Below are 91687 nucleotides of genomic sequence, written 5' to 3' on the forward strand. Positions count from 1 at the left end.
TCCCGAAACCGTCACCGAAGCGCCGTTCACCCAGCCCGTGCGCCGGCTGGATGAGGTGAAGGCCGCGAAGGAGTTGGATTTGGTTTGGAGTGAGTGATGGTGGGGTTTTGGCGTTAGTTAGTAATTACTAATTAAAAGGGCCAATCTGACGGCCGTTTATGTGGTTGCACGACAAGCGAATACAGATGTTGACTTGTGATGCCCGTCACGTTTTTACTTTGTGGGGGGTTAGAACGACTACCTAAGCGAGACGGTCCTCCCATGATAGGCAGCGTACTTGGTTATTCGGCAAAGGCACACGCAGTCCAGTACCTGTAAATTTTTTTTGGATGGTTCGTGCGATGGCAGAGAAGAAATTTCTCAACAGAGATTACCTTAGGAAATGGCTAATCTCTACATCTGCCATTGTACTTACATCAGTGTCTTTTTTGAGTGATGTACAAGATTTGGAATTTCAATTCACCAGTCCGAAGGCATTAGTCGCTGTAATGGAAGGAGCCCCTTCCTATTTTCCCGATGGGGAGTATCTCATCACGTATTCCAATAGATCGGGCCTCGACACTGATGATATTGACTATTCGAAAATGGCAATGGTCGTATCCTTTGAGGCAAAGTTGGCAAGGCAAGATACTTTGATTGGTGGCCTAAGGCCATTGCTTGAGTGTCTAGGAGACTATAAATATTGCTGCACCATAGATCGTACCGATACAGCTTGCATAACCGCAGGTATCTGGGTGGTTGAGCCGAACAACTTTGCTGAACTTGAAAAATTGAAGAGAATTTTAAAAGAATACTCGGTGCTTTATGCTTTTAATGATGGCTCTGGTTTTGTCACGCTCAACAATGCCCGAATGGGTAATGGTGTACGCAAGTTAGTAAAAAGTTAACAAGCAAAGGCAGCATATGTGTTCGCGACGCTGCTTTGGGCGTTAGGTATTCCTCGTATCGGAAGGGCGTGAGCTCACCAAGAGGCATCATGGAAAGCGATGAAGATATTGTAGAACATCAAGGGGCACGCAGTCTTACATACATGCCTTGGTATGAGCATGTGAAGGAGTTCCTATTATCTCAGTGCAAGTCGATATCGATTTATTGGGTGGGCTTGTTTGGTGCTTTTTGGGGCCTTGTCGAGGCGGCTAGCTTTTTTTTATCCGAATTCGATCTGAGCAATATATATATCTTATCGATAGGCTTAGGTATTGGCTTTGCCGGCGCGCTGTTTCGCTGCCTGCATCTTTACCGGAGCACAGTGCCTGCAGGTTTGGCGCTGGAGTCGGACAAGGTCCATAAAATAGCTTTTTCAAAAAAACATTACTGGGAATATACGCTAGCCTTAGAGCTAGTAAAGTCTAGGATTCAGAGAATCGATGGCAATTTAAAAGATGTGATTTGCGATAGAGTGCATATTAATATTACAAAGACCATGGACGTCCGGCAATATATTGACTGGCTTGAAACTAGACCTGAAAACCTTCGTCGAATCGTCGCTGTCGCAAAACAACTTCTTATTTTTGACCTTGTGGAGGCGATGCACGCCGACGAATCAAACGAGGTTGACTACCATAATTTGGTTCGGGTCGTGGACCTTATTGGGGATATTTACAAAAGTGCATACGATTTCGAAGTAGAAGGTCGTGAAATAAAAATACCGGAGGGGTTCGAAGTCGTGCACGAAATACAGGCTGGCTGGGTATCTGTTGTTCGCGATGGATTCCATCAGATGCTAGATATTTTGGGATCCGTTGCAAATAGACAAAAAGGTGATTTTTCTCCTATAGACAAAACTATCGTCTTTGAGGAACTGCCACGCGTTGATGAATTTGGTGATGAGCTTGAGAGAATTGGGCGCGTTATGCGGCTCAACGGTGAGTGATAAGGATGCTTTGACGGACCTATTAATTTAAATGCGTCGCGCTCGCGCCTGTAGCGCTTGCGTTATGGCATTAAATTATCTAGTAAATAGAGTTAATAGTATGAACTTAAGAAGGCAGGCCTTTCTGAGAGATATTGGTAAAGAGTTGGTTGAAGAAAATGTTGCCATCTTTGCGGGGGCTGGATTATCCGTTGGCGCGGGATTTGTTGATTGGAAAGAGCTGCTTAGACCAATAGCGGACGAGCTTGGTCTAGACATCGAGCGCGAAAGCGATCTGGTCTCGCTGGCTCAGTATCATTGTAATGATAATGCGAATAATCGTAGTCAGCTAAACCAGAGATTGATCGAGGAGTTCTCCAGGTTAGCAGTAGAAACTGAAAATCATAAGATTCTAAGCAGACTTCCAATAAGAACATTTTGGACGACGAACTATGACAAGGTTATTGAGAATTCTATCGAGTTGGCCGGGAAGGTAGTAGACGTTAAATATACTAAGGAGCATCTTTCAACCACAAAGCCGAAGCGGAATGCGGTTGTTTATAAGATGCACGGAGATGTTGATCATCCAAACCAGGCAGTTCTGACTAAAGATGACTACGAAAAATACCATGTAAAAATGGATCAGTACCTCTCAAATTTGAAGGGGGATTTGATATCCAAGACGTTTATTTTTATCGGTTTTAGTTTCAGTGATCCAAATTTGGACTACATCCTTAGCCGCGTGCGCGTCGCATATGATGGATATCAGAGAAGGCATTATTGCTTTCTAAGGTCAGTGAAGAAGTTAGACGATGAAAATGACGCTGACTTTGAATATAGAGAAAGGAAGCAGCAGCTTTTTTTAAAAGACCTAGAAAGATTTAACATAAAGCCAATTCTCGTCGACGAATATGGAGAAATAACCGAGCTTTTGTCGTTGCTTGAAAGGCAGTACAGGTCGGGCACGGCATTTGTCTCTGGTGCTGCTCATACCTATGGACCTTGGCAAGAGAGTGTTGCTTTAAGTTTTGTCCACAAAATGAGTTATAAACTTTCAGAAAAGGGAATAAAAGTAGTATCTGGCTTTGGGTTGGGCATAGGAAGTTCTGTTATCTCCGGTGTGTTAGAGCAATTTTATATGACCTCAAGGGGCGCTGTCGAAGAACGACTTATTCTACGCCCCTTCCCTCAGAGCAACGAGGGAGAGGTCCCTCTTCCACAGCTGTGGAGAAAGTATAGAGAAGACATGATTGCCCATGCTGGCATAGCTATATTTCTATTTGGCAACAAATTTTCTGAAGGGAAGGTGATCTTATCTAACGGTATGCGTGAGGAGGTGGAGATAGCGAGGTCTCAAGGCATACTTATCATACCGGTCGGCGTGACTGGTTATATTGCTGAAGAAATATGGAACGAGGAGATTAAAAAAATTAGGCAATCTGAAGTGTATAGTAAGGAGTTCAAGGATTTGTTTTCGAAGTTAGGTGATAAACACCTGCCCCCTGATGAGCTGCTGAATGTTATTACTGACATTTGCGAGAATTTTAAAAAAGGATAAGTTATGGCAAGGCACGCGTTTTTTAGTTTTAGGTACAAGAATGATAATTGGAGGGCGGCTAACGTTAGAGGTAGTTGGCTAACAAAAGACCGGGAGGCCTCCGGGTTCTTTGACTCGGCGAAATGGGAAGAAGTAAAGAGAAAAAAAGATGCAGACATTGAGGCATGGATTGACGGACAGTTAAAAGGTACGTCGGTAACCGTTGTCCTTATTGGGTCGGATACAGCAGGGAAGAAATGGATCAACTACGAGATTGAAGCGAGCCATAAAAAAGGCAATGGAATGCTGGGAATTTACATACATAAAAAGAAGGATAATAAAGGTAACACTAGCGTTAAAGGGAAAAATCCATTTGATAACTTTACTTTTAAAAAAGGAGACAGGGTCATTAATTACCCTGTATATGATTGGGTGGGTGATGATGGCTATAATAATATGGGAAAGTGGATTGAGGATGCAGCAAAAGCAGCGGGGAAATAGCCCGTAATCTAATAACTACAGATCGTAGCTTTCCCGACTTGGGCGACGAATGGTGGCGGTTCTTGCTTCCTCTTCCGGTAGGTGAAAGAAGCCCCAGTTGGTCGCTGGGGCTTGGCTCTCACTAAATGCCATCCCGAACAATCGAAAGTCGACCATCTTCAACGGATACCGACACAGGCGTATCGATGTTGAACCCGGCCTGCTCCAGCCAGGTACCTTTGAGAAGAAGAAATGGAATGATGCGGTTGCCGCTGTAAGGCTCGCTTTTCAGCGTGTAGTCCCAGTGACCTTTGCGGACTTTCAGCTTGCGCTGTTTCATGATGTTGCTCCTTGTGCTTATTTCGAATTAAAAGCAATGGTGGTCAGGAGGTTCGAAACAGCCACAAGAACTGCTCTGGGTATTTCCCGAAGGTGTTGTATTCCCCAGACCTCCCGACCCTTACAGGCCGGTTTTCAGGCACAAAAATATTGCGGTTGGTTCGGGTTGCGGTGAGGCCCGCTTGTGGGAGTTTCGACGCTCCTAAAAGAAAGTGTACCCCTATTTTATTTACTGTCAATGCGTCCAGTGCACAGGTGCCGATCCCTTACTCAGCAACGGTTAGTGTTCGCCGTTGTGTCGGTGCTGATAGGACTTTATACGGTCGTCACCATAGGGCCATTCGCTCCGAATGGTTTGCTTCAGGTTAAGTCCTAAAGATCTGTCCCTTTTTGTGTTTTAGCGACAAAGCGCTAAATCCGTTGACACGTGATCTGCATCACGTTTTAAATCATATATTCAGTGCGTGGATCTAGATGCGTATTTCCACTTAGATTTCTGAGATTAGAGCGCGGTGGAGGATCAGATGGCGGAGACACATCAAATTCGGTGTATAAACAAGACTAATCGTCAAAGTGCACATGAGCGTATCAGCCACGTGGGCGGTTTGAATGGTGATGGTACTCGCTGGAAGCTCACGCTCGATCAGGCCATAGAAGGTATCGAGTCAGGAAAATGGAAGTTCTACGTGGAAGTAGGAGGCCGCCGTGTGTGGGTGATAGTTGCAACAAGTGCCAGCGGGAGAAAGTACCTGAAGACGGAAAACGATGGCGAGCAGCCGAATAACCTCCTCAGTCTCCCTGAGTGTCCTTGAATCCGAAGATGCTAAAGATGGACAGGGGGAATCGCCGAAGTCGACCTCGGTGGCGGTAGTTGCGAGAAGCTCTACAGATCCCGTTAAGTGGTGCGCTAAACGATAGGGGAATAAGGTGAGTGGAATTAGTATTTGGCAAATTATAATAATATTTCTTATGTTTTCTATCGTGATCCTGCCCTGTGTCATGGCTTTGTTTTCAAAGAAAATACACGGGGGTAAGAAGTTTGCGTGGTTTTTGCTTTCGTTCATGCTTAGCTGGGTAGGATATTCCATATTCTATCTTACGGTTGTTCGTCCCGCCCAAAAGCAAACCTTTGTTCCAATGCAAGATAATCCAGGAAGACAGCATCCGTATTGAGATTCGCGTGCTTGCAACGCTATATATGGTTGTGATATCGGTCAAGCATGAAAATTTATCATTAGACGTAGGGCTAAAATTTAATCACTCTATCTTCGCCTTGGCCTTCTGAAATGACTTTATTTTCGTTGGCCTATTGTCGGCCGTGGAATAAGGGAATCTATGGAACTTGTCAGGATATACATGGAGATGCTTGGGAATCCTAAGGTTCCTGGCAATCGAGTGATAAGGAAGACAATGTTTATAACGGCTTCTGAAGCCGTGCTATTGCTTTTATATCGCCATTTTCATGTTGGCGTACAATTTAATGAATATTTTTTCGTCACGATTCTTCTGGGGTTGTTGTTGCTTTTTGCGCAGGGTGTCATTGGAAGTGTTCTAAATGCTGCCTTGTATGACTATGTTTTGCAGGTTTCTCAACGCTTAAAAAATCCAGATCAAGCTTCGAGTTTATTGGCGGAGTGGGCGTTTGCCTGTGTAGTTCCCCTAGTGATTCTTGCGTTATCATTTTTGGAATAGATTTGTTTCTGTGAAAATGGGCAGTACTTTGAGAAAAGTAGGGTGCCCCTACACATCTGATGCCGTCGGCAATTTTGGTAAGCTGAAGAATGGCTTACACAGATCGCTTCCTCCACCAAACCATCACCCCCGTCACACTCAACACGATCACCGCCATCCCCAACACCGTCGCAACCACCCGATAACCCACCCCACCTACCGCCGCAATATGCAGGCTGGTCAGCCAGGTCGTCACCGTATTCCCCGCCGCTTCCCCGGTGGGCAGGTAGTGGCCCAGCAGCGCCCCGTCCGTGGCGTCCACGTACACCCAGGTCTCCCCGAACCGTTCGTTTACGTCGCTGCTGGTGCGCGCCATCAGTTTGAGGGCGTTCTTGTGCGGGTTGTAGGCGAAGCGTTCCAGGGCGTGGATGGTGAGGTCGCGGTCTTGGGCCAGGGCTTCCAGGTGTTGGCGGGCGGCGTGGTAGCCGGGTTCCCAGCCGATGGGCGGTTGTGGGCTGGGGTTGGCCCGGGTGGGCACGGTGTCGAGCGGGTTTTCCTGGAAGCTGAGGAACAGGCCGGTGGTGGGGCGGTAGATCGGGTCGTAGAGGGTGAGGGCGACGCCGCTCCAGGCGAAGACGAGCAGCAGGGCCCAGGGCCAGAGACCGCCGGCGCGGTGCAGGTCGAAGGTGCGTTTGTGGCCGCCGGCGCGCCAGCGGATTTGCCAGGCTTTGGCCCAGCGTGTCCAGAAGCGGCGGGGGCGGTGCCGGGCGTCGCGGCGGCGCGGTGGGGGGAAGGTGAGCCAGGCGCCGACGAAGCAGTCCAGGGTCCAGAGCAGGGCGATGAGGCCGAAGATCCAGGTGCCGAGGGTGCCCAGGGCCAGGGAGTGGTGCAGGCGGTAGACGAAGGGCATCAGGTTGGCGAGGCCCTGGCTGAGGTCGCCCCACAGGCGGCCGCCGAGGATCTGGCCGGTGTAGGGGTTCACGAAGACTTCGTCGATGGGTAGCGCGGCCGCGTCCGGTTTGGCGCTGAGGAAGAAGCGCACCGGGCTGTGGGCGTCCGGGGGCGCGAGCATCATCCAGTGGACGTTGGCGTCCGGGTAGGCGGCGTCGACCTGGTCGCGCAGGGCGAAGGGCGAGAGCGGTTCGCTGTGCGCCGCCGGGGGCTCGACTTGGAGCCACTGCGGGTTGATCAGGGCGTCGAGCTCGTAATACCACACCAGCAGCGCGCCGGTCAGGCCGGCGATGATTAGGAAGCCTGCCATCACCAGCCCGACGTAGCGGTGCAGGACGACGAACCGCTGGCGCACTGTCATTGCAGCCGGCCCATCAGAACAGGTACTTCACGCGCGCCAGGTAGGTGCGGCCTTCTTCGCGGATCACGCCGTCGAACGAGCCGGGGGAGAAGATCTCTTCGTCGGTGACGTTGTTGAGCAGCAGGTCCAGTTGCAGGGCGTCGGTGACGGCGTAGTAGGCGCCCAGGTCCACGCGGGTGTAGGCGGGCAGGGTGACGCTGTTGTCCGCGTTGGCGGGGCGTTCGTCCACGTAGGCGACGGTGCCGCCCAGGCTCAGGCCGGTGACGGCGTTGAGGTAGTAGCGGCTTTGCAGGGCGGCGGTGTGCAGGGGCACGTTGACGAAGCGGTTGCCTTCCAGGGTTTGGTCGTCGGTGCGCAGCACTTCGGTGTCGGTGTAGCCGTAGCCGGCGCTCAGGTAGAGATTGCTGGTGGCGTAGCCGTCCACGGTGAGCTCGGCGCCCTGGGAGCGGGCGCGGCCCTGGGCCACTTCGAAGCCGGCGTTGAGCGGGTCGCTGATGGCCATGTTGTCTTTGTCGATGATGAAGCCGGCGGCGTTGATGTTGAGGCGGCCGGCGGTGACGCGCACGCCCGCTTCGTATTGCACGCTTTCTTCCGCGTCCAGGGGTTGGCGGCCGGAGGTGGTGCCTTGCTGGGGCACGAAGGCTTCGTTGCGGCTGGTGTAGAGCGAGGTGCTGTCGGTGAGGTCGTAGACCAGGCCGAGCTGGGTGGTCCAGGCGGTTTCACCGAGTTCGGCGCGGGTGACGGCGTTGTTGTTCATGAAGTCGGTGGTTTTCTGGGATTGTTCCGCGTCGGTGTAGCGCAGGCCGGCGAGCAGGGTCCATTTGTCGGCGAAGGAGACGCGGTCCTGGACGAAGCCGGCGAGGATGCGGTCGGTCTGGGTGAAGCCGCGGTCGCGGGCTTTGGTGCTCAGGTCCATGGGGCCGTAAACCGGGTTGTACAGGTCGATGGGGTCGACCAGGTAGATTTGAGTGGGGCGGGAGCTGTCGGATTCCCGGTAGTTCACGCCGGCGATAAATCGATGGGTCATGCCGGCCAGGGTGGCTTCGCCGCTCAGGTCGAGGATCACTTCGTGGTCGGTTTGGCGGGCGTCGTCGCTGGCGAAGATGATGCGGTTGAGGGTGCGGAAGTCCGCGCCCAGGCCGAACGGGGCGTATTCCTGAAAGTTCTGGTCGTTGCGGGTGTAGGCGTAGCTCAGGCGGGCGTCGATGGTGTCGGTGATGGCCTGAACGAGGCGGGTGTTCAGGTAAAGGGAATCCCGCTCGGTGGTGGCGTCTTTCCAGGCCACGTTGAAGTCGTCGCTGTAGTCGCCGTTGGGGTTGGGCTCGATGGCGCCTTCCGCCGGGGCGCCGCCGGGCAGGGCGGTCCATTCGTTGGCGGAGTAGCTGCCTTCCACGGTGAGGTTGGTGGTGTCGGTGAGGTCCACGGTGACGTTGGGCGCCACGAACAGGCGCTCGTAGCCCCAGTAGTCCATGGAGGCGTTGCTGTCCTGGTGGGCCAGGTTGAGGCGTGCGCGCACCCGGTCGTTGAGCGGGCCGGTGACGTCCAGGGTGGTGCGGTGGTGATCGTAGCTGCCGTATTCGGCGCCCACTTCCGCTTGGTAGTAATCCAGTGGTTGCTTGGTGACCACGTTGATGGTGCCGCCCGGCTCCATCTGGCCGTACAGCACCGAGGCCGGGCCCTTGAGGATTTCCAGGCGCTCCACGTTGGCGAGATCCGTGGGGTGGTCGGTTTGCCGGAAGCCCAGGCCGTTGACGGATTCCTCCGCGTTGAAGCCGCGGATCAGGAAGTCGCCGGCGAACATGTCGCGGCCGGAGCCCGAGCGGTTGGCGCTGGGGGTGAGGCGCACCACGTCGCCGACGGTGTTGGCCTGGGCCAGCTCGAAGTTTTCCCGGTTGTAGACGCTCACGCTTTGCGGGATGGCTTCGATGGTGTCGTTCTTCTGGCGGCCGTAGACTGAGACGGCTTCCAGGGTGTTGCCTTCGTCCGGCGCCGCTTCCAGCCGATAGCCGCTGTCCACCCGCACGGCGGTGACGCCGCTGCCGGCGAGCAGCGCGCGCAGCGCCTGCTCCGGGGTGTAGTCGCCGCGCAGCGCCGGCGCCTGCTTGCCAGCGAGCAGCGAGGCGTCGCCGCCGATGGCCAGCCCGGTCCGCCGGGCCAGGTCGATCACCGCCTGGTCCAGCGGCTGGGCGGGCAGGTTGATCGTTTGCGGTTCCTGGGGTTGGGCCTGGGCGGGTTGGATGAGCAATAACGGGGTCAGCAAGCCGAGCAGCAAAAGCGCCTTGGGCGCGGTGGTTCCGGTGTTCATTTCTTTTGAGCGAATCATGGGGGCTCCAGCGTAAATTCGCGGTGTCTTTACCTATGAAGACAAAGCAGCGGAGCTAATCGGGCAGTGGTTGGGGAAATTTTCTTGTTCATGGCCCTTTCGGCTTGTCTATGCCTCTCGCGGCGAAAGCCTCGCCGTACCGTTCTGGAGGGCCTTCCCCCTTGTTGTGTCGCCGAGGCGCGGGAAATTGATAGGGTCAGTTGGCCAGGGACGGCCAACTGAGGCGGCGGACGACAGGGCGAAGCCGGATCAAGCGAAGCATGCTTCGCCCGGCGTAGCGCCCCGAGCATGCAGGCTCGGGGCCGGGGCCCCAGGCTCGTCTCGTCGCCGACCCGGCCATCAATTTCCCGCGACTCGGGTACCCGAAGGGCGACACAACGGGGTGTCCTTCTTTGTCTACTTTCTTGGACAAGCAAGAAAGTAGAACGCCCAGCAGGGCGTCAGCGGCGGTGGGACGGACCCGGTTCCAGCCAGATTCCCTCTAGTCCGCGATGAACCGATTTTTTATCGCGGTCGAACGGTCACGTACCAGGGCGTGAGGTAACGCACCTCCAGGTTGAGGGTATCGGCGAGCAGGGCGAGGGCGGCGTCGCTGTTGTCGGCGGGGAGCACGCCGGTAAATCGGCGCGGGCTGTTGGCGAGGGCGTCGTCCAGGGTCAGCAGGCCGGGGCGGTGGCGGGCCAGGCGTTCGACCACTTCCGTGAGGGGCGTGTTGCTGAAGGCCAGGCGGCCGTCGGCCCAGTCCGGGCGTTGGCGCGGGGTAGCGTCGCGGGCGAGGACGCCGTCGCGATTGAGGTCCGCCTGTTGGCCGGCGGTGAGTGCCAGGCCGTCGCCGCCGTCGCGGGGCGTGACCGCCACCTTGGATTCCTGCACCGCCACCCGGGTGAAGCCGTGTTCCAGGCGCACGCTGTATCGGGTGCCCAGGGCGGTGGCGGTGAGGTCGCGGGTGACGACCTGGAAGGGCCGGTCCGGGGCCTTGGCGACGGTGGCCAGCAGTTCGCCGCGCACCAGCTCCACGGTGCGGGTGGTGTTGCTGTAGTCAAGATCGATGGCGCTGCCGCTGTTGAGCACCACCTGGCTGCCGTCGGGCAGGGTCAGGGTGCGGATCTCCCCGGCGGTGGTGCGGTAGTCGGCGGTCCAGTAGATCCAGGGCAATTGCGCGCCGGCCAGCACCAGCAGCAACACGGCGCCCAGGCCGGTGAGCTGCCGGCGCCGTTGGCGGCGCCGCTTCACGGTGGGTTCGGTGGCCTGCCACATACGCCGGATCTGCTCGAGCACCTGGCGGCGGCGCGGGTCCTTGGCTTGCCAGGTGTCGCACTCCGCTTGCAGGTGGGGGCGCTCGTCGGCGCCGGCGGTCTGCAGGGCGACCACCCATTCGGCGGCCTGCTGGCGGATGCGGTTCAGCTCAGACACGGCGTGTCCGCCAGGCTGTCGTAGAGGCGCGCGTGGCAGTGGGCGAACGCCTTGGCCAGGTACTGTTTGACGCTGCTTTCGGAGACCGACAGCCGGCGCGCGATCTGCTGATACGTCAGGCCCTCAAAGCGCGCCATCAAGAAGGCGCGGCGCGGTTTCTCGGGCAGCTCGTCCACCAGCAGCTTGAGCACCGTCACCAGCAGGTTGTGGGCGGCGGCGATCTCCGCCGGGCCGCGATCGTCGCGGGTCTCCACCAGGATCGCCACCTGGCGCAGGGCTTCCTCTTCCACCTGCCGGCGGTGGTGGCGATTGATCATCAGCCGGCTGGCGATGACCATCAGATAGGCGCGCGGATCGCGCAGCGCGTCCAGTGACTGCTCGCCCAGAATCAGCCGCAGAAAGGTGTCCTGGCTCAGGTCCGCCGCGTCCTGCGGGCAGCGCAGCCGCCCGTGCAGCCAGTGCGTCAGCCAGCCGTGGTGCGCCGCATACAGCTCGCCCAGTTCCCGTTGGGAACCGGGCAGCAGGGGCTGGCTGTCGGTGGCGGCGCCGGACATAGCGATCAGGTTCGCATTTATAGTTGAGAGTGATTATCAATTAAAGGATGAGAGGGCGCAACTCGTGCTGCTCAACGTTCCCGAAAAATGAGTAGGACGGGACGGACCTGCTCAAAATCGCCCTTTTTTGAGCAGGTCGTCCCGCTGCCGCAGTGTGCTAAGCTTGGAAAGTATCTGCCCAGTCGGAGGGAAATACTGTGGAGATTCAATCGCTTACGGTCTCGGAACGAATCCTTCTCGCCGAAGCCCTGTGGGACAGCATCGTCGCGGAGCAGGCGGACATTGCGCTGACCGACGCGCAGAAAGAAGAGCTGGATCGGCGCTTGGCGGCGTTCGAGATAGACCAGGACGAGGGTTCGTCGTGGTCCAGCGTTAAGGCGCGAATACTGTCCAGGAAATGATGTACTCGCTGACGCTGCGGAAGGAAGCCGAGTCGGATATCGGTGAACAGTTCGACTTTTACGAAGAGAAAAGAGACGGCCTGGGCCACGATTTTCTTCTATGTGTCGAAGAGGCGCTGGATAAGCTGCAAAGAAATCCGCTTCTCTATCGCCAGATTCACAAGGATTTACGGCGGATTCCAATCCATCGCTTCCCGCACCGTATACTCTATTTGGTGAACGGGAATCGTGTAATTATTACGGCGGTATTCCATGCCAGAAAAGACCCTGCCTCTTGGACGGAGCGCGCCTAATAAAAAGGCTGAACCCGTGCAGGAGGAGCTGCAATTCGTGAAGGCGGTGGCCCGAGGACTGATGGACGTCCGCGAGGGCGATGCTGTCTCCGTGGAGGAAGCGCTAAACACCCTTTTGTCTCGTGCGCCCCTTGGCTACGACAAGAATTAGCCCGCTCTTTGGGCTTCGTCCGGGGCCGCAGTAAAGCCTTTTGGTGCGAGTCTGTTCAATAAAAAGAACAAGGAAAAATAAGTGTGAGAAAAAAGGGGACCCTGACCAAGTGGAATGATGATCGGGGCTTCGGCTTTATTACGCCCTCGGGCGGCGAAGAGCCGGTGTTCGTGCATATTTCCGCGTTTGCCCGGGGGCAGGAGCGGCCGGTGCTGAATCGTTCCCTGACCTATCGGTTGGTTCGGGATGAAAAGCAGCGGCCCCGCGCGGCGGACGTGCGTTTCATGGTCAGCCGCCGGCGGCCGGCGCGTGGAAAAAGCCGTGGGCTGATACCGGCCGCTCTGGTGATTGCCGCCTTCTTCGGTGGGCTGGCGGCGTTGGTGCCGCCGCCGGACTGGCAGCGCCTCGTCGGCTTCTATGCGCTGGCCAGTGTGGTGGCGTTTCTGTTTTACGGTCTGGACAAGCGGGCGGCGACGCGCGGTGGCTGGCGCACCTCGGAGGCGCGGCTGCATTTATTCGAGCTGTTGGGCGGCTGGCCGGGGGCCTTGCTGGCGCAGCGGGTGTTCCGGCATAAAACCCGGAAGGTGGAGTTTCAGATGGTGTTCTATATGGCTGTGATCGCCAATGTCGCGGCTTTGGGTTGGTTGTTGTACGCGGATGCCGGCGCAACGTTGCGCGCCACCCTGGGCGTTAGCCGGGTCGGTGGTGCCTGGTGACGGCGATTGCCTGTCGGTGTGCCGATCAGGAACGGGAGGGGCGATGAAGATCTTTGGCGATACACAGTCCGGCAACTGCTACAAGGTAAAGCTGCTCTGCTCACTGTTGGGTATTTCCCATCAATGGGTGCCGGTGGATATTCTCGCCGGCAAGACCGCCACCGCTCAGTTTTTATCGAAGAATCCCACCGGCAAGATTCCGTTGCTGGAACTGGATGATGGCCGCTGTCTTTCCGAGTCCAACGCGATTCTGAATTTCCTGGCGGCCGATAGTGATTTGTTACCCCGCGATCCTTTCGAGCTGGCCAAGGTGCAGCAGTGGCAGTTCTTCGAGCAGTATAGCCATGAGCCCTACATTGCGGTGGCGAGGTTTATCGCACTGTACCTCGGGTTGCCCGAAGAGCGCCGGGCCGAGTATGAGTCCAGGCAGGCGGGTGGCCATAAGGCGCTGGCGGTGATGGAGTATCAACTGGAAGAGTCGCCTTACCTGGCGGGAGGCAAGCTCACTACGGCGGACATCAGCTTGTACGGGTACACCCACGTCGCCGATCAGGGCGGGTTTGATCTGAGCCGTTATCCGGCCATTGAAGCCTGGCTGGGTCGTGTTGCCGGTGCGCCGGGTTACATTGGTATGAACGAGTAGCCTTCAATTCTGCTTTACGGTTCAGCGCGTACCCCCTCGTTATCATGTCGAGGCCGGGCGGAGCCTGAATAAACGGCGCTTTATCAGCGAGCCGATCGGCGGCTCTCGTCCACATCATCCTTAAGCCAGGCCTTGATCAGGGACTGATAAGGCCCATCCCGCTTGTTGGCCTCGATTTTGATGCGATCCAGCAGCGCTTCGGGCAAACGGAGTGAAATCGGCTTCGGTTTGACCATGCTTGGCATCCTCCAACAGCAGAAGCATTCAATCCCGTTATCGTCGTGTACCAGGGTTCCAAAGAATTTTTCCGGCCGCAGAGAGCTGCTTTTGGAGATTCAGGCGGTTACAGTCTCTGAACGAACCTTGCCGCTGAATCAACCGGCCCGCCAGGAGAGACACGCGCATGAAGCAGACGGGGTACGGGAAAATCGGGTTGCCGAAAATGCTGGGTCTCGTCTTTGTCTTTTTGTGGTTTTTTATTGGCGGTATCGCGCATTTCGCCTTTACCGATCTGGAAATGAAGATCGTTCCGCCTTGGCTGCCGGAACCTCGATGGCTGGTTCTTATCAGTGGCGCCTTTGAATGGCTCGGCGCCATCGGGCTGCTGTTCGCGCGCACTCGGAGAGCGGCGGGCTGGGGGCTTATTCTTTTGACTGTGGCGGTGACGCCGGCAAACGTTTATATGTGGCAGCACGCCAGCCAGTTCCCTGAGATTCCCTATTGGGCGCTTACTGCTCGCCTGCCGTTTCAGTTGGTGTTGATCGCGGTTATCTGGTGGTCAACGAAAGCGCCGGAGCGGCGCTTCACGGTTTGCTCGTGACCCTCAGTGCGCGGACGCGGTGGGCTGCACGATCATTTCATCCACGTTGACGTCATCCGGCTGCGCTATCGCATAGGCAATGGCGTTGGCGATGGCGTCCGGTTTCAGTGCCACCTTGCGGAAGTCTTCCAGCCATTCCTTGGTGGCGGCGTCGGTGGTGGTGCGCGCCAGCTCGCTTTCCACCACGCCGGGGGAAACGGTGGTGACCCTCACCTTCTTGGTCTCCATGCGCAGGCCGTCGGCGATGGCGCGCACGGCGAACTTGGTGCCGCAGTAAACGGCGGCGGTGGGGAAGACGTTGTGCGCGGCAATGGAGGCGGTGTTGATGATGTGCCCGCCGCGCTCTTCCATGGCGGTGAGCACCGCTTCGATGCCGTTCAGCACGCCTTTGATGTTCACGTCGATCATGCGATCCCATTCGTCCGCTTTCAGGGCGGACATGGGGGCCAGCGGCATCAGGCCGGCGTTGTTGACCAGCACGTCAATGGCGCCGAATTCCCGGGTGGCGTCGGCGACCACCTGCTTGAAGTTGTCCCGGGAGGTGACGTCCAGAGCGTAGGCTTTGGCGGTGCCGCCGTTTTGCTTGATTCTCTGTGCCAGGGTTTCCAGGCGGTCGGTGCGCCGGGCGCCGAGCAGCACCGTGTGGCCGGCCTGGGCCAACACTCGGGCGGTGGCTTCGCCGATGCCGCTGCTGGCACCGGTGATCAGAATAACTTTTGCTTTTTGCTGTGACATGACAAAGCTCCTTTAAGGATCAGCTTGAAGCGGTGGTCGGCAGGTGCCGCGTGTTCGATGCTTGTTATGCTAGCCGGGGGTGGCATGATCGCCGATACACGAAAGTAGGGTATGATTGCCCGATTCTCTGAGTGAGGCGAACGGTCAGGCAATGAATGAGGCACTGAGAAAGAAGCTGGTGGGATTGATCGAGAGTGTCGCCGTTGAGGAGGGCTTCAATGGCACGCCGATCCCCAATGTGTCCTGCTATAAAATTTCGCAACCCCATACCCGGTTGCCGGCGGTTTACGAGCCCTGCCTGTGCGTGATTGTGCAGGGCCGCAAGGATGTGATGCTCGGCAAGGAACTTCTTTCTTACGGGGAGCTGGAGTTTCTGGTCGCCTCAGTGCATTTGCCGGTTCTAGGCACCGTGGTCGAGGCGTCGCCGGCGCGCCCTTATTTCGTTATCCAGATGACGGTCGATGCCAGGCAGATCTCTGACTTGTTGTTACGGATGCCGTTGGAGGTCGCGCCCAAAAAGGCATCGGACAATGGGCTGTTCATTGGCCGGGTGGACCGGCGCATGGGCGGCAGCCTGCTTCGTCTGCTCACACTGATCGACATCCGCGAGGATATCCCGGCGTTGGCCGAGGCACTGGTTCGCGAGATGCACTATCGCCTGCTGCGCAGTGACCACGGCGAGTGGATCGCGCAGATTGCATTAAAGGGAACGCCCACGCAGCGTGTTTCCGTCGCCATCGAGAAGCTGCGCCGGGACTACCGTGAAGCGATCACGGTGGACGAGTTGGCGGGCCTGGCCGGCATGAGCGTTTCGACGTTTCATGCGCACTTCAAGGCGGTCACCAACATGAGCCCGCTGCAATTCCAGAAGTCGATCCGGCTGGTGGAGGCGCGGGCGTTGATGGTCACCCGCAAGCTGGATGCCGCCAGCACGGCCTACCAGGTCGGCTATGAAAGCCCCTCCCAGTTCAGCCGCGAGTACGCGCGCATGTTCGGCAACCCGCCGGTGCGGGACATCGCCAGCATCAGGCCTTGAGCCATTCCTGAATCGGGGCCGCGTGATCGGCGGTTTCTGATAAGGTACGGCCAACGTGCGGCCCACCAGCATGGAGGAAGGGTATGGATAAGGATCTGTTGGATAAACTGGATAAGCGCTATCGCCACCTGGAGGCGGGTGAACGCTACCGCGTGGCGAGGCCGTTTCTGGATTACGACGGCTGCCATTACCCGGCTGGCGACGTGGTTGAGTTCATCGGCGCCAGCTTCCTGCCCTATGACGACGGCCTGTCATTGTTCGTCATCTATCGTGGGCGTGAGGAACAAATCCGGCTTCAATTGCGACCGGAAGAGCAGCAGGACATGGTCGAGGGTTTGCAGTGCTATCTGGTGCGGGAGGGCGCGCGCGGGCAGTAGGCCGGGCCCTGCCCAATGCCCCCCTGGGCTACTCCGCTTTGCTCAGGGTGGCCTCTTTATGCGCCGCGATGTGATCGGTCTTGTCACTCTTGATCTCGTATTGCGGCTCGTCTTTCGATGCGCGGCGGGTGTGGCCTTTGTAGTCGAAGTCCTGGGTGTGCACTTTAATGATCTTGCCGCTGACCTGGCCCGCTTCGGAATTCCAGGTAACGTGGTCTCCGACCGTGAACTTGTGGTTCATGGCGTTTGCTCCTTGAATCACCGCGCCTGCCCGGTTGGCGTCACTCGCCAGATGGTGTTCGACAGATCGTCGGCGATGATCAGCGCGCCTTCCGGGTCCACGGTGACACCCACCGGGCGGCCGCGGGCCTTGCCGTCGTCGTTCAGGAAGCCACTGGCGAAATCCACCGGGTCGCCGGCGGGCTGGCCGTTCTGGAAGGGTACGAACACCACCTTGAAGCCGACCGGGTCGCTGCGGTTCCAACTGCCGTGCTGGCCGACAAAGGCGCCCTCGGTGAACGGATCGCCCATCTCCGGATTGGAGAAGTCCACGCCCAGGGCCGCCACGTGGGAGCCCAGCGCGTAGTCTGGTTTGATGGCGCTCTCGACTTTTTCCGGCTTTGGCGGCTTCACGCGGGTGTCCACGTTCTGGCCCCAATAGCTGTAGGGCCAGCCGTAGAAGGCGCCCTCGCGCACCGAGGTCAGGTAGTCGGGCACCAGGTTGGGGCCGATTTCGTCCCGTTCGTTGGCCACCGCCCAAAGCTGGCCGGTGTCCGGCTGAATGGCGAGGGCGGTGGGGTTGCGCAGACCGGTGGCGAAGGGCTGGTGCAGGCCGGTTTCCGCTTCGATCCGCCAGACCATGGCACGGTCTTCTTCCACCTCCATGCCTCGTTCAGCGATGTTGCTGTTGGAGCCGATGCCCACGTACAGGAAGCGCCCGTCCGGGCCGGCGGTCATTGCCTTGGTCCAGTGGTGGTTGATCACCGCTGGCAGGTCGGTGACCTTTTCCGGCGGGCCGCTGGCCCGGGTCTGGCCATTTTCGTAGTCGAAGCGTACCAGGGCGCCCTGATTGGCCACGTACAGCGTGTCGTCGATCAGGGCCAGCCCATAGGGCGCGTCCAGGTTCTCGGCGAACACACCCTGCTGTTCGTAGCGGCCGTCGCCATCGGCGTCGCGCAACAAGGTGAGCCGGTTGCCGCCTTTCACGGCGCTTTTGCCCTGTTTCTTGATCAGGCCGGCGATGAAATCCTTGGGACGCAGGGTCGGCGCGTGGCCGCCGGACCCTTCCGCCACCAGAATGTCGCCGTTGGGCAGCACCAGGGTCTGGCGGGGGATTTTGAGGTCGGTGGCGATGGCCTGGATCTGATAGCCGTCCGGCACGGTGGGCGTTTCGTTGCCCCATTCCGCCGGTTTGGAAATGTTCATGTTGGGCAACAGACCGCGCCGTGGTTCCGGCAGCGAGGGGTTGGCGCCGTGTTGTGAAGCCGGCTCAACGGAATCGGTTTCGCCACCGCAGGCGGACAGGGCAAACAGCAGCGGCAGTGACAGCAGGGGGATGACGTAGCGCATGTTATTTCACTCCTGCACGCAGACCTGAGTAGCCGATCCAGCTCGCCACCAGGGCCAGCACCGTCACCACCACCGACAACCACAACCCGGCCGGCATGGCCGCCCAGGCGTCCTTGGCGTGCACCAGCGCATTGATAAAGCCGAGCACCCACATCACCAGCAGCACGACGAAATACACCGCGTGCCGGGCGGTACGGGCGGGGCCGCTGATGATCCATTCGACCAGCGCCCACAGCAGCGCGAAGCCGCCCACCAGCAGGGCGCCGGCGATCAGCCAGGAGGCAAAGTTGGTCCACTGCACCTGATAGCTGGAGGAATAAGCCAGATCGCTAAGCAGAGCGCCCAGAAACAGGGGCAGCGGGAAGGTCAGTAGAAGGGCGTGTAGTGGATGGAGGGGACGCGAATGATCCATGTCGTAGGCTTCGGCCATGGCGCTTCTCTCGTTTGCCGGGGCTGGTATCTTCAGGGTCCCGATGTTTGTGGAGTTCGAACCGGCTGCGAAGCTGCCAGAACGACGCTCGAACGCGCCGCCGACTGATCGGTTTCGGCCGCGCATTGATGTTGAGATAAATCATTGCTACCCCTCTTACACAGATAACGCAATGTGCAACTTTAGAAATAGGCGCACGGGCTCGACACGACAGCGGGGTCGCTGATCAGTATCTGTGATGGCCGTCGGCGCAGGATGGCCGCGGGTAAAAGCAGCCTGCAAGAAAAGCAGGCAGTGGCTCATAGGCAGCATCCGCATGCAAAGGCACGTTCCGGTTCTTTGCCCACTTTTACATGCTTTCACATCCTCGCTGCTTGTGCCGATACCTGGTCGTCCATATTCAAGGATGACCGTGGCCAACAAGGAGTAGCCCGATGCCTTATGAAAAGCGTGCCGAATTGCCGGACAGCGTCCGTAATGTGCTACCCAAGGGTGCACAGGACATTTACAAGGAAGCGTTTAACAGCGCCTGGGATGAATACGACGACAAGGAGGACCGGCGTGACAACGCGACGCGGGAAGAGACCGCCCACAAGGTGGCCTGGTCGGCGGTAAAGTCGAAATACAGTAAAGGCGACGACGACCACTGGCACCCCAAAAAGGACTGACACTTAATCTGTTTGCAGCATCCGCGGCAGGGCCGCTATCTGGCGGAGCTGCGCGTTTGTTCCAAATGATCGGTGATACCGCGATGGGTGTCGGGCGCCCGGCCCTCCTCCGCCGGGTAGACACCATTGGGCCATGCGAGACACCGGCGAGACGCCGGCGCTCCAAATCGGGATAATGCCGCCCATTGAAGGCCATGACGCGCCCCACACTCCAATCGCGGTAGTCTCCTAATGCAGATCAACGTCAATTTCCTCGATAACCTTCGCCTCGAAGCCAGATTCGACGACTTCACCGTGGTCACCGACCAGCCGATTCGCTACAAGGGCGACGGCTCGGCGCCCAGCCCATTCGATTACTTCCTGGCGTCGTCGGCGCTGTGCGCGGCTTATTTCGTGCGCGTCTACTGCCTGGCGCGAGACATTCCCACCGACAACATCCGGCTGTCGCAGAACAACATCATCGACCCGGAGAACCGCTACAACCAGATCTTCAAGATTCAAGTCGAGCTGCCGGAGGGCATGTCCGATAAGGACCGCCAGGGCATCCTGCGTTCCATTGACCGCTGCACGGTGAAGAAGGTGGTGCAGACCGGGCCGGAGTTCCAGATCGAGACAGTGGAGAACCTGGATGAGGACGCCCAGGCGCTGCTGATGGCGGGCATCGAGGGCGAGGCGCGCACTTACATCGAGGGCAAGGACCGGGCCCTGGAAGAGACCATCGCCACCATGACCGGCATTCTCGCCGAGCTGGGCATGAAGATCGAGATCGCCTCCTGGCGCAATATCGTGCCGCACGTCTGGTCGCTGCACATTCGTGATGCCGCCTCGCCGATGTGCTTCACCAACGGCAAAGGCGCCACCAAGGAGAGCGCGCTGTGTTCCGCGTTGGGCGAGTTCATCGAGCGGCTGAGTTGTAACTTTTTCTACAATGATCAGTTTTTTGGCGAAGAGATCGCCAACAGCCCGTTCGTGCATTACCCCAATGAGCGCTGGTTCAAGCCGGGCGCCAACGATCAGTTGCCCGAGGGTATTCTGGATGATCACTGCCGGGCGATTTATAACCCGGAGGGCGAGCTGGGCGGCTCCAATCTGATCGACACCAACTCCGGCAACATGGAACGCGGCATCTGCGCGCTGCCGTTCGTGCGCCGCTCAGACGGCGAGACGGTGTGGTTCCCGTCCAATCTGATCGAGAACCTGTTTCTCAGTAACGGCATGAGCGCCGGCAACACTCTGCCGGAAGCGCAGGTGCAGTGTTTGTCCGAAATTTTCGAGCGGGCCGTTAAGAAACAGATCATCGAGGAAGAGCTGGCACTGCCGGATGTGCCGCCAGCGGTGCTGGCGAAGTACCCGAAACTGGTGGAAGGCGTCCAGGCGCTGGAGGCCCAGGGCTTCCCGGTGTTGGTCAAGGACGCCTCTTTGGGTGGGCAGTTTCCGGTGGCCTGCGTGGCGCTGATGAACCCGCGCACCGGCGGCGTGTTCGTGTCGTTCGGGGCGCACCCGAGCCTGGCGGTGGCACTGGAACGCAGCCTCACCGAGCTGCTGCAGGGCCGCAGTTTCGAGGGCCTTAACGATGTGCCGCCGCCCACGTTCAACAGCCTGGCGGTGACCGAACCCAATAACTTCGTGGAGCATTTCATCGACTCCACCGGCGTGGTGTCCTGGCGCTTCTTCAGCGACAAGGCCGACTACGATTTCCAGGAATGGGACTTTTCGGGCAGCTCTTCACAAAGTACGGACGAAGAAGCCGAGCGCCTGTTCGCCATCCTCGACGAGCTGGGCAAGGAGGTCTACATGGCCGTGCACGAGGACCTGGGCGCGCCGGTCTGCCGGATTCTGGTGCCGGGCTATTCCGAGGTCTACCCGGTGGACGACCTGGTGTGGGACAACACCAATAAGGCGTTGGACTACCGCGAGGACATTCTCACCCTGCATGCCCTGGACGACAGCGGCCTGGTCAATTTGCTCGAGCGTCTGGAAGACAGCCAGATCGACGATTACACCGATGTCATTACCCTGATTGGTATTGAGTTCGACGAAAATACCGTCTGGGGCCAGCTCACCGTGCTGGAGCTGAAACTGCTGATCAACCTGGCCCTGCGTCAACACGAGGAAGCGCTGGAGCGCGTGGAAGCCTTTCTGCAGTTCAACGACAACACGGTCGAGCGCAACCTGTTCTACCGCGCCGTCAGCGCGGTGCTGGAGATCACCCTGGACGACGAGCTGGAGCTGGACGACTATCGGGCCAATCTTGAACGCATGTATGGCGACGAGACCATGGTCGGGGTGATCGGTGCCGTTAATGGCGAGATGCGCTTTCCCGGCCTTACGCCCACCAATATGCAGCTCGATGGGCTGGACAAGCATCTGCGCCTGATCGAAAGCTATAAAAAGCTGCACGCTGCCCGGGCGGCAAAGGCGGGCGTGAGCCTTACGCCCTGAGTCGGGAGGTGGGAGCCTGTCACTCTGGAAGGTACGCGTATCGCGATGCCCGCCTTGAACAGTTCGCTATCCAGTGGTGCGAAGAAAATGGCGTCCAGGTGGTGACCGAACCCGACGACGAAGTTGAATAAGCCATGAACCAGTATGACGATTTTCACCTTTGGAAAACCGACCTGTTGGGAGCGTTGCTGCTGTACGGCGGCTTCGCGTGCGCCCTGGTACCGGCCTTTCTGGATCGTTCCTTTCCCTTGGGCATTGTGATCGGCGCGGTGCTGGTGGGCAGCTTCTTTCTGCGTAACGTAAAGGGCCATTTCGGCTTTTTCCAACTGCCCCGATACGCGGTGGTGATCAATTGCTATATCGGCGGGCTGTTGATCTCCGCGCTCTGGTACGGGCTCTCGCAAATGATGCTGAATTAACAGGCTGCCGGGCCCAGAGCCCGGGCATCACGGCACACCGGTTTTGCCAGTATCAGCGCTCGTAATCCGGTAACCAATGTCGCTGGCGCCGCGGGCCGCGATGGAGAGTCTCGCCGATGGCCTGGCCGATCTCCGCGCACACCGCGATACCCTGCACGAACGGGCGGTAGTGCATCAGAAACGGCAGCGCGGCGAGCGCGATGCGGTGCCCGCCGATTTGCGGCACCATCAGGGTGTAGTTATCGCCAACCGGCGGCAGCGCATCGCCGTGAGCCAGCAGTTGCTCGCGCAGACGTGGAAACGGCAGGTCGCCAAGGTCCAGGGCCTTCTGCCCCCGGGCATCAATGAACACCGGGAAATGATGGTCGCCGTTCACGGTGGTGATCACGGTGCCGTTGTCGCCGATGCGCATCCGGTAATCGGTGCCCATTTCCAGCACCTCGATGACGCCGGCGGCGCGTAGCGCCAGCAGCCGGCGGATCGATTCCGGCGGCACCGCCGCGTAGTTGTCCACGAACACCCGGCGCAGGCCGGCATCGAAACGTTCGCGGTCATTGCTGCTCAGATGTGGCGCGATGTCTTCCACGGCTTCGTGCAGACGCAACAAGGCGTAACGCCAGGGCACGGTGTGCTTGTTTCTTTTGTTGCGCTCCACTTCTTCCAGATTGCGGCGTGCCCAGCGAAATGGGTTGCGCTGGGCGCGGTTGGCGAAATAGGCGGCGGCGAAGGTGTCGGCGTTCAGTGTGGAGAGAGCGATGCTGTCGCTCCAGGCCGGGTCGGCGCGGCGGATCTCACGCCGTATCAGTTCGAACACCCGGTCCAGCAGGCCATGCGGGCCGGCGTCGATTTCCCGGCCGATGTTTTCCTGGGTGGCGATGTGCAAGGGCTGATGGGGAATCGGGCAATAGAAATCCGCTTCCGGCAATAACCCGGACCGTGACATCAGCGTGATGCACAAAGCCTCGCTGCCCGCTGCGCGCTGAAAACGCAGAGTATTGTGCGGATCGTCGGGTTGTTCATGGAAGCGCCCATGCTGCACGGCCACCGCCATGGCCGCGTCGATGCCGCTGAGCGAGGTGCCAAGCACGCCCACCGCGCCAGCGGGAATGGCGGCACCGATCAGGCCGCTCCAGGGGCTGGGGAAATACCCCGGCGTGTCGCGGGCCGGCGCAGGCCAGACGTGGCCGGTGGCGATCACCGCGCGGTCAAAGTCGCCGGGGTCGGTGTGACGGTCGGTCCAGATTTTCAGATCTTCCTGGCCCGCCGCCAGATCGGTGACGCGGCACCCTTCGAACACGGATACGCGGTGGCCCCGCTCTTTTGCCTTCGCCAGCAGGTCCAGAAACTGGTCGCGAAAATAATGCCCAAGCAGAATTCGTGGCAGAAACTGCCGCTCGTGCAAGCCTGCTTTATCCACCCCGTAGTCATTCAGAAAAGACGTTGTTCGCGCGCGCAGCCAATCCAGATAGGTGCGGGTTAGCGGGGGGATTTCGATACTGGCGATGTTGGCGAGCATGGCGCGGTGATTGGCGTGCCTGTCATACGGCATGCCGACGCCGGCCTGGTCGCCCTGCTCGTACAGGGTGATCGCCAGCGGCGCCCGACCATTGATCAGAGCGGCAAACGTGTAAAGGCCGGTAGGCCCGGTGCCAATAATGGCGATGCGCTGCATGGATATAATCTCAAGGCCGGACTTTGAGAATGCGTGACGCCGGGCTTTATTGTCCATTGGCGGAGTGCTGATTTTACCTTTTCCGCAAATAGAACAATCCTGGGTGCAAGTCCGGCGGTAACGCCGCCAATCATAAAAGCTATTGCTGCCTTTGGCAGGCTACATTGGCACCATGGGAAGCGATGAGACTAGATAGAGGGTATGGGTGGCCGATGCGGATCAGGCTGCGGAGAATTGCAGGTGTGTTTCCACAAGGAGAACAACGATGAGCGAGAGCAAATGCCCCTTTAATCACACCGCCGGCGGCGGCGTTACCAATAAGGATTGGTGGCCGAACCGCCTGCGCATTGAGCTTCTGCATCAACATGCGCCGGTTTCCAGCCCCATGGATAAGGATTTCGACTACGCCGAAGCCTTCAAGAGCCTGGATCTGGCGGCGTTGAAAAAAGATCTGGAAGCGCTGATGACCGATTCCCAGGACTGGTGGCCGGCGGATTTTGGTCATTACGGGCCGTTGTTCATCCGCATGGCCTGGCACAGCGCTGGCACCTATCGCTTGGGCGACGGCCGCGGCGGTGCTGGTGCCGGCACCCAGCGGTTCGCCCCCCTGAACAGCTGGCCGGACAACGTCAACCTGGATAAAGCCCGCCGGCTATTGTGGCCGATCAAGAAAAAGTACGGCAACAGGATTTCCTGGGCCGACCTGATCGTGCTCAGCGGCAACGTGGCCCTGGAATCCATGGGGTTCGAGACCTTTGGTTTTGCCGGCGGCCGCGAGGATCTGTACGAACCCGAGGAAGACGTCTACTGGGGCGCGGAGAGCGAATGGCTGGGCACCGGCAAGCGCTATTCCGGCGAACGGGACCTGGAAGATCCCCTCGGGGCCACCACCATGGGTCTGATCTATGTGAACCCGGAAGGCCCCGAGGGCGAGCCGGACCCATTGAAAGCGGCCCACGACATCCGCGAGACCTTCGCCCGCATGGCGATGAACGACGAAGAGACCGTGGCGCTGATCGCCGGCGGCCACACCTTTGGTAAAACCCACGGCGCCGGCGACCCGGAAAAAGTGGGGCCGGAGCCGGAAGCCGCGCCCATCGAAATGATGGGCCTGGGCTGGAAGAGCAGCCATGGCAGCGGCATGGGTGATGACACCATGGGCGGTGGGCCGGAAGTCACCTGGACCCAAAAACCGACCCAGTGGAGCCATTTGTTCTTCGAGAACCTGTTCGGCCACGAATGGGAGCTGGAGAAGAGCCCGGCGGGCGCTTACCAGTGGGTGGCCAAGGACGCCCAGGCTGACGTTCCCTACGCCCACGATCAGAGCAAGAAGCGCAAACCGACCATGCTCACCACTGATTTGTCGCTGCGCTTTGATCCGCAATACGAAAAGATTTCCCGCCGCTTCCACGAGAATCCGGACCAGTTCGCCGATGCCTTCGCGCGCGCCTGGTACAAGCTCACCCACCGTGACATGGGCCCGATTGAGCGTTACCTGGGCCCGGAAGTGCCCAGCGAGGAGCTGATCTGGCAAGACCCGGTGCCCGGCGTGGATCACCCCCTGGTGGACGACCAGGACATCGACCGCCTCAAGGGCGAAATTCTGCAATCCGGTTTGTCGATCGCGCAACTGGTGAAGGCCGCCTGGGCCTCCGCCTCCAGTTATCGCGGCTCCGACATGCGCGGCGGCGCCAACGGCGCCCGCGTGCGCTTGGCGCCGCAGAAGGATTGGGCGGTCAATGATCCGCAAAATCTGGATAAGGTGCTGCGGACCCTGGAAGGCATCCAGCAGCGGTTTAACCAGTCCGCCGCTGGCGGCAAGAAGGTGTCGCTGGCGGATCTGATCGTGCTGGCCGGCTGCGCGGGCGTGGAAAAAGCGGCGGCCAACGGCGGCCATAAGGTGACGGTGCCGTTCCGCCCGGGGCGCACCGACGCGTCGTTGGAGCAGACCGATGTGGATTCATTCCGCTATCTGGAACCGTTCGTGGACGCGGTGCGCAATTACCGCAAGGGCAAAACCGCGGTGGGCGCGGAACACCTGATGATCGACCGCGCCCAGTTGCTCACGCTGACCGCCCCGGAACTGGCCGTGCTGGTGGGGGGCATGCGCACCCTGAACGCCAACCACGATGGTTCCGCGCACGGGGTGTTCACCGACCGCCCGGAGGCGCTCAGCAACGATTTCTTCAAGACCGTGGTGGACATGAGCATCGCCTGGGCGCCGCAATCCCAGGACGATGATTTTCTGTTCGAGGGGCGCGACCGCTCCAGCGGTGAGCTGAAGTGGACCGCCACCCGCCTGGATCTGGTGTTCGGCGCCAATTCCCTGCTGCGCGCCCTGGCCGAGGTGTACGGCGCCGATGAAGCGGAACAGAAGTTCGTCAATGACTTCGTCGCCGCTTGGGACAAGGTGATGAACCTGGGGCGGTTCGACCTGAAGTAATCGGTTCTTTTAACGGCCAAAAAAGAGCGCGGCTTCGGCCGCGCTTTTTTTAATCTTGGCTAAGCGCCTCCGCCATCAGAGCGACCATGGATGGCTTGAGCTCTCCCGGAAGGCACCGCCCTTACCTGCGTCACATGGGGCGGCCCGGTCACGCGCCAGAAACAGCTTCCCGTTAGTCTTTGATGAGGCGTAATTCCAGAGAGTACCTCTTTTCAGGCTCTTGATATAGTGTCGTCTTCATGAGACATTGTTATGGATAGTGCATCATGAAGGTTACGTTATGCCATCGCCTTATCGACCCTCCCCAGCCGTTCGCCGGGCCTTGCGTAAGGTCGGCGAGGACATTCGCGAAGCCCGTTTGCGGCGTAATCTGTCCATGGAAGTGGTGGCGGAGCGTGCCGCCACCTCCCGTGCCACTCTGACCCGGCTTGAAAAAGGCGATCCGGCGGTGAGCGCGGGGATTCTGGCCGGCGTGCTGCAAGCCCTGGGGATGCTGGTGCGTCTGGCGGATCTCGCTGATAGCGCCGAGGATCGGCAGGGTCTGGATATCAGCCGGGAGACGCTGCGTCAGCGTGCCTCATCGCCGCGCAACAGGGCCGCGAAGGATGAATGACATCGAGGTCTTTCTGGACTGGCGGCATCAATGCCGCCGCGTGGGCCTGATGCGCCGTCATGCCGGCCGGGGCCGCGAGACGGTAACCTTTGAGTACGCCCCCGAATGGCTGGTCGCGGACGACCGTTTTTCCATGGACCCGGCCTTGCCCGTGGGCCCGGGTGTGTTTCGCCCGCCGGCGGGCGCGGAAATGTTCGGCACGCTGGGCGATTCCGCGCCGGATACCTGGGGTCGCATGCTGATGCGCCGCCGCGAACGCCGTGCGGCGGAACGGGAAAGCCGCGCCGTGCGAACCCTTCATGAGAGCGACTTTCTGCTCGGCGTTTCCGACCTGACCCGCCTGGGGGCGCTGCGTTTTCGTTGGCGGGATGAACAGGAATTCCAGGCGCCGCAGCCGCATGGCGTGCCGGATTTGCTGGCCCTGGGCGAGTTGTTGGGCGCCTCGGAGCGGATCGTTCGTGGTGATGAGAGCGATGACGACCTGCGCATGATCTTCGCGCCCGGTTCTTCCCTGGGCGGTGCCCGACCCAAGGCATCGGTGATTGATCAGCATGGCCGTCTGGCGATCGCTAAATTTCCCAAGCAAACCGATGAATACTCTCTGGAACGCTGGGAAGCCGTGGCGCTGGATCTGGCGGCAAGCGCTGGCATCCGGACCGCTGCTCACAACCTGCACACGGTGACGGGTCGGCCGGTGCTGCTGTCCCGCCGGTTTGATCGCCACGGCGAGGAACGCATTCCGTTTCTCTCGGCGATGTCGATGACCGAGCATCGCGACGGTGAGCGCGGCAGCTATCTGGAAATCGTCGATGCGCTGGCCGAGCAGGGGGCCAATGCCCGTGGCGACCGGCTGGAGCTGTTCAAGAGAGTGGCGTTCTCGATTCTGGTTTCCAACGTGGACGACCATCTGAGGAACCACGGCTTTCTCTGGCAGGGCGGAGCCGGATGGTCGCTGTCACCTGCCTACGATCTCAACCCCACGCCCCAGGACCTGAAAGCCCGGGTGCTGGCCACCAACATCGACCTGGACGACGGCACCTGCTCCATCGACTTGCTGCGGTCGGTGGCGCAAGAGTTTTCCCTGAAACTGGACGACGCCGACCGGGAAATTCGCGCCGTGGCGCAAGCCTGCCTGGGCTGGCGGGAGGTGGCCAAAGAACGGGGCGCTCCCGCCGTGGAGATTAAGCGGATGGAAAGCGCCTTTGAACATGAGGACTCGCGGGCCGCGCGCTCATTAGGGGCCTGAGACGACGCCACGGCCTGACGGCGACGGCAGCGGCTCCTGCATTCCCGCGCACGAACGCGCGATGCCCTTTACGCCCGCGCCGGCTCCGGCGGCAGGGTGCCCCCCGGAAACGCCAGCCGCAGGTTCTTCAGCCAGGTGGTGCCGAACTGCCGCCACAAGGGCGCGGAGTTGTACGGCAGGCCGTAGCGGTCGGCGAGCGCTTTGACGCGCGGCGCCACTTCCGGATAGCGGTTGCTGCACAGATCGGGAAACAGGTGATGCTCGATCTGGTGGCTCAGGTTGCCAGACATCACATGAAACAGCGGGCCGCCAGTGATGTTGGCGGAACCGAGCAACTGGCGGATGTACCACTGGCCACGGGATTCGCCTTCCACCTGTGCTTCGGTGAAGTTGTAGACGTCGGCGGGGAAATGCCCGCAGAAAATGATCACGAACGCCCAGATATTGCGGATGATGTTGGCGATGAAGTTGGCGCCGGCCACCAGCAGAAACACGGTGAGCGGAGATTCCGGCACAACCAGCGAAATCGGAACCGACACCAGCGCGGCGAGGCCCGGCCACATGATGTAATCCTTGCGCACTTGCCCCCAGATTTTCTGGCCGATGTGTTTCATCAGCGGCAGGATTTCCCTGGGTTTTTTCTTGCCTTCGCCCACGTCGATGATGGCCTGTTCGTGCAGTGATACGCCCTCTTCGAACAGCAGCATCAGCAGCACGAAGTACACGGGCTGAAGCAGGTAAGCAGGTTTCCAGGGCTGCATCGGGGTGACGCGCATGATGCCGTAGCCCACGTCCAGGTCTTTCTCGAGCACGTTGGTCCAGGTGTGATGCACCACATTGTGCGAGTACATCCAGCGATCCGACGGGCTCATGTTGTCCCACTCCCAGGTGTTGGACTGGATTTCCGGGTCTTTCATCCAGTCCCATTGGGCGTGCAGCACGTTGTGGGCGATTTCCATGTTTTCCAGAATCTTGGCGACACCCAGCATGATCACGCCCAGGGCCATCACCAGCACCGTGGTGCCCCAGCCGGCCAAGGCGTGCGGCCAGGCGGGCAGCAGGAACAGGCTGGCGTAGATCACCAGCCGGCCGAACAGCGCCATGCTGCGCTGAATGCGGATCAACCGCAGGATATAGAGCCGGTCCTTCTCGCCCCGGGACTCCAGGGTCTCGTAATAGATGGCGTCCATCTCGCGGCCGAATTCGTCGATTTGATCTTCCGTGAGATCCACGGGCAGCGGTCGTTTCGTGCTCATGCGGTTCTCCCTAGATATCCAGTTCGCAGTCGCCGGCGGTGGCGCACACGCACACCTGCACGATGGCGCCCGGCTCGTTGATGAAAGCGCCGCTGCGCAGGTCGCGCACGCAGCCGGATTTCAGTGTTGTATTGCAGGTATGGCAGATGCCCATACGGCAGCCGTGGGGCGGGTTCAGCCCGGCGTCCTCGGCGATGCGCAGCAGGTTGGTCTGGCCGTCCGCGTCCACGTCGAGATCGCTGCGCGCGAAGCGCACCTTGCCGCCCACCGCGTCGTCGGGGATCGGCGCCAACTCGGCGCGGAAGCGCTCGATGTGCAGGCGCTGTGACAGGCCCGCCTCTTCCCAGGTTTGTTCCAGCGCGGCCAGCAGGCCCGGCGGGCCGCACGCGTAGCAATCGCGCTCGCGCCAGTCGGGGCAGAACTGTTCCAGCCTTTCGCGGCTGAAGTGGGCGGCGTTGCCCTGCTCCTTGCGGGTGTGCACTTCGTGCAGACGGTAATGCGGCTGCTCGGCGTTCAGCTTGCGCAGCTCCTTGCCAAAAATGGTGTCGAACTCATGCGGCGCGTAGTGAATGTGCGTGGTGTTCGGCAGGCGCTGTTGCTGAATCAGGCTGCGCAGCATGCTCATCGCCGGGGTAATGCCGCTGCCGGCGGTAATGAACAGGGGTTGAATCGGCGACGCATCCGGCAGATAAAAGTCGCCCTGGGGCAGGCCCACCGGAACGTAATCGCCGACCTTGAGATTGCGCACGATGTGGTGCGACAGACGGCCGCCGTCGATCTTTTTCACGGTAATGGTGAAGCAACCGTCATCGCGTTCCGGCGGCGAGGAAATAGTGTAGGTACGGGTGTAGTGCCGCCCCTGCACCGGAATGCCCACGCGGATGTGCTGGCCGGGCCGGTGCAGCCGCCAGTGGGCCCCGGGCTTCAGGGTAAGGGTGCGGGAGTCCTGGGTTTCGTCCCACACCGCCACCACCCGGGCATGCAGACGGTGCGTGCTCCACAGCGGGTTGACCAACTCCACGTAATGGGAGGTACGCAGCGGGTAGGCGAACATATCGGTGATCGCCGCCAGCTTGGCCAGCCAGCTTTTCGTTCTGGGGTGCTCTGGCATTGGAGTGGACATGCCTGACCTCCGGTTAAGGGTTTTGATTTTTATGTGTACGTGTGTTCACTTTATAGATGATGAGAGGATATGGGAAGAGGGCAATTTTTTTCAAGGTGCCGAATTACGCTGGCCGAGTGGATGAGGCTTGTGACAAGGGGCTTTGGCGGTTCGCCGTGGGCGCAGGTAAGAGTTTCAGGCCGGCGGGGATGTCGGTGACAATGGCATTGCTCCGCCAAGATGTGAACAGGCCCAAGGGGTTTTGCGGTCGGTTTTTTTGGGGTGGAGTTAGTCTCTCCATCCGGGGTCGGGCAACCGGGCCGGGCTGGCCAGGACACGCAAAAAGACGCCTCCGTGCGGGCTCGAGTCCGGCCGTCCATGGCCGGACACGGTCCTGGCCAGCCCGACCCGGTTGCCCGCCTTGACTTCGCCGACGGCTGCTTTGTCGTCAGCGTCGGCTTACTATCAAGCCACCGGGAACGTTCGATTAGATAACAGGTAGCGGATTGGAGAATACACGCGATGAAACACAAGGGAAGTTGCCACTGCGGCAACGTCAATATCGAGGTGAAAGGGGAGTGTCAGTCGGTGGTGGAATGCAATTGCTCGCATTGCAGCCGCAAGGGGTATCTGTTGTGGTTTGTGCCGCGCGCCGACGTGTCGGTCACCGCCGAAGACGGTGCGCTGAGTACTTACACGTTTAATAAACACGAAATCAAACATCACTTTTGCGCCACTTGCGGCTGCGCGCCTTTTGGCTTTGGTGCTCACGGCGGCGTTGAAATGGCGGCGATCAACGTGCGCTGCCTGGAAGGCATCGACCTGGCCGGGATAAAAAGACAACAGGTGGACGGTCGATCATCTTGACGTCGGCCACGGTCGGGCCCGTTGTCAGGGTCCGGGTGTCGCCATAAACCGTGACTTTCGCCATGATAGGGCTCCTTGTGGGCGCCGTGGATTCAAAAATACGCCGTGAACCCTTACTGTGCCATGGCTTTACTCTGTTCGGCGCCAGCGCCTTTTCGTTTGTGAACGGGAGAAAGATTCGATGACCGATGACACCTATACCCCGCCGACGGTTTGGAAATGGGAGCCGGGCAACGGTGGCAAGTTCGCCAACATCAACCGGCCCATCGCCGGCGCCACCCACGACAAGGATCTGCCGGTGGGTAAACACCCCCTCCAGGTGTATTCCCTGGCCACGCCCAATGGCGTCAAGGTCACGGTGATGCTCGAAGAGCTGCTGGCCATGGGCCACAAGGACGCCGAGTACGACGCTTGGCTGATCAACATTGGCGAGGGCGATCAATTCGGCAGTGGTTTCGTGGCGGCCAACCCCAACTCCAAGATTCCGGCGATGATGGACCACAGCGTCACGCCGCCCCAGCGGGTGTTCGAAACCGCCTCCATCGTGTTGTATCTGGCGGAAAAATTCGGCGCCCTGATCCCCAAGGGGCACGCGGAGCGCACCGAATGCATGAACTGGCTGTTCTGGCAGCAGGGCGCGGCGCCGGTTCTGGGCGGTGGTTTTGGCCATTTCTATGCCTACGCGCCGGAAAAATATCAGTACCCCATTGATCGTTACACCATGGAAGTGAAGCGCCAGCTCGACGTGCTCGACCGGCACCTGGCCGACAACGCCTGGCTGGCCGGCGACGAATACAGCATCGCCGATGTCGCCACCTGGCCCTGGTACGGCCAACTGGTGCTCGGCCGGCTCTACAGCGCCGCTGAATTCCTTGATGTCACCTCGTACAAAAACGTCATGCGCTGGGCCAAGGAGATCGATGCCCGCCCCGCGGTGCAGCGCGGTCGCAAGGTCAACCGCACCTTCGGTGATCCGCAGACGCAACTGCGTGAACGGCACGACGCCAGCGATTTCGATCAGCTCGCGGGCCAATAAGCGCATTTTCAATGCGCCTACCGGACCCGGGGCAAAGTGCCCCGAGGCGCTGTTCAAAGCCTGCTTAGAGGAAACCGATGACTCTGCAAGGGACCGCGCGGGTTGAAGACTATATCGTCGCGCAACGCATGCACGGCCTGTTCCGCTGGCGCTGGACGCTGGTGGTGGCCCTGCTGCTCGCCGTGGCGCTGTGGGCGTTTACCCGCGATCTTCCCGCTGTCGTCACCGGCCTGGTGGTTTATGTGCTGTTGTCAGGGCTGATGTACTTGTGGCCCTGGCGCGCGCGCAAGAATTTCAGGGAATACAAGGCGCTCTCCGAACCGCAGACCATCCACGTTAGCGAAGAGGGGCTGTCGATCACGCAGCCTTCCGCCGAGGGCCGCCTGCCATGGGATCACATTGTTAAGTGGCGGCGCGGCAAGCGGGTGATATTGATCTACCCGGCGCGCAATCTGTTCTACATGCTCCCCGCCCACTTCTTCGCCGATCAGGACCAGATGGACCGCTTTGCCACCCTGCTGCAACAGCACGTGGGCAAAGCCCGATAGCCGTTCGTCAGTCCGCTCCGCGTGACTGAAAATCTCCTTATCGCCGATAAATCGCGCAAAAAATAAAGAGCGAACAGCGCTTTTCAGAAATCATAATGCCTATTCGCAAATAAATTGTTAAATGGATTTGCGTTGTATTAAATGAAGCCGCTTTGCGTTTTTTCATAACAACAAAAGCGGCTGCGGAAGGCTCGGTATAAAGGCTCGCTGCAACACGGCGTCGTCTTGCCATTCGTTGGCCCATGAGGGGGACGTATGGAAGCGGGCTTTGGCTTTTCCGTGGTGATACCGGCGTACAACTATGGTTACTGCCTTGAGCGGGCGGTGCTGTCGGCGCTCGATCAGGACGACGGCGCCCTGGAAGTGATCGTGATCGACGACGGCTCCACCGACAACACCGACCAGGTGATGGCCACGCTGGCCGAACGGCACGGCCACCGGCTGACGCTCCTGCGCCAGCACAATCAAGGGCAGGCGGCGGTGCGTAACCGCGGCGTGGTGGTGAGCCGCTACCCGTGGCTGATCTTTCTCGATGCCGACGACGAACTGCTGCCGGGCGCGCTGATCGCCCTGCGCCACGCGATTCGCGAAAATCCGCCATCGCGGCTGGTGATCGGCGGTTATCAGGTGGAAGAGCATGAGGTTGTGAAACGCCGCGAACCCGGCCCGGTGACCGACAACCCGGCGGACAATCTCAGCGCGTTCCTGAACAAACGGTTGAACATCTGCAACGGCGCCTGCGCCCTGCATCGCGGCTTATTCACCACGGTGCGCTATGAGCCCGGCCTGCGCCACACCGAAGACATTCCCTTCTTTGCCCGCGTGCTCGCCCACTACCCCACCACCGGCATCGACACACCACTGGCCAGGATTCACAAACACCCCGACAGCCTGCGCCACGACCTCACCGCCGCGCTGCGCGTCGGCATGGACCTGGAAGCGAGCATCTTCGACCACGCCCTGCCGCCCTGGGCGGCCGCGTTACGTCGCCCCTACCGCGCCCACCGCGCCCTGTCACTGCTTAAACTCGCCCACCGCCAACACCGCCCGGACCTGGTAAGGCACTACTTCCGCATCGCCCTGCGCGCGGACTTCCGAAAAGCTTTGCGTCCGCGCTTTCTGCGGCGGTATGTGTACAGCTTCATCGCGGCCGGTGATGCCGGCGCCATGTTCCGATCCAATGACTGAAAACTGAACACTGAAAACCGCCCTCCCCTACTTCTTCTTCCCCAACTTCTCCAACACCATCAACGCATCCATATAGTTGGCCAGGTTTTCCAGGTAGGCGGGGGCGGTGTCGCGTAGGGTTTCCAGGGCGCGGGTGACTTGCCGTTGGGCGTTGAGGGGGCCGGCGTCGCCGGGGGTGTCGGCGATGGCGTGGTGGACACGCTGGCGGGTGTGCAGGCGGGCCTGGGCGTCGCGCAGGTGGCGCAGGGCTTTCAGTTCCCGGCGTGGCGTTTGCGCATCCTGTTCAAGCAGGCGGTGTTGTTGCTGTAGCGCGGCGTCCAGGGAGGTCGCGGGTGCCGGGGCCGGGTCGGCGTCACTGTTGTGCAGGGCCCTGAGCAGGCCGGTGAGCGGGGACGGAGTGCGTTGCCGCTGGCGGATCAGCCGGCGCAGGGCGTCGAACTCGCCGTTTTCCAAGTGGTGTTCAAGGGCGGTGCGGTGGGCGTCATCGGCGTGGCCGGCGTCGTCGAGCAGCGCCCGGGCTTGCGCTTTCTGGTTCAGAAATTCCGCTTCGAAATCGGCCAGTGCCTGTTGCAGTTTGCGCAACTGAGCAGGGGCTGGCTGGCGGTCGCCGGCGAGCCGTTCGGCGAGGCTTTGCAGGTAGCGAAAGCGCGCCGGGCGGTGCCGGTGGGCGCCTTGGCGTTCAAGCGCCCGGAGCCGCTGTTCGGTGCCCGCGTCACTCATTGCCGCTGGCCTCATTGCTGGCGCGCGGCACGGTGGTGATTTCCACGCGCCGGTTCTTGGCGCGGGAGGCGTTGTCCTGGTTGGGCACCACCGGCTGATTGTCGCCGAAGGCGGCGGCGAAGATGCGCTCCGCGGGAATGCCCTGGGCGATCAGGGTGCGGGTAACGGTGAGTGCGCGTTGCGCGGACAGCCCCCAGTTGTCGGCGTAGCGGGGGTTGTCTTTCTGAATCGCCAGGTCGTCGGTGAAGCCGCTCACCATCAGCAGTTCGTCGTGCTCGCTCAGGTAGGCGCGCAGCGGTGCCACCAGGGTGCGCAGCAACGCCTCGCCGTTGGGTTGCAGCTGGTCGGCATTGAGCGCGAACAGCACGCTGCCGTTGATGCCGATGCGGCCGTTGTGGAACGAGATGCGGCCGCTGGCGAGCGGGTCGGCGAGGGCCTGTTCAAGGGTCTGGCGGCGTTGCTGTTCCGCCTGGCGCTGGGCTTTTTCCTGCTCCAGGGACTGGCTCAATTCAAGCTGAATGCCGATCACCCACACCAGCAACAGCACGAACAGCCCCACCAGCGCGGCCATCAGGTCGGAAAAGATCGCCCACACCGGCGTGGCGGGGGTGTCCTGGTCGTGCAGGTCATCCATCAGCGTGCCCCGCCGGCCGGCGGCTCGCTCTGACGCAGGGCGCCGAGGGTGTCGAGCACGTCTTTTTGCGAGGTCATGCTCAGGTCGATCACTTCGCGGGCCTGTTCCACGTAGTAGGCGAGCTGTTCGTCGCTGCGGGTGCTGGATTGCTGCAAGGCGGTTTCGATGCTTTGCAGGTTTTCCACCAGCTTGTCGTTGGCGTCGCTGAACACCTGCACGGCGGTGGCGAAGGCGTCGCTGAGGCTGGCCACCTCGTGCGCGCTGCCGGTGACCTCGGCGGCCACCTGATCAAGCTTGCCGGCCTGTTCATCAATGCGGGTGGAGAACGCCTGGCCGGTGTCGGTGAGCACCCGGCTGGCGTCGCGGATCAGGGTTTCAATTGCTTCGCGCTGGGCGCCGGCGGCGTCGCGTTGGGCGCTGAGCAGGGTGTCCAGCTCGGCCATGATGCGGCGGCGTTCCTCCAGCAGCTCGTTGTCACGTTCGCTGTTGCGGGTGATCTCCGAGCGCAGCTTGGCGATCACCTCGGCGGCGGCCTTGGGGGTCTCCGAGGCGGTTTCGATCAGCCGGGTCATGGGCGCTTCCAGGGCCGTGCCCAGTGCCGCCAGATGATCGGCGACGGTGTGTTCCAGGTCGGCCAGCCGTTCACCGGCGGCCGTGGCCCGTTGCGCTTCCTGATCGCGCAGGCGGCTGAGTGCGTCGCCGACCTGGGTAACCAGAGTGTCCAATCCGTTGCGCTGGCCGTCGAGCAGTTCGCTGGCGGTGCGCTGAAACTGTTGATTGTGGCCGCTCAGGGCGGCGCCGATTTCACTGATCAAAGCGCTGCCGCCGCGTTGCTGTTCGTTGAGCCCGGCGCGCCAGCTCTCGCTGGCCTGCTCGGTGCTGGCCTGGAAGCGTTCGGCAAGGGTGGCCAGATGTTGCTCGCTGGTGTGGTGCAGGTGCTGCTGTTGCTCACGCACCTGCTTGAGCAGGGCGTCGCCGTGCTTCTGAAACTGCTCGCCCTGGCGCGCCAAAGAGGTGGCGACGGTGTCGGCGAGCCGTTCGCTGGTGTGCTGCTGGGCCTGCAGGCCGGTGCGCCAGTGTTCGCTGGCCTGTTCGGTGGTGCGTTCAAAGCGCTCGCCCAGTTGTTGCAGATACTGCGCGCTGCTGGCGTGCAGGGCCTCATGGTGGGCGCGGGTGTGCGTCAGCAATTGTTCGCCGTGGCGCTGGAACTGATCGTTGTGGGTTTGCAGGGACGCGTGCACCGATTCCGCCAGCCGGTCGCTGGCGGCGTGCTGTTCGGTGAGGCCGGCGCGCCAGTGTTCGGCGGCTTGCTCGGTGGTGGCTTGGAAGCGTTCGGCGAGGCCGGCCAGGCGGCTGTCGGTGATTTCGCCGAGACGCTGGTGGGTGCGCTCGACCTGCTGATTAAGACGCTCCAGCGCTTGCTCCATCACCGGGCGGGCGCTCTCGGCGGCGAGCCGCCCGCTTTCCGCCAGGCTGTGGCCCAGGGTGTCGCTCACCGAGCGGGCCAGGGCCTGATAATGGCCGTTGATGTCGTCGTGGAAACGCTGCTGATTGGCGGTGAGCGCGTTGCCCAACTGATCGCCCATGGTTTCCATGCGGCTGGCCAGGGCGTTCAGGCTTTCCACCACGGCGGGCAAGGCGCCGGCTTGTTGTTGCAGTGCGCGGTAGGCTTCCTGGCGCTGGTATTTGGACGACAGCGGGCGCAGCCCCTGCTGAATCAGCCCGTCCAATTCGCGGGTGGCGAGCAGCCGGTCGCGGCGGCTGAGTACCGCCGCCAGGCCCAGCATGGCGGAGGCCGCGACCCCGGCGATGGAGGTGCCGAAGGCCAGGCTCATGCCCTGGATGGGCGCGGCCAGCGCGCTGCGAATGGCGTGCAGCTCGGAGCCACCTTCCAGTGCGGTGACCGCGCCCCGTAGGGTCACGATCATGCCGATAAAAGTGCCCAACAGGCCCATCATCACCAGCAGGCCGGTGAGATAAGGGGTCAGTACCGGGCCGGGCAGCGCCACCGGTTCACCGTCGATGCGCCGGGCCACGGCACCGCGCAGGGCGGCGGGCAGCCCGGCCAGCCAGCCGGTCAGGGTGTCCTGGTTGGTGGGTGGCGAGCGCAGTTGTTCGGCCAGCCCGCGGGTGGCGCGGCGAAAATGCCGCAACTCGAGAAAACCAAGCCCGTAAACGGCGGCGATCAGCAGGGTGGCGGCCAGGGCGATCAATTGACCGCCGACAAAGCCGAGCCCCACCCAGATCACGGCGAGGGCGCCCAGGGCAAAGACCAGTGCGAACAGGAAAGGTGTCATCGGGGGTCGTGGTCCTCTTGATTCAGTGCGTCCAGCAGGCCCTGCACGGGTTGCAGCCGGGTTTCCAGTTCCGCCAGCAGCATCAGGCGCATTTCCTGGCAGAAGCGATGCAGCCAGGCGCCCGGCGCCAGCCATGCGGCCGGGTCTTGCTGAAGGGCGTCGGGCTGGCGCTCGCGATGCTCGCGCCAGAGCGCGCGGAAGCGCCGCTCCAGCACGGCGGGCAGGGCATCGAAGCCGCGCCGGCCGTAGCCGGCCAGGGCGTTGTCGAACACCGCGTCCAGCGCCGCCAGTTGCGCCTGTTCCGGGCCGAGCCCGGCGAGTACCTGGCGCAGGCGCAGGCGCAACGGTTGGATCGAAGCGATTTGCTGGCGCTGGTGGCCAAGGTAAAAGCGCTGATAGGGCTTGAAGGATGGGCCCGCTGCGTTGGTTTCCGGCGGCGGCAGGCGCAGGGCGGCGCTGCCGCCGTCGCTGAAGGCTTCGGCGATGCGCGCCACTTGGGAGTCGCGGAGTTGATCGGCATCCTCGCGCAGCCGTCGCGCCAGATCCGGCTGCGGTGCGAAGGGCCCGGCCGGGTAGTGCTGGCGGGCGTGATCCAGCGCGATGGTGTCGGGCAGGTCGAACAGGCGGCCCAGGCGCTCGGCGAAACTGCCCGCCGGCGGCGCCGCTTTGCGCCCCTCCAGGGTAGCGAGCAAGCGCACCAGCCTGGCGCTGTAGGCGGCGGTGGGCGCCGAGGTCTGCTTCCTATGCATGGTGTTGCTCATCGTTGCCGCGAGGGCGGGTAAAGAGTGTGGCGCCGATGCGATGCGGGCGCATCGGCAAGCCGCCCATTCTAATCAACTCGGCCGGCGCCACCAATGCGCGTGCGGGAATCCGTGCGGTGGCGGGCGCCGTGACCGACCGGAGGCGGGCAGCCGGGCGCTCAGGACACCGCCACCTCGGCGGGAAAGTGGCGGATTCTCAGGGTCAGGCAGAGGCCGCCCAGCAAGGCGGCGCAGGAAAAGCCGATGGCGGCCTGAAAGCCGCCGCTGGCTTCGATCAGCCAGCCGGCCACCGCCGGGCCGATAAACTGGCCGCCGGCGAAGAACAGCGTCACGTAGCTGAAGGTAATCGGAATATGCCGGGGCGCCACCTGATCGGTGCTGGCGGCCTGAACCATGGTGAACAGGCCGTTCATGGCGCAGCCCATGATCAGAAAATGGGCGAAGAAAAACGGGAAAACGGGGTCCACCAGTGGCAGTGCCATGGCCACGGTCACCGCCGCCATCGACAGCAACAGCGCATTGCCGCGCCCCCAGGTGTCCGACAGCGTGCCCCACAACGGGCCGCTGGCCACCGACAGCAGCCCGTTCATGGCCATCAGCCAGCCGGCGGTGGTGGGCGCCAGCCCCGACTCTTCGGCGAAGCTGACCATGAAAATCGCCTGGATGATGTAGATCATGCCGACGATGCCATACACCACCGCCACCGTGATCACCCGGCCATTGCCGTAGATGCGCCATTTATCCACCTCCGGTGGCGCCTGCTCATGGTGGCCATCGAACGCCGGTGGATCGTACACCCCAAGCGTCACCAGCACGCTGACCAGCGCGCCGATCACCGCGAACACCCCCCACGCCGCCCGCCAGCCCTGGGCGCCGAGCCACTCGCTGAGCCAGGGCACCAGCAGGCCGGTCAGAAACAGGCCGGCGCCGACGCCCGCGCCCATGCAGCCAATCACCAGCCCGCGCCGGTGCGGATACCAGGTGGCCAGCAACGAAATCATCGGCGCGAAACAAAAGGCGGTGCCGATGCCGAGCAGGACCATCAACACCACGATCACCGGGTAGCCGTTGGCGAACGCCAGCCCGGTGAAGCCGAGGGTCACCGTCAGCAAGCCGCCGATCACCGCCTTGCGCGCCCCCCAGCGGCTGGCGGCGACGCCGCCGAGCAGCACGAACAGCAAATAGCCGAGTGCCGTGATCGTGCCCAGATTGCCCGCCTGCCGATAACTCAGGCCGAGAGCGTCGCGCATGGGCGGCAGGATCAACCCATAGGCCAGGCGCGCGAACACAATCGTCACCAGCGACACCAGCATGCCGGACACCACCATGACAACGGCATTGGGGCGGGATGACGTGGTGCGACGCAAGTTCATGGGCGGACGATCCGGGCGGCTGGCTGGGAAAGAGCGCGCCTACTCTACAACAGTTCGCCGGGCATCGCGTTGCTGGCGAGCGGGCGATGTCTTACCTCATCGGTGGTGATTCGCTGATACCGGATCAACGGTGGGGAGGCTTCAATGGCAAGACGTTATTTATAGCTTGGAATTTGAAACCTGATACGTAACGGGTTGCGTTAATGATAGCTGCATTCAAGCATAACGGTTTGGCTGTTTTTTTGGTTCATCGCGCTTTAGCGGGAAATCCATGCGGGAGGTTTCTATCCGGGACGCGCATCTGTGCGGGTGCCTTCCGGGATCGCTCGAGCCATCCATGGGCGCTCCCGTTTTTGGCATCCCTGCCAAAAAGGGTCCCGGAAGGCACCCACACAGCTCCGCTTCCAGGTAGCGGAACCGGTCCGGGTACCAACAACGATGAACCGGGGTGGGTGGTGGTGGCGACTGCGCAGAACCCAACTTTAAGCCGCCCCCCGGCTGGAGCGAAACGGATGGTGGCGGCGTGACACGGGGCCTGTCAGCAACAACCGAAGGGTTCAGGCGCCGGCGGCGCTGAGCCGCGCCAGCAGGATGATCACGGTCACCGCCAGCACCAGGGCGATGCCTTGCCATGCACGTACCGGATCACGTTCGATCAGCGGCAGCGGGCCGCGGGCGAGGAATTCCCGGCGCGGGTGGTGCAGGTCGAACAGGAATTCCGAGAGCGCCGGATAGCGTTTGTTGGGGTCCGGTTGCACCGCCCGCTTTACGGCCTCGTTGACCCACGCCGGCACGTCCTGGCGATCACGCAGCCCGGTGCCGTAGCGCAACCGGTTCTGCGCGGCGCGGGTGGTGCATTTGGCCACCTGGGCGCCGTAGGGCAGGGCGCCGGTGAGCAACTGGTAAGTGATCACGCCGAGGGAAAACAAATCCGAGCGGGCGCTGCCCGGCTGGCCGAGGAAGTACTCCGGGGCGGTGTATTGGGCGGTGCCCAGCAGGGCGTCGTGGTGGCGGGCGGGGTCGGCTTCGACCAGGCCGGCGACCCGCGTGGAGCCGAAATCGATCAGGGTCACGGTGCCGGTGGCGTCGATCATGATGTTCGCCGGGCGCAGGTCCTGGTGCAGCATTTCCAGGCGGTGAAAGGCGCGCAGACCGTTGGCGATCTGCCCGATCAGGCCGCGTACCGTGGCCAGGTCCGGGGTGGGGTGGTCGATCATCCATTGTTGAAGGGTCTGGCCGTCGATGAAGTCCATCACCGTATAGATCGCCTGGCGCGGCCGCGCCGCCGGCGGCGCCTTGAGAACGTGGGGGCTGTTGATCCGGCGCGCCACCCATTCCTCCATCAGCAGCCGTTCCAGATAGCGCGGGTCATCACGCAGGTCCAGCGAAGGCACTTTCAGCGCCACCACGGCACTGTTGTGGTCGTCCTTGGCGAGGTAAACGTGGCTGCGGCTGCTGGCGTGCAGTTCGCGGATCACGGTGTAGCCGTCGAAGCGCGCCCGCGCCTCCAGTAACGGCGCCGGCGGCAATTGGCCGATGTGCTCAAGCCGTTCGCCGGCGTCCGGGGCGGGCCAGTCATCAACGCGCACCAGCTGCACGGTGAGGTTGTCGTCGCTGCCGCTTTGATAGGCGTGCTCGGCGATGGCCCGGGCGGCGCCATCGAGATCGCCCCGGTGCTGATGCACGGCCTCGGCCACCGTGTCCGCGTGCAAATACTCATGCACGCCGTCGGTGGCCAGCAGCCAGACCATGCCTTTGCTTAGCGGCAGCGTGTGGTAATCGATTTCCAGGTGTTGGTCGGCGCCCAAGGCGCGGGCCAGATAGCTGACCTGCGAGGAGGCGTGCAGCCGGTGGATGCGCGTTAGCGGCTCCAGGCGCTGGTTTTGCAAAACGAACACGCCGGCGTCACCGACGTGGAAAAGATGCGCGGTGGCGGATTTGAAGATCACCGCGCTGAAGGTGCACACGTAGCCTTTGTCCTGATCGTAGCGATACTGGCTTTGGCGGGTCTGGGCGTGCAGCCAGGAGTTGGTGGCGATCAGGACCCGCTGCGCGGCGGTTTTCACCGACCAGGCCTCGGGCGTACAGAAATAGTCTTCGAGAAAGCCGCCCACCGCCGCCTGGCTGGCGATCTGGCTGACGGCACTGCTGCTGATGCCATCGGCGAGTGCCACGGCGATGCCTTTACTGTGCAGCAATGGGGCTGGCGGAATCCGCGCGCCGTGGAAATCCTGGTTGACGGGCTTGCGGCCCGGGCTGGAATACTGGCCGATGGAAAGACGCAGCGTTTTGGGCCGGATGGCTGAAGGCATGGCGGTCGCCGGTGAACCCCGGCCGGAGCCGGGGCTTTAATAAGGGCCTGAGTCAGTGCGCCCGCTTCGGGCCGGTGCGCAGGTGAGTGGCGTAAAGGGTCAACCCGGTCAGCCCCAGGCCGCCGAGCAGATTACCCAGCACCACCGGCAGTTCGTTCCAGATCAGGTAGTCGGCGATCGAGAAATTGCCGCCCATGATCAGCGCCGAGGGAAACAGGAACATGTTGACCACCGAATGCTCGAAACCCATGCCGAAGAACAGCATGATCGGCATCCACATGGCGATCACCTTACCGCTGACGGTGGTCGAGACCATCGCGCCGACCACCCCCAGCGACACCATCCAGTTGCACAGGATGCCACGAATGAAGATGGTCAGCATGCCGCCGGCGCCGTATTCCTTGTAGCCCAGGGTGCGGGCTTCGCCGATGCCGGCGATGACCTTGCCGACGCCGTTGGGCTCGGTGGAAAAACCGTAGGTGAACACGATCGACATCAACACCGCCACGGTCAGTGCGCCAAGAAAGTTGCCAACGAACACGATGCCCCAGTTTTTCAGCACGCCGCCGAGGGTGACACCAGGGCGTTTATCGAACAGCGCCAGGGGGGAGAGCGCGAACACCCCGGTCAGCAGATCGAAGCCCATCAGATAAAGGATGCAGAAGCCCACCGGGAACAGGATCGCGCCGATGATCGGGTAGCCGGTCTGAACCGCCACGGTCACCGCGAACACCGCCGCGATCGCCAGAATGGCCCCGGCCATATAAGCGCGGATCAGGGCGTCCCGGGTGGCCATGAAAATTTTCGATTCCCCTGCGTCCACCATTTTGGTGACGAATTCCGATGGAATTAAATACGACATCTGTTTTCCCCTGTGTGTGTGCCTCTGGTTGGGCTGAATGAGAAACAGCAAGGGGCATGCCAGTTGATGTGTCGGCGCCGCTTGCCGGCCCGGAAGCGCGTGCGGGTAGGAAAAACCCGACGTGTTCCGTCGTGGCCTTGGCCTGGTGGTGTGCGCCGGGCGGCGCCGCGGAGAGAGTGGCGCGGTGCACCGTCCCGCTTTGGTGCGCGCGCGGCGCCACATTGTGGTGCGTAAATGGGGGCGACGAATGCTTGAATCTCAGCGCGCCAATCTATATAGTTGATATTATCAACCAGTAAGCCGATGCCTCGCTCTCATGTCACGACCCTATCCCCTGGCTTTGCCCTTTGTGCTCGCCCTGACCATGGCGCTGGGCCCGTTCTCCATTGACGCCTACTTGCCCGCTTTTCCGGCCATGGCCGAGGCACTGGGCGTCAACATTGGCGAGGTGGCGCGCAGCCTCTCGATCTATGTGTTCGGTCTGGCGGTGGGGCAGTTGGTGGGTGGGCCGTTGTCGGATCACATCGGCCGTGCCCGGGTGATGTACGCCGGGCTGGGCATTTTTATCGTCGCCTGCGTGGGCGTCAGCCAGGCCGGCTCCCTGGAAACGTTGCTGCGGTGGCGGGCGGCGCAGGCGTTTGGCGGTGGCTGGGTGATGGTGCTGGTGCCGGCGTTGGTGCGTGACCGGGTCAGGGGCCGTGACGCCGCCAAGCTGTTCAGCATGATTGGCCTGATCATGGTGGTGGCGCCGGGGGTGGCGCCGAGCATTGGCAGCGCATTGCTGGCGGTGGGAAGCTGGCGTACTGTTTTCCAGTTTCTGGCGGTTTACGCGCTCGGGCTGATCCCTCTGATTACCCTGTTCGTGTTGCGCTCGGCGGCGCCCAAGAACAGCACCCCGGCGCCCCGGGAATCCTTGCTGACCCGCTATCGGTCGGTGTTCACCACCACCCCGGCCCTGCCGTTTCTGTTCCTGCAGGCGTTCGCGTTCTCGGTGATGATGCTGTTCATCACCCACTCTTCGTTTATCTATCAGGAGCACTTCGGGCAGTCCGAATCGGTGTTCGCCCTGTTGTTCGGGGCCAATATCGTGATGATGCTGCTGGTGAATCTCGCCAACCGGGCGGTGCTGAACCGCTTCACCTCGCGGCAGATTCTGATCACCTGCCTGAGCGTGCAGTTCGTCGGGGTATTGCTGCTGGCGGTGATGACCTGGACCGGCGCCTCGGTGTGGCTGTTTCTGCCGGCGATGATGATCACGGTGGGCGCCCAGGGTGGCGTGGCACCCAACAATCAGGCCTGTTTCATGGAGTTCTTCGAGCGCCATGGCGGCACCGCCGCGTCGCTGTTGGGGGCGGCGCAGTTCGGCGTCGCCGGCCTGCTCAGCGCGCTCTCCACACTGATGCCGGAAACCCTCGGTTCGGTGATCGCCGCCATGTTTATCTGCTCTTCGATCTGCATGATGATCGTGGTAAGGGTGCTGCGGCCGGGGCGCGACTGAGTCACGGCCGATGAAAATTGTTGTGCGGCGCCGGAACTCTTTGTCCGGATGCCTGCCTCACAGCCCGGTGGCGGCCCGCCCCCCGTTATTGTTTGCGCGATTCGAGACCATGCCCTCATTCCGTACTTTTCTCTGCCTGTTTTTGGTTGTGCCCGGCACCGGTGCCCTGGCGGACACCGTCTGGCTGACCAACGGCGACCGAATGACCGGCAAGATCGTGCTGATGGACAGCAGTAAACTGCTTTTGGAAACGCCCTACGCCGGCTCCGTGCCCATCGATCGCGCCATGATCAGCACCCTGCAGAGCGACGAAGCCTTACTGATTCAGTGGCCGGGCAGCCGGGGCGAGGTGAGCCGTGCAATACGGGCGGCGGAGCCGGGCACGGTGACGCTGCAAAACGGCGCCGACACCACCCTGGCGTTGACCGGCATCAGCCAGATTTTGCGGCCTAAACCCCTGATTCAGGACCTTCAGTGGACCGGCGATCTGGATTTCGACATTCACTATGTGCGCGCCGAGCGCGACACCGACGACTTCGATCTGTCGCTCAACAACCAGGCCCGCCACGGCCCCTGGCGGCATAATATTCAGGGCGATTACAACCGCAAGTTCGCCGATGGCGAGCGCATCGAGCAGGACTGGAGCGCCAAGTACGCGCTTGACCGCTTTCTCAGCGAGAGCCGCTTCTGGCAGGGCCGTTATGAATATCAGCGGGATTGGTTCGAAGACGTGCGCCGGCGGCGCACGGTGGGCACTGGCCCGGGTTATCAGTTCTGGGACAATGAACTGGGCGCCTTCTCGCTGGCCTGGCTGCTCAGCTACAATCAATACAGTTACGCCGAGGAAAACGACGAAGATTTCTACGGCCTGAGCATGCAATGGGACTACAACCGTTTTCTGGTCGGCAAGACTTTCGAGCTGTTCAGCCAGGGCAGCGTCGGCAGGGCGATCACCGGCGCTGATGGCGGCTACGCGGTGGACGCGGCCATTGGCCTGCGCTACATGCTCACCGATTGGGCGTCGCTGAGCCTGAAAGCCGAGACCGATCTGGTCAAGGACTCCACCGAAGACCTGGACGAAACCGACTACAGTCTGGGGCTGGGCATCGGCTGGTAACAGCACGGATCACACCATCGAACGCACGGAGGGCACCATGGCAACCGGCTGGGCTCGTGACGGAGCCGTTCAGGATCAAATCGACAGCACCGTGGATTCCGCGGTGGAGCACGCGCGCAGCCGGCTGCCGGCGGGGCGCGGCCTGACCCATTGCGAGGAATGCGAAGCACCGATTCCCGAGGCGCGCCGCCAGGCGTTGCCCGGGGTGCGGCTGTGCGTGGCCTGCCAGAGTGAGCGCGACGAAGCCGAAGTGCGCTCGGAGGGGTACAACCGGCGCGGCAGCAAAGACAGCCAACTGCGCTGAACCGGCGGCAAACGGCGGCCCGCCTTTTTGCTATCATGGCGCCGCCGCCCGCCCGGGTGGCCCGACTCCTCACTTCCCGGCCGAGACCCGTTATGAAACTGGTGATTCGCTACTTTTTCCGCACCCTGCGCGTATTGCTCACCCCGGTGATGCTGCTGGCCGAAACGCTGAGCACGCCCAAGCGCCGCCAACGAGCGCCGCGGCAACAGCTCGAAATCGATCAGGCTTGCCAGCAACTGGCGCTGTATCAATTCAAGGCGTGTCCGTTTTGCATCAAGGTGCGCAAGGAAATTGCCCGCCTCGGGCTGAACATCGAAACCCGTGACGCCCAGCACATCGCCGAGCACCGGCAGGCGCTGAGCGAAGGCGGTGGCCGGGTTAAAGTGCCGTGCCTGCGTATTGACGGGGATGGCGGCGAGACCGAGTGGCTGTATGAGTCCGATCGCATCAAGGCGTGGCTGGCCGAGCGGTTCGACGACGCCGTGCCGGCGTCTTCCCGCTGACCCTGACGGATCTCGGCGTGGTAGCGGCCTGCAAGGCTGGCCATCGAGCGCGGCGATGATCTGTTCGCCGGCCTTTGGCCGAAGCGGCTCAGTGGCCGAGAAATTCTGACACGATGCTCAGCGACTCGATGTTGTCGCACACCAGTTTGATGCACACCAATAGCGGTACCGCGATCAGAATACCGACCACGCCCCACATCCAGCCCCACAACAGAATCGACAGAAACACCGCCACCGGGCTCAGCGCCAGCCGGTGCCCGGCGATGGTGGGTGTGATGAACTGGCCTTCAAGAACGTTGAAGGCCAGCACCACCGCCGGGGGCAGAACGATATCCAGCAACCCGCCCTGAAAGGTGAGCAGGCAGACCGCCAGCAACACGGTGGTGCTGATCACCGAGCCCACATAGGGAGCGTAATTCAACAGCCCGACCATGGCGCCGAACAGCACCGGGTTGGGCACATCGAACAGGTAGAGAGTCAACGCGGCCACCGCCGCCAGAGCCAGGTTAATCAGGGTAATGGTGCCCAGATAGGTGGCAATGCTGGTTTGAATCAAACGCACTGTTTCCACCGCCGCCCGTTTGTCGTGAAATTGCGGAATCACCCGCACCAGCTTGCGCAAGAAAGTGTCGCCGGAGGCGAGCATGAAATAGAGCAGAATCACGCTCAGGGTGATGCCGTACAGCGCCGACCAGGTGCCGTTGAGCAGCCACTGCACTGGCGACCATTGAGTGCCCGCGCTGTTATCCTTGTTCTGCTCGCCGGGAGCCATTTGATCGAGCTGCCGCCTGGCTTGTTGCAGCTTTTCAATCGGTGCTTGCAAATTCTGCAGTTTCAGCTCGATGCGCTGCAGGTCCTGGGGTGCTTTTTGCAGCCACTGCTCGGCCGGTTTTGACAGGCCGTACAGAGAGCCGAACGCAAAAGCCAGCACCGCCACCACCGCCACCGCGGCGCTCACCGGCGGCGGAATTTTCAGTACCCGCAAGGCGCGCACCACCGGGGTAAAGATCAGGCTGATCAGAAAGGCGACGATCAGTGGGATAAACAGGGTGGCGGCGAAGTACAGGGTATACATCACCAGCAACACAAAGATGCCGGTCAGCATGGCCGAGCGCACGCTGACCTGAGTGACCAGGTTGTCCCGGTCTACGGGGGGGCGGGATTCTGGCGTGGGCGTGGAAGGCATGACGTGTCCGCGATTTGGTGGCGTGGTCGGCTTGGGAACGGCTGTCGCTGGCCCGGTTTTTATCCCATCGTTTGATTAACGGCATCATACCGAAGCATCTTCACGCCGACTGTTAAAATGGTTGCCGACCGTATTACAACTGGTGGCGTTCGCTGCCGTTGGCGGCACGCCCGCTCGGCCGCGATTTCCGTCGCACGCCCTCCGCATGTCCCTAATGGATGATTCGGGGAAACCCTGTTGCTGTTTCCCGTTGGCAATGGAGGTATAAGGTGCGGATAGCAATATTTGAACCCTTATTCCGCACAGCGGAACCGTGATGCGACTTTTATTACAACAACATCAAAACGGGAGAGATCAATGAGAACTATCCAGCGAGGGCTGACCCTCCTCTGCGCCTTGATGGTGCTGCCCGGCGTGGCTTTTTCCGCGAAAGACGTCAACCTTCCCAACACCATCGCCATGACCGCCTACGGCACCGGCTCCGCCGGCTACACGCAGATGGTGTCGGTGGGCAACCTGCTACAGAACGAGTACGGCACCTCGCTGCGCATTCTGCCGGGCGAAAATGACGTGTCACGAATGACGCCCCTGCGTACCGGCCGGGTGCCGATGTGCGCGTGCGGCATCGCCAGCTATTACGGCTCCGAAGGCGTGCTGATGTTCGCCGGCCCGAAGTGGGGGCCGCAGCCGATTCGCGTGATCGCCACTTCCATCGCCAGCTTCGGGCTGGGCGTGGCGGTGGCTGGTGACATCGATGTGAAAACCCCGGCCGATCTGAAGGGGAAACGGGTGTCCTACATTCGCGGCGACGACGCTTTGAATCTGGGCACCGAGGCTTTCCTGGCCTTCGGCGGGCTCACCTGGGACGACGTGGAACGGGTGGAGTTTCCCGGCTACGGGCGCGCCTTCGATGGCATCATCGCCAATCAGAGCGACACCGCTTTCACCATGAGCGTGGCACCGCCGGCCCAGCAACTGGCCGCCAGCCCCCGTGGCATCGTCTGGCCGCGTCTCGACCCGAACGACAAACAAGGCTGGCAGCGGCTGCAAGCGGTGGCGCCTTACTTCCAGCCGCACCAGGTGACTCTGGCGGCGGGTGAGTACAGCAAGGACAAGCCCTGGGTAGGCGCCAGCTATCCGTACCCGATCCTGGTCGCCAACGCGGATGAAAAAAGCGGACTGGCCGGCAATCTGATCAAGGTGCTGATCGAGGACTTCGATAAATATAAGGACGCGGCACCGGGCAACAGCGGCTATGCCCTGGATCAGCAGAACATGAAATGGGTGATCCCGTTCCACGATGAAGTGGTGGCCTATTACAAAAAAATCGGCCACTGGAGCGATGAGATGCAAGCCCACCAGGATCGTCTTGTGAAGCGCCAGCAGGTGCTCAAGAGTGCCTGGGACGCCTTCACCGGTGCCAACCCGCCGGACGACGAAGAGGCGTTCAGCAAGGCTTGGATGACGGCGCGCGCCAAGGCGCTTGAGGCTGAAGGCATGAATCCGGTGTTTCGTTGAGCCGCGGCTCGCACCGAAAGGAGCAGCACGCCGTGGAATCAACAACCGAACCGTCCGCCGGGCAGGTGTCCGGCATTCGGGAACTGCAGGGCTTCTGGCTCTGGGTTCCGCGTCTGGCGACCGTGGCGCTGACGCTGATGACCCTGGATTACGTGTTGAATCTGGGGTACCTGAAAATCATCACCGCGGTGGAAAGCCAGTTTCTCTACACCGTGGTGGCGTTGATGTTGCCGCTGGTGTTTGTGATGTGGCCGATCCGGGCCGGGTGCTCGCCGCGTAAGGTGCCCTGGTACGATGTGCTGCTGTTTGTGATCGCCGTGGCCACGTGCGGGTTCTTTGTTTATAACGCCGAACGCATTCTCGATAACGGTTGGGAATACGAAGCTCCGCGCCACGCCATGCTGATGAGCTTTCTGCTCTGGGTGCTGGTGGTGGAGGCGGTGCGCCGGGCCGGCGGGCTGGCGCTGGCGTGCATTGTCGGCGTGGCCGGTGCCTATCCGCTGTTCGCTGATCTGATGCCCGGGCCGATCCAGGGCTTTCCTTCGTCGCCGGAACAGACCGCGATCTACCACGCCATGAGCCGGGAAAGTATTTTTGGTATCCCACTGCAGGCGTTCGCCAATCTGGTGATTGGCTTTTTGCTGTTCGGCGTGGCGTTACAAAAAACCGGCGGCGGCAAATTCTTCATCAACCTGGCCTTCGCGCTTCTTGGCCATGTGCGCGGTGGCCCGGCCAAGGTGTCGATCTTTTCCAGCGGCCTGATGGGCTCGATGAGCGGCAGTGTGATCACCAACGTGCTGACCACCGGCGTGCTTACCATTCCCGCCATGCGCCGGGTCGGCTTCGGCCGCGCCTACGCCGCCGGCGTGGAAGCCTGCGCCTCCACCGGTGGCGTGCTGATGCCCCCGGTGATGGGCGCCACCGCCTTTGTGATGGCAAGCTTCCTGAACATTCCCTACAGCACCATCGCATTGGCGGCGGTGGTACCGTCGTTGTTGTTCTATCTGGGGTTGTTTATCCAGATCGATGCCTACGCGGCCAAACATAAACTGGAAGGCTTGCCGGAAGAGGAGTTGCCGTCACTCCGGCAGACCCTCAAAGAAGGCTGGTACTTCGTGTTCGTGTTCGTGCTGCTGATCTGGATGCTGTTTTATCTGCGCCAGGAAGCGATCGCGCCGTTCTACGCCACCGCACTGCTGTTGGTGATCAATCAGATTCTGCCTTATCAGCGTTGGGGCTGGAGCGATGTGTGCGACTTTTTTTCCAGCACGGGCAAACTGTTCGCTGAACTGATCACCATTCTGGCCGGTGTCGGGCTGTTGGTCGGGGCGCTGTCGGTGACCGGTCTTTCCGGCACCATCGCCAACGACCTGATCTACATCGCCGGGGGCAATCCGTTGGTGTTGTTGATGATGGGCGCGCTGACCAGCTTTATTCTCGGCATCGGCATGACGGTGACCGCGGCGTACATTTTTCTCGCCGTGGCGTTGGCACCAGCGTTAATCCAGGGTGGCGGCATGGACCCGTTGGCGGTGCATCTGTTCATTCTTTACTGGGGTATGCTCAGCTTTATTACCCCACCGGTGGCGCTGGGCGCGTTTGCCGCCGCCACCGTGTCTGGCGCGCGGCCCATGGAAACCGGCCTCAACGCCATGCGGCTGGGCAGCGTGATCTACTTCGTGCCGTTCCTGTTCGTGCTCAACCCGGCGCTGATTCTGCAGGGGCAATGGCAGGAAATCGTGGTGGTGCTCGGGCAGGCGCTGGTCGGCGTGGTGCTGATCGCCAGCGCCATGCAGGGCTACTTGATCGGGGTCGGTGATCTGACCGTGCACCGCCTTCTGCAGTGGCCGCTGCGTGGCATGCTGATCGTGGGTGGCATGAGCTTCGCGATTCCCGGTGGTGGCCCGGTGCCGCTGGACCACAGTGAGCTGTTCCTGCTCAGCCTGGCATTGACGCTGCCCGCGTTGGCGCTGGGTGTCTGGCTGAATCGCAGGCCGGTCCCGGTGCGTGGTACCTGAGTCACTCGCCCGGGCTGTACCAACGTGTTCTGGCGCCGGCTTGCCGGCGCCAACTTCTTATCCGGCCCCGGTGACGTTATATTGCCGGTGCGCCCTCGCCCGATCCGCTCTCTGAAACCTTCCGCGGCGCGGGCCAACAGGCTGGTTCGGCGTTGCGCCCCCATGCCTTCTTCCCCTCTTCTTGGCCAGGAGCAGTACCGATGAAAGCGGCGGTTCTTGACGCGCTGGGCAGCACGCCCGCTTACGGAGATTTCGACGAGCCCGGCCTGGTCGGCGATGAAACGCTGATCCAGGTCACGGCGGCGGCGATCAAACCGCTGGATCGGATGATCGCCGCCGGTACCCACTACAGCAGCCCGAAGACCTTGCCGGTGGTGTGTGGCATGGATGGCACCGGAGTCGATGATCGTGGCCAGCGGGTTTATTTTTCCACCCTGCGGCGGCCGTTTGGCACCATGGCGGAGCGGGCGCCGGCGGCCTGGACGGTGCCGCTGCCGGCGGGGTTGGACGACGCGGTGGCGGCGGCGGTGGTGAACCCGGCGCTGGCCGCCTGGCTGCCGCTGGTGTGGCGGGCGGCGATGGCGCCCGGCGAAACGGTATTGATCATGGGTGCCACCGGCGCGGCCGGCCACATGGCGGTCAAGGCAGCGCGCTTGTTGGGGGCCGGGCGGGTGATCGCCGCCGGCCGGCGCCAGCAGGTGCTGGCGGCGCTGGACGCCGACGCCACCATCGATCTGCGCTTGCCGGAACCGGCCCTGCGCGAGGCCTTCGCCGAGCACGCCGCCGACATTAATGTGGTGGTCGATTATGTGTGGGGGCCGCCGGTGGAGAGCCTGATCGCCGAACTGGTCTCGCCGAACCTGCACACCGCTGGTGGTGAAGGGGCCGGGGTTCGGCTGGTGGCGGTGGGCGAAATGGCCGGGCGCACCGTGGCATTGCCTTCGGGGGCGTTGCGCGGTTCCTGGTTGAACATTATCGGCAGTGGCACCGGCAATTTTCCGCCAGCGGACAAGATGCGTGACATCGTTGCCGAGATTCTCGATTACGCGGCGAGCGGGGTGCTGGAGATCGATGTGGAGCGGCTGCCGCTTGGCGATGTCGAACAGGCCTGGCCGCGCGCCGGCGCCGGTGATCGGCGCCTTGTTCTGTGCCCGGAGCCGCGTTGAGGCTTATTGTCCGGGCAATCGCGGTGAAGGTGTGGCCGGCGGCGCTGCCGCCGGCCTGAGGAGACGTGTTTGAATACCGATCAGGCCATTGTGTTCGCGGTGCTGGCGATAACGCTGGCCCTGTTTATCTGGGACAAGCTGCGCTTCGATGTGGTTTCCATGCTGGCGCTGCTGGCCGTGGCGCTGGCCGGGCTGGTGCCCGCCGACCAGGTGTTCGCCGGTTTTGGCCACCCGGCGGTGGTGACGGTGGCGGCGGTGCTGGTGATCAGCCAGGGGCTGGTCAACGCCGGGGTGGTGGACATCATCGCCCGCTTTCTTGGCAAAGTGGGCAACCACCCCACCGTGCAGGTGGCCACGCTCACCGCCATGGTGGCGGTGTGCTCGGCCTTTATGAACAACGTTGGCGCACTGGCGCTGTTGATGCCGGTGGCGGTGTGGATGTCCCGGCAGAGCGGCAACTCACCTTCGATTCTGCTGATGCCACTGGCGTTCGGTTCGCTGCTGGGCGGCATGACCACCCTGATTGGCACGCCACCGAACATCATCATTGCGTCATATCGGCAGGGCGAGGCGCCCTTTGGCATGTTCGATTTTCTGCCGGTGGGCGGCGCGGTGGCGCTGGCCGGAGTGTTGTTCATTGCCCTGGTGGGGTGGCGGCTGACGCCCCGGCGCAAGGAAAACGGTGACCAGCAGGAACTGTTCAGTGTCGGTGATTACCTGGCCGAAGTGCGGTTGCCGGAAGAGTCCAAGAGCGCCGGCGGCACGTTGCACGATCTGCTGGAGAAACTGGGCGATGACGCCGATGTGGCGGTGGTCGGGTTGATCCGCGACGAAAACCGGCAACTGGCACCGTCCACGTACCGGGTGCTGCGGGGCAATGACATTCTGCTGCTGCAAGCGGACACCGACAGCCTGCAACAATTGCTCGACAACACCGATCTGGAGATCGCCGAGCAGACCGCCGAAGAGGGCCGCGAGGACCTCGGTGCCGGCGACGTGCAGGTTTCCGAACTGGTGATTGGCTCGGAATCATCGCTGATCGGGCGCAGCGCCAGCCGTCTCAAGCTGCGCGAGCGTTATGGTGTCAACGTATTGGCGGTGGCCCGCCAGGGGCATCGCGTCAAAAAACGCATCGGCGCGATGAGCTTCAACGCCGGCGACATTTTGTTGGTGCAGGGCACCGGCGAGGCCATTGGCGGCTTTGTCGCGGATCTCAATTGTCTGCCTCTGGCCGACCGTGGCCTGCGCATCGGTAATCCGCGCCGCAGTCTGTTGGCCACCGGCATTTTCGCCGCCGCGCTGGTGTTGATTGTCGCCGGTGTGTTGCCGGCCGCGATCGCTCTGGTGGCGGCGGCGGTGGCGATGGTAATCGTTGGCCTGTTGACCAGCGCCCAGGCGTACAAAAGCATCGACTGGTCGATCATCGTGCTGCTGGCGGCGATGATCCCGGTGGGCGGCGCCCTGGAGAGCTCCGGCGGCGCTGAACTGATCGCCAACCAGATGCTCGCCCTGGGGCAGGGATTGCCCGCCGCCGCGATCGTCGCGGTGGTGCTGGTGGGCACCATGCTGCTCTCCAATGTGGTCAATAACGCCGCCGCCGCGATTCTGGTAGCGCCCATCGCACTGAGCCTGGCCGGCCACATGGAATTGCCCTCCGACCCGTTGTTGATGGCGGTGGCGGTGGGCGCGTCGGCGGCGTTTCTGACTCCCATTGGCCATCAATCCAACGCCCTGGTGATGGAACCCGGTGGCTATCGCTTTGGCGATTACTGGCGTTTGGGCTTGCCGTTGTCGTTGCTGCTGGTGGCGGTGGCGGTGCCAATGATTCTGTGGGTCTGGGGGTAGCCGTCGCCGGCTCGCGTATCTCTTTTAGCGATCACCGGCATGGCAACAATGCATTGGTGTGGCACCTTATGCGGGCCCATAATCGCCGCCCTTCACTTTTGGCCAGGGACTCGCCATGACCCGTACTGTCTCTTCGTCCACGCCCCTTAGCCCGGCGCTGGTTTTCCTGATGGCGGTGACCACCGGCCTGGCGGTCGCCAGCAACTACTACGCTCAGCCGCTGTTGCACACCATCGCCGACCGCCTTTCGCTGTCCTATACCCACGCCGGTGTGATCGTGACCACCGCCCAGGCCGGTTATGCGGTGGGTCTGCTGTTGCTGGTGCCGCTGGGTGACCTGTTTGAACGGCGCCGGTTGATTGTGACGATGATGGTGTTGGCCGGGCTCGGCCTGCTGATCAGCGCCAACGCCGGCAATCTGACCACGCTGCTGGTGGGTACCGCGATCACTGGAACGTTTTCGGTGGTGGCCCAGGTACTGGTGCCGTTCGCGGCGACACTGGCGGAGCCGCGGGCGCGCGGCAAGGTGGTCGGCACGGTGATGAGCGGTCTGCTGATGGGCATACTGCTGGCGCGCACCGTGGCCGGTGGGCTGTCGTCGTTGGGTGACTGGCGCACCGTCTACTGGGTGGCGGCGGCGCTGATGTTCGTGAACGCCGTGGCGCTGTGGCGCATGCTGCCGGATTACCGCCAATCCGCGGGGCTGTCCTATGGTCGTTTGTTGCTCTCCATCGCCAGTCTGTTCCGGCGCTACCCGCTGTTCCGGGTGCGTTCGACAATCGGTTTTCTGATCTTCGCCATGTTCAGCGTGCTGTGGACCTCGGTGGCGTTTTTGCTTTCCGCCGCGCCGTGGCATTTCTCCGACGCTACCATCGGTTTGTTTGGTCTTGCCGGCGCGGCCGGGGCGCTGGCTGCCCGCAAAGCAGGCTCGTTGGCGGATCGCGGCCATGCCCGCTGGACCACCCTGGGTGGCCTGTTGATGCTGGCGGTGTCGTGGCCGGTGCTGGGCCTGGGCGCCACCTCGCTGGTGGCATTGGTGATCGGCATTATCCTGCTCGATCTGGCGGTGCAGGCCGTGCACATCACCAACCTGAATCTGATTTACGGCCTCGACGAAGCGGTGCGCAACCGCCTCAATTCCGGGTACATGTTCGTTTATTTTCTTGGCGGTGCCTTCGGCTCGCTGGCCTCCGCCGCCGCCTTTCAACACGGCGGCTGGGCCGGCGTGGTGCTGTTGGGCGCGGCGTTGGCGCTGGCCGCGCTGTTGCTCGGCGTATTGGCCCGTGGCCCACGCCTCGAGCACGATGGTATGTAAGTTGCTTATTCTCAGGTCACTGACACCCGCCGTTAAAAGAGGACCAACGTGACCGACCCCCTGGATATGAAGCAAACCGTGGACGCTGTCCGGCGCGCTCTGCAAGTGGATGTGTGCAGCCTGTATCGCGCTCATGCTCGGCCCGGCGAGCTGGAGATCGTGGCCACCAGTGGACTGAATCAAAGTGTGATTGGCCAGCGGCTGGGCTATCACCAGGGGCTCACCGGCAAGGTGGCGCGTACTGGTCAGCCGGTGGTGGCGCGGGTTATTCAAGAGCATGCCGATTACTACCACGTGGCGGGCTCGGGGGAGGAACGTTTCCAGAGCTATCTGGGTATCCCGCTGGTCGAGGGCGACACTCTGCATGGCGTTCTGGTGATCCAGACCGAGCAAACGCGGACCTTCTTCCATCGTCATATCCAGGAGGTGCACAGCGCCGGCCGGCAGTTGCTCGACGATCTGATCGCGCTTGCCGGCGAGTCGGCCCCGACCTGAGCGATGGCCGCGGTGGCATACTTGGGTGCGATCCGGGCGTATCATCGCGGGGCGTTAGCGATTTCCGCTTTCCCGTCTACAGGACCTCCCCGTTGAGCGAATTCCCGTCTTGCCCACAGTGCGCCTCGCAATTCACCTACCAGGACGGCGTGTTCCTGGTGTGCCCCGAGTGCGGTTACGAATGGAACCCGAACGCCGCCCGCCAGAGCAGTGACGATGAGCCGGTGATTCGCGACGCCAATGGCACCGCGTTGGAAGACGGCGACACGGTCACCGTGATCAAGGATTTGAAGATCAAGGGCTCTTCCCTGGTGGTGAAAGTGGGCACCAAGGTGAAGGGGATCCGCTTGGTGGCAGGGGACCACAACATCGATTGCCGGATCGACGGTATCGGCGCCATGAAACTGAAATCGGCGTTCGTGAAGAAGGTTTGAGACCCGGGAATTATGCGGGAAAGGTGAACAGGCTTTCCCTAAGTGTTTGAGAATAAAAGAAATTATCCGAAAGGTCCGTTGTCGCATTGAGTAACCCCGTGACAAAGGAGCGCCTTATGAACACCCGCAACCTGATCGATCAACTGCTTAAATCCGGCGCCGGTCTGCTTGATGGCAAGGGCGCGGGCCAGGGCGCCGCTGCCTCCGCTTCCCCGCCCGGCGCCTCCGGCTCGCCGCTCTCCAGTGTGCTGTCCGGTGCCGGTGGCGGCGCGTTGGCCGCGGGGGCCCTGGGCATGCTGGTGGGCAGCAAAAAAGGGCGAAAGATCGGCGGCAAGGTGCTCACCTATGGCGGTCTGGCGGCACTGGGCGTGGTCGCCTACAAAGCCTACAGCAACTACCAGCGCAATCAGGACGGCAGCGCCGTGCGTCCGGAACCGCGCACCGTGGACCGGCTGCCCGAGGCGGAGGCGGAGCAGCACGGTCAGGCGATTCTGCGGGCGGTGATCGGTGCCGCCAAGGCGGACGGCCACATCGACGACCGTGAGCGCGAATTGATTGACGCCGAGGTGGCCCGTCTGGACCAGGACCCGGAGATGCAGCGCTGGTTCGATCAGGAACTGCGTAAGCCCCTCGACCCGGCGGAAGTGGCCTCCGCCGCCACCGCCCCGGAAATCGCCGCGGAAATGTATCTCGCCAGCGCCCTGGTGATTGATGATCAGAGTTTCATGGAGCGCGCTTACCTGGAAGAGCTGGTGCGGCAGATGAAGCTTGATCCGGCGCTGGTAAAAGAACTCGACGCCCAGGTGAATCAGGCCTGATGGAAGCGACGAAGCGGTGTAGGGTTGAGAGTGTGATCAACAGCGGACAGGAGGTCCTGTGATTGAGTTGATGGGTATTCCGGACGACCGGGTGGTGGGCGTGCGCATTGATGGCCACGTCGATAAAGCCGCCTTCGATCAGATCATCGCGGAGATCGAGGCACGCTCCGCGCACCATGAAAAGCTGCGTATTTACGCGGAAATTCACTCCCTGGGCGGCATGTCCCTGGAAACGCTACTGGCGGACTTCAAGTTCGCGGTGAAAAACTGGCGGCGCTTTGACCGCGAGGCGATTGTCAGTGACCGGCGCTGGTTGCAGGGCATCGCGCCGGTGGTGGACAAACTGTTCCCCGGCATCGAGGTGAAAGCGTTCGCTCTGGATGACGCCGACGCCGCCCGTGCCTGGGTGCAGGAGCCGTAAGCGGGACGGGCGCGGACCCGACCCAATTCACCTCTTCCAAAACGGCGAGCGGGCCAGGGGGTTGGCGTGCCAGCGTGCTGCGTGAAAGCGTGTTCGCGGGCGGCGCCTCGGCGGACGCCCGGATCAGTGCTTAAGAATCACGTACAGCGCGTGGATGATGCCCGGCACGAAGCCAAACAGTGTCAGCAGGATGTTCAACCAGAAGTGGCCTTTGAAGCCGACTTCCAGGAACACGCCCAGCGGTGGCAACAAAATGGCGAACAGTATTTTGATCGGATCGGTGGCGGTGAGCGGCATACGGTGACTCCTAGGCAGGTGCGCGCGCCGTGCCCGTGAGGCCATGGCGCGCCGGGCCCGGGCGACGTGGTGCGCCCGTGACGATTCGATAGTGCGCCAGGCGTCGGCGCCGGACCAGTGCCTGGGCGCTTATTTGTACAGGGTTTTACGGGTTGGCCATTTGTCGTATAAACAAACAGCGGCGGCGCTGCCAGGCTGGTCGTACCCCCGCTGGCCATGATCATAATAATCGGAGAGCCCCATGCTGAATCGCGCCGCCAAACCGCTGGTCCGTGTGGTCGAGCGATACCTTCCCGACCCTTATATTTTCGTGTTGATCCTGACTCTGGTGGCGTTCGTCGCGGCGCTGTTGGTGGAACGGCAAACGCCGCTGGCGGTAGTTGCCATGTGGGGCGACGGTTTCTGGGCGTTGCTGAGCTTCTCCATGCAGATGCTGCTGGTGCTGGTGACCGGCTTCATGCTGGCCAGCACGCCGCTGGTGAAGGGTATTCTAGACCGGCTCGCCGGGCTGGCGCGCACCCCCGGCCAGGCGATTCTGCTGGTCACCCTGGTGGCGTTGATCGCCAGTTGGATCAACTGGGGCTTTGGCCTGGTGGTCGGCGCCCTGTTCGCCAAGGCCCTGGCGCGGCGCATCAGTGTGCATTATCCGTTGTTGATCGCCAGTGCCTATTCCGGCTTCGTGGTCTGGCACGGCGGCATTTCCGGCTCGATTCCCCTGACCATCGCCACCGAAGGACACTTCACTCAGGATCGCATCGGCGTGATCGGCACCGGCGACACCATCTTTGCGTTTTTTAACCTGGCCATTGTGGCGGCGCTGTTTATCGTCGTGCCGTTGGTGAACCGCCTGATGCTGCCGCCGCCGGGCGAGAGCGTGGCGGTGGACCCGGCCAGATTGCAAGAGCCGGACCCCGGCGAAGTGAAAATCACCCGCCCGGCGGAATACCTGGAGAACAGCCGCGTGCTGGCCTGGTTGATCGGCGCCGGCGGGGTGGCCTGGACGGTCAATCATTTCATCAACAGCGGCGGGCTGAACCTGAACGTGGTGAATTTCATGTTCCTGTTTCTCGCCATCATTTTGCACGGCACCCCTCGGCGCCTTTTGATCAGCCTGAACGAGGCGGTCAAAGGCGGCGCCGGCATCGTGATCCAGTTTCCGTTTTACGCCGGCATCATGGCGATCATGACCGACTCCGGGCTGGCCGGGACCATCTCCAATGGCTTTGTCTCCATCGCCAGCGCCGATTCATTGCCGTTCTGGAGTTTTATCAGCGCCGGCGTGGTGAACATTTTCGTGCCCTCCGGCGGCGGGCAATGGGCGGTTCAGGCGCCGGTGATGCTGCCCGCCGCCCAGGAACTCGGCGCCAGCATTCCGCGTGTCGCCATAGCGGTGGCCTGGGGCGACGCCTGGACCAACCTGCTGCAGCCGTTCTGGGCCCTGCCGGTGCTGGCCATCGCCGGGCTCAAGGCGAAAGACATCATGGGCTACTGCCTGATGCTGTTGATCATTACCGGGATCATCATCAGCGTCGGCCTGACCTGGTTTTGAGCACCACGGGCGTGGCAGTGGCCACCAGGTGCTCTCGCACCGCATGCTGCGCTCGCTGGGCCATGAAGCCGAGACCCGCCGATCAAAGGCGCACCCTGCTGAACACTGAACACTGAACACTCGTAATCCATCACTGACGCCACCGATAGTGAATCTCGCCGGCCAAATGCCAGGGATCTCCTCTTGGTGGCGCGGGGTTGGCCGGTTAGCGTTTGGATGTACTCAGCAAGGAGCGCTTGGTATGTCTGAATCACTCATGGGCGGGGCCCTCGCCACCGCCACGTTGCCCGCCACCACCTGGCAGATCACCCAGTGCAGCGTGCACCGGCAGCGTTGTTTTTTTCTCGACATGGATCGTCATCACTATCTGGCGCTGCTGCGCCGTGCCGCCCGGCGCCATAACTGCGCCGTTCACGCCTATGTATTAATGGACGATCACGTGCGTTTGCTGCTCAGTGATCGCCGGCCAGGTCTGATGGCGAGCCGGCCGGGCGCGGTGGAAAGCCTGATGGCCGCGTTGGCGGGGGCCTATCTGGCGTATCTGAACCAGACCTACGAGCGTCGTGGCGTACTTTGGCAAACCGGGTTTTATCGGATCGCGATGGCGAGTGAAAGCGCGCTGCTGGCCAGCCACCGCGACATTGAACTCAGCCCGGTGCGCGCCGGGCAGGTGGTCGACCCGGGCGAGTACCCGTGGTCCAGCTTCCAGGGTAACGCCTTGGGCTTGGCCGACCCGGTGCTCAGCGAGCACGCCGGATACCGGCGCCTGGGCCATTGCCGGCGCAGCCGCTGCGAGGCGTATCGTCAGTTGGTGTGGGCGCCGCTGCGGCCCGCCCGCCAGCCGCCCCGGGACGGCGAGCGGGCCGCCTTCAGAAGTCGACCTGATAGCCCAGGGTGAAGGTGCGGCCCCGGCCCTTGAAGTAATAGTCGTCGCTGGCTCGGGCGGCTTGCGAGTAGTACGTGAAGTAATCCTCGTCCATCAGGTTTTCGATGCCGACGCTGACGCGGCCCACCGGCAAACGCTGCACCAGAGAGGCATCCACCAGGGTATAGCCGTCGAATTCCAGTTGCGGGTCGTCGAAGTCGCGGCTCAGGTAATGATTGGCCTGCACGAACGAAGACAGGCCCGCGCTCCAACGGGCATTCCAGCCCAGCGAGATGCGATCCGGGGCAATGTTGATGCCAGTCAGTTTGGTGTCCACGCGGCCGTCGTTATTGGTGTCCGATTTGCCCTCGGAACGGGAATAGCCGAGACGCAAATCGTGGGCGGCGTTGACGTGCCAGTCGCCGGTGAATTCAAACCCTTTGATTTCCACTTTTTCCCGATTCACTTTGAACACGCCGTTTTCTTCCACCAGGCGCTCACCGAAATCGGAATCGGATTCGAAGTAGCTCAGTTCAATGCTCACCGGCTGCCAGTTAAAGCGCACGCCGATCTCCCGGTTATCGGTAACGATGGGACGCAGATCCAGCAAAGTGCCCACGGATTGGCCGGCGGTCTCGATGCCGCGCAGCACCCGGCCCACATCCGCCATGCCGAAGCCTTCGGAGTAGCTGGTGAACAGCTGCGCCCAGTCGGTGAGCTGATAGGTCAGGCCCAGGTTGTAGAGGGTCTCATCGAAGTCCGGCGAGCCGCCTTCCACCAGCACCCCGTTATTGGCGGCGACGGTGCGGTAGGAGTCCACGTCCAGTTTCGCGTACTCGTAGCGCACACCGCCGGACACGGTCAGTTTGCGGGTCACGTTGACGTCGCCCTGGAAGAAGGCGGCGTAATTGACGTAGGTGGTTTCCGGCACATAGGTGCGGCCGGTCTGAATCAGCTTCTGGCTGGTTTCGTCGCTGAGCACATCGAAGCCGGTGGCGATTGAAAGACGGTCATTGAACAGGCCGCGACGTTTGAGCGTGAACTGGCTGCCGGTTTTCTCGGACTCGTTGCGGGTCTGGTCGAACAGCTCGCCCACCGGGGCGATGTCCGGATCTTGGAAAGAGCCAGAATAGAGCCCACCGAACTGGCCTTCAAAGCGCTGATTGTAGATCTGCGCGTTGATTTCATTACCGAGCCAGTTGCCGTGGGAATAACCGAGCCGGAGGGTGGTGACGCGGTTGAACGCCGGATCGCCTTCCGGGTCGCCCCGCTGCGCGGTGGTCGGGATGCCCTCGGCGCGGTTACCGGCGACTGGCTCGTAATCGTTGTGGCCTTCCAGATCGAAGTGGTTGGCGGTGAGCGTGACATTTTGATTGTCGTCCAGCCAGTAACCGAGTTTGAGCAGCAGATCGTAGCTGGTGGAATCCTGGATCTCGCCGGGGTAGGCGGTGCCGATGACCTGGTCGTTGCCATCGTAGAACACGCCACGCTCCTGGCGGGTGGCGGCGGCGAGAATATCCCAGCGCTGGGTCTGGCCGGTGAACTGGTAGTTGAGCTTGTGGCCCAGGCCGTCGCGTTGAACGTCGTCGTCGCTGGTCAGGCTGACGGCGGCGTGCTGATGAAAGCCCTCTTTCTCGGGGCGTTTGGTGATGAAATTAATGATGCCGCCGGTGGCGCCAAGGCCGTGTTCGGCGCTGGCGCCGTAGACCACCTCGATGCGCTCGACCATGCTCAGATCAATGGTATAGCTGTCGCGGCCGCCGTCGCGCAGCGGGTTGGATTGTGGCACGCCGTCGATCAGGAACAGCGGCGAGCGGCCACGAAAGCTCTCGCCGCTGTTGGACAGTTTCTGGCGGCTGGGAGAGAAAGAAGGGATCAGGTTGGCCAGCACCTGGCCGGGATCGTCGGTGATCGCCAACTGACGTTCGATCTGTTGTTGGGAAATCACGGTGATCTTGCGCGCGCTCTTGCCCGCCACGTTATACCCGCGGGTGGCGGACACCACCACGCCCTCCAATTGATGGTCCGAAGAACCGGACACCGGCGTGATGCCGGTCAGCCGTACGGTAAGGCGGCCGTTGTCCGGGTTGCGCAGGGTCTGGTAGCGCACTCCAGAGCCGGCCAGCAGCGCGCTCAGGCCGTCCAGCGCGGTGTATTGACCCTGCAGGGGCGGGCTTCGCAAACCGGCCAGATCCACGTTGCCAATGATCAGATCAAGGCCGGCCTGATTGGCATAGTCGAGCAGCGCCTGAGCCAGCGGTTGGCCAGGCAGGCTGATGGTGTGCACCGCCGGCGCCGGGGCGGTCTGGGCGGTGGAGGCAATCGGCAGCAGCAACAACAGGGCAAGCCAGACGCCGCGGTGGCGACGGGGCAACAGATCAAACATCCAAAAGGTTCCTTTCCGTCATTTTAGTGATAATGATTTTCGTTCCCGAGGTATGACGGATGGCGCCGCCGATCCGGTAAATTTTCTTCGTGGTGTTTGTCGGCGCCGGCGGTTGGGTCGGTGAATGGCTCAGTAAAGCAAGGTGACGCCGGGCAGTCTCAGGCTGCTCAGCCCCTGGCTGCGCGCCAGTTCGGTGATGCCGCTGTCGAGATTGTCCAGGTGCAACAGGGCGTTCACCGGAATCTCGTGGGCGGGCGGATTCAGCAGAATCACCCGGCCGGGCGTGAAGTCGTTGATGCGTGCCAGAGCGTCGGCCAGCGGCGTAGCGGTGAACATCAGCACGCCGCCGGCCCAGGCGGCGGCCCGGGCCGGGTCGCCGGGCAGCGGCAGGATGCCATGCCGTGGGCTGAGCCGGGCGCTCTGGCCGGCGCCCAGGCGCTGCTCGCGCCGGCCCGGGCCGGGGCCGGCGAGGCGCACTTGCACGCTGTGCTCGAGCACGCCGACCCGCGGGCTTTGATCGCGGCGTACCCAGAATCGGGTACCCAGGGCGGTCACGCTGGCCTCGCCAGTGTCGACCAGGAACGGGCGTGGCTCATTGGCGGTGACGGCGGCGGGGTGGAACAGCGCTTCGCCGCGCAGCAGCGCCACCACGCGGGCGTCGGGCCGGTAGCGCACGGCGATGGCGCTGCCGGGGGCGAGCACGATGCCGCTGCCGTCGGCCAGGGTCACAGGGCGCACGGCGTTTTCGGAAAGGTAGTCGGCCTGGGCGTTGTTCCACCACGTGGGCGCCCGCAGGCCGGCGATCACCAGTATCAGGGCCAGCGCCAGGGCGCCGGCCAGACGCGGCGCGGTCAGCCGCCAGCGGGGCCGGGCGGGCGCGGGCAAAGTAACGGTGGTGCCGGTGAGGCCGGCGGCCAGCTCCCAGGTCATTTCCGCCTCGGCGAGGGCTTCACCGTGGGCCGCATTGGCCGCCAGCCAGCGCCGCAAGGCGCGTTGCTGGCGAGCGCTCAGCGGCGCTTGCCGTTGGCGCAGCACCCATTGGCTGGCGCGGCGCCGTTGCGCTGGGGTGGTGGTGGTTTCAATCATGCGGGTTGGTCTGATCAATCAAATAACGCAGGGCCAGTGCCAGGTGCTTTTGCACCGAACTGGAAGAGATATTCAAATGGCGAGCGGCGCTGTCGTAGGTGTGCTCTTGAAGACGGCAGAGCAGGAAGACCTGACGCGAGCGCTCCGGCAATCGCTGCAGGGCCGCCTCCAGGGTAGCCATTTTGCGCTGTGCTTCGTAGAGCAGATCCGGGCGCGCGGCGTCGTCCACCAGGCTGCCGAGGGTATCGTCGTCGAGCTCACCGGTGCGCCAGGTTTCGTGGCGGCGGCGATAATCCACCAGCAAACGGCCGGCCAGAGTGTAGAGATAGGGCAGCGGGTGGGTAATGGTCTGCTGACGGCTCTGTTTGATCAGACGCGCGAAGCATTCCTGGGTGAGATCGGCGCTCAACTCCTCGTCCCCGGTCCTGAGAAAGAGATAGCGATGGACCTTTTTGGCGTATTCCGCGTACAGATGCTGCGGGTCGGAGCGGGATGTCATGGCGGCCACGGGCAGCGGACAGGTGGCCAATTGTTATTGATTCTTATTATTAAGTCCAGGAGGGATCACGGGCGGCGGGCCGGGTGGCCCGCCGCGTTGCGCCGTGGCCGGGGCTATTCGTCCCAGAGATTGGCCACGGTGTAGCCGCTGTCGGGCAGCGCCCAGGTGGCGCCGTCCACGTAGCGGCGGTGGCGTTCCAGATCCGCCAGGGCGGCGATGTCGTTATCGTTGAGCGCAAGGTCGGCGGCGGCCAGGTTTTGCTTCATGCGCTCCGGGTTCACCGACTTGGGAATCGCCGCGGTGCCCCGTTGCAGTGCCCAGGCCAGCAGCACCTGTGCCGGGCTGGCCTGGTGGGCGTCCGCGATCCGCTGAACGGTGGCGTCCTCCAGCAAAACCGGCTCGTCGTCGGCTTTCATGCCGGCGGGCCGGTCCGATGAGCCGAGCGGCGAGTAGGCGGTAACGTGGATGCCCACTTGTTGGCAGAACTCCAGCATGGCGTTCTGTTGCAGGTAGGGATGAAGCTCGATCTGGTTCATCGCCGGTTTGATGCGGGCGCTGTCGATCAGACGGCGCAGCTTGGCGACGCTGAAATTGGACACGCCGATATGCCGGGCCAGGCCCGCGTCCACCAGCTGTTCCATGCCGCCCCAGGTGTCGGCCACCGGCAGTTGCTCCAGGGCGATCAGATCGGCGCCGCTTTTCGGGAACACGGCGTCTTTCTTCTGCGCCACCGGCCAGTGCATCAGGTACAGGTCCAGGTAATCCAACCGCAGGTTGGCCAGGGTCTCCCGCAGCGCCGGTTGCACGTCTTCGGGGGCATGCGCGTTGTTCCACAGTTTGGAGGTGATCCACAGCTGTTCGCGGCGCACGGCGCCGCCACTGATGGCTTCTTCCAGGGCCTGGCCCACTTCCGCTTCATTGCCGTAGATATGGGCGCAGTCGATATGGCGGTAGCCCAGGCTGATGGCCGCCTTGACCGCTTCGTAGACCTCGCCGGGTTTGGATTTCCAGGTGCCCAGACCCAGCATGGGCAGAGTATCGCCGTTGGCAAAATCGAGTGTGCGCATGATGTGTCCTTTCCGGTTCAGGGGGCGGGATATTGACAGCTGTGTCGGCACCATAGCGCAATCGTGCGTTGTGCTGAACGGCGAATGCGCGGCAAAGCTTGCCCGATTCCGCGATTCTGACCGCTGGCGAAAATGGGGCGCCGGGGGTGGCGGCCGCCCCGTAGCGGGGCGGCGGAAAAGGCGGATTTTCCCGGTTATGACTCCATTTGGTGCGTCTTGACGGTGTTCTGCTCAAGGGCGGTGCGCTTCTCGCCGGCGACGAGGTCCCATTCGATCACGCCATACCAGCCCAGCCCCCGGTAGGTTTCGTAGCCGGGGGTCAGGGCGAAAGCGACCAGGCGATTGTTGTTCACGTAATAGCCGCGCTCCCGGTCGCCGGTTTTGAGCGGATACGCATCGCCCAGCTCGCCCTTGCCGGTGGAGTCAGCGATGATGCGGTGTTCCGCGTCCAGCAGCATGACCCGGCACTGGGCGCGCTCTTCGTCGCTGAGGCCGACGCCGCGAACCACATCGCCGGCCTGCGGAGTCCAGTCGAAGAAAATTCCGAGCACGCCGGTGCGGGCGCCATGCTGTTCGCCGTTGGCGCGGATCGCGGTGGCGTAGGTGGCCACGGCGGCATCGCCGAGGGCGGCGTTGCGGGTCACGTCGGCGACCGTGAATTCGTCGCCGCTGGTGGTTTGCATGGCCTGGCGGAACCAGGCGCTGCGCGACACATCCAGCCCGGCGACGTTGGGGTAGCGGTCCGGTCGGCCGTTGGCCACCACCCGGCCTTGCGCGTCGGTGATCCAAAGATCCAGGTACACGGTGTAGGAGCGCAGAATGGTGGCCAGGCGGGAGCTGGCGAAGTCCGCCCGTTGCGCATCGTCCGGTTGCTCGGCGGCCGCCACCACGGCGGAGTCGGTGGCCCACCAGCGCACATCGCAGGAGCGTTCGAACAGGTTGCGGTCGATGATCTCAATGGCGTTCAGGGACAGATCGGTCAGCCGCTGGCCGCGAAAATCGATCATCATCTTGCCGCCGACTTCCTCGATCTGCCGGGTGTGCGCCTCGACCGCCTCGCGAAAATCGGCGGCGATGTGGTTGATCTCAGTGGACACACTCCCGATTTCCTCGGCCACCACGCCAAAGGCGGCGCCCGCCACGCCGGCGCGGGCGGCCTCGATGCGCGCGTTGAGCGCGAGGATCTTGGTGGTGGTCATGATCGCTTCGATGGCGCCCACTTTGTCCCGTGTGATGCTGGAAATGTCGTAGGCCAGTTTCAGAATGGTGTTATCTTGCATGCGCGTACTCCTGGTCATGCTGGCTGTCAGGCGACGGGGCCGGCCCGGCATCCGGGAAGGCGCTCTACTCCCATCTACGAAGATATGCCTAGCAAAAAGCGCGCCGGGGCGCACATCGGGTGATTCGCGCGCAATAAGTGAAAATATCCGTTGACTCCAGCACCGGGGGGCCTAAACTGGCTTCAGCTTGAAAGTACGCCGTATATTTATGAACTCACATTTCGATGTCCTCTCTGTAGTCCTCGTCCTGTTCTTCATAAGTAATAGCACCACTTCCAGCACAAACGGCTCGCTTTCGGGCCACCATTACTCTTGAAATAGCAGGATAGATACTATGTCTACTACTACCGGCACCGTTAAGTGGTTCAACGAAGCAAAAGGTTTTGGTTTCATCGAGCAAGAAGGCGGCCCTGACGTTTTCGCTCACTTCAGCGCCATCTCTGGCTCTGGCTTCAAAACCCTGACCGAAGGTCAGCGCGTACAGTTCACCGTGACCCAGGGCCAGAAAGGTCCCCAGGCCGAGAACATCGTCGCGATCTGATTATGGATCACGAAGGCCTTGCCGCTTAGCGGTGAGGCCGAAGAAAAAAGGCGGCGCCTCCGGGCGTCGCCTTTTTTTTGTTCTTTGAGAAGCGAAAAAGCCCCGGCTACAGCGTCGCGTGGGAGCAGGCCGTGGCAGCGACGTCTTTTGGCTGAACGGGATGGTGTTTTGCGCCGCACCTGATGGTTTTGGCGTCCGGCGTGGAGGGCACAATCAGGCCCGTCGCTGGCTGGGCCCGCTCCTGCAAAGACAATGTTTGACCGCCGCCTAGCGATCGGCCGCCCAACTGCCCCGCGCCAGGGCCTCCACGCTGGCGACCGCGTCCGCGTCGACATTTTCCGGGTGCGCTGGCTCCAGCGGATCAAAGTGGAAGATGTACAGACGCGACACGAACTCCTCCACCGGCAAGGACGATTCGCCGAAGCGTTCTCCGAAGCCTTCGGTGGCGACCTTGACGCCGTTGCCCAGATCCTGGCCGCCATCGTTGTTGGGATTGTAGAAAAACACCCGCATGTCGTTGTTCTGATCCAGAGTGACGCGCTGAATGGTGATGGCGTGCCAGCCCACGAAACGGGCGGCGCTGTCGGTGACCGCCAGGCCCGCCGGTTGCGGATGAATCAGCGGCTGGTTGCCGTTATAGAGCGGATGGTAGCTGGCGTAGAAATGCCTGACGAAGGCGTCGTAATGGTTGAGCGCGCCGGTTTCCAGATCCACCGCCAACTGGAAGCCGCGCCCCACCCACCAGCCATGAAACTCGGGATTGATCCAGCGGTGGGGATCGTCGTCGCGGCCGGCGCAGAGCGCGCCCATGGCGTGGTAAATACGATCCAGATGAGGCACCAGCACCGCCGACACCGCGTCCACATCCATGGGCGCTGAGGGGCTCACGGCGCCTTCGGCCAGTTCCCGGGAAGAGAGCCGCTGGCCTTCGAAGTGCATCACCAAATCATCATCGCGAGCCGCCCAGGCAATCATCTGCAGCAGATAATCCGGATCGTTGTAGGCCCACATGGAGATGGCCCGGGCCGATTGGCAGGTCGGGTTGTTGCCCTGACCGACGCCGAACGGCACGCCCAGCACACCCAGCACCGCGGCCAGAAGGTGCACGTTGGCGGGCTGCCCGGTGCCGGCGGCCAGCTCGATGGCGGCGCGGGCCGGCTCGCACAGTGCCAGGTCGAGCTGGCGCCACAGCGCCGGCGCCACCGGTGGCGCGAACAGCACGCCGCGCTCCAGCATCAGCGCCAGCCCGTACACCGCCTGGGGCGTTTCGGGGTAGACCGCGCCGTGGATCAGGGCATGCACCAGCTCCTGATAACAGGCCAGAGCGTCGCGGCCGGTGGGGCTCAGGCCGAGCGCCACCGGTAACAGATCCTGAGCGTGCTCAAGCGCGAAACGCATGAACACCGGGTGGTAAGCGGACACCAGGCCGGTGTCGTGCATGGCCCGCGCGAAGCCCCCGGCTTCCTGCTGCAGGGCGGGGCCGTCCATGCCGGCCAGCCGCTCCTGATACACCGCCAGGCCCGGGTCTTCGATGGAGGCCTGGGTGGGCCCGAACAGGGCGCTGATCAGGCGGTCCGCGCCACGGCTGCTGGTGACCGCGATGTCCGGGTCGTACAGGCAGGCGGCGATCTGCGAAATCATCGCTTTGATGTGGTCCACGCGGATCGGTCTCTGGGCGAGGATGCGCCAGATCTCGCCCATCAGGCGATCCAGAATATTGTCGTAGCCGATGTGGGTGACCAGCAGTTGCAACACCCGGCGTACCCCTTCGGCCATGCGCCCCAGCCGTACCCGGGTGGCCTCGCCGCCGCCGATGTCGAACAGCAAATCAAGGTTCAGCGCCAGCACCTGGGAGAGGTAATGATGGGCTTGTTCGCCGGAGAGCGTGGCGTGGCTATGGCGTTGTTCGGCCAGCGCCAGCAGGCGCAATTCGCTCAGGCATTCCAGGGTGACTTCGTCGGTGGAGCCCAGGCGCAGGGTTTGCACGGTAATGTCGGCTTGAAGAATTTCCGGGTGCGCCCAGTCGGTGCCGTCGAAAACGCCGGCTTGCTCCAGCTGTTGGGCGCGCTCGAACAAACTCGCCGGGCCGTCCGGCTGGCATAGCAAACGGCTGGCCAATTGCAGCACCTTGCCGATGTGGCTCGGCTTCGAAAACGAGCGTGCCTGAGCCAGGCCGCGCAGCGCTGTGTCGAACCTGTCGATGAGGTCCGCGAGCGGATGCGATTGCGCACCCGGTTGAGAGCCTGATTGCGAATCCGGCTGATTGACGTCGCGGATGGTCATAACTTCCCCGGTGATGGCTTCCCGCCGAACGCGCCGACGGCCGCATGCGTCACCATCATACCCCAGCGGCGCGAGGAATCCGTCGCCGCCGGGCCTTCTCGTGCCGATGACGTGCGATTCTGTTAAACTGATCGCTGCTGATTTCCATTCTTTCGGCCCACAAGGCCGCTCAAACCGGGAATTAAATCCGGTTTTCGCCCGATTTTCACGGCTTCATCCGGGGGCTCTCAAAACACCCCGTGCCGGTATCGTTTGCCGGTGTCACAAGGTCTTTTCATACCGTGCCAGTCCCGTTGTCATCCGGCGTGGGCTGTCCGTTCCCGCCGCGCGGCGCTCAGCCCGCCGCCGGTTCATCGCACCACCAAGGAGATGATCATGACGGACAAAAATCCGCAAAAAGGCTACGTGGCCCTGTTGGGCTGGAGTCTCAACGCCATCGAGGCGGTGGAAAATTTTGATCGCCGCTATGTCATCGTGGCCCCGGATTGGGCCGAGGAATTTGCCCGCGAACACGACATTCCCTTTCTGTCCTGGAACTTCGAGCGTCTTAATGATCGTTCCCTGGAAATCGCCCAGAAGCTCAAGGAAATGGGGGTCGACGTGGCCATTCCTTTGTTCGAGGAAACGGTGGAATGGGCCGGCGCCATCAACTCGGTGCTGCGTGACAACCCGCGCCTTTACGGCCAATCGATTCTGTTTCGCGACAAAGCGTTGATGAAGCGTCGTGCGCAACTTGGCGGCATCCGGGTGGGCATTTTTGAAGAAGCCCATGATCGCGACGATGTGATCCGTTTCCTGAAAAGAGTCAACCAGACTTTGCTGAAGCTGGATGGCGACCCCAACGATCCGATTCATTTGAAAGCGTTTGATAAGGCTGGCTGTCTGGGGCACCGGGTGATTCGTACACCGGACGAGGTGGACACCATTCCCGATGAGGAATTTCCGGTATTGATGGAAAGCCATCTGGACGGCTGGGAGTTCGCGGTCGAAGCATGGATTCACAACGGAAAAATCCGTTTTTTGAATATTTCCGAATACGTCACATTGGGCTATTCGGTGTTCGTGCCGGCCACGCCCGAGTTGGAAAGCTGGCGGCCGCAGATCGTCAAGGAAATCGAAAAGCTGATCAAAACATTCGACATCGAATCCGGCTTTATTCATCCGGAATACTTCGTCACCAGTGACGGCACCATGTATTTCGGCGAAGTCGCTTACCGGCCGCCGGGCTTCAAGGTGTTCGAGCTGTTGGAAAGAGCGTATGGCTTCAATGCCTACCAGGGCCTGGTGCTGGCGTTTGATCCGAAAACCAGCGAAGAGGAAATCGATGCGTTTTTCCCCACCGAGGTGGTGGATGCGAAAGGGCACGCCGGCTGTTTCGGCGTTTACCCGAGGCGCCGTGTGGTCAGTCATCTGGAGATCCCCGCGGAAACCGAGGATCATCCTTACTTCGAGCACCACGAGTTGACCGCGCCGTTGGAAGAGACCGTGACCAAGCGCACCGCGTTCGGAACCCATTGGGGGCTGGTGTATTTCTTCGGTGAAAACCCCCACACGCTTCGGGATCTGCTGCGCCATCAGGAAGACCTGGACTTCTACGTCTAGCCGCTGATCGGGGGGACCCGCATGCACATGCGTTTATCGGCCTGGGCAGCAAGGTCGTGCACGTGGGTGCCGTGGGGCGTGGCGCCGGCTTTAAGATGCTGGTGAACGGCATGCTGGCGCAAACGATGCTGATGTTCTCGGAAACCCTGTTGATGGGCGAAAAGATGGGCCTGGATCGGGACTTCCTGCTGGACACCCTGCCGGCCTTGCCGGTGGCGGCATCGTTTCTCGGCGCCAAGGCGGAATTAATACGCCACGGCGAGTTCGAGGCACGCTTTCCTTTGGAGTTAATGCACAAAGATCTGCGGCTGTTGCAGCGAACGAAGCCCGCCATCGGGCGACGTTTAAGGCGGCTCTGAATCATTCCCTGAGCGCCTTGGCGTTCATCGTCTCCTTAATTGACCAACATTAGCCGGGCCTCTACGGTAGGGGCGGCGATGGGGCAGATAAGCACCGATACCATCCAATGAATAATGGAGGTGGGTTATGGTTAAAGCGGCCATTCTCAGGGGCTATGGCGAACCGTTAACCATTGAGGACGTGGAGCTGACGGCCCCCGGCCCCGACGAGGTACTGGTCAAGACCGCCGCGGTGGGCCTGTGTCACAGCGATTTGCACGCCATGCAAGGGCTCTACCAGTTTCCATTGCCGGCGGTGATGGGCCACGAAGTCTCCGGGGTGGTGCTGAGTGTGGGTGAGCACGTGCACGATCTCGCCGAAGGGGACCATGTGGTGGGTTGTCTGTCTGTGCACTGCGGGCATTGCCGGCAATGCGAGGCGGGTCACCAGGTGCTGTGCCAGAGCCCGCAAGTGAAGGCACCGCCCGGTGAGTTGCGTCGTCTGGCCCAGGGTGACACACAGGTCAATCAGATTTTTAACCTCTCCGGCTTCGCCGAACGCCTTCTGGTGCACCGCCGGGCGCTGGTGAAGATTCGCCAGGATATGCCGCTGGACCGCGCCGCCCTGCTGGGCTGTGCCGTGTTGACCGGCACCGGCGCGGTGTTTCGCAGCGCCCGGGTGGCGCCGGGCAGCACGGTGGCGGTGATCGGCTGCGGTGGCGTGGGTTTGTCCACCATCAACGGCGCCGCCATCGCCGGCGCGGCGCGCATTATCGCCATCGATACGCTGCCGGCGAAGCTGGAAATGGCGCGTACCTTCGGCGCCACGGACGTGATCGACGGGTCCGTGATGGACCCGGTGGCCGCGGTCATGGAGCTGGTTGGCGGCGTCGACTATTCGTTCGAGTGCATTGGCCTGAAAGCGACCGCCGAGCAAAGCTACGCGATGCTGGCGCCGGCCGGTCTGGCCACGGTGATCGGCCTGTTCGCTCCGGACGTGAAAATAGAACTGCCGGGCATCCAGTTTCTGCAGGAGAAAAAAATTCAGGGTTCGTTTCTCGGCTCCAGCCTTCTCAATATCGACATCGGCCGGCTGGTGGAACTGTATCTGAAGGGCGACCTGAAGCTGGATGAGCTGATTTCCAAACGCATAGCTCTGCAAGACATCAACGAAGGCTTCAAGGACATGCAGCAGGGCACCGTGGCGCGCAGTGTGGTGGTGTTCCCGTGACTGTCCCGCGCCGTCAGGCAGGTCGGTAGCCTTGGGCCAGGGCGCCTCCGTGGCCTGGCGGCTTCTTCCTTCTTTTTTTGCTCACCGCGCTTTGGCGGGAGCGGGCTTGCAGGTGGAGGCGCCTTTATCGGGGGCGCGGATCTGCGTGGGTCTCTTCCGGGATCGCTCAAGCCGTCCCTGGGCGCTCCCGTTTTTGGCATCCTTGCCAAAAAGGGTCCCGGAAGAGACCCACGCAGCTCCGCTTCGAGGTCACTCAACCGCCACGGGGTGTAACGGCGCGGTTGGGGTTTCCCCTTGCCCGGCGCCCCCGGCGGGGCTGCCCAGTCATAAGCAGCCGCTTCCCGCTAAACCGCGATAAACCTTTCTTCCTGATACTGCCTTTTCCCTTTCGCTCGCCGGCGACTTCCGATCCATGGGTTGCACGTCCTTGGCGGTTGGCGCCGAGTGCCTGAGCCGTGGTCGGGCGATGTAGTCCGACTGTCCGGTCACGGGGTTGACAGGCTGTCTACATTTTTCTTAAATAGAAAACGTTTTCGGAGAAAGATAAATGGCCAACAACTACCAATTACAAACTCTGGCCCGTGCTTTGGACGTTCTGGAGTTGCTGGAGCGTACCCCGGAGCCGTTGTCGCTGACGGAGATCGCCGACTCCATGGGCGAGGCCACCGCCATTGTCTATCGCATCCTGCATACGTTGGAGGCACGGGCGTACCTGTATCGGCGGCCGCAGGATAAGCGCTACAGCTACACCGGCCGCTCCACCGGCGCCGGGGCCGTTTCGAGGGCCATTGATGTGCTGCAGGCAGCGGCGGACAACGTTCCCGGCGGCGCCTCGGTGGAGCAATTGGCCGCTCAGGTGGGCCTGGATCAGCGGGTCACCGAAGAGATTCTGGTGCCGCTTAGCGAAAAAGGGTTGATGGAGCGCAAGGCCGAGGGCGAGAGCTGGTATTTGTCCCATGCGGTGATGGAGCTGGCTCGGCCCTTCCTCAACAGCGATGACGTTTTGTTGCGCATCCGGCCGATGATGGAGCGCCTTCATGTGGAAACCGGCGAAACCGTGTCGCTGTTTCACCGGGCCGGCGATAAGCAGGTGGTGACCTCGGCGCTGCCCAGCGCCCACCCGGTGCGTTACGCGTTGGAAGTGGGCAGCGCTTTTCCGCTGTACCTGGGCGCCGCGGGCAAGGCAATGATGGCGTTTTTGCCGGAAGCCGAAGCGGAATCCCTGATCAAGAACCACGAGATGGCTTCGATGACCCGCTACGTTCCGAAAACAGCCGCTTTGCGTAAGGAGCTGAAAACCATTCGCCAGCGTGGCTTTGCCCTCTCCAACGGCGAGCGCGTGGAAGGCGCCAGCGCGGTGGCGATCCCGGTGCAAGGCGATGACGGCTATCCGGTGGCGGTGCTGGGTTTGATGATGCCCAGCTTCCGCACCTCCGACGATGCTTTACAGCGTCTCGGCGAGCAACTCGTTGAAGAGCTGCGCCTGTTGCGGATTCCTTCCGCGCGCCGCGATTCGTAACCCCATTCATGGAACGCCGGCCGCGCCGGCATAAGGAGAACAAGATGATTCGTGACCCGGAGGGCCTGCAGGCGCTACTGGAACAAACCCGTCGCTGGGTGCGTGAGGTGGCGATGCCCGCCGAAGAGCAGGTGGAAGCCAACGACGAAGTGCCCGCCGAGCTGGTTAAGGACATGCGCCGCCGGGGCTTTTTTGGCTGGAGCATTCCAGAACAGTTCGGCGGCGCCGGGCTGACTTGCGAAGAGCTGGTGATGGCCGCGATGGAGCTCTCCCAGTGTTCCACCGCATTCCGCGCACGGGTCGGCACCAACACCGGCATCGGTTCGGAAGCCCTGGTCGCCGACGGCACCGAGGAACAGAAACAACGTTACCTGCCGGCCCTGGCCAGCGGTGAAATCACCGGCTGCTTCGCGCTCACCGAACTGGAAGCCGGCTCCGACGCGATCGCCTTGCAAACCTCCGCGGTGCGCGATGGCGACCACTATGTGCTCAATGGCAGCAAAGCCTTTATTACCAACGCACCGATCGCCGGGTTGTTCACGGTGCTGGCGCGCACCGACGCGGACAACCCCGGTGCCAAGGGAATCAGCGCGTTTCTGGTTGAGCGCGACAGCGCCGGGCTGAGCGTCGGCAAACCCTATCGGAAAATGGGGCAGGCCGGCTCTCCGGTGTCGGAAGTGTATTTCGAGGATTGCCGGGTGCCCGCCGCCAACCTGATCGGTGGCGTTGAAGGGCAGGGTTTCGCCACCGCCATGAAGGTGCTCAACAAGCAACGTCTGCACCTCAGCGCGCTGTGCACCGGGCCGGCCATTCGTATGCTCGATGAAGCTCTGGCCCACGCCAGCAAGCGCCGCCAGTTCGGTCAACCGATCGCGCAGTTCCAATTGGTGCAGGCGATGATCGCCGACATGCAGACCGACATTCACGCCGCCCGCGCGCTGATTCTGGAGACCGCCCGCAAACGAGACCGTGGCGAGGACGTTAAGCTGGACGCCTCGATCTGCAAATACTTCGCCTCGGAAATGTGCGGCCGGGTCGCGGACAAAGCGGTGCAGATTTTCGGTGGCTCCGGCTATGTGGCCGATTACAGCTGCATCGAACGTCTCTATCGGGACGTGCGTTTGTTCCGGCTCTACGAAGGCACCAGCCAGATTCATCAGCTCAACATCGCCAAACTGACTTTGCGGGAGGCCTCATGAGCACTCCTCGCGATCTGCGCGCGCTGTTCGCGCCCCGTTCAGTGGCGGTGATTGGTGCCGCCGGCAACCCCGCCGCCATCGGCGGCCAGCCGATCAAACACCTGCTCGACCATGGCTACCCGGGCAACATCTATCCTATTAATCCGAAGTATGAGGAAATCGCCGGGCTGCGCTGCTACCCGGACATCAAGGCGCTGCCGGAAACCCCGGACCTGGTGATCATCGCGGTGGCGGCGCGAATGGTGGCGGACATGGTGCGCGCCATTGGCGAGGCCGGAGTCGGCTGCGCCATTGTGTTTTCATCCGGCTTCGCGGAAACCGGCGAAGACGGCCACACCGCGCAACGTGAGCTGCGCGAGCTGGCCGAACGGGTCGGCGTGACCCTGATCGGTCCCAACTGCCAGGGCCTGATTAATGTGAGCGCGGACATCCCGCTGGGTTTCGGCGCCCCCTATGCGCTCACCTACCGCAAGGGCGCGGTGGGCCTGACCTCGCAGTCCGGTGCGTTCGGCAATTCCCTGCTGATGGCGCTCAATGACGAAGGCGTCGGCTTTCACCATTACATTTCCACCGGCAATGAAGCGGCCACCACCTCGCTGGACTGTTATGAGTATTTTCTCGAGCAGCCGGAGATTCGCGTGGTGGCCGGCTACGTTGAAGGTTTCAGTGATGCGCGTCGGCTGCGGGTGGTTGCCGAGCGGGCGCTGGACGTCGCCAAGCCCCTGGTGTTGTGGAAAGTGGGCAACACCGAGGAGGGCGCCAAGGCGGCTTCTTCCCACACCGCCAACCTGGCGGGCGCGTCCACCTACTATCACGCCGCCTTCGATCAGTACGGCGTGATCGGTGTCGACGATATCGGTGACATGGCCGATTGCGTGCGTGCCCTGCTGACCGAACGGCAGCCTCAGAACGGTAACGGCGTGGCGGTGCTGTCGGTGTCCGGCGGCGCCGGTATCGTGATGGCGGATCGCTGCATTGAACAGGGGCTGACGCTGAGTCTTTTCAGTCAGGCGACCAACGTACGCTTGAAGGAATTGCTGCCGGAGTTCGCCAGCATCGCCAATCCGGTGGACATGACCGCCGGTGCCATCAACGACCCGCAAGCGTTCGCCGAAGCCCTGCGCGCCATTGTCGATGATTCCTCGGTGGACATGCTCGGTATTTGTCTGGCGGCGTTGTCCGGCCCCCATGCCCTCACCGTGGCCCGGGAAGTGGCCAAGGTGCATGCGCAGTGCGAGCTGCCCATCCTGATCGCCTGGAACGCCACGCTGCAAGGCAATGAAGAGGCCTACCAGGTGTACGAAGACGCCGGCATCCCAGTGTATGGGTCGCCGGTTCGCTGCGCTCGCGGTCTCGGTGCGCTCGGCGCCCACGGCGCGGCGCTGGCTCGCCACCGTCGCCAGCAGGGTGAGCGCGCTGGTGTGCAGACCGTGCTTGACGCGCGCCCGGTGGACGTCACCGCTACCCGCGCTTTGAATGAATACGACGCCAAGCAATTGATGCAGCGCTACCAACTGCCGGTCACCCGCGAAGCGGCGGCGCTGGACGCCGATCAGGCGGCCACCGCCGCCGCCGATTTCGGATTCCCGGTGGTGATGAAAATTCTCAGTTCCGCGATCGCGCACAAATCCGACATCGGCGGCGTTCGCGTGGGTATCGCCGACCAGAACGAAGCGCGCCAAGTGTTCGCTGAATTGCGTGCCCTGACCGAACAACATGCACCGGATTCACCCTTCGAGGGCGTGCTGGTGCAGGAAATGGTGAGCGGCGGCACCGAGGTGATTGTCGGCGCCGTGAACGATCCCAGCTTCGGGCCGGTGATCATGTTCGGTGCCGGCGGTGTGTACGCGGAAGTGTTTGGTGACGTGGCTTTTCGGCTGGCGCCACTGAATCGCGAAGACGCCGATGCGCTGATCGACGCGACAAAAATTTCCCGGATTATCGCCGGTGCCCGTGGCACCCCGCCGGGCGACCGTGAGGCGCTGGTAGGCGCCATTCTGAGCCTTTCCGAGTTGGTCGTGGCCGAGGCTGACCGCTTCACTGAAATCGACATCAACCCGCTGGTGGTCCTGCCGCAAGGTCAGGGCGCCAGAGTGCTGGATGCTTTTATGCGGGTTCGCGAGTAACCCACCCATAATGTTTCTTTAGTAAGGGAGAGAAGACGAAATGCCTATAACAACCCTACGTCACACCCTGATCCTGGTAACCGCCGGCTTGTGCATGGCGATGTTCAATGCCGCCAACGCCGCCGAGTATCCGACCCGGCCGGTGACGGCCATCGTGCCTTACCCGGCGGGCGGCAGTGCCGACCTGGCCGCCCGGGCGCTGGCCGAAGAGCTGAAGACCTTCCTCGGTAAAAACGTGGTGGTCGACAACCGCTCCGGAGGCGGCGGCAGTGTCGGCAACGCGGCGGTGGCCCGTGCCCGCGCCGACGGCTATACCCTGGGCGTGGCGCCACTGGGCTCGATCGTCAACCAGCCGCACATGCACCGGGTGCCCTATACCCTGGATTCGTTCGATTACATTTGCCGGTTCTACTACGTACCGGACGTCATGGTGGTGAACCCGGAATCGCCGTTCCAGGATCTCGACGCTCTGGTTCAATACGCCAAGGCCCACCCCGGCGAACTGACGTTCGGCAGCCCCGGGCCGGGCACCCTGCCGCACCTGGCCATGGAGCAGTTCGCCCAGGTCGCCGACATCAAGATGACCCATGTGCCGTTCTCCGGCGACAACCCCGCGCTGACCGCACTGATGGGCGGTCATATCGATGCCTACATCGCCACGCCCAACACCGTGCGCGACCGTGGTTTCCGGGCGCTGGCGGTGTTTAGCGACGAACAACAGGAAGCGCTGCCGGACACCCGGACCGCGCTGGAGCAGGGTTATCAGATGACCGCCTGGATCTCCGGCGGGCTGATCGCCCCCAAGGGTTTGCCGGCGGACGTCAAGGCCCGGCTGGTGAAGGGGTGCGAGACCGCGACCGGCTCGGCACACATGAAAGAAGTCCTGGCGCGGATTGGTTTCGAACCGCGCTACCTTGATCCCACCGGATACCGTCAGGAAGTACAGCAGGCCGATCAGGTGAACGGAAAACTGATCGACAAGGTCATCAAGAACCCGGCGGGGCAGTGACAAAAGCTGGCACGCCGACACCGGCTCGGGCGTCATTTTCATGCGACGCTGGCGCCCGGGCCTTCACAGATAACGCAGTCAGAAATCATCGGAGAACAACGCCATGCTTATAAAAATCCTCCGCGGTGCGTTGACCCTGGCCGTTGCCGGCCTCGCGTTGACCGCTTTTTCCTCCGCGCACGCCGGCGATTACCCGGATCATCCGGTGACCGCGCTGGTGCCGTTCCCCGCCGGCGGCAGCACCGACCTGATGGCCCGTGCCATTGCCCGCGAACTGACCGACGCCCTGGACACCAATGTGGTGGTGGACAACCGCTCCGGCGGCGCCGGCACCGTGGGCATGGCGGCGCTGGCCCGTGCCCGCGCCGATGGTTACACCATTGGCGTGGTGCCGGCGGCGCCGCTGGTCAACCAGCCGCACATGCGGCGCACCCCCTACACCCTGGATTCCTTCGATTACATTTGTCAGTTTTTCGAGAGCCCGCAGGCACTGGCGGTGAAGCCGAACTCGCCGTTTCACTCCCTGGATGAAATGGTCACCTACGCCAAGAGCCATCCTGGCGAGTTGACCTACGGCAGCCCCGGGCCCGGCTCATTGCCGAATCTGGCCATGGAGCAGTTTCTCGAGAAAGCGGGCGTTCAGGTGACCCACGTTCCGTTCGCCGGCGATGGCCCGGGTGTGACCGCGCTGATGGGCGGCCACGTGGACATGTACATGACCATGTCGAATGTGGTGTCCGACCGCGAACTGCAAGCCATCGGCCTGTTCAGTGACGCCACCCTGGATAGCCTGCCCGGCGTGAAAACCGCGGCCAGCCAGGGCTATGACATGACCGCGTCCTGGTGGGGCGGCATCGTGACCCCGAAAGGCATTCCCGATAGCGCCAAGGCACGTTTGGTCAAAGCCTGCGAGCAGGCTTCCGGCACCGATCGGCTGGCCAAGGTACTGGAGCGGCTGGGTACCCAGCCGAGCTATCTGGGCGGCGCCGATTTCCGCGACAAAGTGGACCAGGTGTCCGCTATCAATGGCCGTCTGATCGAAAAGGTCCTGAAGAAAAAGTAACCGGTAGCCGCCGTGGCGTCGTTCCGGCGCGCGGCGGCTTTACCACCGTGGAGATACTTCGATGAACAGAACAAAACGTATTTTCCGTACCGTTTTAATGGGCGCGGCAGTGACCGGCCTGATGGCGCCGCTGACGCACGCCGCCGATTACCCGAGCCGGCCGATTACCGAAATCGTGCCTTACCCCGCCGGTGGCAGCACTGATCTGGCCGGGCGCGCCATGGCCCGCGCGCTGAACGCGGATCTGGGTGTCAACGTGGTGGCGGACAACCGCCAGGGTGGCGGCGGCAGCGTCGGCATCGCCGCCGTGGCCCGCGGCCGCGCGGACGGTTACACCATCGGCGTGGCGCCGGTGGGCACCATCGCCAACCAGCCGCATATGCACCGCACCCCCTACAACGTGGAGTCGTTCGACTACCTGTGCCAGTTCTACTACGCCCCTGAAGTGCTGGTGGTAAAACCGGGCTCGCCATTCAAGACCCTCAAGGAGGTGGTGACCTACGCCAAGGCGCACCCTGGCGAGCTCACCTTCGGCACGCCCGGCCCCGGCACCTTGCCGCACCTGGGCATGGAGCAGTTCCAGGAAGTCACTGGCATCAAGCTCACCCATGTGCCGTTCGCCGGTGACGGCCCGGGGCTGACCGCGCTGATGGGCGGGCACATCGACCTGTACATGGCGCTGCCCAATACCGTCACCGACCGCAAGCTGAACGCCGTCGCACTGTTCAACGAGCAGCCCATGGATTCGCTGCCCGGCGTAAAGACGATGATCGAGCAGGGCTACGACATGGTGTCGTTCGTATCCGGCGGTTTGGTCGCGCCCAAGGGCTTGCCCGAGGCGGTGAAGACGCGGCTGAGCGAGTCGTGCAAAACGGCGACACAATCCGATGAGCTGAAGAGTGTGCTGGGCAAGGTCGGCTTCGAGGCCCGTTATTTGAACCCGGATGAGTTCAAGGCCTCGGTGGCGGAACTCTCGGAAACCAATGGCCGGTTGATCAACAGGGTACTCAAGAATGGCGGGGACAACGCGAAATGAAAGCCCGTGCTCTTGATGTCTGCTACGGCGGTGCGGCGCTGTTGGCCATTCTGGCGGTGTACGTCGGCGGCGGTTCCGCCGCCGGCTCGCCACCGCTGGCCAGCAACCCCTACTGGTATCCGAAGGTTCTGCTGATCCTGATCGGTGTGTGCGCGGTGTGGCTGATCATGCGGGCCGCGCTAGGGCGCAGCGGTGCGGCGCCGGCGAGCGTGCAGTGGCGTGCCCTGGCTGGCTCGGTGGTGGTCAGCGGCGCGTTCCTGTTCGGTTATGAGCGGATCGGTTTCGTGCCCTGCACGGTGGTGCTGGTGGTGGTGATGGGCTGGATGCTGGGTTTCCGGCGTCCGCTGATGTTGCTGGTGGTGTCCGTGTTGTTCACCGCCGCGGTCTGGTATGGCTTCAGCGATTTGCTCAACCGCACCCCGCCGGGCCCGGCTCTGCCCTCGCCAGCAAGCCTGCTGGGTGCCTCGCCTGAATAAAAATCCCCACGGGGACAACCGGAGGTCATCGAAATGGATGCCTTTTTAAACGCTCTTTCCATGCTCGCCGCGGTGGATGTTCTGATCGCCGTGGTATCGGGCACTCTGGTCGGTATTGTTATCGGTGCGCTGCCCGGTCTGGGTTCGCTGCTGGCCATTACCATGGTACTGCCGCTGACCTTCGTGCTCGGTCAGGGTGCCAGCATCGCGCTGCTGCTGGGGATCTACTGTGGTTCGGTATACGGCGGTTCCTTGTCGGCCATTTTGATCAATACGCCAGGCACACCGCAGTCGGCGGCCACGGTGTTGGACGGCTATCCCATGGCCAAGCGTGGCGACGCCGGTCTGGCGCTGGGCTGGTCGACCACCGCGTCCGCGTTCGGTGGCATTTTCGCCACCGTGATTCTGGCCGTGGCGTCACCGTTGCTGGCCAAGGTGGGCCTGCGCTTCGGACCGGTGGAATACTTTGCCCTGGGCCTGTTCGCGCTCACCTGTATTGTTTCCGTGTCGCGGGACAATCTTGCCAAAGGGCTGATTGCCGGGTTGCTGGGTTTGTTCGTGGCGGTGGTCGGCCAGGACCCGGTGACCGGCGCGCTACGCTACGATTTCGGCGTGTTCGATTTGTCCGCCGGCATTGGCCTGGTGCCGTTTCTGGTGGGGCTGTTCGCGCTGTCCGAGGTGTTCTGGCGCGCCGCTGAAAAGACCGACCCCGATGCGGCGGGCATTATTCCCTCGGCGTTCCAGTTGCCCAGCCTCAAGGAACTGCGCCACCGCATGGGAATGCTGGTGAAATCGTCGTTGATCGGCACCTGGATCGGCACCCTGCCTGGCGTGGGCGCGTCGTCCGCGTCCATGGTCAGTTATGCGGAAGCCAAGCGCAGCTCGCGCTACAAAGACAAGTTCGGCACCGGTGAACCGGATGGTTTGATCGCCTCGGAAGCGTCCAATAACGCGGTCACCTCCGGCGCCATGGTGCCGACGCTGTCGCTGGGCGTGCCTGGCGATCCGATCACCGCCGTGATGCTGGGCGCGCTGGTGCTGCAGGGCGTGACGCCGGGGCCACGCCTGTTTCTGGAAGACCAGTCACTGGTGCTGTTCATTTTTCTGATGCTGTTCCTGGCCAACATCTGCCTGTTTTTTGGTGGCATGCTGATGTCGCCGCTGTTCTCGAAGATTCTGCGCATTCCCGAGCCGATTCTGATGGGCTGTGTGGTGGCGCTGGTGGCCACTGGCACCTACAGCATCAACGCCAATCCGTTTGATCTGCTGGTGGTGCTGGTGTCCGGGGTGGCGGGCTTTTTGCTGCGCTACAACGGCTTTCCCCTGGCGCCGGTGGTGATCGGCTTCGTGCTCAGCGGCATGATCGAACAAAGCCTCCGCCAGGGCATGATCATGAACCATGGCAATTTCCTGGCGTTCTTTACCCATCCAATCGCGCTGTTTCTGTTTGTGTTGACCGCGTTGTTTCTGTTCGCGCCCGGTCTCAAGGGGCTCTGGTCGCGTCGACGTGCCCAAGGTGACGCACAACAGAAAACCGATTGAACCGCGTGCCTGGTGGTAAAAAACTGTTATCCCAGGCACCGTCACGCTGATTCCGACCGGCGCTCGTGGTACACCATTAGCGAGCGCTCCGGGGGCCGGTGCGCAACGTCCGCCGAAGGAATCAGCGAGCATGAACCCACCGTCAGCGTCGCGCCGGGAAGGCCGCCGGAGCCCGCCCAGGATCAGCCTGTGGCGGCTTCTGGCGTTGTCGGTGCTGTTGCTGGGCGGTTGCGCATCGTTGCCGCCGCTGCAGGGCCGCCCCGCCAGTCAGGCGCTGGCCCCGGAGCAGGCCGCGCAGACCCGCCTTGGCCAGGCGCTGGCGCCGGCCCTGGCCGCCCACCCCGGCTTTTCCGGCATTCATACCCTGTCCGACGCTCATGAGGCGTTCGCCGCCCGCGTTCATATGATTCACGCCGCCACCCGCACCCTGGACGTGCAGTACTACATCTGGCGTGACGACATTACCGGCACCCTTTTGTTTCAGGCGCTGCGTGCCGCCGCCGACCGGGGCGTGCGGGTGCGCCTGCTGCTCGATGACAACAACACCAAAGGGCTGGACGCGGTACTCGCCGAGCTGGATGCCCATCCCAATATCCAGCTTCGTCTGTTTAACCCGTTCGTGATACGTGGCGCACGGCTGTGGGGCTTTATCACCGACTTTTCGCGGGTCAACCGGCGCATGCACAACAAATCCCTGACCGCCGACAATCGCGTCACCCTGATTGGCGGGCGCAATATTGGCGATGAGTATTTTGGCGCCACGCCGGGGTTGTTGTTCGCGGACCTGGATGTGCTCGCGGTGGGGCCGGTGGTGCAGGCGGTCTCCGACGATTTCGATCGCTACTGGCGCAGTGCGTCGGCCTATCCGGCGCAGTCCATTCTCAATGAACCGCCGCCGGGCAGCCGGCGAGCGATGGATGCCGCGCTGGCCCTGGTTTACAACAAACCGGACGCGACCACCTACCTGAAACTGGCGCGGCAGGGCGGATTGGCGGCACGGCTGAGCGGCGACCGGCTGTCGATGGAATGGGCGCCCACGCACCTGGTCAGCGACGACCCGGCCAAGGCGTTGCGCGAGCTTCCCGAATCCCAGCGCGTGATGGCGCGGTTGCAAACTCTGCTGGGCACACCGCAACGCTCTCTGGACATCGTTTCACCCTATTTCGTGCCGACCCGGCAAGGGGTTGATCGTCTCAGCGGCCTGGTTGCCGACGGCGTGCGCGTGCGGGTGCTCACCAACGCCCTGGAAGCCACTGATGTGGCCGCCGTGCACGCCGGCTACGCGCGCTGGCGCAAGGCGTTGTTGCGCGCCGGCGTTGAGTTGTTTGAAATGAAAGGCGGTGAATCGGCGCCGCCCGGCCGCCGACGCGCCGGGCCCTGGGGCAGCGCCAGCCTGAGCCTGCACGCCAAGACCCTGGCGGTGGATGGCCGCCGGCTGGCGGTGGGCTCGTTCAATATGGACCCGCGCTCGGCGCATCTGAATACGGAAATCGGCTTCGTGATCGACAGCCCGGCCCTGGCCGGAGCTCTGCATCAGGCGTTCAGCGAGCGGGTCCCGGACAGCGCCTATCAGGTGCGTCTCGACAAGCACGGCGATCTTTATTGGGTGGGGCGTACCGATCAGGGGCCAGTGCTCTACTACCACGATCCGGGCAGCGGTCTGCTCAAACGCATGGGGGTGTCGATCATGACGCTGCTGCCGATCGAATGGATGCTATAGCCCGGTACCGCGCTGACGGGTAAGGTCGGGGCAGGCCGCATCACGCGGCGGTGATTCAACACGACGGAAGACACACAGGCATGTACACACCCGGCCCTTTCAACGAAAGCCGCCGCGAGATATTGCACGCGCTGATGCGCGAACATCCCTTCGCGACGCTGATCATCGGCGGTAATGACGGCCCGCTGGCCAACCATCTGCCGCTTTACGCGGACGCTGCCGGAGCGTGTCTGCGCGGCCATGTGGCGCGCGCCAATCCGATCTGGCGGGCGTTGGCCGGCGGTGTTCCGGCGCTGGCCATTTTTCACGGCCCGCACGGTTATGTGTCGCCTTCCTGGTACCCCCCCACCAAGCACGAACACGGGCGCGTGGCGCCGACCTGGAATTACTCGGTGGTGCACGCCCGTGGTGTACTGCGGGCGGTGGACGATGGCCACTGGCTGCGCGGCTTTCTGGAGCAGCTCACCGACCATCATGAAGCCGGGTTCGAAACACCCTGGCGGGTCAGCGACGCGCCCGAGGCCCATGTCGAGACGTTGCTGGCGGCGATCGTCGGCATCGAACTGCGCATTGACCATCTGCAGGGCAAATGGAAGATGAGCCAGAATCAGCCGGCGCGCAATCGCGCCGGGGTGGTGGCCGGCCTGCGCCAGCGTGACCGGGACGGCGACCAGGCGCTGGCGGCCCTGGTGGAGCGCTTCGACCCGGACCTGCCGTCACCGGGCGGGGCGCGATAATGGACTTGCTATGGCTGCAAGCGGCGGGCTGGGGGCTGCTCGCCGGCGGCGCCTTGCTGATTGGCGCGGCGGTGGGTTATTTCGTGCCGGTGTCGTCCCGGGTGATCGCCTGGGTGATGGCGTTCGGCAGTGGCGTGTTGATCTCCGCGTTGTGTTTTGAGCTGGTGGGCGAGGCCTATCGGCAGGGCGGTTTTTACGCCACCGCGCTGGGTTTTTTTGCCGGTGCCCTGGTGTACACCGGTGCCAATCTCTGTCTGGCCCGTTATGGCGCCCGCCACCGCAAACGCTCCGCCGACGGTTTGCAACCTTCGGAACAAAGTGTCAGCGGCAGTGGCACGGCGATCGCCATCGGCGCGCTGCTGGATGGCGTTCCCGAATCCATCGTGATCGGGCTGAGCATGCTGCAGGGCGGCGTGGTAAGCCTGGTGACGGTGGCGGCGATTTTTCTCTCCAATCTGCCCGAGGGGCTCTCCAGCGCCGCCGGCATGCGCCGGGCCGGACGCGGCAAGACGTACGTTTTCGGCGTCTGGGGCGGCATTGCGGTGATTTCCGGCGCCGCCGCCCTGGCCGGCTTCACCCTGTTCGAGCAAGCTTCCGCCGAGGTGCTGGCGGCGACTACCGCGGTGGCCGCCGGCGCGATTCTGGCCATGCTGGCGGACACTATGATTCCCGAGGCCTTCGCCGACGCCCATGACCTGGCCGGCCTGATCACCGCGACCGGCTTTCTGACCGCGTTTATTCTTGGGAACCTCTGAATCCTCAAGGATCTGTTCGGAAGTTTCTTGGCAAACCGGGGTGAGCGGCGTGATTACGCTCGGTAACGCGCGGTGACGTGCGCGGTGAGGACACGCCGGGGGGAATCCGGTATTGATGGGCAAAGTTGAATAATAAGGAAAACAACAGGGAATGGGTCTTCTCCCGGCGCCTCCTTGCGCGCCCGTTTGCGGCAACGTCTGTGGCGCTTGAGTCCGCTGCGAGAGTCGGACACGCGCTTTCAACTCAGCAGGACGAATGGATCCTGATCGCGGTGGGCGCGCTGCCCGGCTTTCTGGTCGGCGAACTGCAGGTGCATGTAATGCTGCACTTCGCCGTGGTGGTGTAGCCGGCGCTCACCAGTTGCCGGTGTTTTCCATCGACGCCCAGGGTTCGCGGGGGGCGAGCGCGTCGCCCTTTTGCAGCAACTCCACGGAAATCAGATCCGGTGAACGCACGAACGCCATGTGGCCATCGCGGGGTGGCCGATTGATGGTGTAGCCCATGTCCTGAAGGTGTTGGCACAGGCTGTAGATGTCGTCCACCCGAAACGCCAGATGGCCGAAATTGCGCGCCGAGCCCATGTCGTCTTCCGGGTCCCAGTTGTAGGTCAGTTCCAGTTCCGCCTCCGGGCTCTCCGGCGCGGCCAGAAACACCAGTGTGAAGCGGCCAGCGGGCACTTCCTTGCGGCGTGCCTCGCGCAATCCCAGACCCTCGCAATAAAAGCGCAGCGACGCCTCCAGATCGGTGATGCGCACCATGGTGTGCAAATATTTCATTGCGGTTCCTTAAGTTACGTCCGAATCGGCAAAGGTTAATGATAACAAGCTTCCGGGCAATGGTTGCTGACTGGCCAGTCAATTTGCTAGAAGAGATAGCAATCGAAACGCTATTCCACAAACAACGACCTACAACAAAGAGAGCCCCTATGCATCTGCACCAGATCAGCGGCGTGGCGCTGGCCCGCCTTATCAAGGACCGGGAGGTGACCGCCGAGGCGGCACTGGAGTATTTCATCGACCGGGTGGAGCGCTACAACGGGCCGCTCAACGCGGTGGTGGTGCAGCGTTTCGACGAGGCCCGCGAGCGCGCCCGGCGTGCCGATCAGGCGCTTGAGCAAGGCCAGCTCTGGGGCCCGCTGCACGGCGTGCCGATGACCGTGAAGGAGACCTTCGAGGTGGCGGGTTGGCCGACCACCGCCGGCATCCCCGAAATGAGGGATCATATCTCGGAGCACAACAGCGTGGCGGTTCAGAAACTGCTGGATGCCGGCGCGGTGATTTTCGGCAAAACCAACGTGCCGCCGTTCGCCTCCGATCTGCAGAGCTACAATGACATCTATGGCACCAGCAACAACCCCTGGAACACCGAGCTGACCCCGGGCGGCTCTTCCGGTGGCGCGGCGGCGGCCGTGGCCGCCGGGCTGACCCCGCTTGAGTTGGGCAGCGACATCGGTGGCTCGATTCGCACCCCGGCGGCGTTCTGCGGCGTATGTGGTCTAAAGCCGAGTTGGGGGGTGATCTCCACCCGGGGCCATATCCCCGGCCCGCCGGGCGCCCTGGCACGGCGGGATATTTCAGTGAGCGGACCCCTGGCCCGCCATGTGGAAGACCTGGAACAAGCCCTTGACGTGCTCGCCGGGCCGGACCGGGAAGAAGCCGTGGGCTGGCGGCTGGCGCTGCCGGAGGCCCGCCATCGCACGCTCACCGACTACCGCGTGGGCGCCTGGATCGACGACCCGCGCTGCCCGGTGGACCGGCCGATCCGTGATGCACTGGAAGCGCTGCTGGGCACTCTGCGCGACCAGGGCGTGGCGGTGAACGACACTGCCCGACCGCGCGGCTTCGACCTCAGCGAAGCCCACGACGTCTACTACCACCTGCTCACCGGCACCATGGGCGCCGGCCTGCCCGACGGGCTCTATGAAAAGCTGCGCCAGGCCGCCGGAGAAGCCTCGCCGCAGGCCAGCGATTACCGGACCCTGTTCGCGCGCGGCGCCACCCAGAGCCACGCGCAATGGCAGCGCAGCCATGAGCGCCGCATGCGCATGCGTGAATCCTGGGCGGAGTTTTTCCAGCAGTACGATGTGCTGCTCTGTCCGGTGGTACAAACCTTGCCGTTCACCCATCGCCATGAGCCCGGGCCGGATCAGCGCACACTGACCATCAATGGCGAGGAGCAGCCTTATATGGACATTCTGGTGTGGGCCGGGCTGGCCGGGGCGGTCTATCTGCCGGCGGTGACCTTGCCGATTGGCGTCAGTGACGATGGCCGCCCGCTGGCGGTGCAGATCATTGGTCCCTATCTGGAAGACCGCACCGCCCTGGCGTTCGCGCGAGAGCTGCAGGCACGGTTGCCGGCCATGCCTTCGCCGCCGATGTAAACAAAATGGAGTCATTCGGCTACTAAAGACGGCGCAGAGGGGAAATTCGATCAAAGGAGGTAGGGTTCCACGGAATCCTGTGATAGATTTTGCCCTCAGTTCCATTTTTCAATCTACCTGTTTCGCCATGCGGAATGGATAGGTCAACAATCTGTTTTCAAGGCAACAGGCCTTAAAACAACAAGAGGGGCATCCCATGATCCTTATTTCGCAATTCCGAAAGCGTCTGGTGGTGGGCTCGGCGGCGATCGCGCTGGCCATGACCGCACTGTTCTCTCCGGCGGCCCAGGCCGACGACGAGGTGATCAAGTGGAAAGTACAATCCCACTGGCCGGGCTCCAGCAGCTCCTATAAAGATAGCCTTGAGCGCATCAAAAAGGTGCTCGCCGAGCGCACCGACGGCCGTCTGCAGCTTCAACTGTTTGAAGCCGGCGCCCTGTTCAAAGCTCAGGAAACCTTCAACGCGGTAAGCCGTGGCATCATCCAGATGGGCACCATTTCTCCGGGTTACGCCCAGGACAAGCTGCCCCTGGCCGGCGTCGCCTCTGGTCTGCCGTTCGCCTTCCACCATGTCTGGGAAGCGGTGTACTTCCACAAGAACATGGGCTTTGAAGACAAGCTGCGCGCGGAAGCGGCCAAGCACGGTGTGTATTATTCCACCGACAAGATCTACCCCACCGAAATGGTGCTCAAGAAGCCGGTCAACAGCTGGGATGACTTCACCGGCCTGAAGATCCGCTCTTCCGGCGCGCTGCAGAAATTCCTTACCGACGCAGGCGCGGCGGGCACCTATCTGCCCGGCGGCGAGCTCTATCAGGCTCTCTCCAGCGGCGTGGTGGACGGCGCTCACTGGGGTGCTTCCCAGGGTGCCGCCAGCATGGGTCTGTACGAAGTGGCCAAATACCACGTTAAGCCCGCGCTCAATATCGCTGGCACCGACGTGTTCATCGTCAGCCAGAAAGCCCTCGACGCCCTGCCCGAGGGCATGGCCAAGATCGTTAAGGACTCCCTGGAAGAGCAGTTCTGGATCCGCACCAACCAATACCAGCACGACGAGCAGATCGCCCTTGCCAAAGCCGAGCGCGAGCAGGGTGTAAAGGTCAACGTGCTGCCCGATGATGTGCAGAAGAAACTGTTCCAGGCCGCTCAGAAAACCTGGGACAAGGAAGCCGAGCGCAGCGACGCCGCGGCCGCCGCCGTTAAGGACCTGAAGAAATTCCTGACCGATCTGGGTTACCTGTAACGCTTCCCCGGATTCCCTGAAGGCGCGCTCCGGCGCGCCTTCGCGGTGTCCGACCCTGTGACTTTTTTTCGCTTCGTGGAGGCAACATGCGCGTGCTGAGTTCGTTCATCAACGGGGTCACCCGGTTGAACGATTTCCTGGGACGTTGGTTCTCCTACCTGATTCTGGTGATCTTCGCGCTTTTGATCCTGGAAGTGGGCCTGCGCTACATCATGGGCGCCCCGACGGTATGGACCAATGAGCTGAGCCAGCTTCTGTTTGGCGTCTATGCGGTGATGTCCGGCGGTTATGTGATGGCGCACCGCGGCCACGTTAATGTGGATCTGCTCTATTCCCATCTGTCGGTGCGGGCGCAGGCCTGGTTGGATGTGTTCACCTCCGTGTTGATGTTCATCTTCCTGTTCGCTCTGTTGTACTTCGGCATCTCAATGGCGATGGAATCGATCCAGAGTCTGGAAACGTCCTACTCCGCATGGAATCCGCCGATCTGGCCGGTGAAAGCGGCTCTGCCGATCGCCACCGCGCTGTTGACGCTGCAATGCCTGGCGAAACTCCTGGGTGACCTGGCGGTGGCCCTGAATCTGGCCAAGCCGGAAGACGTGCGCCTGGAGCTGGAGGGCGACAATGAGCATTGAGATTCTTACGCTGCTGTTTTTTGGCTCCCTGCTGCTGTTTCTGGTGCTGGGCCTGCCGCTCACCTTCGTTCTGGGTGGCGTGTCGGTGGTGTTCCTGTATTTCACCTGGGGCTTCGACTCCTTCTACATGGTGGCCTCGCAAATCTGGGGCACCATGGGCAGTTTTACCCTGGTGGCGATTCCGCTGTTCGTGTTTATGTCGATGATCCTGGAGCGCACCGGCGTCGCCAACGATCTGTATCGCATGATGCATTTGTGGTGTGGCGGTCTGCGTGGTGGTCTGGCCATCGGTACGCTGGGCATCTGCGCGATTTTCGCCGCCATGTGCGGCATCAGTGGCGCCGCCGTGGTGGCGATGGGCACCATTGCGTTGCCGGCCATGCTTGAACGCGGCTACGACAAGAAAATGGCGTTGGGTTGCATCAATACCGGCGGTGGCTGGGGCATTCTGATTCCACCCAGCGTCATGATGATTCTCTACTCGCTGATCACCGGCGTATCGGTGGGGCAGATGTTCGCCGCCGGCGTGCTGCCGGGCATTCTGCTGATGGTGCTGACCTCGGCGTACATCATCATCCGCTGCTATTTCCAGCCGCATCTGGCCCCGGCGCTGCCGGAAGACGAACGCGCATCCTGGAGCGAGAAATTCGGTGCTCTGCGCGCGGTGGCGCTGCCGATTCTGATCGTGGTAATGGTGCTGGGCTCGATCATCGCCGGCATCACCACGCCCACCGAAGCGGCGGCCGTGGGTGTGCTGGGCGCGCTGATCTCGGCGGCTACCTACCGCAAGCTGAATATTCCGTTGCTCAAGGAAGCCTCGATCCGCACCTTCAAGCTGACCGGCATGATCATGTGGATTCTGTTCGCCGCGCACGCGTTCAGCGCCGCCTACCAGAGCATGGGCGCGCAAACTCTGATGGAAGGCATGATGGCCTCCATTCCGGGTGGCCCGTGGGGGATCATTGTCACCATGATGTTGGTGCTGTTCCTGCTCGGCATGGTGCTCGACCCGGTGGGCATCATGATGATCACGCTGCCGGTGTTCCTGCCGATGATCAAAGCGATGGGCTTCGACCCGATCTGGTTCGGCATCCTGTTCGTGATCAACATGGAAATCGGCTACATGACGCCCCCCTTCGGCTTCAATCTGTTCTATCTGAAAGGGGTGGTGCCACCCAGCGTCACCATGAAGGACATCTACGGCTCGGTACTGCCGTTCGTGCTGGTGCAGTTGCTGGGGCTGGCGATCATCATGATGTTCCCCGAGATCGCCACTTATCTGCCACAAACCTTGTTCTAACGTCTCCGTTTACCGCGGCCCGTGATCCGGGCCGCTGTTATAGGGATCGGGTCCTCCCCGATCCCTTTTTTTTGGGTTCTTCGCGGAATAGCGGGAATTGACTCATGCTGATCCATTGCCCATGGCCGCTGACGCCCTGCTGGGCGTTCTACTTTCTTGCTTGTCCAAGAAAG

At 62.2% G+C, this 91687-nt stretch carries 87 protein-coding genes; 58 read left to right on the top strand and 29 right to left on the bottom strand.

Annotated elements, in window-relative coordinates; translation table 11 throughout:
• The first annotated feature begins 341 nt into the window (after positions 1 to 341).
• The 4 genes from CGS25_RS11455 to CGS25_RS11470 all read left to right on the top strand — a co-directional run bounded on the left by CGS25_RS11455 (position 342) and on the right by CGS25_RS11470 (position 3890).
• The gene (locus tag CGS25_RS11455) at positions 342 to 887 is read left to right on the top strand and encodes a hypothetical protein (RefSeq protein ID WP_198588769.1); all 546 of its coding nucleotides are present in this window, start codon (positions 342 to 344) and stop codon (positions 885 to 887) included.
• An 89-nt stretch (positions 888 to 976) separates the two neighbouring features.
• The gene (locus tag CGS25_RS11460; RefSeq protein ID WP_101675526.1) at positions 977 to 1873 is read left to right on the top strand and encodes a hypothetical protein; all 897 of its coding nucleotides are present in this window, start codon (positions 977 to 979) and stop codon (positions 1871 to 1873) included.
• A gap of 64 nt (positions 1874 to 1937) precedes the next feature.
• On the top strand, positions 1938 to 3410 hold the full coding sequence (locus CGS25_RS11465; RefSeq protein WP_198588770.1) for an SIR2 family protein: 1473 nt from the start codon (positions 1938 to 1940) through the stop codon (positions 3408 to 3410).
• Between the two features lie 3 nt (positions 3411 to 3413).
• Entirely contained in the window at positions 3414 to 3890 is a 477-nt protein-coding gene (locus CGS25_RS11470; RefSeq protein ID WP_101675528.1) for a TIR domain-containing protein, read from the top strand.
• 121 nt (positions 3891 to 4011) lie between these two features.
• Here the strand turns inward: CGS25_RS11470 and CGS25_RS11475 are convergent, their stop codons facing one another.
• A complete protein-coding gene (locus tag CGS25_RS11475; RefSeq protein WP_101675529.1) occupies positions 4012 to 4209 on the bottom strand; it encodes a SymE family type I addiction module toxin in 198 nt (65 codons plus the stop codon).
• Positions 4210 to 4732: 523 nt separating this feature from the next.
• On the opposite strand from CGS25_RS11475, the gene CGS25_RS11480 reads away from it, so the two are divergent.
• Complete coding sequence (locus CGS25_RS11480) at positions 4733 to 5020, top strand: DUF3892 domain-containing protein (protein ID WP_101675530.1); 288 nt, start codon at positions 4733 to 4735, stop codon at positions 5018 to 5020.
• A 544-nt stretch (positions 5021 to 5564) separates the two neighbouring features.
• Positions 5565 to 5900, top strand: coding sequence for a hypothetical protein (locus CGS25_RS19015; RefSeq protein ID WP_198588771.1), 336 nt, complete (start codon positions 5565 to 5567; stop codon positions 5898 to 5900).
• 94 nt (positions 5901 to 5994) lie between these two features.
• Here the strand turns inward: CGS25_RS19015 and CGS25_RS11490 are convergent, their stop codons facing one another.
• The 4 genes from CGS25_RS11490 to CGS25_RS11505 all read right to left on the bottom strand — a co-directional run bounded on the left by CGS25_RS11490 (position 5995) and on the right by CGS25_RS11505 (position 11481).
• Positions 5995 to 7191 (bottom strand): PepSY-associated TM helix domain-containing protein, encoded by a 1197-nt coding sequence (locus CGS25_RS11490; RefSeq protein WP_101675531.1) that lies wholly within the window; start codon positions 7189 to 7191, stop codon positions 5995 to 5997.
• A 13-nt stretch (positions 7192 to 7204) separates the two neighbouring features.
• On the bottom strand, positions 7205 to 9514 hold the full coding sequence (locus CGS25_RS11495; protein ID WP_232802373.1) for a TonB-dependent siderophore receptor: 2310 nt from the start codon (positions 9512 to 9514) through the stop codon (positions 7205 to 7207).
• A gap of 504 nt (positions 9515 to 10018) precedes the next feature.
• Complete coding sequence (locus CGS25_RS11500) at positions 10019 to 10927, bottom strand: FecR family protein (protein WP_101675532.1); 909 nt, start codon at positions 10925 to 10927, stop codon at positions 10019 to 10021.
• A complete protein-coding gene (locus tag CGS25_RS11505; RefSeq protein ID WP_101675533.1) occupies positions 10915 to 11481 on the bottom strand; it encodes a sigma-70 family RNA polymerase sigma factor in 567 nt (188 codons plus the stop codon). The genes CGS25_RS11500 and CGS25_RS11505 overlap by 13 nt, the downstream gene beginning before the upstream one ends.
• A gap of 197 nt (positions 11482 to 11678) precedes the next feature.
• Between CGS25_RS11505 and CGS25_RS11510 the strand changes: the two genes are divergently transcribed.
• The 4 genes from CGS25_RS11510 to CGS25_RS11525 all read left to right on the top strand — a co-directional run bounded on the left by CGS25_RS11510 (position 11679) and on the right by CGS25_RS11525 (position 13685).
• Positions 11679 to 11882: an addiction module protein gene (locus CGS25_RS11510; RefSeq protein ID WP_101675534.1), complete on the top strand. Its 204-nt coding sequence runs from the start codon at positions 11679 to 11681 to the stop codon at positions 11880 to 11882.
• A complete protein-coding gene (locus tag CGS25_RS11515; protein WP_101675535.1) occupies positions 11879 to 12175 on the top strand; it encodes a type II toxin-antitoxin system RelE/ParE family toxin in 297 nt (98 codons plus the stop codon). The genes CGS25_RS11510 and CGS25_RS11515 overlap by 4 nt, the downstream gene beginning before the upstream one ends.
• A gap of 234 nt (positions 12176 to 12409) precedes the next feature.
• Positions 12410 to 13042, top strand: a complete 633-nt coding sequence (locus CGS25_RS11520) for a DUF1294 domain-containing protein (protein ID WP_101675536.1) — start codon at positions 12410 to 12412, stop codon at positions 13040 to 13042.
• A 43-nt stretch (positions 13043 to 13085) separates the two neighbouring features.
• Entirely contained in the window at positions 13086 to 13685 is a 600-nt protein-coding gene (locus CGS25_RS11525) for a glutathione S-transferase family protein (RefSeq protein WP_101675537.1), read from the top strand.
• Positions 13686 to 13768: 83 nt separating this feature from the next.
• On the opposite strand, the gene CGS25_RS11530 is transcribed toward CGS25_RS11525, so the two are convergent.
• Entirely contained in the window at positions 13769 to 13921 is a 153-nt protein-coding gene (locus CGS25_RS11530; RefSeq protein WP_232802375.1) for a CopG family antitoxin, read from the bottom strand.
• Between the two features lie 167 nt (positions 13922 to 14088).
• Between CGS25_RS11530 and CGS25_RS11535 the strand changes: the two genes are divergently transcribed.
• Positions 14089 to 14505 carry a DoxX family protein gene (locus CGS25_RS11535; RefSeq protein ID WP_198588772.1) on the top strand — a complete coding sequence of 139 codons (417 nt, stop codon included), beginning with the start codon at positions 14089 to 14091 and terminating at the stop codon, positions 14503 to 14505.
• A gap of 3 nt (positions 14506 to 14508) precedes the next feature.
• Here CGS25_RS11535 and CGS25_RS11540 read toward each other — a convergent pair whose 3' ends face one another.
• Positions 14509 to 15240, bottom strand: coding sequence for an SDR family oxidoreductase (locus CGS25_RS11540; RefSeq protein WP_101675539.1), 732 nt, complete (start codon positions 15238 to 15240; stop codon positions 14509 to 14511).
• Between the two features lie 151 nt (positions 15241 to 15391).
• Between CGS25_RS11540 and CGS25_RS11545 the strand changes: the two genes are divergently transcribed.
• Positions 15392 to 16276, top strand: coding sequence for an AraC family transcriptional regulator (locus CGS25_RS11545; RefSeq protein ID WP_101675540.1), 885 nt, complete (start codon positions 15392 to 15394; stop codon positions 16274 to 16276).
• An 83-nt stretch (positions 16277 to 16359) separates the two neighbouring features.
• Complete coding sequence (locus CGS25_RS11550) at positions 16360 to 16653, top strand: DUF3601 domain-containing protein (RefSeq protein ID WP_101675541.1); 294 nt, start codon at positions 16360 to 16362, stop codon at positions 16651 to 16653.
• A 28-nt stretch (positions 16654 to 16681) separates the two neighbouring features.
• Here the strand turns inward: CGS25_RS11550 and CGS25_RS11555 are convergent, their stop codons facing one another.
• From CGS25_RS11555 to CGS25_RS11565, 3 genes are read right to left on the bottom strand one after another with little or no spacing between them, the layout of a single operon-like run.
• A complete protein-coding gene (locus CGS25_RS11555) occupies positions 16682 to 16894 on the bottom strand; it encodes a hypervirulence associated TUDOR domain-containing protein (protein WP_089034136.1) in 213 nt (70 codons plus the stop codon).
• A 17-nt stretch (positions 16895 to 16911) separates the two neighbouring features.
• Positions 16912 to 18222: a PQQ-dependent sugar dehydrogenase gene (locus CGS25_RS11560; protein ID WP_101675542.1), complete on the bottom strand. Its 1311-nt coding sequence runs from the start codon at positions 18220 to 18222 to the stop codon at positions 16912 to 16914.
• 1 nt (position 18223) lies between these two features.
• A complete protein-coding gene (locus CGS25_RS11565) occupies positions 18224 to 18652 on the bottom strand; it encodes a DUF2231 domain-containing protein (protein ID WP_101675543.1) in 429 nt (142 codons plus the stop codon).
• Between the two features lie 434 nt (positions 18653 to 19086).
• Here CGS25_RS11565 and chaB point away from each other — a divergent pair, with 434 nt between their 5' ends.
• The 3 genes from chaB (at position 19087) to CGS25_RS11580 (ending at position 22181) form a co-directional block, all read left to right on the top strand.
• On the top strand, positions 19087 to 19320 hold the full coding sequence (gene chaB, locus CGS25_RS11570; RefSeq protein ID WP_089034139.1) for a putative cation transport regulator ChaB: 234 nt from the start codon (positions 19087 to 19089) through the stop codon (positions 19318 to 19320).
• Between the two features lie 231 nt (positions 19321 to 19551).
• On the top strand, positions 19552 to 21762 hold the full coding sequence (locus CGS25_RS11575) for an OsmC domain/YcaO domain-containing protein (protein ID WP_101675544.1): 2211 nt from the start codon (positions 19552 to 19554) through the stop codon (positions 21760 to 21762).
• A 134-nt stretch (positions 21763 to 21896) separates the two neighbouring features.
• Positions 21897 to 22181, top strand: coding sequence for a hypothetical protein (locus CGS25_RS11580; RefSeq protein WP_089034141.1), 285 nt, complete (start codon positions 21897 to 21899; stop codon positions 22179 to 22181).
• A 52-nt stretch (positions 22182 to 22233) separates the two neighbouring features.
• Here CGS25_RS11580 and CGS25_RS11585 read toward each other — a convergent pair whose 3' ends face one another.
• The gene (locus CGS25_RS11585; protein WP_101675545.1) at positions 22234 to 23853 is read right to left on the bottom strand and encodes an FAD-NAD(P)-binding protein; all 1620 of its coding nucleotides are present in this window, start codon (positions 23851 to 23853) and stop codon (positions 22234 to 22236) included.
• A gap of 265 nt (positions 23854 to 24118) precedes the next feature.
• Between CGS25_RS11585 and katG the strand changes: the two genes are divergently transcribed.
• From katG to CGS25_RS11600, 3 genes are all read left to right on the top strand, one after another.
• Positions 24119 to 26296: a catalase/peroxidase HPI gene (gene katG, locus CGS25_RS11590; RefSeq protein ID WP_101675546.1), complete on the top strand. Its 2178-nt coding sequence runs from the start codon at positions 24119 to 24121 to the stop codon at positions 26294 to 26296.
• A 280-nt stretch (positions 26297 to 26576) separates the two neighbouring features.
• Positions 26577 to 26909 carry a helix-turn-helix domain-containing protein gene (locus CGS25_RS11595; protein ID WP_101675547.1) on the top strand — a complete coding sequence of 111 codons (333 nt, stop codon included), beginning with the start codon at positions 26577 to 26579 and terminating at the stop codon, positions 26907 to 26909.
• Complete coding sequence (locus tag CGS25_RS11600; RefSeq protein WP_101675548.1) at positions 26902 to 28155, top strand: type II toxin-antitoxin system HipA family toxin; 1254 nt, start codon at positions 26902 to 26904, stop codon at positions 28153 to 28155. Before CGS25_RS11595 ends, CGS25_RS11600 begins: the two co-directional genes overlap by 8 nt.
• A 68-nt stretch (positions 28156 to 28223) precedes the next feature.
• On the opposite strand, the gene CGS25_RS11605 is transcribed toward CGS25_RS11600, so the two are convergent.
• The gene (locus CGS25_RS11605) at positions 28224 to 29411 is read right to left on the bottom strand and encodes a fatty acid desaturase family protein (RefSeq protein ID WP_101675549.1); all 1188 of its coding nucleotides are present in this window, start codon (positions 29409 to 29411) and stop codon (positions 28224 to 28226) included.
• Positions 29412 to 29421: 10 nt separating this feature from the next.
• A complete protein-coding gene (locus CGS25_RS11610; protein WP_101675550.1) occupies positions 29422 to 30534 on the bottom strand; it encodes a ferredoxin reductase in 1113 nt (370 codons plus the stop codon).
• A gap of 501 nt (positions 30535 to 31035) precedes the next feature.
• On the opposite strand from CGS25_RS11610, the gene CGS25_RS11615 reads away from it, so the two are divergent.
• The 4 genes from CGS25_RS11615 to CGS25_RS11630 all read left to right on the top strand — a co-directional run bounded on the left by CGS25_RS11615 (position 31036) and on the right by CGS25_RS11630 (position 34152).
• Positions 31036 to 31380: a GFA family protein gene (locus CGS25_RS11615; protein ID WP_089034148.1), complete on the top strand. Its 345-nt coding sequence runs from the start codon at positions 31036 to 31038 to the stop codon at positions 31378 to 31380.
• Between the two features lie 181 nt (positions 31381 to 31561).
• Positions 31562 to 32416: a glutathione-dependent disulfide-bond oxidoreductase gene (yghU, locus tag CGS25_RS11620; protein ID WP_101675551.1), complete on the top strand. Its 855-nt coding sequence runs from the start codon at positions 31562 to 31564 to the stop codon at positions 32414 to 32416.
• 77 nt (positions 32417 to 32493) lie between these two features.
• Positions 32494 to 32964 (top strand): YcxB family protein, encoded by a 471-nt coding sequence (locus CGS25_RS11625; protein WP_101675552.1) that lies wholly within the window; start codon positions 32494 to 32496, stop codon positions 32962 to 32964.
• 255 nt (positions 32965 to 33219) lie between these two features.
• Complete coding sequence (locus CGS25_RS11630; protein ID WP_101675553.1) at positions 33220 to 34152, top strand: glycosyltransferase family 2 protein; 933 nt, start codon at positions 33220 to 33222, stop codon at positions 34150 to 34152.
• A gap of 27 nt (positions 34153 to 34179) precedes the next feature.
• On the opposite strand, the gene CGS25_RS11635 is transcribed toward CGS25_RS11630, so the two are convergent.
• From CGS25_RS11635 to CGS25_RS11665, 7 genes are all read right to left on the bottom strand, one after another.
• Entirely contained in the window at positions 34180 to 34872 is a 693-nt protein-coding gene (locus tag CGS25_RS11635; protein WP_157933816.1) for a DUF2894 domain-containing protein, read from the bottom strand.
• Complete coding sequence (locus CGS25_RS11640) at positions 34865 to 35506, bottom strand: OmpA family protein (protein WP_101675555.1); 642 nt, start codon at positions 35504 to 35506, stop codon at positions 34865 to 34867. The genes CGS25_RS11635 and CGS25_RS11640 overlap by 8 nt, the downstream gene beginning before the upstream one ends.
• Positions 35506 to 37803, bottom strand: a complete 2298-nt coding sequence (locus CGS25_RS11645) for a DUF802 domain-containing protein (protein ID WP_101675556.1) — start codon at positions 37801 to 37803, stop codon at positions 35506 to 35508. Before CGS25_RS11645 ends, CGS25_RS11640 begins: the two co-directional genes overlap by 1 nt.
• A complete protein-coding gene (locus tag CGS25_RS11650) occupies positions 37800 to 38552 on the bottom strand; it encodes a DUF3348 family protein (protein ID WP_157933817.1) in 753 nt (250 codons plus the stop codon). Before CGS25_RS11650 ends, CGS25_RS11645 begins: the two co-directional genes overlap by 4 nt.
• A gap of 170 nt (positions 38553 to 38722) precedes the next feature.
• Complete coding sequence (locus CGS25_RS11655; protein WP_101675557.1) at positions 38723 to 39937, bottom strand: MFS transporter; 1215 nt, start codon at positions 39935 to 39937, stop codon at positions 38723 to 38725.
• Positions 39938 to 40494: 557 nt separating this feature from the next.
• A complete protein-coding gene (locus CGS25_RS11660) occupies positions 40495 to 42249 on the bottom strand; it encodes a bifunctional protein-serine/threonine kinase/phosphatase (protein ID WP_101675558.1) in 1755 nt (584 codons plus the stop codon).
• Between the two features lie 52 nt (positions 42250 to 42301).
• Positions 42302 to 43111: a formate/nitrite transporter family protein gene (locus CGS25_RS11665; protein WP_101675559.1), complete on the bottom strand. Its 810-nt coding sequence runs from the start codon at positions 43109 to 43111 to the stop codon at positions 42302 to 42304.
• 316 nt (positions 43112 to 43427) lie between these two features.
• Between CGS25_RS11665 and CGS25_RS11670 the strand changes: the two genes are divergently transcribed.
• The 4 genes from CGS25_RS11670 to CGS25_RS11685 all read left to right on the top strand — a co-directional run bounded on the left by CGS25_RS11670 (position 43428) and on the right by CGS25_RS11685 (position 46533).
• The gene (locus CGS25_RS11670) at positions 43428 to 44609 is read left to right on the top strand and encodes a multidrug effflux MFS transporter (protein ID WP_101675560.1); all 1182 of its coding nucleotides are present in this window, start codon (positions 43428 to 43430) and stop codon (positions 44607 to 44609) included.
• Between the two features lie 109 nt (positions 44610 to 44718).
• Positions 44719 to 45726 (top strand): DUF481 domain-containing protein, encoded by a 1008-nt coding sequence (locus CGS25_RS11675; protein ID WP_101675590.1) that lies wholly within the window; start codon positions 44719 to 44721, stop codon positions 45724 to 45726.
• Positions 45727 to 45763: 37 nt separating this feature from the next.
• Positions 45764 to 46030: a DksA/TraR family C4-type zinc finger protein gene (locus CGS25_RS11680; RefSeq protein ID WP_089034160.1), complete on the top strand. Its 267-nt coding sequence runs from the start codon at positions 45764 to 45766 to the stop codon at positions 46028 to 46030.
• 92 nt (positions 46031 to 46122) lie between these two features.
• The gene (locus CGS25_RS11685; protein ID WP_089034161.1) at positions 46123 to 46533 is read left to right on the top strand and encodes a glutaredoxin family protein; all 411 of its coding nucleotides are present in this window, start codon (positions 46123 to 46125) and stop codon (positions 46531 to 46533) included.
• 88 nt (positions 46534 to 46621) lie between these two features.
• On the opposite strand, the gene CGS25_RS11690 is transcribed toward CGS25_RS11685, so the two are convergent.
• Positions 46622 to 47719: an AI-2E family transporter gene (locus CGS25_RS11690; protein ID WP_101675561.1), complete on the bottom strand. Its 1098-nt coding sequence runs from the start codon at positions 47717 to 47719 to the stop codon at positions 46622 to 46624.
• 357 nt (positions 47720 to 48076) lie between these two features.
• Here CGS25_RS11690 and CGS25_RS11695 point away from each other — a divergent pair, with 357 nt between their 5' ends.
• The 9 genes from CGS25_RS11695 to CGS25_RS11735 all read left to right on the top strand — a co-directional run bounded on the left by CGS25_RS11695 (position 48077) and on the right by CGS25_RS11735 (position 57749).
• Positions 48077 to 49237 carry a TAXI family TRAP transporter solute-binding subunit gene (locus CGS25_RS11695; RefSeq protein ID WP_089034163.1) on the top strand — a complete coding sequence of 387 codons (1161 nt, stop codon included), beginning with the start codon at positions 48077 to 48079 and terminating at the stop codon, positions 49235 to 49237.
• Between the two features lie 32 nt (positions 49238 to 49269).
• A complete protein-coding gene (locus tag CGS25_RS11700) occupies positions 49270 to 51255 on the top strand; it encodes a TRAP transporter permease (RefSeq protein WP_101675562.1) in 1986 nt (661 codons plus the stop codon).
• Positions 51256 to 51455: 200 nt separating this feature from the next.
• Positions 51456 to 52421: a quinone oxidoreductase family protein gene (locus CGS25_RS11705; protein WP_101675563.1), complete on the top strand. Its 966-nt coding sequence runs from the start codon at positions 51456 to 51458 to the stop codon at positions 52419 to 52421.
• Positions 52422 to 52490: 69 nt separating this feature from the next.
• Complete coding sequence (locus CGS25_RS11710; protein ID WP_101675564.1) at positions 52491 to 54266, top strand: SLC13 family permease; 1776 nt, start codon at positions 52491 to 52493, stop codon at positions 54264 to 54266.
• Between the two features lie 115 nt (positions 54267 to 54381).
• Positions 54382 to 55581: an MFS transporter gene (locus tag CGS25_RS11715; RefSeq protein WP_232802376.1), complete on the top strand. Its 1200-nt coding sequence runs from the start codon at positions 54382 to 54384 to the stop codon at positions 55579 to 55581.
• 48 nt (positions 55582 to 55629) lie between these two features.
• On the top strand, positions 55630 to 56076 hold the full coding sequence (locus tag CGS25_RS11720; RefSeq protein WP_232802380.1) for a GAF domain-containing protein: 447 nt from the start codon (positions 55630 to 55632) through the stop codon (positions 56074 to 56076).
• Positions 56077 to 56168: 92 nt separating this feature from the next.
• Positions 56169 to 56510, top strand: coding sequence for a zinc ribbon domain-containing protein YjdM (locus CGS25_RS11725; RefSeq protein WP_089034168.1), 342 nt, complete (start codon positions 56169 to 56171; stop codon positions 56508 to 56510).
• Positions 56511 to 56626: 116 nt separating this feature from the next.
• Positions 56627 to 57328 (top strand): tellurite resistance TerB family protein, encoded by a 702-nt coding sequence (locus tag CGS25_RS11730; RefSeq protein WP_101675565.1) that lies wholly within the window; start codon positions 56627 to 56629, stop codon positions 57326 to 57328.
• A gap of 58 nt (positions 57329 to 57386) precedes the next feature.
• The gene (locus CGS25_RS11735) at positions 57387 to 57749 is read left to right on the top strand and encodes a SpoIIAA family protein (protein WP_101675566.1); all 363 of its coding nucleotides are present in this window, start codon (positions 57387 to 57389) and stop codon (positions 57747 to 57749) included.
• A 123-nt stretch (positions 57750 to 57872) separates the two neighbouring features.
• On the opposite strand, the gene CGS25_RS11740 is transcribed toward CGS25_RS11735, so the two are convergent.
• Positions 57873 to 58046, bottom strand: a complete 174-nt coding sequence (locus CGS25_RS11740; RefSeq protein ID WP_089034171.1) for a YqaE/Pmp3 family membrane protein — start codon at positions 58044 to 58046, stop codon at positions 57873 to 57875.
• A 241-nt stretch (positions 58047 to 58287) separates the two neighbouring features.
• Between CGS25_RS11740 and CGS25_RS11745 the strand changes: the two genes are divergently transcribed.
• Positions 58288 to 59595, top strand: a complete 1308-nt coding sequence (locus tag CGS25_RS11745) for a short-chain fatty acid transporter (RefSeq protein ID WP_101675567.1) — start codon at positions 58288 to 58290, stop codon at positions 59593 to 59595.
• 241 nt (positions 59596 to 59836) lie between these two features.
• A complete protein-coding gene (locus CGS25_RS11750; protein WP_157933818.1) occupies positions 59837 to 60493 on the top strand; it encodes a transposase in 657 nt (218 codons plus the stop codon).
• Here CGS25_RS11750 and CGS25_RS11755 read toward each other — a convergent pair.
• The 5 genes from CGS25_RS11755 to CGS25_RS11775 all read right to left on the bottom strand — a co-directional run bounded on the left by CGS25_RS11755 (position 60465) and on the right by CGS25_RS11775 (position 66778).
• Positions 60465 to 62846 carry a TonB-dependent receptor domain-containing protein gene (locus tag CGS25_RS11755; protein WP_101675569.1) on the bottom strand — a complete coding sequence of 794 codons (2382 nt, stop codon included), beginning with the start codon at positions 62844 to 62846 and terminating at the stop codon, positions 60465 to 60467. The genes CGS25_RS11750 and CGS25_RS11755 overlap by 29 nt on opposite strands.
• A 129-nt stretch (positions 62847 to 62975) precedes the next feature.
• Positions 62976 to 63932, bottom strand: a complete 957-nt coding sequence (locus CGS25_RS11760) for a FecR family protein (RefSeq protein WP_101675570.1) — start codon at positions 63930 to 63932, stop codon at positions 62976 to 62978.
• Positions 63925 to 64431, bottom strand: coding sequence for an RNA polymerase sigma factor (locus tag CGS25_RS11765; protein WP_101675592.1), 507 nt, complete (start codon positions 64429 to 64431; stop codon positions 63925 to 63927). The genes CGS25_RS11760 and CGS25_RS11765 overlap by 8 nt, the downstream gene beginning before the upstream one ends.
• Positions 64432 to 64544: 113 nt before the next feature.
• Positions 64545 to 65498 (bottom strand): aldo/keto reductase, encoded by a 954-nt coding sequence (locus CGS25_RS11770; RefSeq protein ID WP_101675571.1) that lies wholly within the window; start codon positions 65496 to 65498, stop codon positions 64545 to 64547.
• Positions 65499 to 65692: 194 nt separating this feature from the next.
• Positions 65693 to 66778, bottom strand: a complete 1086-nt coding sequence (locus CGS25_RS11775) for a cache domain-containing protein (RefSeq protein ID WP_101675572.1) — start codon at positions 66776 to 66778, stop codon at positions 65693 to 65695.
• A 334-nt stretch (positions 66779 to 67112) separates the two neighbouring features.
• Between CGS25_RS11775 and cspE the strand changes: the two genes are divergently transcribed.
• Positions 67113 to 67319: a transcription antiterminator/RNA stability regulator CspE gene (cspE, locus tag CGS25_RS11780; protein WP_089034179.1), complete on the top strand. Its 207-nt coding sequence runs from the start codon at positions 67113 to 67115 to the stop codon at positions 67317 to 67319.
• 267 nt (positions 67320 to 67586) lie between these two features.
• On the opposite strand, the gene CGS25_RS11785 is transcribed toward cspE, so the two are convergent.
• Positions 67587 to 69602 carry a hypothetical protein gene (locus CGS25_RS11785; RefSeq protein ID WP_232802382.1) on the bottom strand — a complete coding sequence of 672 codons (2016 nt, stop codon included), beginning with the start codon at positions 69600 to 69602 and terminating at the stop codon, positions 67587 to 67589.
• A gap of 375 nt (positions 69603 to 69977) precedes the next feature.
• Here CGS25_RS11785 and CGS25_RS11790 point away from each other — a divergent pair, with 375 nt between their 5' ends.
• From CGS25_RS11790 to CGS25_RS11860, 15 genes are all read left to right on the top strand, one after another.
• Positions 69978 to 71204, top strand: coding sequence for an ATP-grasp domain-containing protein (locus CGS25_RS11790; protein ID WP_198588773.1), 1227 nt, complete (start codon positions 69978 to 69980; stop codon positions 71202 to 71204).
• 62 nt (positions 71205 to 71266) lie between these two features.
• Positions 71267 to 71563: an NAD-binding protein gene (locus CGS25_RS11795; RefSeq protein ID WP_198588774.1), complete on the top strand. Its 297-nt coding sequence runs from the start codon at positions 71267 to 71269 to the stop codon at positions 71561 to 71563.
• 127 nt (positions 71564 to 71690) lie between these two features.
• On the top strand, positions 71691 to 72773 hold the full coding sequence (locus tag CGS25_RS11800; protein ID WP_101675574.1) for a Zn-dependent alcohol dehydrogenase: 1083 nt from the start codon (positions 71691 to 71693) through the stop codon (positions 72771 to 72773).
• Between the two features lie 547 nt (positions 72774 to 73320).
• Positions 73321 to 74292, top strand: coding sequence for an IclR family transcriptional regulator domain-containing protein (locus CGS25_RS11805; RefSeq protein WP_089034183.1), 972 nt, complete (start codon positions 73321 to 73323; stop codon positions 74290 to 74292).
• A gap of 44 nt (positions 74293 to 74336) precedes the next feature.
• Positions 74337 to 75491, top strand: coding sequence for an acyl-CoA dehydrogenase family protein (locus CGS25_RS11810; protein ID WP_101675575.1), 1155 nt, complete (start codon positions 74337 to 74339; stop codon positions 75489 to 75491).
• Positions 75488 to 77617, top strand: coding sequence for an acetate--CoA ligase family protein (locus tag CGS25_RS11815; protein WP_101675576.1), 2130 nt, complete (start codon positions 75488 to 75490; stop codon positions 77615 to 77617). Before CGS25_RS11810 ends, CGS25_RS11815 begins: the two co-directional genes overlap by 4 nt.
• A 40-nt stretch (positions 77618 to 77657) precedes the next feature.
• Positions 77658 to 78626: a tripartite tricarboxylate transporter substrate binding protein gene (locus CGS25_RS11820; protein WP_101675577.1), complete on the top strand. Its 969-nt coding sequence runs from the start codon at positions 77658 to 77660 to the stop codon at positions 78624 to 78626.
• Positions 78627 to 78729: 103 nt separating this feature from the next.
• Positions 78730 to 79689 (top strand): Bug family tripartite tricarboxylate transporter substrate binding protein, encoded by a 960-nt coding sequence (locus CGS25_RS11825; protein ID WP_101675578.1) that lies wholly within the window; start codon positions 78730 to 78732, stop codon positions 79687 to 79689.
• Positions 79690 to 79750: 61 nt separating this feature from the next.
• Positions 79751 to 80725 carry a Bug family tripartite tricarboxylate transporter substrate binding protein gene (locus CGS25_RS11830; protein WP_232802384.1) on the top strand — a complete coding sequence of 325 codons (975 nt, stop codon included), beginning with the start codon at positions 79751 to 79753 and terminating at the stop codon, positions 80723 to 80725.
• Entirely contained in the window at positions 80722 to 81201 is a 480-nt protein-coding gene (locus CGS25_RS11835) for a tripartite tricarboxylate transporter TctB family protein (RefSeq protein ID WP_089034188.1), read from the top strand. Before CGS25_RS11830 ends, CGS25_RS11835 begins: the two co-directional genes overlap by 4 nt.
• Positions 81202 to 81234: 33 nt before the next feature.
• On the top strand, positions 81235 to 82743 hold the full coding sequence (locus CGS25_RS11840) for a tripartite tricarboxylate transporter permease (protein ID WP_101675580.1): 1509 nt from the start codon (positions 81235 to 81237) through the stop codon (positions 82741 to 82743).
• 130 nt (positions 82744 to 82873) lie between these two features.
• Positions 82874 to 84463, top strand: a complete 1590-nt coding sequence (locus CGS25_RS11845) for a phospholipase D family protein (protein ID WP_101675581.1) — start codon at positions 82874 to 82876, stop codon at positions 84461 to 84463.
• An 80-nt stretch (positions 84464 to 84543) separates the two neighbouring features.
• Positions 84544 to 85200, top strand: a complete 657-nt coding sequence (locus CGS25_RS11850; protein ID WP_101675582.1) for an FMN-binding negative transcriptional regulator — start codon at positions 84544 to 84546, stop codon at positions 85198 to 85200.
• A complete protein-coding gene (locus CGS25_RS11855) occupies positions 85200 to 85955 on the top strand; it encodes a ZIP family metal transporter (RefSeq protein WP_101675583.1) in 756 nt (251 codons plus the stop codon). The genes CGS25_RS11850 and CGS25_RS11855 overlap by 1 nt, the downstream gene beginning before the upstream one ends.
• A 125-nt stretch (positions 85956 to 86080) precedes the next feature.
• Positions 86081 to 86302 carry a hypothetical protein gene (locus CGS25_RS11860; protein ID WP_101675584.1) on the top strand — a complete coding sequence of 74 codons (222 nt, stop codon included), beginning with the start codon at positions 86081 to 86083 and terminating at the stop codon, positions 86300 to 86302.
• 7 nt (positions 86303 to 86309) lie between these two features.
• Here the strand turns inward: CGS25_RS11860 and CGS25_RS11865 are convergent, their stop codons facing one another.
• On the bottom strand, positions 86310 to 86732 hold the full coding sequence (locus CGS25_RS11865; RefSeq protein ID WP_089034193.1) for a VOC family protein: 423 nt from the start codon (positions 86730 to 86732) through the stop codon (positions 86310 to 86312).
• Between the two features lie 149 nt (positions 86733 to 86881).
• On the opposite strand from CGS25_RS11865, the gene CGS25_RS11870 reads away from it, so the two are divergent.
• The 4 genes from CGS25_RS11870 to CGS25_RS11885 all read left to right on the top strand — a co-directional run bounded on the left by CGS25_RS11870 (position 86882) and on the right by CGS25_RS11885 (position 91514).
• The gene (locus CGS25_RS11870; RefSeq protein ID WP_101675585.1) at positions 86882 to 88336 is read left to right on the top strand and encodes an amidase; all 1455 of its coding nucleotides are present in this window, start codon (positions 86882 to 86884) and stop codon (positions 88334 to 88336) included.
• A gap of 196 nt (positions 88337 to 88532) precedes the next feature.
• Complete coding sequence (gene dctP / locus CGS25_RS11875; protein ID WP_101675586.1) at positions 88533 to 89579, top strand: TRAP transporter substrate-binding protein DctP; 1047 nt, start codon at positions 88533 to 88535, stop codon at positions 89577 to 89579.
• Between the two features lie 86 nt (positions 89580 to 89665).
• Positions 89666 to 90214 (top strand): TRAP transporter small permease subunit, encoded by a 549-nt coding sequence (locus tag CGS25_RS11880; RefSeq protein WP_089034196.1) that lies wholly within the window; start codon positions 89666 to 89668, stop codon positions 90212 to 90214.
• Complete coding sequence (locus tag CGS25_RS11885; protein WP_101675587.1) at positions 90204 to 91514, top strand: TRAP transporter large permease; 1311 nt, start codon at positions 90204 to 90206, stop codon at positions 91512 to 91514. Before CGS25_RS11880 ends, CGS25_RS11885 begins: the two co-directional genes overlap by 11 nt.
• Positions 91515 to 91687: the final 173 nt, after the last annotated feature.

The organism is Alloalcanivorax mobilis, from assembly GCF_002864685.1.
Lineage (GTDB): Bacteria > Pseudomonadota > Gammaproteobacteria > Pseudomonadales > Alcanivoracaceae > Alloalcanivorax > Alloalcanivorax mobilis.

What these genes read in the sequence shown, in the direction of transcription:
- CGS25_RS11800 (WP_101675574.1), top strand. Translation starts at nt 71,691, where the DNA reads ATGGTTAAAGCGGCCATTCTCAGGGGCTATGGCGAACCGTTAACCATT.
- CGS25_RS11850 (WP_101675582.1), top strand. Translation starts at nt 84,544, where the DNA reads ATGTACACACCCGGCCCTTTCAACGAAAGCCGCCGCGAGATATTGCAC.
- CGS25_RS11575 (WP_101675544.1), top strand. Translation starts at nt 19,552, where the DNA reads ATGCAGATCAACGTCAATTTCCTCGATAACCTTCGCCTCGAAGCCAGA.
- CGS25_RS11515 (WP_101675535.1), top strand. Translation starts at nt 11,879, where the DNA reads ATGATGTACTCGCTGACGCTGCGGAAGGAAGCCGAGTCGGATATCGGT.
- CGS25_RS11790 (WP_198588773.1), top strand. Translation starts at nt 69,978, where the DNA reads ATGACGGACAAAAATCCGCAAAAAGGCTACGTGGCCCTGTTGGGCTGG.
- CGS25_RS11880 (WP_089034196.1), top strand. Translation starts at nt 89,666, where the DNA reads ATGCGCGTGCTGAGTTCGTTCATCAACGGGGTCACCCGGTTGAACGAT.
- CGS25_RS11545 (WP_101675540.1), top strand. Translation starts at nt 15,392, where the DNA reads ATGAATGAGGCACTGAGAAAGAAGCTGGTGGGATTGATCGAGAGTGTC.
- CGS25_RS11695 (WP_089034163.1), top strand. Translation starts at nt 48,077, where the DNA reads ATGAGAACTATCCAGCGAGGGCTGACCCTCCTCTGCGCCTTGATGGTG.
- CGS25_RS11455 (WP_198588769.1), top strand. Translation starts at nt 342, where the DNA reads ATGGCAGAGAAGAAATTTCTCAACAGAGATTACCTTAGGAAATGGCTA.
- CGS25_RS11595 (WP_101675547.1), top strand. Translation starts at nt 26,577, where the DNA reads ATGCCATCGCCTTATCGACCCTCCCCAGCCGTTCGCCGGGCCTTGCGT.
- CGS25_RS11845 (WP_101675581.1), top strand. Translation starts at nt 82,874, where the DNA reads ATGAACCCACCGTCAGCGTCGCGCCGGGAAGGCCGCCGGAGCCCGCCC.
- CGS25_RS11495 (WP_232802373.1), bottom strand. Translation starts at nt 9,514, where the DNA reads ATGATTCGCTCAAAAGAAATGAACACCGGAACCACCGCGCCCAAGGCG.
- CGS25_RS11785 (WP_232802382.1), bottom strand. Translation starts at nt 69,602, where the DNA reads ATGACCATCCGCGACGTCAATCAGCCGGATTCGCAATCAGGCTCTCAA.
- CGS25_RS11615 (WP_089034148.1), top strand. Translation starts at nt 31,036, where the DNA reads ATGAAACACAAGGGAAGTTGCCACTGCGGCAACGTCAATATCGAGGTG.
- CGS25_RS11605 (WP_101675549.1), bottom strand. Translation starts at nt 29,411, where the DNA reads ATGAGCACGAAACGACCGCTGCCCGTGGATCTCACGGAAGATCAAATC.
- CGS25_RS11675 (WP_101675590.1), top strand. Translation starts at nt 44,719, where the DNA reads ATGCCCTCATTCCGTACTTTTCTCTGCCTGTTTTTGGTTGTGCCCGGC.
- katG (WP_101675546.1), top strand. Translation starts at nt 24,119, where the DNA reads ATGAGCGAGAGCAAATGCCCCTTTAATCACACCGCCGGCGGCGGCGTT.
- CGS25_RS11730 (WP_101675565.1), top strand. Translation starts at nt 56,627, where the DNA reads ATGAACACCCGCAACCTGATCGATCAACTGCTTAAATCCGGCGCCGGT.
- CGS25_RS11805 (WP_089034183.1), top strand. Translation starts at nt 73,321, where the DNA reads ATGGCCAACAACTACCAATTACAAACTCTGGCCCGTGCTTTGGACGTT.
- CGS25_RS11865 (WP_089034193.1), bottom strand. Translation starts at nt 86,732, where the DNA reads ATGAAATATTTGCACACCATGGTGCGCATCACCGATCTGGAGGCGTCG.
- CGS25_RS11830 (WP_232802384.1), top strand. Translation starts at nt 79,751, where the DNA reads ATGAACAGAACAAAACGTATTTTCCGTACCGTTTTAATGGGCGCGGCA.
- CGS25_RS11840 (WP_101675580.1), top strand. Translation starts at nt 81,235, where the DNA reads ATGGATGCCTTTTTAAACGCTCTTTCCATGCTCGCCGCGGTGGATGTT.
- CGS25_RS11820 (WP_101675577.1), top strand. Translation starts at nt 77,658, where the DNA reads ATGCCTATAACAACCCTACGTCACACCCTGATCCTGGTAACCGCCGGC.
- CGS25_RS11685 (WP_089034161.1), top strand. Translation starts at nt 46,123, where the DNA reads ATGAAACTGGTGATTCGCTACTTTTTCCGCACCCTGCGCGTATTGCTC.
- CGS25_RS11715 (WP_232802376.1), top strand. Translation starts at nt 54,382, where the DNA reads ATGACCCGTACTGTCTCTTCGTCCACGCCCCTTAGCCCGGCGCTGGTT.
- CGS25_RS11465 (WP_198588770.1), top strand. Translation starts at nt 1,938, where the DNA reads ATGGCATTAAATTATCTAGTAAATAGAGTTAATAGTATGAACTTAAGA.
- CGS25_RS11810 (WP_101675575.1), top strand. Translation starts at nt 74,337, where the DNA reads ATGATTCGTGACCCGGAGGGCCTGCAGGCGCTACTGGAACAAACCCGT.
- CGS25_RS11660 (WP_101675558.1), bottom strand. Translation starts at nt 42,249, where the DNA reads ATGCCTTCAGCCATCCGGCCCAAAACGCTGCGTCTTTCCATCGGCCAG.
- CGS25_RS11505 (WP_101675533.1), bottom strand. Translation starts at nt 11,481, where the DNA reads ATGTCCGGCGCCGCCACCGACAGCCAGCCCCTGCTGCCCGGTTCCCAA.
- CGS25_RS11635 (WP_157933816.1), bottom strand. Translation starts at nt 34,872, where the DNA reads ATGAGTGACGCGGGCACCGAACAGCGGCTCCGGGCGCTTGAACGCCAA.
- CGS25_RS11580 (WP_089034141.1), top strand. Translation starts at nt 21,897, where the DNA reads ATGAACCAGTATGACGATTTTCACCTTTGGAAAACCGACCTGTTGGGA.
- CGS25_RS11555 (WP_089034136.1), bottom strand. Translation starts at nt 16,894, where the DNA reads ATGAACCACAAGTTCACGGTCGGAGACCACGTTACCTGGAATTCCGAA.
- CGS25_RS11740 (WP_089034171.1), bottom strand. Translation starts at nt 58,046, where the DNA reads ATGCCGCTCACCGCCACCGATCCGATCAAAATACTGTTCGCCATTTTG.
- CGS25_RS11885 (WP_101675587.1), top strand. Translation starts at nt 90,204, where the DNA reads ATGAGCATTGAGATTCTTACGCTGCTGTTTTTTGGCTCCCTGCTGCTG.
- CGS25_RS11755 (WP_101675569.1), bottom strand. Translation starts at nt 62,846, where the DNA reads ATGTTTGATCTGTTGCCCCGTCGCCACCGCGGCGTCTGGCTTGCCCTG.
- CGS25_RS11460 (WP_101675526.1), top strand. Translation starts at nt 977, where the DNA reads ATGGAAAGCGATGAAGATATTGTAGAACATCAAGGGGCACGCAGTCTT.
- chaB (WP_089034139.1), top strand. Translation starts at nt 19,087, where the DNA reads ATGCCTTATGAAAAGCGTGCCGAATTGCCGGACAGCGTCCGTAATGTG.
- CGS25_RS11565 (WP_101675543.1), bottom strand. Translation starts at nt 18,652, where the DNA reads ATGGCCGAAGCCTACGACATGGATCATTCGCGTCCCCTCCATCCACTA.
- CGS25_RS19015 (WP_198588771.1), top strand. Translation starts at nt 5,565, where the DNA reads ATGGAGATGCTTGGGAATCCTAAGGTTCCTGGCAATCGAGTGATAAGG.
- CGS25_RS11855 (WP_101675583.1), top strand. Translation starts at nt 85,200, where the DNA reads ATGGACTTGCTATGGCTGCAAGCGGCGGGCTGGGGGCTGCTCGCCGGC.
- CGS25_RS11525 (WP_101675537.1), top strand. Translation starts at nt 13,086, where the DNA reads ATGAAGATCTTTGGCGATACACAGTCCGGCAACTGCTACAAGGTAAAG.
- CGS25_RS11560 (WP_101675542.1), bottom strand. Translation starts at nt 18,222, where the DNA reads ATGCGCTACGTCATCCCCCTGCTGTCACTGCCGCTGCTGTTTGCCCTG.
- CGS25_RS11535 (WP_198588772.1), top strand. Translation starts at nt 14,089, where the DNA reads ATGAAGCAGACGGGGTACGGGAAAATCGGGTTGCCGAAAATGCTGGGT.
- yghU (WP_101675551.1), top strand. Translation starts at nt 31,562, where the DNA reads ATGACCGATGACACCTATACCCCGCCGACGGTTTGGAAATGGGAGCCG.
- CGS25_RS11655 (WP_101675557.1), bottom strand. Translation starts at nt 39,937, where the DNA reads ATGAACTTGCGTCGCACCACGTCATCCCGCCCCAATGCCGTTGTCATG.
- CGS25_RS11670 (WP_101675560.1), top strand. Translation starts at nt 43,428, where the DNA reads ATGTCACGACCCTATCCCCTGGCTTTGCCCTTTGTGCTCGCCCTGACC.
- CGS25_RS11600 (WP_101675548.1), top strand. Translation starts at nt 26,902, where the DNA reads ATGAATGACATCGAGGTCTTTCTGGACTGGCGGCATCAATGCCGCCGC.
- CGS25_RS11770 (WP_101675571.1), bottom strand. Translation starts at nt 65,498, where the DNA reads ATGCGCACACTCGATTTTGCCAACGGCGATACTCTGCCCATGCTGGGT.
- CGS25_RS11530 (WP_232802375.1), bottom strand. Translation starts at nt 13,921, where the DNA reads ATGGTCAAACCGAAGCCGATTTCACTCCGTTTGCCCGAAGCGCTGCTG.
- CGS25_RS11775 (WP_101675572.1), bottom strand. Translation starts at nt 66,778, where the DNA reads ATGCAAGATAACACCATTCTGAAACTGGCCTACGACATTTCCAGCATC.
- CGS25_RS11640 (WP_101675555.1), bottom strand. Translation starts at nt 35,506, where the DNA reads ATGGATGACCTGCACGACCAGGACACCCCCGCCACGCCGGTGTGGGCG.
- CGS25_RS11585 (WP_101675545.1), bottom strand. Translation starts at nt 23,853, where the DNA reads ATGCAGCGCATCGCCATTATTGGCACCGGGCCTACCGGCCTTTACACG.
- CGS25_RS11630 (WP_101675553.1), top strand. Translation starts at nt 33,220, where the DNA reads ATGGAAGCGGGCTTTGGCTTTTCCGTGGTGATACCGGCGTACAACTAT.
- dctP (WP_101675586.1), top strand. Translation starts at nt 88,533, where the DNA reads ATGATCCTTATTTCGCAATTCCGAAAGCGTCTGGTGGTGGGCTCGGCG.
- CGS25_RS11835 (WP_089034188.1), top strand. Translation starts at nt 80,722, where the DNA reads ATGAAAGCCCGTGCTCTTGATGTCTGCTACGGCGGTGCGGCGCTGTTG.
- cspE (WP_089034179.1), top strand. Translation starts at nt 67,113, where the DNA reads ATGTCTACTACTACCGGCACCGTTAAGTGGTTCAACGAAGCAAAAGGT.
- CGS25_RS11650 (WP_157933817.1), bottom strand. Translation starts at nt 38,552, where the DNA reads ATGCATAGGAAGCAGACCTCGGCGCCCACCGCCGCCTACAGCGCCAGG.
- CGS25_RS11690 (WP_101675561.1), bottom strand. Translation starts at nt 47,719, where the DNA reads ATGCCTTCCACGCCCACGCCAGAATCCCGCCCCCCCGTAGACCGGGAC.
- CGS25_RS11760 (WP_101675570.1), bottom strand. Translation starts at nt 63,932, where the DNA reads ATGATTGAAACCACCACCACCCCAGCGCAACGGCGCCGCGCCAGCCAA.
- CGS25_RS11645 (WP_101675556.1), bottom strand. Translation starts at nt 37,803, where the DNA reads ATGACACCTTTCCTGTTCGCACTGGTCTTTGCCCTGGGCGCCCTCGCC.
- CGS25_RS11680 (WP_089034160.1), top strand. Translation starts at nt 45,764, where the DNA reads ATGGCAACCGGCTGGGCTCGTGACGGAGCCGTTCAGGATCAAATCGAC.
- CGS25_RS11815 (WP_101675576.1), top strand. Translation starts at nt 75,488, where the DNA reads ATGAGCACTCCTCGCGATCTGCGCGCGCTGTTCGCGCCCCGTTCAGTG.
- CGS25_RS11750 (WP_157933818.1), top strand. Translation starts at nt 59,837, where the DNA reads ATGTCTGAATCACTCATGGGCGGGGCCCTCGCCACCGCCACGTTGCCC.
- CGS25_RS11625 (WP_101675552.1), top strand. Translation starts at nt 32,494, where the DNA reads ATGACTCTGCAAGGGACCGCGCGGGTTGAAGACTATATCGTCGCGCAA.
- CGS25_RS11480 (WP_101675530.1), top strand. Translation starts at nt 4,733, where the DNA reads ATGGCGGAGACACATCAAATTCGGTGTATAAACAAGACTAATCGTCAA.
- CGS25_RS11705 (WP_101675563.1), top strand. Translation starts at nt 51,456, where the DNA reads ATGAAAGCGGCGGTTCTTGACGCGCTGGGCAGCACGCCCGCTTACGGA.
- CGS25_RS11550 (WP_101675541.1), top strand. Translation starts at nt 16,360, where the DNA reads ATGGATAAGGATCTGTTGGATAAACTGGATAAGCGCTATCGCCACCTG.
- CGS25_RS11470 (WP_101675528.1), top strand. Translation starts at nt 3,414, where the DNA reads ATGGCAAGGCACGCGTTTTTTAGTTTTAGGTACAAGAATGATAATTGG.
- CGS25_RS11745 (WP_101675567.1), top strand. Translation starts at nt 58,288, where the DNA reads ATGCTGAATCGCGCCGCCAAACCGCTGGTCCGTGTGGTCGAGCGATAC.
- CGS25_RS11540 (WP_101675539.1), bottom strand. Translation starts at nt 15,240, where the DNA reads ATGTCACAGCAAAAAGCAAAAGTTATTCTGATCACCGGTGCCAGCAGC.
- CGS25_RS11825 (WP_101675578.1), top strand. Translation starts at nt 78,730, where the DNA reads ATGCTTATAAAAATCCTCCGCGGTGCGTTGACCCTGGCCGTTGCCGGC.
- CGS25_RS11475 (WP_101675529.1), bottom strand. Translation starts at nt 4,209, where the DNA reads ATGAAACAGCGCAAGCTGAAAGTCCGCAAAGGTCACTGGGACTACACG.
- CGS25_RS11490 (WP_101675531.1), bottom strand. Translation starts at nt 7,191, where the DNA reads ATGACAGTGCGCCAGCGGTTCGTCGTCCTGCACCGCTACGTCGGGCTG.
- CGS25_RS11610 (WP_101675550.1), bottom strand. Translation starts at nt 30,534, where the DNA reads ATGTCCACTCCAATGCCAGAGCACCCCAGAACGAAAAGCTGGCTGGCC.
- CGS25_RS11870 (WP_101675585.1), top strand. Translation starts at nt 86,882, where the DNA reads ATGCATCTGCACCAGATCAGCGGCGTGGCGCTGGCCCGCCTTATCAAG.
- CGS25_RS11765 (WP_101675592.1), bottom strand. Translation starts at nt 64,431, where the DNA reads ATGACATCCCGCTCCGACCCGCAGCATCTGTACGCGGAATACGCCAAA.
- CGS25_RS11665 (WP_101675559.1), bottom strand. Translation starts at nt 43,111, where the DNA reads ATGTCGTATTTAATTCCATCGGAATTCGTCACCAAAATGGTGGACGCA.